At 49.4% G+C, this 95,618-nt stretch carries 79 protein-coding genes, 3 tRNA genes and 1 other RNA gene (1 of these 83 cut by a window edge); 74 read left to right on the top strand and 9 right to left on the bottom strand.

All coding sequences use genetic code 11. The features are described 5' to 3' along the window. The first annotated feature begins 185 nt into the window (after positions 1-185). A complete protein-coding gene (sigK, locus tag DWX68_RS03165; protein WP_118628588.1) occupies positions 186-758 on the top strand; it encodes an RNA polymerase sporulation sigma factor SigK in 573 nt (190 codons plus the stop codon). Positions 759-872: 114 nt separating this feature from the next. Here sigK and DWX68_RS03160 read toward each other — a convergent pair whose 3' ends face one another. After that, positions 873-1,454, bottom strand: coding sequence for a Swt1 family HEPN domain-containing protein (locus tag DWX68_RS03160; RefSeq protein WP_207663953.1), 582 nt, complete (start codon positions 1,452-1,454; stop codon positions 873-875). A 9-nt stretch (positions 1,455-1,463) separates the two neighbouring features. Further along, positions 1,464-2,090, bottom strand: coding sequence for a DUF5343 domain-containing protein (locus DWX68_RS03155; RefSeq protein WP_118628587.1), 627 nt, complete (start codon positions 2,088-2,090; stop codon positions 1,464-1,466). Positions 2,091-2,635: 545 nt separating this feature from the next. Between DWX68_RS03155 and DWX68_RS03150 the strand changes: the two genes are divergently transcribed. The 4 genes from DWX68_RS03150 to DWX68_RS03140 all read left to right on the top strand — a co-directional run bounded on the left by DWX68_RS03150 (position 2,636) and on the right by DWX68_RS03140 (position 6,225). Beyond that, positions 2,636-3,427 carry a site-specific integrase gene (locus tag DWX68_RS03150; protein WP_182432121.1) on the top strand — a complete coding sequence of 264 codons (792 nt, stop codon included), beginning with the start codon at positions 2,636-2,638 and terminating at the stop codon, positions 3,425-3,427. A gap of 120 nt (positions 3,428-3,547) precedes the next feature. Next, on the top strand, positions 3,548-4,333 hold the full coding sequence (locus tag DWX68_RS03145) for a hypothetical protein (RefSeq protein ID WP_147354939.1): 786 nt from the start codon (positions 3,548-3,550) through the stop codon (positions 4,331-4,333). A 143-nt stretch (positions 4,334-4,476) separates the two neighbouring features. Continuing rightward, positions 4,477-4,620, top strand: a complete 144-nt coding sequence (locus tag DWX68_RS14610; RefSeq protein ID WP_182432120.1) for a hypothetical protein — start codon at positions 4,477-4,479, stop codon at positions 4,618-4,620. Between the two features lie 27 nt (positions 4,621-4,647). Beyond that, positions 4,648-6,225, top strand: coding sequence for a recombinase family protein (locus DWX68_RS03140; protein WP_118628584.1), 1,578 nt, complete (start codon positions 4,648-4,650; stop codon positions 6,223-6,225). A 156-nt stretch (positions 6,226-6,381) separates the two neighbouring features. On the opposite strand, the gene galE is transcribed toward DWX68_RS03140, so the two are convergent. Continuing rightward, on the bottom strand, positions 6,382-7,407 hold the full coding sequence (gene galE, locus DWX68_RS03135; protein WP_118472873.1) for a UDP-glucose 4-epimerase GalE: 1,026 nt from the start codon (positions 7,405-7,407) through the stop codon (positions 6,382-6,384). A gap of 288 nt (positions 7,408-7,695) precedes the next feature. Here galE and DWX68_RS03130 point away from each other — a divergent pair, with 288 nt between their 5' ends. The 43 genes from DWX68_RS03130 to DWX68_RS02920 all read left to right on the top strand — a co-directional run bounded on the left by DWX68_RS03130 (position 7,696) and on the right by DWX68_RS02920 (position 52,602). Continuing rightward, positions 7,696-9,318 carry a putative DNA modification/repair radical SAM protein gene (locus tag DWX68_RS03130; RefSeq protein WP_118628583.1) on the top strand — a complete coding sequence of 541 codons (1,623 nt, stop codon included), beginning with the start codon at positions 7,696-7,698 and terminating at the stop codon, positions 9,316-9,318. Positions 9,319-9,338: 20 nt separating this feature from the next. After that, the gene (locus DWX68_RS03125) at positions 9,339-10,136 is read left to right on the top strand and encodes a TIGR03915 family putative DNA repair protein (RefSeq protein ID WP_107000433.1); all 798 of its coding nucleotides are present in this window, start codon (positions 9,339-9,341) and stop codon (positions 10,134-10,136) included. A gap of 329 nt (positions 10,137-10,465) precedes the next feature. Then, positions 10,466-10,759 (top strand): hypothetical protein, encoded by a 294-nt coding sequence (locus DWX68_RS03120; protein ID WP_107000077.1) that lies wholly within the window; start codon positions 10,466-10,468, stop codon positions 10,757-10,759. Between the two features lie 183 nt (positions 10,760-10,942). After that, positions 10,943-11,335: a GntR family transcriptional regulator gene (locus DWX68_RS03115; protein WP_107000076.1), complete on the top strand. Its 393-nt coding sequence runs from the start codon at positions 10,943-10,945 to the stop codon at positions 11,333-11,335. Next, complete coding sequence (locus DWX68_RS03110; protein ID WP_117795722.1) at positions 11,322-12,221, top strand: ABC transporter ATP-binding protein; 900 nt, start codon at positions 11,322-11,324, stop codon at positions 12,219-12,221. The genes DWX68_RS03115 and DWX68_RS03110 overlap by 14 nt, the downstream gene beginning before the upstream one ends. 4 nt (positions 12,222-12,225) lie before the next feature. Then, a complete protein-coding gene (locus tag DWX68_RS03105; RefSeq protein WP_147354938.1) occupies positions 12,226-14,613 on the top strand; it encodes a DUF6449 domain-containing protein in 2,388 nt (795 codons plus the stop codon). Between the two features lie 249 nt (positions 14,614-14,862). Next, positions 14,863-15,438 (top strand): zinc ribbon domain-containing protein, encoded by a 576-nt coding sequence (locus DWX68_RS03100; RefSeq protein ID WP_118628581.1) that lies wholly within the window; start codon positions 14,863-14,865, stop codon positions 15,436-15,438. Between the two features lie 3 nt (positions 15,439-15,441). Next, a complete protein-coding gene (locus tag DWX68_RS03095; RefSeq protein WP_118628580.1) occupies positions 15,442-15,948 on the top strand; it encodes a small multi-drug export protein in 507 nt (168 codons plus the stop codon). A gap of 209 nt (positions 15,949-16,157) precedes the next feature. After that, complete coding sequence (locus tag DWX68_RS03090) at positions 16,158-18,830, top strand: heavy metal translocating P-type ATPase (protein ID WP_118628579.1); 2,673 nt, start codon at positions 16,158-16,160, stop codon at positions 18,828-18,830. 73 nt (positions 18,831-18,903) lie between these two features. Further along, positions 18,904-19,239, top strand: a complete 336-nt coding sequence (locus tag DWX68_RS03085; RefSeq protein ID WP_022358560.1) for a metal-sensing transcriptional repressor — start codon at positions 18,904-18,906, stop codon at positions 19,237-19,239. Between the two features lie 130 nt (positions 19,240-19,369). Further along, positions 19,370-19,443: transfer RNA gene (locus DWX68_RS03080), tRNA-Pro, on the top strand. 18 nt (positions 19,444-19,461) lie between these two features. After that, positions 19,462-19,533 (top strand) — tRNA-Glu (locus DWX68_RS03075). 45 nt (positions 19,534-19,578) lie between these two features. Beyond that, positions 19,579-19,651: transfer RNA gene (locus tag DWX68_RS03070), tRNA-Thr, on the top strand. 237 nt (positions 19,652-19,888) lie between these two features. Further along, the gene (locus DWX68_RS03065; RefSeq protein ID WP_118628578.1) at positions 19,889-21,232 is read left to right on the top strand and encodes a Mur ligase family protein; all 1,344 of its coding nucleotides are present in this window, start codon (positions 19,889-19,891) and stop codon (positions 21,230-21,232) included. A 55-nt stretch (positions 21,233-21,287) separates the two neighbouring features. After that, positions 21,288-21,443: a hypothetical protein gene (locus tag DWX68_RS14605; RefSeq protein WP_022358683.1), complete on the top strand. Its 156-nt coding sequence runs from the start codon at positions 21,288-21,290 to the stop codon at positions 21,441-21,443. Between the two features lie 6 nt (positions 21,444-21,449). Continuing rightward, a complete protein-coding gene (locus DWX68_RS03060) occupies positions 21,450-22,871 on the top strand; it encodes a tetratricopeptide repeat protein (protein ID WP_243027505.1) in 1,422 nt (473 codons plus the stop codon). 247 nt (positions 22,872-23,118) lie between these two features. Further along, entirely contained in the window at positions 23,119-23,466 is a 348-nt protein-coding gene (locus tag DWX68_RS03055) for an anti-sigma factor antagonist (RefSeq protein ID WP_118628577.1), read from the top strand. A gap of 142 nt (positions 23,467-23,608) precedes the next feature. Continuing rightward, on the top strand, positions 23,609-24,067 hold the full coding sequence (gene spoIIAB, locus DWX68_RS03050) for an anti-sigma F factor (protein ID WP_118637498.1): 459 nt from the start codon (positions 23,609-23,611) through the stop codon (positions 24,065-24,067). Further along, positions 24,060-24,782, top strand: coding sequence for a SigB/SigF/SigG family RNA polymerase sigma factor (locus DWX68_RS03045; protein ID WP_118468787.1), 723 nt, complete (start codon positions 24,060-24,062; stop codon positions 24,780-24,782). Before spoIIAB ends, DWX68_RS03045 begins: the two co-directional genes overlap by 8 nt. Before the next feature lie 144 nt (positions 24,783-24,926). Beyond that, positions 24,927-25,115 (top strand): hypothetical protein, encoded by a 189-nt coding sequence (locus tag DWX68_RS03040; RefSeq protein ID WP_147353615.1) that lies wholly within the window; start codon positions 24,927-24,929, stop codon positions 25,113-25,115. Beyond that, entirely contained in the window at positions 25,112-25,747 is a 636-nt protein-coding gene (locus DWX68_RS03035; protein ID WP_118628576.1) for a stage V sporulation protein AA, read from the top strand. Before DWX68_RS03040 ends, DWX68_RS03035 begins: the two co-directional genes overlap by 4 nt. Then, positions 25,737-26,300, top strand: coding sequence for a stage V sporulation protein AB (locus DWX68_RS03030; protein ID WP_118468783.1), 564 nt, complete (start codon positions 25,737-25,739; stop codon positions 26,298-26,300). The genes DWX68_RS03035 and DWX68_RS03030 overlap by 11 nt, the downstream gene beginning before the upstream one ends. A 15-nt stretch (positions 26,301-26,315) precedes the next feature. Then, a complete protein-coding gene (locus tag DWX68_RS03025) occupies positions 26,316-26,765 on the top strand; it encodes a SpoVA/SpoVAEb family sporulation membrane protein (protein WP_107000055.1) in 450 nt (149 codons plus the stop codon). A 259-nt stretch (positions 26,766-27,024) separates the two neighbouring features. After that, a complete protein-coding gene (gene sufC, locus DWX68_RS03020) occupies positions 27,025-27,795 on the top strand; it encodes a Fe-S cluster assembly ATPase SufC (protein ID WP_118628608.1) in 771 nt (256 codons plus the stop codon). A 99-nt stretch (positions 27,796-27,894) separates the two neighbouring features. Beyond that, on the top strand, positions 27,895-29,301 hold the full coding sequence (gene sufB / locus DWX68_RS03015) for a Fe-S cluster assembly protein SufB (RefSeq protein WP_118628575.1): 1,407 nt from the start codon (positions 27,895-27,897) through the stop codon (positions 29,299-29,301). A 91-nt stretch (positions 29,302-29,392) separates the two neighbouring features. Further along, entirely contained in the window at positions 29,393-30,535 is a 1,143-nt protein-coding gene (locus DWX68_RS03010; protein WP_118490618.1) for a SufD family Fe-S cluster assembly protein, read from the top strand. Between the two features lie 79 nt (positions 30,536-30,614). Beyond that, the gene (locus DWX68_RS03005; protein WP_107000052.1) at positions 30,615-31,826 is read left to right on the top strand and encodes a SufS family cysteine desulfurase; all 1,212 of its coding nucleotides are present in this window, start codon (positions 30,615-30,617) and stop codon (positions 31,824-31,826) included. Beyond that, positions 31,816-32,250, top strand: coding sequence for a Fe-S cluster assembly sulfur transfer protein SufU (gene sufU / locus DWX68_RS03000; protein ID WP_107000051.1), 435 nt, complete (start codon positions 31,816-31,818; stop codon positions 32,248-32,250). Before DWX68_RS03005 ends, sufU begins: the two co-directional genes overlap by 11 nt. A gap of 345 nt (positions 32,251-32,595) precedes the next feature. Continuing rightward, positions 32,596-33,819: a type II secretion system F family protein gene (locus DWX68_RS02995; RefSeq protein WP_118628574.1), complete on the top strand. Its 1,224-nt coding sequence runs from the start codon at positions 32,596-32,598 to the stop codon at positions 33,817-33,819. Positions 33,820-33,923: 104 nt separating this feature from the next. After that, positions 33,924-34,361 carry a prepilin-type N-terminal cleavage/methylation domain-containing protein gene (locus DWX68_RS02990; protein WP_107000049.1) on the top strand — a complete coding sequence of 146 codons (438 nt, stop codon included), beginning with the start codon at positions 33,924-33,926 and terminating at the stop codon, positions 34,359-34,361. A 407-nt stretch (positions 34,362-34,768) separates the two neighbouring features. After that, positions 34,769-35,302 (top strand): type II secretion system protein, encoded by a 534-nt coding sequence (locus tag DWX68_RS02985; protein ID WP_107000048.1) that lies wholly within the window; start codon positions 34,769-34,771, stop codon positions 35,300-35,302. Positions 35,303-35,420: 118 nt separating this feature from the next. Further along, a complete protein-coding gene (locus DWX68_RS02980; RefSeq protein WP_107000047.1) occupies positions 35,421-36,197 on the top strand; it encodes an A24 family peptidase in 777 nt (258 codons plus the stop codon). 13 nt (positions 36,198-36,210) lie between these two features. Then, on the top strand, positions 36,211-37,272 hold the full coding sequence (locus tag DWX68_RS02975; protein ID WP_182426172.1) for a pilus assembly protein PilM: 1,062 nt from the start codon (positions 36,211-36,213) through the stop codon (positions 37,270-37,272). A gap of 12 nt (positions 37,273-37,284) precedes the next feature. Then, positions 37,285-37,911, top strand: coding sequence for a hypothetical protein (locus DWX68_RS02970; protein WP_107000045.1), 627 nt, complete (start codon positions 37,285-37,287; stop codon positions 37,909-37,911). Then, positions 37,908-38,603 carry a hypothetical protein gene (locus DWX68_RS02965; RefSeq protein ID WP_118628573.1) on the top strand — a complete coding sequence of 232 codons (696 nt, stop codon included), beginning with the start codon at positions 37,908-37,910 and terminating at the stop codon, positions 38,601-38,603. The genes DWX68_RS02970 and DWX68_RS02965 overlap by 4 nt, the downstream gene beginning before the upstream one ends. Before the next feature lie 3 nt (positions 38,604-38,606). Further along, positions 38,607-39,482, top strand: coding sequence for a hypothetical protein (locus tag DWX68_RS02960; protein ID WP_118628572.1), 876 nt, complete (start codon positions 38,607-38,609; stop codon positions 39,480-39,482). Beyond that, positions 39,472-39,897 (top strand): hypothetical protein, encoded by a 426-nt coding sequence (locus tag DWX68_RS02955; RefSeq protein ID WP_147354937.1) that lies wholly within the window; start codon positions 39,472-39,474, stop codon positions 39,895-39,897. The genes DWX68_RS02960 and DWX68_RS02955 overlap by 11 nt, the downstream gene beginning before the upstream one ends. Positions 39,898-39,908: 11 nt before the next feature. Then, positions 39,909-40,580 carry a type II secretion system protein gene (locus DWX68_RS02950; RefSeq protein ID WP_118628570.1) on the top strand — a complete coding sequence of 224 codons (672 nt, stop codon included), beginning with the start codon at positions 39,909-39,911 and terminating at the stop codon, positions 40,578-40,580. Positions 40,581-40,661: 81 nt separating this feature from the next. After that, on the top strand, positions 40,662-45,578 hold the full coding sequence (locus DWX68_RS02945) for a prepilin-type N-terminal cleavage/methylation domain-containing protein (RefSeq protein ID WP_118628569.1): 4,917 nt from the start codon (positions 40,662-40,664) through the stop codon (positions 45,576-45,578). 574 nt (positions 45,579-46,152) lie between these two features. Then, positions 46,153-49,731: a DUF5717 family protein gene (locus tag DWX68_RS02935; protein WP_118628567.1), complete on the top strand. Its 3,579-nt coding sequence runs from the start codon at positions 46,153-46,155 to the stop codon at positions 49,729-49,731. A gap of 27 nt (positions 49,732-49,758) precedes the next feature. Beyond that, entirely contained in the window at positions 49,759-50,979 is a 1,221-nt protein-coding gene (locus tag DWX68_RS02930) for a DUF5716 family protein (protein ID WP_118628566.1), read from the top strand. Beyond that, positions 50,976-51,788, top strand: coding sequence for a hypothetical protein (locus tag DWX68_RS02925; RefSeq protein WP_118628565.1), 813 nt, complete (start codon positions 50,976-50,978; stop codon positions 51,786-51,788). Before DWX68_RS02930 ends, DWX68_RS02925 begins: the two co-directional genes overlap by 4 nt. 85 nt (positions 51,789-51,873) lie before the next feature. Then, complete coding sequence (locus DWX68_RS02920) at positions 51,874-52,602, top strand: histidine phosphatase family protein (RefSeq protein ID WP_118628564.1); 729 nt, start codon at positions 51,874-51,876, stop codon at positions 52,600-52,602. Positions 52,603-52,669: 67 nt separating this feature from the next. Here DWX68_RS02920 and DWX68_RS02915 read toward each other — a convergent pair whose 3' ends face one another. Continuing rightward, positions 52,670-53,665 carry a nucleoid-associated protein gene (locus tag DWX68_RS02915; RefSeq protein ID WP_347475153.1) on the bottom strand — a complete coding sequence of 332 codons (996 nt, stop codon included), beginning with the start codon at positions 53,663-53,665 and terminating at the stop codon, positions 52,670-52,672. 22 nt (positions 53,666-53,687) lie between these two features. Beyond that, positions 53,688-55,403: a CvpA family protein gene (locus tag DWX68_RS02910; protein WP_243027503.1), complete on the bottom strand. Its 1,716-nt coding sequence runs from the start codon at positions 55,401-55,403 to the stop codon at positions 53,688-53,690. 250 nt (positions 55,404-55,653) lie between these two features. Here DWX68_RS02910 and secG point away from each other — a divergent pair, with 250 nt between their 5' ends. From secG to DWX68_RS15010, 5 genes are all read left to right on the top strand, one after another. Beyond that, complete coding sequence (secG, locus tag DWX68_RS02905) at positions 55,654-55,890, top strand: preprotein translocase subunit SecG (RefSeq protein WP_107000428.1); 237 nt, start codon at positions 55,654-55,656, stop codon at positions 55,888-55,890. A 721-nt stretch (positions 55,891-56,611) separates the two neighbouring features. Further along, entirely contained in the window at positions 56,612-58,717 is a 2,106-nt protein-coding gene (rnr, locus tag DWX68_RS02900; protein WP_118628607.1) for a ribonuclease R, read from the top strand. A 49-nt stretch (positions 58,718-58,766) separates the two neighbouring features. Continuing rightward, entirely contained in the window at positions 58,767-59,231 is a 465-nt protein-coding gene (gene smpB / locus DWX68_RS02895) for an SsrA-binding protein SmpB (protein ID WP_022358767.1), read from the top strand. Between the two features lie 285 nt (positions 59,232-59,516). Next, positions 59,517-61,109: a hydroxylamine reductase gene (hcp, locus tag DWX68_RS02890; protein WP_182432119.1), complete on the top strand. Its 1,593-nt coding sequence runs from the start codon at positions 59,517-59,519 to the stop codon at positions 61,107-61,109. Further along, positions 61,106-61,234, top strand: coding sequence for a hypothetical protein (locus tag DWX68_RS15010; protein ID WP_265104141.1), 129 nt, complete (start codon positions 61,106-61,108; stop codon positions 61,232-61,234). The genes hcp and DWX68_RS15010 overlap by 4 nt, the downstream gene beginning before the upstream one ends. Positions 61,235-61,411: 177 nt before the next feature. On the opposite strand, the gene DWX68_RS02880 is transcribed toward DWX68_RS15010, so the two are convergent. Then, entirely contained in the window at positions 61,412-62,791 is a 1,380-nt protein-coding gene (locus tag DWX68_RS02880; protein WP_118628561.1) for an MATE family efflux transporter, read from the bottom strand. Positions 62,792-63,028: 237 nt separating this feature from the next. Between DWX68_RS02880 and DWX68_RS02875 the strand changes: the two genes are divergently transcribed. From DWX68_RS02875 to DWX68_RS02825, 11 genes are all read left to right on the top strand, one after another. Then, positions 63,029-63,265: a hypothetical protein gene (locus DWX68_RS02875; RefSeq protein ID WP_022360338.1), complete on the top strand. Its 237-nt coding sequence runs from the start codon at positions 63,029-63,031 to the stop codon at positions 63,263-63,265. Between the two features lie 368 nt (positions 63,266-63,633). Continuing rightward, positions 63,634-64,419, top strand: a complete 786-nt coding sequence (locus tag DWX68_RS02870) for a ZIP family metal transporter (RefSeq protein WP_117795818.1) — start codon at positions 63,634-63,636, stop codon at positions 64,417-64,419. A 445-nt stretch (positions 64,420-64,864) separates the two neighbouring features. Beyond that, complete coding sequence (locus DWX68_RS02865; RefSeq protein WP_118628560.1) at positions 64,865-66,784, top strand: DNA gyrase subunit B; 1,920 nt, start codon at positions 64,865-64,867, stop codon at positions 66,782-66,784. Between the two features lie 85 nt (positions 66,785-66,869). Next, entirely contained in the window at positions 66,870-69,113 is a 2,244-nt protein-coding gene (locus DWX68_RS02860) for a DNA topoisomerase (ATP-hydrolyzing) (RefSeq protein ID WP_118628559.1), read from the top strand. A gap of 53 nt (positions 69,114-69,166) precedes the next feature. Then, positions 69,167-69,889, top strand: coding sequence for a purine-nucleoside phosphorylase (deoD, locus tag DWX68_RS02855; protein WP_118628558.1), 723 nt, complete (start codon positions 69,167-69,169; stop codon positions 69,887-69,889). 187 nt (positions 69,890-70,076) lie between these two features. Then, positions 70,077-71,648: a nitrite/sulfite reductase gene (locus DWX68_RS02850; RefSeq protein ID WP_118628557.1), complete on the top strand. Its 1,572-nt coding sequence runs from the start codon at positions 70,077-70,079 to the stop codon at positions 71,646-71,648. Positions 71,649-71,902: 254 nt separating this feature from the next. Further along, the gene (gene asd / locus DWX68_RS02845) at positions 71,903-72,988 is read left to right on the top strand and encodes an aspartate-semialdehyde dehydrogenase (RefSeq protein ID WP_118468829.1); all 1,086 of its coding nucleotides are present in this window, start codon (positions 71,903-71,905) and stop codon (positions 72,986-72,988) included. Between the two features lie 699 nt (positions 72,989-73,687). Beyond that, complete coding sequence (locus DWX68_RS02840; RefSeq protein ID WP_118628556.1) at positions 73,688-74,737, top strand: aldose epimerase family protein; 1,050 nt, start codon at positions 73,688-73,690, stop codon at positions 74,735-74,737. 46 nt (positions 74,738-74,783) lie between these two features. Further along, the gene (locus DWX68_RS02835; protein WP_118628555.1) at positions 74,784-75,674 is read left to right on the top strand and encodes a DMT family transporter; all 891 of its coding nucleotides are present in this window, start codon (positions 74,784-74,786) and stop codon (positions 75,672-75,674) included. 171 nt (positions 75,675-75,845) lie between these two features. After that, entirely contained in the window at positions 75,846-78,104 is a 2,259-nt protein-coding gene (locus tag DWX68_RS02830; protein WP_118628554.1) for a DNA topoisomerase, read from the top strand. A gap of 48 nt (positions 78,105-78,152) precedes the next feature. Continuing rightward, the gene (locus DWX68_RS02825) at positions 78,153-78,878 is read left to right on the top strand and encodes a UDP-N-acetylglucosamine pyrophosphorylase (protein WP_118628605.1); all 726 of its coding nucleotides are present in this window, start codon (positions 78,153-78,155) and stop codon (positions 78,876-78,878) included. Here the strand turns inward: DWX68_RS02825 and mgtE are convergent. Together mgtE and DWX68_RS02815 are read right to left on the bottom strand one after the other, a co-directional pair. Continuing rightward, positions 78,870-80,303, bottom strand: a complete 1,434-nt coding sequence (gene mgtE, locus DWX68_RS02820) for a magnesium transporter (protein ID WP_117795814.1) — start codon at positions 80,301-80,303, stop codon at positions 78,870-78,872. The two genes, DWX68_RS02825 and mgtE, sit on opposite strands and share 9 nt — an antisense overlap. 436 nt (positions 80,304-80,739) lie before the next feature. After that, positions 80,740-81,324, bottom strand: coding sequence for a TetR/AcrR family transcriptional regulator (locus DWX68_RS02815; protein ID WP_107000022.1), 585 nt, complete (start codon positions 81,322-81,324; stop codon positions 80,740-80,742). 410 nt (positions 81,325-81,734) lie between these two features. Here DWX68_RS02815 and DWX68_RS02810 point away from each other — a divergent pair, with 410 nt between their 5' ends. The 4 genes from DWX68_RS02810 to DWX68_RS02795 are packed head-to-tail and all read left to right on the top strand — an operon-like array spanning position 81,735 to position 88,452. Beyond that, complete coding sequence (locus tag DWX68_RS02810) at positions 81,735-82,367, top strand: cytidylate kinase-like family protein (protein ID WP_118468738.1); 633 nt, start codon at positions 81,735-81,737, stop codon at positions 82,365-82,367. A 46-nt stretch (positions 82,368-82,413) separates the two neighbouring features. Beyond that, complete coding sequence (locus tag DWX68_RS02805; protein WP_243027501.1) at positions 82,414-83,361, top strand: cell surface protein; 948 nt, start codon at positions 82,414-82,416, stop codon at positions 83,359-83,361. Between the two features lie 35 nt (positions 83,362-83,396). Continuing rightward, positions 83,397-85,838 (top strand): MMPL family transporter, encoded by a 2,442-nt coding sequence (locus tag DWX68_RS02800; RefSeq protein ID WP_118628553.1) that lies wholly within the window; start codon positions 83,397-83,399, stop codon positions 85,836-85,838. Further along, complete coding sequence (locus tag DWX68_RS02795) at positions 85,822-88,452, top strand: hypothetical protein (protein ID WP_118628552.1); 2,631 nt, start codon at positions 85,822-85,824, stop codon at positions 88,450-88,452. Before DWX68_RS02800 ends, DWX68_RS02795 begins: the two co-directional genes overlap by 17 nt. A 74-nt stretch (positions 88,453-88,526) precedes the next feature. Here DWX68_RS02795 and ssrA read toward each other — a convergent pair. Continuing rightward, positions 88,527-88,867, bottom strand: a transfer-messenger RNA (tmRNA) gene (gene ssrA / locus DWX68_RS02790). Positions 88,868-89,462: 595 nt separating this feature from the next. Here ssrA and thrS point away from each other — a divergent pair. The 6 genes from thrS to DWX68_RS02755 all read left to right on the top strand — a co-directional run. Then, positions 89,463-91,400 (top strand): threonine--tRNA ligase, encoded by a 1,938-nt coding sequence (gene thrS / locus DWX68_RS02780; RefSeq protein ID WP_107000018.1) that lies wholly within the window; start codon positions 89,463-89,465, stop codon positions 91,398-91,400. A gap of 355 nt (positions 91,401-91,755) precedes the next feature. Then, complete coding sequence (locus tag DWX68_RS02775) at positions 91,756-92,070, top strand: DUF1540 domain-containing protein (RefSeq protein ID WP_107000017.1); 315 nt, start codon at positions 91,756-91,758, stop codon at positions 92,068-92,070. A gap of 505 nt (positions 92,071-92,575) precedes the next feature. Next, positions 92,576-93,070 (top strand): translation initiation factor IF-3, encoded by a 495-nt coding sequence (gene infC, locus DWX68_RS02770; RefSeq protein ID WP_107000016.1) that lies wholly within the window; start codon positions 92,576-92,578, stop codon positions 93,068-93,070. A 37-nt stretch (positions 93,071-93,107) separates the two neighbouring features. Further along, entirely contained in the window at positions 93,108-93,305 is a 198-nt protein-coding gene (rpmI, locus tag DWX68_RS02765; RefSeq protein WP_022358435.1) for a 50S ribosomal protein L35, read from the top strand. A gap of 31 nt (positions 93,306-93,336) precedes the next feature. Next, positions 93,337-93,693 (top strand): 50S ribosomal protein L20, encoded by a 357-nt coding sequence (gene rplT / locus DWX68_RS02760; RefSeq protein ID WP_022358436.1) that lies wholly within the window; start codon positions 93,337-93,339, stop codon positions 93,691-93,693. Positions 93,694-94,221: 528 nt separating this feature from the next. Further along, positions 94,222-95,618, top strand: the 5' portion of a protein-coding gene (locus DWX68_RS02755) for an oxaloacetate decarboxylase subunit alpha (RefSeq protein WP_022358437.1). Its footprint extends 97 nt past the window's final position; the window shows 1,397 of its 1,494 coding nt (coding positions 1-1,397); its start codon is at positions 94,222-94,224; its stop codon lies off the right edge, out of view.

Here is a 95,618-nt window from a genome sequence, read left to right as displayed (position 1 = left end):
GTATCCCGCCAGATTTCAGATGCTCTGGTAACTTAGTTACCGAGTAGTTCACACGCAGCGGATTTATAACCGGCTGGATGGTATGATTTTTAGCGCCCTTTCTAAAATCGGAAAAGCAAGTGGTGCACTGGAAAAGCCACCGAAGCATAAACTATCAGTAAGTAAGCTTCAGGGTGGCTTTTTCTTTGCATACATTTCCAAAGCCTTTGACACCTGGAGAGGAACGGTCCTGTCTGGAACGCATGAAAGAGGGAGACCATGAGGCACGCAATACTCTGATAGAGCGAAATTTACGGCTGGTGGCGCATGTGACCAGAAAATATCAGGGTACAGATTATGAAATGGAAGATCTCCTGTCGATCGGCACCATCGGGCTCATTAAAGCGGTCAATACGTTTCATCCGGAGCGGGGATCGCGGTTGGCGACGTATGCGGCGAAATGTATCGAGAATGAGATTCTGATGACCTTCCGTGCTGGTAAAAAATATGCAAAGGATATCTCGTTATATGACCCGATCGGGGTAGATAAAGATGGAGAAACCGTCAGCCGGATGGATGTGCTGGAGGCAGAAGGAAAAGAAGTTCTGGAAACCATTATTTTAAAGCAGGAAATTGAACAGCTTTACCGCGCCTATGAAGCGTGTTTAAAAGAAACAGAGAAAATCGTCTTACGCAGCCGGTACGGGCTGTTTGGCGGAAAGGAACAGACGCAGCGGGAGATTGCCGACGGACTTGGAATCTCGCGTTCTTATGTATAGCGCCGCCACTAATGTAAACAATGCCCGGAGGGCCGAAAGGCTCCCCGGGCATCAGTGTTTAGATTATTTAGTTAAGCGGCCACTCATCAAGTTATTGTTGGGAGCAAGGATTTATTACGCACCTACTTGACTAATCCAGTCTCTAATATTTGTACCAATTCGTTCAATGTCCTTTTTGCTCAACTGTCCGCTATGCATAATTACATTTCTTGACCGTTCAAGAGTTTGGATTATTTGTCTGGCCCAATCAATTGAAATAATATGTACTTCAAAAAGCTCGAAGTTTTGCTGCATAATTGAAACGAGGTCACCAAATTCTATGTAATTAATCATTGAGTCTCCACGTTGAGTGTGCCACTTGATTTTCTCCTCTTCACGCTTGCGGGAGTCTGCAAATTTGCGTATTTTTTCAGAAACACATTCTTCCCACCAATTTTCGCCTTTGTGCTCAATTAAGATTTTCGAAATAAATTTTCGAACCATATTTTCAAACGCTGCAATCGCTGTATATACTGTTGCCATCTCTTTTGCGTTTTGGACGCATTCATCGTCCAATAAATCTAGAGACAAGCAGTTAATATATTCTTGAGCCAGAGCTTCGGATGTAGAATGTTTGCTGACGGTTCCAGAATGGCTTAGCGCAACTTTAGTTAATTCTCCACGCAACACGAAAGAATAAAGTTTGTCATCGTTCATATCGTTGCCTCACAGTAGGTGTTTCTTTAAGCTTTGAAAAATTGCATCATATACAGCCATATTGGTTGTTTCAGGTAAATGGATTTGAATGTTGTAATGTAAATTCATATCAGAAATCAGCTTGTTTTGTGTTGGGAGCGGCGCTTCTCGCACAGGATTTTCAACATGTGAAATAACTTCTTGAGATTCTTCACTTTGAATTACGGGCTGCTTATTCCAATCTGCTAATGTGCATAAAGCTTTAAATGTTGAGGCCATATTGCCCAAAACAGTATCGCTTTTTTGACCTTGGGTGAGCGTCTTAAGTTTATTCTTTACCTCGTCACTACTCAAGTTTTGAGCGTCTTTTCGTAGGCTGAATAAATCCTCATATGCTTCTTCAATAGCGACAGCTAAAATATGTGCAGTTTGTGTCTGATCTATAAACTCATAGTATCTTGCTGTAGGCTGACCTGTATCATCAATCAGGCCAAGTGCTTTAAATAAGCCAACATACAATCTGTCGTTGCTGCTTTTAAAGCCCAAATCTTCCAAGAACTTATTGGTGAATCGTTCAGGAGCTTTTGCACTTACTACAGAATTAATTATGCTGGAAAGATTCTTAGTTGTGATTAGGTATGCATTTGTTAAAGACATGTTTTTCCTCCTGATAGTATTATTTCTGCTGGCCGATAGCTTAGTATTTTTGTTGTTTTAGAAAAATGATCAATGTAATAGAAAAGCTAATACAATTAGTGGTTACTATATTCACGGTATTAATTAGGATTCTCACATTAAATCATCTTTAGAGACTACCTCAGAATTGTTCCGGGCAAAGAAGTCTTCAATGTGCATATTGCGATATCGAATTAATGGCGAAGGTCGTATCATTTCTTGTAATGCATCCAATATAATTTCTTTGACCTGTTGTTTTAGATGTTTGAAACTTTCCCAGTCATTCTCATAATCTGAAATCGCATCAACTGGTATGCGAGTTTCAAAGAATGTTCCATCTTCTTTTATGAAAAAGGAACGAGATGGTATTCCACGATATGGAACTGTACCTAATTCTCGAGCATCCAGTATTTTAACGATGCCGTTTTCCGTTCATGGGCAGTATGCGACTAAGTGAGTTCAGTCCTAAGGTAATTGCAGCATTGTATGGAAAATTGCAGGCTGATCCGAAAATCACTCCCTCGGTGTTGACGAACATTCATAAGCTGCTGCACAGTGCATTTGAACAGGCGGTATTATTGGAGTATGCTCTCAGGAACCCATTCCAGAAAGCAAATGTTCCGAAAGCCTTTCCAAGTGAAATTCCGATGCTGAACACTGATGAAATCAAGATGTTGGTCCAAAACTGCGATAATCCTATGTTGTCCATTGCGGTACATCTGGCTTTTGCCGGTTCTCTGCGGAAGGGTGAAATTCTGGCGCTGACCTGGGATGATGTGGATTTCCAGAAAGGTACGATTTCTGTCAGCAAGACATTAAAACGTGTCCGCAGGGATGCAGTGGATGTGTTAAACGGTAAGGATATTCTCTATCAATTCCCGGCTGTCTTTAATGAGGGGCGGACGGTCACAGTGTTGAAACGCCCCAAAACAAAATCCAGTATCCGAACCGTATATCTTCCTGATTATGTTCTGGATGTTTTGCAGGAGTGGAGAGAAACATTGAAGCCAGTCAAGAGAAACCAGCCGAATCTGATTCTTCGATATTCCAATGGCAGACCACTTTCGGAGGAAACATTACCCCGTTTGCTGGAAAAGCAATTGCTGCAGCTTAGGCTTCCGATCGTATCCTTTCACAGTTTGCGGCATAGTAGCATTAGTTACAAGCTGGTGCTAACTGGTGGTAACATCAAAGCAGTACAGGGTGATTCCGGTCATGCACAGGCGGAGATGATTACTGAGAGATATGGTCACATCATTGACTCTTGCCGCAAGCAGTGCGCCCAAGACTTTGAGGAAGAATTTTATAAGGGCATGTAAAAAGAGCCGTCTGACACAAATTAGGCGGCTTTTTGCAGTAGGATGGAGCATCCCCCTACTAAGAAGATGGATTGTCGTTCGAATTTCCTATGGTTAGCAAAGAGAAAGGATGGTAAAAACATGAACGAAATTAGGAAGCTGAGTGAATTGGCTGTGTATCTGAAACAGGCAGCTGAAACGTATTCTCAGCACGATTATGAGCAGTTGCATCAGGAACTGCGAGCCAGATATGAGCAGCTGATCATGGAAGCGTTCATGGATCGTCACCCTAGATGGAACGTTGCGGAAGGCAATGCAGCCTGCATGGTGTACCTCTATCGCAACTGGTCGTTCAGCAGAAGAGCGGAAGAGAATGTTGCGCAGTTGAGCGCTCTGGCTAATGATATTACTGAGAATTACGACGATTGTGATGATAGTTTTCTGACAGCAGAAGCGGCTGCGGAAACCATGAAGGTTGCAGAGCGTGTTTATGATTTTTCCAAACGAGTTCTATGTAAACAGCATTTGTTCATTTTCCTATTCCATGCAAAACACCGCATAGAAGATTCCTTCTGCTGTTGCATGTATATGACCGATGGTAGTGTGGCGGCAGACATCTACATGCTGATTCCACATAAAGACCATGAAGCTACTCCTCAGAGTATGCTTCTCCACGAACTGGGCCATTGCGTGAACATCGCCCCGACTGGTGATCCGGAAGTGCCTCCTGAGGATTTCACTCTGGTAATGAAGCTCATTGGAGCTGATACTGTTGAGTATGATGTTCCGGAATTCTTTGCCCACTGTTTTGCAATGAGTTTGCTGATCGAACCGGATTTGCTAAAAGCAGATCCATTTAAGATGGTTCCTCAAAACCATAAGCAGATGTTTCGAACCTACTTTGAATATAAGATACAGAATCTTTAAGTGACCTGTTTCGATTGCAGGTCACTTTTTCATTCCCTAAAACTGTGCATCTGCACACTTTTAGGGAATGGCTCCAATTTCACAGCATGGACAGGCAAGAAAAACTGCCCATTTACATACGATGAACAAAGGAGGTAGAACGTATGAAACAAACCTTGCCTGTTGTGCACTGCATATATACCGAAGCCGAAAAGAGCCTCGCAGAGCTGCTGGAGGAGTCTTTTCGGCTTTATCTTATCCGCATCCTTGCGACACCTGAGAAGCCTGTTGTACAATGTTTACGATGAGTGGCTGCTTATTTCAAGGAGGAACCTATGTACTTAGAAATAAGCAACACAATGGATTACCATGTCGCATTGTACATCCGATTATCGAAGGAGGATGAGACTGAAGGGCCATCCCAGAGTGTAACCAACCAGAAATCTCTGCTCAACGAGTTCGTTCAGCAGCACCGCTTATCCGTCTATGATACCTACATCGATGACGGCTGGAGCGGCACCAGTTTTGACCGCCCGGACTTCCAGCGCATGATTGGCGACATCGAAGCCAAGAAGGTCAATATGGTCATAACCAAAGACCTGTCCCGACTGGGTCGTGATTATATCATGACCGGCCACTATATGGAGCGGTACTTTCCTGAAAAGAGAGTGCGCTACATTTCCCTGCTGGATGGTATCGACACTGGCGTAGAGTCAACGGCCAACGACATTACCCCGTTCCGTGCTATCATGAATGATATGTACGCAAAGGACATTTCCAAGAAAATCAAATCCGTCAAGCGGGATAAGCAACGCAAAGGCCAGTTCATTGGCGGTAAGCCGATGTATGGTTATAAGATGCACCCGACAGAGAAAAACAAAATCGTCATCGACGAGGAAGTGGCTCCTGTGGTACGCAGGATTTTTGCTATGGCGCTGGATGGTATGAGCTGCCGAAAGATTGCGGCGACGCTCAATGAAGAAGGTGTTATAACTCCTGCAACCTACTGTGGTTGGAATATGGGACGTAAAGGCCCTTACGCCGGACTTTGGTCCAGCGAACGCATCTCTGAGATGCTGCAGAACGAGACCTACCTGGGCAACATGGTTCAGGGACGAACAGTGAAGATCAGCTACAAGTCTAAGAAATGTCTGAAGAAGGATCGTGAGAACTGGGTGGTTGTTGAAAATACTCATGAACCACTGATCGACAAGGAGACCTTTCAGAAGGTACGGATGCTGGTAAACAGCCGAAAGCACACTCGCAGCAGAACCTACGACTTCCTATTAAAAGGATTGATTTTCTGCCATGAGTGTGGCTATCCCATGGCGGTGCTGAACCGTCCACCGGTATCTGGTGAGGATCGATTGTTCTTCGTTTGCCGAACCTATCAGCGCTTCACGAAAGCAGGTGTCTGTTCCTGCCACTCGATCAAGGAGCAGGTAGTTACGGAAGCGGTTTTGGCGAAAGTGAGAGAAATCTGCGAAGCTTATCTCGAACCAAAGAAGCTGCAGCCCATTGCGGCTGATGCTGTAGAGAAAGCTCGGCAGGCAGAAAGCCATGAAGCGGAGATCCAGTTGCTGCGCAGCAAGATTGACAGCTTGACCGCCAATATGGATAAGATGTATATGGATCGGCTCACCGGCCTACTGGCTGAAGCTGATTTCGAGCGCATCTATCAGCGGGTCAAGATGGAGCGCAGTTCTCTGGAAGAGAAGCTGAAGGAATTGGAAGCACAAAAAGAAAGCCCGGTCAGCACCGAAGACCGAGCAAGAGAATTGGTTCAGCAGTTTCTGGATTCCGCTTACACAAGCAGAGAACTTTTGGTTAGTCTCATCGAGCGAGTAGAACTGACTGAGGACAAACAAATCATCATCAAATTCCGCTTTCGTGAACTGGAAGCAATTTCTTAGGGCAAATCGTTTACAATAGGCGAGTCGCTATGTGAGCCGGATCGAGAAGCGGGCGCTGGAAAAAATGCGGCGGGGATTTGCGGAACACAAATAAAGAACAGAAAAAGCGGCTGGCAGATGTTAGGGTGGACATCTGTCAGCCGCTTTTGTTATCTTTTAGTCCTCAGCGTCCCGATATCCGTTCGGGTTCATCGACTGCCATTTCCAGGAGTCAGCGCACATCTCCTCAATGCCGTACTGAGCTTCCCAGCCGAGTTCATTTTTCGCTTTGGTAGCATCGGAGTAGCAGGTTGCGATATCGCCGGCGCGGCGTGGCTTGATTTCATAAGGAATTGTTTTGCCGCAGGCTTTTTCGTAAGCCTTGACAACATCGAGTACGCTGTAGCCTTTGCCGGTGCCGAGGTTGTAGATATATACGTCTGGCTTATCGTTAAATTTTTGGAGTGCTTTTACATGACCGACTGCAAGGTCAACTACGTGGATGTAATCGCGCACACCGGTTCCGTCCGGAGTCGGGTAATCATTGCCGAAGACACCGAGGCATTTCAGCTTGCCGACAGCAACCTGTGCGATATAAGGAACCAGGTTGTTCGGGATTCCCTTCGGATCCTCGCCGATCAGACCGCTCTTGTGTGCACCGATTGGGTTGAAGTAGCGGAGCAGAACGACATTCCATTCCGGATCTGCCACGTGCAGGTCAGTTAAAATCTGCTCAAGCATTCCCTTTGTCTGACCGTAAGGGTTTGTGATTTTGCCTTTCGGGCATTCTTCGGTGATCGGGACGAATGCCGGATCTCCGTATACGGTAGCGGAGGAACTGAAAATGATTTTCTTGACGCCATGATTGCGCATTACGTCGCAGAGAATCAAGGTTCCGGTGATATTGTTGTGGTAATATTCCAGTGGCTTCGCAACGGATTCTCCGACTGCCTTTAAGCCTGCAAAATGAATGACCGAATCGATGGATTCTTTCTCAAAAATCTCATTGACTGCCTCGCGATCCAGCATATTTGCCTTGTAAAAGGTTACATGCTTGCCGGTGATTTTCTCCACGCGGCGCAGCGCTTCCTCACTGGCATTGTAAAGGTTGTCCATGACAACGACCTCATATCCGGCGTTTAAAAGTTCGATGCAGGTATGACTGCCGATGTAACCGGCGCCTCCAGTAACTAAAATAGCCATTGTAAACTCCTCCTTCATCCTACCTATAAGAATAATTCATTTTATACCTTCAATCTTTCTTTATTATAAACGCGGCTTGCGAGGAAAACAATCGGAAATATTGTCATGTGTTATCGAAATTATATTTTAAGAGGAAGTTTAACAACGCTTTGCGTAGAATTGGAAAGACTCGGATACAGTGTGCGGGATGATAGAATGTGCGTTCGAAAAACGGCTTGCATTTAAAAAGAGGGTGTGATATGATAAATACAGAACGGATGTTCGAGAAACGGGAGGAGGCAGAACCTCATGCTGATACAGGAAAATCTTTCAATCGAAGAAAAGTTAAGAATTTTATCGGATGCGGCGAAGTATGACGCCGCCTGCACATCCAGCGGCGTGGGTAGAAAGGGAAAGGAAGGCTTTCTTGGAAACAGCCGGGTGGACGGCATCTGCCACAGTTTTGCCTCGGATGGGCGCTGTATCTCCCTGCTGAAAATTTTATTTACGAACCAGTGCATCTATGACTGTCATTACTGTGTCAACCGCCGGAGCAATGACACGGTCCGTACCTCCTTTACGCCGGAGGAGGTCTGCCGTCTGACGATGGAATTTTACCGGCGCAACTATATAGAAGGATTGTTTTTAAGTTCCGGTGTGCTGGAGACACCGGATCACACGATGGAACTGCTGTATCAGACCTTGTACCGCCTTCGGCGCGTCCATCGATTTAACGGTTACATCCATGTGAAAGCAATTCCGGGGGCAGATCCGGAGCTGATTGAGAGAGTGGGCTTTCTGGCGGACCGGATGAGTGTGAATCTGGAGCTTCCGACGGCTGATGGTCTGGCGCGCCTGGCACCGGGAAAGACGCGGGACAAGATACTGCGCCCGATGCGCCAGATCCAGACTGGGATCGCGAGACAGCTGGAGCAGGAAGGGCGTCTGGAGAGCAGAGGGGCATGGCTTCCGCAGAAAGAGCGCGGAGAAATTCAGATTCCGGGAGACGGGAGAAATGGAATTGGTGGTAAAGCGATAGGAAAAGGGGAAAGGGAATGTCTGCAGGCTGACAAGGGAATTCTGAGTCCGAATCAGACAGAGACAAAGATGGATTGGGGGCGGAATGGAGACAAGGTAAAAGGATTTATGAGGTCGAAAGAGCCGGGGAAAATGGATGAAAGGGTTGGAAGGACACATACACCGGAGATCCCCCGTGTCATCCCAGGACGATCGATCTATGGCAGTTTCGGACTGGGAAATATCTCAAACCGCAAGAATTATTTCGTCCCCGGCGGTCAGAGCACACAGCTCATTGTCGGGGCGACTCCGGAGAGTGATTATCAGATGGTTGCGGTCGCGGAAGCGCTGTATCGGAATTTTGGATTAAAGAGGGTCTTTTATTCGGCGTTTATCAAGGTGAATGAGGACAGCCTGCTTCCGGATCTTCCGGACGGACCGCCGCTTCTGCGGGAACACCGTCTGTACCAGGCGGACTGGCTGATGCGCTACTACGGCTTCCGGGCATCGGAACTTCTGAGTGAAAAGCACCCTAATTTTAATGTGTTTCTGGATCCGAAGTGCGACTGGGCGCTGCAGAATCTGGGTGAGTTTCCGGTGGAGATAAACCGGGCACCGTATGAGACACTTCTGCGTGTTCCGGGCATCGGGGTAAAGTCTGCGATGCGGATTGTCGCAACGAGAAAACAGGTGGCGCTTCGGTTTGAAGATTTGAAGAAGATGGGAGTTGTGCTGAAGCGGGCAGTATACTTCATTACCTGTTCAGGGCGGATGATGTACCCGGTGCAGATCCATGAGGATGCGATCGCGGCACAGCTAATCAGTGAAGAGAAGCGGAAGCAGTGGCAGTTGTCACAGAGCGGGCTGTACCGCCAGATGTCGCTGTTTGATGATTTTCATATGGCGCAGGCATGAAGCAGACGGAGGAGAGAAAAATGGTTGTATTTGTATGCGAAGACAGTCCAGAAGGTATATTCACAGGAGTATATGATGCCTGGAACAGCCGCTTAGGGCATGAGAACGTGCGGCTGGAAGTACAGGGCGAATATAATTACAGCCTGTTTTCGGAGTACCGAGAGGTGGCGGTGGATCGGCTCAAGGCACAGAAAGTCGTGCGCTCGGTGCGTCGATCCCTGTCAGAACTGGCGTACAGCTGGATTTACCGCACGGCGCTGAGTGAGCGGGAGGATCGGGCAGAGGCGGTCTACCGCTTTCTGGTCTGTGGGTTTAGCGCAGGGGCAGCAGGGAGACGTATCACGGAAAATTTACAGATACCGGCGGTGCAGACAGTCTTTCAGATCAACCGTGCGGTTGCCAATGAAGCGCATTTGCAGACAGAATTTCTGCGGTTTGCAGAATATTCCGATCATGTACTATTTTCTGAGATTGGTCCGAAAAACCGGGTGACGGCATTGCTGATGCCGTATTTTACAGATCGCCTGCCCTCGGAACCATTTATTATCTATGATAAAAATCACCAGGAAGCGGGAGTCTGGACAGGAAAGGGGCGGTGGTATATGATGCGTGGGGCTGAGACAGAACCCCTGCAGGCGCTTTCCGGGAGAACCGATCAGAGCGAATATGCGGCGCTCTGGAGTGCATTTTTTCATCAGATAGGAATTAAGGAGCGGGAAAATCCAGCCTGTCAGCGGATGCATCTGCCGCTTCGCTACCGGAAATATATGACGGAATTTCAGTTCGGTTCCAACCGTTCAAATTTGGCTAAATTGTGAACAAATCGTAAACACAAAATCGAGAACCTTGTTCATAAAGAAACGAAAAAAGAATAAAAATAAGCCGGAAATCGGGAAAAAACAGCATTGAAACGAGAAAACTGCTGCATATATATTAAGATTTAAAGACCTTAAAAAATAATGTAAAGTCAACAGAAACAAGGACTTTTCTTACGAAAACTTTCGATTTTTGTAAGAAATACGGGATTTATTTAGTGAATGTTAATTATCTATTCATATTTTGGACATAATTTGTTTTTATTATAGGTCACGTACCGATGAGGTACAAGAAAACATAAATCGTATGTTTTAAAGAGGAGAGAATAATTATGAGAAAGAATCTTACAAAAACAGCAGCAATCTTAGTTATGAGTGCAATGGTAGCAGCATCTGCTCTGACCGCTTGCGGCAGCAAAGCAGAGGAGACAACTGCAGCAGCAGAGGAGACTGTAGAGGCAGAAGAGACTGAGGCAGCTGAGGAGACCGAGGCTGAAACAGAAGAGACTGAGGAAGTTTCCGAGGAAGAGACCGAAGAGGCATCTGAGGAAGAGACTGAGGCAGCTGAGGAGACTGAGGCTGAAGCAGAAGAGACTGAGGCAGCTGAGGAGACACAGGCTCAGTAATCAATCTTTGATTGCAGAAGTTTGTTTCTATTCGGATATAACCGAAAAGGTTGTTAAGAAAATCGTAAGAGGGCAGTCGGTTGACAATCGGCTGCCCTTTTTGTATACTATAACTGTATTAAATGAACTAATACACTTATGATTTTTGATACAGGGCAGAATGGAGGAAAGGAGAATGTGAGCGTGATTCTGATTGATTATAAAGATCGACGACCTCTCTATGAGCAGATTGTTGAGAAGCTGTCGGATCTGATGGTCCGGGGGATTTTGGAGCAGGACAGTCAGCTTCCATCCGTGCGGAGTCTGGCAACGGAGCTGTCGATGAATCCGAATACGATCCAGCGGGCGTATGCAGAGCTGGAACGCCAGGGATATATTTATTCGGTTAAGGGCAGGGGCAGTTTTGTGGCGGATAACCGGCAGATTCGGGAGAGGAAGCGGCAGGAGATCTGGGATCAGCTGGAACTTCTGATCCGGGATGCAAAAGGAACCGGCATCACGATGCTGGAGTTCCAGGAGCAGGTCATCCAGAGCTATGGAAGTGAGGAAGGAGGAAACAGGAATGATAAAGGCTGAGAATCTGACGAAGCGTTTTTATGATACAGTGGCAGTCGATCATATCCATGCGGAGATTCACAATGGAAGTGTCTTTGGTCTGATCGGAACTAACGGCGCCGGAAAAAGTACCTTTTTGCGGATGGCAGCCGGTATTTTAAAGCCGGACGAAGGGAGCATTACGGTTGATGATGAGACAGTATTTGAGAATACAAAGGTAAAGGCACGATGCTTTTATATCCCGGATGAGCCGTATTTCTTAAGCAATGGAACGGCGGAAGACATGAAAGTATTTTATCAGGGGATTTATCCGAAGTTTGATGCAGCCCGGTTTGATAAACTGCTAAAGAATTTTGAACTGGAAAGCCGGCGGAAGGTGCAGACCTTTTCGAAGGGTATGAAAAAACAGCTCGCCGTGCTGCTGGGCATCTGCGCGGGAACCGATTATCTGTTCTGCGACGAGACGTTTGACGGGCTGGATCCGGTCATGCGGCAGACGGTCAAGAGTCTTTTTGCCAATGATATCGAGGAGCGGAACCTCACGCCGGTCATCGCCTCCCATAATCTGCGGGAGCTGGAAGATATCTGCGACCATGTAGGTCTGCTTCACAAGGGAGGAATGCTTCTCTCAAAGGATCTGGACGATATGAAGTTAAATATTCACAAGATTCAGTGTGTGCTTCCGGCGGGAGTGGGGAGCAGCGATTTGCAGGGAATCGATATTATAAAGACGGAACAGAGGGGAAGTCTCCTGACGCTTACTGTGCGCGGAAAACGGGAAGAGATTCAGACAATTTTACAGGCGTATCATCCGGTGTTTTTTGAAATGATACCGCTTTCCCTGGAAGAGATCTTTATCAGTGAAACGGAGGTGGCTGGTTATGACATCAAAAGGCTTGTTTTTTAAATATATGAGAGAAAATACGAAGCAGCGTCTCTGGAGCGTGGCGCTTACCGCACTTTTGTGCTTCTTTCTGTTTCCAGTCCTGACAGCGCTGGAAACCAGCATAATGCTGCGTCCGGATAACTTGTCTAAAGATCTGAGCGTCGAAGCGGCGTTAGCAGAAGCAAAATTAAAGCTGACCAATGAGATGCTGCATATGTATTCGATCCAGAATGCAATGCTGGTATTTATCCTGATTGTGACGGCGGTGGTGCTGGCAGCGTCCGGTTTTTCGTATCTCCATTCGAAAAAGAAAACGGATTTTTTTCACAGCCTTCCGATCAGCCGTGAAATGCTTTATACTGTGACCTGCCTGGACGGTATCCTGTATCTGGCAGTCCCGTATCTGGTATTTCTGCTGGCGGCAGGAGTGATGCTGCAGGTAAAGGGCGCACCATTTTCATGGGGAACCCTGCTGATTGGGTATATACAGCATATGTGCTTTTTTACACTGGTGTACATGACGGTTGTGCTGGCAGTGATTCTGACAGGCAATCTGATCGTGGGTTTACTGGGAACCGGCGTGTTTTTTAGCTGGGGACCGGGTGTGGCTGCAGTGGTATCGACGTATTTTTCCGAATACTTCATGACGTTTTATGACAATGGCAATTTTCTGCTGCGCTGGTGCGAGCGAACCTCACCGGTTTTCTGGTACGGCACGGCAACTGGTTCGGATCATCCCACCCGGATGGCAGTCATTGCATTGGCAGTGGCAGCCCTGCTCTTTGGCCTGGGAATGTTCCTGTACCGGAAACGCCCGTCTGAGGCGGCTGGAAGAGCGATGGCATTTAAGGTAAGTGAGCCGGTGATCCGTTTCCTTCTGGTTGTGCCGATCACACTGTTTTCCGGAATGATTTTCCGGTCAATCCTGAATGATGATATCTGGACCGTGTTTGGCTTGATCTGCGGACTGCTCATCACCAGCTGCCTGATCGAAATTATCTATCATTTCGATTTCAAGAGCTTGTTTGCGCATAAGAGACAGCTTGTTATCAGTGCGGTGGCAGTGGCAGCCATTTTCTTAGGGTTCCGCCTGGATGTGGCAGGATATGACAGCTATCTGCCGGATGCTGACAAGGTTGCATACGCGGGTATTTACTGTGATGCGCTGGACAACAATGCGGCAGGGGCTTACCATGTGACTCCGAGAATGTATAGGGATGGCTACAGTGTTGGAATGGAATGGGCGTCCCAGGGAGATGTGGCAGATAAAATGCAGATCTCGGATGAGGATGGAATCCGTGTCCTGCGGGAAATTGGCGCGCAGGGCATCGAGACAGCTTCCAGACAGCGGAAGCATTTGAACGGCGGACAGGATTGGATGAGTGAGGTGGATCTGGATTCACGCTATGATTCGATCGTGCTGTCCTGGCATCTGAACAATGGAAAAACCGTTTACCGTAATTACCGCACGATCAATGTATCGGAGCTGCGGGAACAGCTAGATTCCATTTATGAAAATCAGAGCTATAAACTGGGAATGTACCCGGTGCTGTCCCTACAGGCAGACGATGCCGCAGGCATCAATTACAAAGAGGAAGAGGACTGCAGCCATGTGAAGCTTCCGGATGAGCAGACGAAGGCGGCGCTTCTTGCTGCATACCAGAAAGAGCTGATGGCTCTGACGCCGGATATGCGCCGGGAGGAGATGCCGATCGCGGAGATTCAGTTTAAGACAAATGAGATGCAGGCGATGATTGATGTGATTCGTAAAAATGGCGGCTATTATGACACATTTAACCAGTTTGATTATTACCCGATTTATCCGTCCTTCCAGGAGACGATCGCGATTCTGAAACAGTGTGGTACCGAGGTCGGCAGCAAGGTGACGCCGGAAAATACAGAAAAAATCGTGCTTCAGTATCAGGGCGGCAAGATTCCGGAGGATCAGCTGGCACCGGCAGATACAGAGCTTGGAAAACGCCAGCGGGAGTATCTTCAGAATAACAGCAGACGCGAGGTAACGATTACAGATCCGGAACAGATTGCAGAAATTCTTGCAAACTCCGCTTCGGATGATATGGTGCAGATCAATCAAATGGCGGAGGCATATCAGGGGATCAATATTGCAGTATATGTGTCCGGTACAGAGGACACAGGGGCAGTTTCAGAGGATGATTTGAGGGATTCGGTAAATTCAATGGAGGAAAATGAGATAGGTCAGACATATACGGTGGATGCCGGTCAGAATGTCCTGTATGATGGGGAATATGCGGCGGACTATGAAATGGATGAATCGGGTCAGTATGGCATCTACCAGCGCTCGTTCCGCTATGGCAAGGTTCCGGAGTTTGTGAAATCGACCTTCGGCCTGACACCGGAATTGATGCGGCTGAACCGGGTGTTTGCGTATTAAAAAAGTTGCCTAGAGTTGATTTAGGGATGCAAAAGATTGACTTTCTCCCCTGTAGGGGCTAAAATAGGGGGAAACGTAGCGGTTCAGCCGGTTTATGTATTTGATGCAAAAACCGGCTGAATCGTTATGAGAAAATATCAGATGCCTTGGTTTTGCATGAACCTGCCGTTAGATTTAGAACAGCGATGCGCTGTCACATCAGGCAGAACGAAATTTGAGGCGTACATATCCCGCAGAGGAGGAAGAAATATGGCATTTTTCGATGAACTTGGAAAGGTGATCAGCGATAAGAGCAAGGAAGCTGCGAACCGGGTAAAGGACATTACAGGCGTATTACAGCTGAAATCGAAGTTGTCCGCCGAGAAAGATAAGATTAATAAGGCATATATCACACTGGGAAAAGCATACTATGACAGACATGAGGGCGAGCTGGAAGGGAAATTTGCAGATGAGTTCCACACTATCCAGGCAGGGCTTGTGAAGATTGCGTCCCTGGAGGATGAGATTGCCGAGTTAGAGGGCACAAGAGTCTGCGCGGAGTGCGGCGCAAAGGTGGAGAAAAATGCGGCATTCTGCAGCCGGTGCGGTGCGCCGATGGATTCAACGACATCTGCAGATGTGCATGAGCCGGAAGAACCAGAGGAGATGCAGGAGACTATCTTTGAAGAGAAGGATGAAGCTGCAGCAGATAAGGCGGTTGACAACGCAGAAACAGAAGGCGCGGCTGGCCCAGACGCGGATTCCGCGGATGCTTCGGACGCTGTTTCGGAGAACACCACCGATACTGCGGCACAGAATGAAAATAACAGCGGGGAGCAGGCATAATTTATGGATTCACTGGTACAATGGTTTACAGCTAATTTATCCGGAGTCATATCGAAGGAGGCAATTATCTTCATTATCTCGATGATTCCGATTCTGGAACTTCGAGGCGGGCTTCTGGCTGCGTCACCGGCACTCTTAAACGTGCCGATCCTGCGGGCGATCCCGATCTGTATCGTGGGAAATATCCTGCCGATCCCGTTTATCCTGCTTCTGATCCGCCATGTGCTGGAGTGGATGAAGAAGGTTCCGTGTTTCCGTGGTATTGCGCTGTGGCTGGAACGCAAAGCGATGAGCAAAAAAGGGCAGATCGAGAAATATGAGTTCTGGGGGCTGATGCTCTTTGTCGGTATCCCGCTTCCGGGAACCGGCGCATGGACAGGCGCGCTGGTGGCATCCCTGCTCCACATGAAATTTGGCAAGGCATTTGGCGCGATTTTAGTCGGTATCGCGCTGGCGACGGTGATTATGTCGATTCTGTCCTACGGCGTGCTGGGCATGCTGTTTGGATGATGCACAGATAAAAATAATAATGTCTATGCCTGCCAAAGGGCGGCATAGATGCGAATGTATAAAAGACTCTGTAAGGGGAAATTCTCCGGACAGAGTCTTTTTGCGTCCATTATTATTTTGTTGAGAAAAAGAGATCATAAATGAAATTGGGGTTGACATATACCCTATTGGGGTATATTATAAGGACAGTTAAGAGATAGGAGGAGACCATGAAGCAATATACAGTAACCGGCATGAGCTGCGCGGCATGCAGCAGCCGGGTTGAAAAGGCAGTATCGAAAGTGCCGGGTGTCACGGCATGCTCGGTCAGCCTGCTGACAAATTCGATGGGCGTCGAGGGCGATGTGCCCCCGGAGACCGTGATTCATGCGGTGGAAGATGCCGGATATGGCGCATCCCTGAAAGGACAGGGCACTGCAGCGCAGGCGCAGAGCGCGTCGGAGGCAGAGGACGCCTTAAAAGATCGGGAGACGCCGGTCTTAAAACACCGTCTGATCGCATCGCTGGGATTCTTAGCAGTCCTTATGTATATGTCGATGGGACATATGATGTGGGGCTGGCCGCTGCCGCACTTTATGGATGGCAACCATGTGGCGATGGGACTTTTGCAGCTCCTTTTGGCCGGAATTATCATGGTGATTAACCAGAAATTTTTTATCAGCGGTTTCAAGGGACTTTTACACCGCGCCCCGAACATGGACACGCTGGTAGCACTTGGTTCCGGCGCGTCGTTTATTTACAGCACATATGCGTTGTTTGCGATGACGGACGCACAGTTAAAGGGCAACGACACGGCAGTTATGTCCTACATGCATGAATTTTACTTTGAGTCGGCGGCAATGATTCTGGCGCTGATCACAGTCGGAAAAATGCTGGAGGCGCGTTCCAAGGGAAAAACGACGGATGCCTTAAAGGGACTGATGAAACTGGCACCAAAGACAGCTGTTATCATCCGGGATGGAGTGGAAACAAAGGTTCCGATTGAAGAGGTAAAGAAGGGTGATGTATTTGTTGTACGCCCAGGTGAAAATATCCCGGTGGACGGTGTGGTCCTGGAAGGAACAAGTGCGGTCAACGAGGCAGCACTGACCGGCGAGAGTATTCCGGTGGATAAGGCACAGGGTGACCCGGTTTCGGCGGCAACGGTCAACCAGTCTGGTTATCTGCGCTGTGAGGCGACCAGAGTCGGTGAAGATACCTCCCTGTCGCAGATCATCCGCATGGTCAGCGACGCGGCGGCGACGAAAGCGCCGATCGCCAAGATTGCAGATCGGGTTTCCGGCGTGTTTGTCCCGGCGGTTATCACGATCGCAGTGGTGACAACGATTATCTGGCTGCTGGCAGGACAGACGTTTGGATTCGCACTGGCGCGAGGTATTTCCGTACTGGTTATCAGCTGCCCGTGTGCACTGGGACTGGCTACGCCGGTTGCGATTATGGTCGGCAACGGCATGGGCGCGAAAAACGGAATCTTGTTCAAGACAGCTGTTTCGCTGGAAGAAACCGGAAAAATGGACATTGTAGCGCTTGATAAGACGGGTACGATCACCAGCGGCGAGCCGCGTGTGACCGACGTCATCCCGTCCGGAGGTGTGACTGAGAAGGAGCTGGTAAGCCTGGCGCTTTCCCTGGAAAAGAAGAGTGAGCACCCATTGGCGAAAGCTGTTCTTCTCTATGCAAAAGAACAGCAGATTGACGCGCCGGAGGCGGCTGATTTCCAGGCGCTGCCGGGTAATGGACTTTCCGGTACGTTAGAGGGCGCTTCACTGGCAGGCGGAAGCTTTTCCTATATCAGCGGACATACGACGGTGTCCGCACAGGAACAGGCATCCTTTGAGCGCCTGGCATCGGAAGGCAAGACACCGCTGTGCTTTATGAAAAATGGTCGTCTGGCTGGTATGATTGCCGTGGCAGATGTCATCAAGGAAGACAGCCCGCAGGCGGTCAAGGAACTGCAGAACATGGGAATCCGTGTGGTCATGCTGACCGGAGATAATGAGCGGACCGCCCGTGCGATTGGGGCACAGGCTGGTGTGGATGAAGTCATTGCCGGAGTACTTCCGGATGGGAAAGAGAGTGTCATCCGCAGCCTGAAAGAACAGGGCAAGGTGGCAATGGTCGGTGATGGTATCAATGATGCCCCGGCGCTCACGCGTGCCGATATAGGTATCGCGATCGGAGCCGGTACAGATATCGCGATTGATGCCGCGGATGTGGTGCTGATGAAGAGCCGTTTGAGTGATGTTCCGGCGTCAATCCGTCTAAGCCGTGCGACGCTTCGAAATATTCACGAAAACCTGTTCTGGGCATTCTTTTACAATGTTGTGGGTATTCCACTTGCAGCCGGTTTGTTGTATCCTATCTTTGGATGGAAATTAAATCCGATGTTCGGCGCTGCAGCGATGAGCTTATCCAGCTTCTGCGTAGTGACGAACGCGCTGCGGCTGAATCTGTTTAAGATGCACGATGCATCGAAGGATCATCCGATGCGGAAGAGGGCTGAGAAGGCTGCTAATAAAGGCGGAGATAAAGCAGAAAACGCAGGTGCAGTTAGGACGGAGGCAGAAGACATCCGGTCAATTGGGCAAACAGCAAATGAAAATGAAACTGTTTCAAAAGAAATGCAAAAAAGTGAGAATCAAAAAAATCATATAAATATGGAGGGAATAACGATGACAAAGACAATGAATATCGAAGGAATGATGTGTGGACACTGTGAGGCACGCGTAAAGAAGGCGTTGGAGGCACTGGCAGGCGTGGAGAGCGCAGAGGTCAGCCATGAGAAAGGAACCGCGGTCGTAAGCATGAGTGCGGATGTGGCGGACGATACGTTGAAAGAGGCGGTTGAGGCACAGGATTATAAGGTGGACTCGATTCAGTAGGATGAAAAAAGCTGCGAAATGGTGGAATTAATATGCCATTTCGCAGCATTTTGATAAAAGATAGGAGAAAAGCATGGGCTGTTGTAAATGTGAATCACAAGCGCAGGTCTGTCAGGGAGGAGAGACGGAACGCCACAAACACAGAAACCTGACCGAAGAAAAAGATCTGCTGAAACGTTTAAACCGGATCGAGGGACAGGTGCGCGGTGTGAAGGCGATGGTGGAAGACGAGCGATACTGCGTCGATATATTAAACCAGGTATCAGCGGTTCAGGCGGCGCTGAACAGTTTTTCCAAAGTCCTGCTGTCCAACCATATCAAAACCTGTGTGGTCGATGATATAGAGGCGGGAAATGGGGAAGAAGCGGTTGAGGAGCTGTGCAAGACGATTCAGAAGCTGATGAAGTAAATATAAATTTATTGAATTGAGCAAACACAAGCAACTATAGCGAAATATTAAACATAATAAATATTTTTAAAAATTCTTCAAAAAAGGTGTTGACATTTTCCAGGATTTATATTATACTACGTCATGTAATCGAGGCGTGGCTCAGTTTGGTAGAGCGCTGCGTTCGGGACGCAGAGGTCGCGTGTTCGAATCACGTCGCCTCGATTCTATTATAAAACATACGGCCTGTTGGTCAAGCGGTCAAGACGACGCCCTCTCACGGCGTAAACCCGGGTTCGATTCCCGGACAGGTCATCGAAAGTTGCTTTGGGTTTTCCAGAGCATTTTTCAAATTAAAATGCTTCCTTGGCTCAGTTGGTAGAGCGACGCATTCGTAATGCGTAGGTCGCCGGTTCAAGTCCGGCAGGGAGCTGATGAGTGGAACCCCTCTTGATTATCAAGAGGGGTTTCTTGTATAATTGGAAATACCTTGGAATTCTCCATTGCCTGTGAACAGTTACTATTACACAAGAAGGTACAGTCTTTATTCCATATAACCACTTGCACGATCTCCGCAAATGATATAAAATAATAACATACAAAAGACAAGGCGGCAGACGGCAGAGTTCGTACTGCCGCTTCCGTTTGCCAGGAAAGGATATTTCATGCCATGAAACAAGAAGAATGGACGGTAGAAGCGGCAGATGCATATCTGAATGAGATACCGAAATTTACCAGTGAAAAACATACGGCGGAGGGGCTTCGCAGGATGCTTTCATACCTGAATGCATTGCCGCAGGAGGAAAGAATCGTACATGTGGCCGGAACGAATGGGAAAGGGTCGGTCTGCTCGTTTCTCGATGCGGTTTTGCAGAAAGCCGGGAAGCGGACGGCGCGGTTTACGTCTCCTCATCTGGTGCGCGTGACGGAGCGTTTTTCTTTTGATGGACAGGAAGCAGACGATGCACTGTTCCTGGAGGCATTTGAGGCGGTTAAGGCATCATATGTTCATTTTGAGCAGGAAGGACTGGGGCGTCCGACGTATTTTGAATATCTGTTTTTGATGTTCATGTGGATGGTGCGCCGGAAAAAGCCGGAGTATGTGATTCTGGAAACGGGGCTCGGCGGACGGCTGGATGCAACGAACTGCATCGAGCATCCAGCGCTTACGGTCATCACTTCAATCAGCCTTGACCATATGGAATACCTGGGCGGCACGGTGACACAGATCGCGGGCGAAAAGGCGGGAATCCTGAAAAAAAATATGCCGGTGGTGTACGATGATACGGATGCGGCGGCTTCGGCAGTTATCAGAAATCGGGCGGCGGAACTTTCCTGTCCGGCATATCCGATCAGCCCGGCAGTGTATACGGATCTTCGGCGGGGACATGGCGGGATGAGCCTGATGATAAAAGAGAAAAGCCAGCGTCTGTTTATTCCCTTCGAAGCGGAATATCAGGCAGTCAACGCCTGCATCGCTTACCAGGCGGCGCGGCTTCTTGCAGTGGACGGGGAGACAGCGGCAGCGGGCATCCGGAATGCGGTATGGCGCGGACGCATGGAGGAGATCCAGGACGGAGTTTATCTGGATGGCGCTCACAATGAGGGCGGAATCCGTGCGTTTGCGGGCGCGGCGGCAGAGGTAGCAGCGCGCAGAAGAGAAGAGTCAGGGAAAGATGGTCGGATTTTTCTGCTGTTTGCAGCCGTTTCAGATAAAAATTATGAATCGATGCTGGAAACACTGATGCGGAAACTGAAGCCGGATCGATTGGTGCTGACTCATTTATATACATCGCGGGCACTTCCGATGGAGGCGATGGAAAAAGCAGCACACCGGGTGGCAGAAGGCTGTGAGGTTCAAAGTATACCAGATGTAAAAACAGCTTATCAGACACTGGTTCAGGAAAAACGTCCGGAGGATACCTGCTTTTGTGTGGGTTCTCTGTATTTAATCGGAGAGCTGGAGAAAAAGATTTCCCGAACTGGATTTGACAGCACCGCCAGAATGGTGTAAGATTAGCGGGAATGTATATCCATGTAATAAAAGGAAGAAACTCTGGAGGAAAAACATGAGTGGCGAAGGAATGACAATCAATTTCGAAGAAGAAATCGAACATTTTAAACCGAGTCTGGAGGTCGAGGAGGTCGGCGAGGCGATCGTGAAGAGTGACCTGACAGATATGTCGGATATTATGATGGAACTTTTAAAACATATGAAGGAATAGGCGGACATGATGGATCGAACAAGAAAAATTCGCCTGATTTCCAACAGCTTTTACAATGCCGGGCTGGAACGGGCAAAGAGACGGGATTTAACAGGGGCGGTCGAGTATCTGAAAAAATGCCTGAACCTGAACAAGTATCATATTGATGCCAGAAATCTTCTCGGACTTATCTATTATGAGATGGGTGAGGTGTCGGAGGCGCTGGTGCAGTGGGTTATCAGCATGAACTTTAAGGAGCAGGATAACCGGGCTGATTATTATTTAGACCAGATTCAGCGCAAACAGGATCGTCTGGATCAGGCGAGCGCGACGATTCAGAAATATAATCAGGCGCTTCTGCAGGCGCAGACCGGAAGCGACGATCTGGCGACCTTACAGCTTACAAGAGTCGTAGAAGCTAATCCAAGATTTGTAAAAGCACATCTTCTGTTGGCTCTTTTGCATATTAGTCATGAGGATTATACGAAAGCGGGCAAATCCCTGTATAAGGTACTCAAGATTGATAAAAACAATCCCAAGGCGAACTGGTATATGGAGATTGTTAAGGAACATACCGGCAAGGCGGATATCGAGCGGAGAAAGCTGAAAAACGCTTTTTCCCACCGCCAGATGCAGGATGATGATGTCATTATGCCGCCGACGTACAAGGAGAATACGGGACTGCAGTCGGTGCTCAATATCGGCGCGGGACTGCTTTTGGGCGCGGCAGTTATCTTTTTCCTGGTGATGCCAGCCAAGATTAAGCAGGCAAATAATGCACATACGCAGGAAATGCTCCAGTACAATGAGCAGCTCAATCAGAAAAATGAAGAGATTGACAGTTTAAATGAGAGCATTGAGACCTCGAAAAAGGACAAAGAAGAGGCGGAGAACAAGCTGGATACGATGCTCAACAGCAATGACAGCGTTCTGAACCAGTATGCGAAGCTCGTCAAAATGCTGCAGGCATACCGCAACAATAACCTGGCAGAGGCGGTTACCTATTATGAGGGTTTTGATCCGTCGTTATTTACGGACGAGACGGTCGTTTCCATTGCCAACGGGGTAAAGCAGGACATCGAGACAAATGGCTACCAGACGCTGGAGGATCTGGCATACACGATGTGGTCGGCAGGCCGTATGGCGGAAGCATTGGCAGATTACCAGACCTGTCTGGCGATCCGTCCGGCAAACCCGAAGGTTATCTTCAGCATGGGTATGATTTACCGGGCACAGGGCGAGACAGACAAGGCGGTCGAAATGTTTACGCAGATTGTGACCCAGTATGCGGATTCCGAGCAGGCGGACAAGGCAAGACAGCAGCTCGCCGAGCTTGCGCCGGATAACCAGCAGGCTACAGTTCCAGGTCAGTCCATCATCAGTCAGGGAGAGACTGCGGCGGATGAAACGGCAGCAGGCAGCGGAGCGGAGACGCAAGCGGCGCAGTAAGTACAAATATAATACGGCAGATAATTAAGAAGAAAAGCACTGTAAAGATAAAAACTTTACGGTGCTTTTTTGTTTCATAGGAAATTGCGTCCTATGAAACAAAAAACGCTCCGCGAGGATGCACACTCGCGCGAAGCAGAAACATGTCGCAAGCGACCGCGTTCGGTGCGAGAATATGCCAAAGCACATTCTTTTTAGGTATATAGGAAAAGGCTGCATAAAAAATCGAAAAAGGGGGAATCCTGATATGGAACGAAATATGTTTACATACGAAGCGATCGATTCGGCGCTGGTGATTCATCTTCCGAAGGAGGTAGATCACCATAACTGCCTGACACTCAAATATGAAACAGACCTGCTTCTGGCGGAAAATTATATTAACCGGATTATTTTTGATTTTTCGGAGACGGAATTTATGGATAGTTCCGGGATCGGTGTGATTCTCAACCGGTATAAGCAGATGGAGGGCAGCAGCGGCACGGTGGCGGTGTACGGGGCAGGCGAGCGGATGCGCCGGATTTTGCGGATCGGCGGCGTGTATCGTCTGGTGCAGTCGTACCGGACGAGAGAGGAGGCACTGGATGGGAGACATTAAAGGAGAGATGAATATGTATGCGGATGATATATCTGTATCAGAAACGGAAGTGAAAGGAAAACTTAAAAAAATAAAAAATTCAGAAGAATACAGAAAATTTGAACAGAATGAACAGAGACAAGCAGAGAAGAATGGCACGTGGATGCACCTGGAGATAGACAGCCATTCATCGAACGAGGAGTTTGCCCGTGTCACAGCGGCAGTCTTTATGAGCCGGATGAATCCGACGATGGAAGAGCTGGAGGATGTGAAAACGGCGGTCTCGGAGGCGGTGACAAATGCGGTGATTCATGGGTATAGCGATGAAATCGGAATTATTTACATAGAAGCGCGGATTGAGGGAGAAGAACTGATAATTTCGGTCCGGGATGAGGGAAAAGGAATCCTGGATGTGGAAAAGGCGATGGAGCCGATGTATACGACAGACACGACCGGCGAGCGCTCAGGGATGGGCTTTTCGTTTATGGAAGCGTTTATGGATGAGGTCGAGGTGGAGTCCAAGGTGGGCTGCGGAACGTGTGTGACGATGAAAAAGCGAATTGGAAGGGAATATATGAATAAAGAACAGGAAGAAAAAGAAACGGCGGAGTTCTATGGATAAAACCATCGAGCAGATCAAACGGGCACACCAGGGCGATAAGACGGCGCGGGAGGCGCTGGTAAAAGACAATCTGGGGCTTGTATGGAGCATCGTCCGCCGCTTTGCGGGGCGGGGGTGTGAGACGGAGGACTTATTTCAGATCGGAAGTATCGGGCTGTTGAAGGCGATTGATAAGTTTGACCTATCATATGAGGTGCGTTTTTCGACGTATGCGGTGCCGATGATTGCGGGGGAGATCAAACGTTTTCTCCGGGATGACGGTATCATCAAGGTCAGCCGTTCCATCAAAGAGCAAAACCAGCGGCTCCGGGCAGCGCGGGAAGCGCTCTGCACGGCGCTTGGGCGGGAGCCGACGCTGGAAGAGCTGGCGGCGCAGATTGGAGTGAGCTGTGAGGAAGCTGCCGCATCGATGGCGGCGGACAGTCCGGTTGAATCGCTCTCTGCACCAGCCAGCGCCGGGGAAGAAACTGGCCTTCTGCTTCAGGACCGGATTGCTGGGGAGACAGCGGAAAATGAGGTTCTGCTTGACCGGATGCTTTTGGGAGATTTACTGAAAATGCTCAATGGACGGCAGCGGGAGATCATTGTGCGGCACTATTTTTATGATCAGACACAGACTCAGATCGCGGCGCAGCTCGGCATTTCACAAGTACAGGTGTCGCGGATCGAGCGGAAAATATTAGGGCAGATGCGCGCAAAGCTGGAAGAAACATGAGAAAAAAGACAGGCTCATAATTCAGAATATATGAATGTGCATACTCCATTGAAAGACAGCCATACTACTGGATACAGGAACTTTTGGAGTTTCCAGAATACACAGGAAGGATGGAAAAAAATGACGGGAAATGTGAAAGTGACAATGAAAAAAAAGATGGGAATCTGTATCTGGGTCGGATGCATGATTCTGATTGTGGCAGCGCTCTGTCTCTGTCTGATGGCAGTGGGGCGGGACAGCGTCTACATTGACGGAACCTTCGTACAGCATTCCGGGGACAGCGCGGAGGCATTTTTGAGACCGGAGGCACAGACGGAGAAGGCAGCATTATGACACAGACGGTCTATCTGAAACTCAGCCAGATCACGCAGGTACATGAGAAAAATGTACCGCTTGCAAGCCTGGGAGAAGTTTATTGCAGTGAAAAAAGCGTGGAAAGCCGCTGCCGTGCGATGATCGTGAAGAGGATCCGCGGCGGCGGGAAACAGCGCGAAAGCCGTCTGGTTGGAAACGTCATGGAGATTATCCAGCAGATTGAACGGGAAATTCCGGGGACATCGGTGCAGAATCTGGGGGAGACGGATTATGTCATTCATTATCAGCCGCCGCACCGTCAGGCGCTTGTCTGGCAGTGGTGCAAGACGCTGTTCGTCTGCCTGATTTGCTTTTTCGGGGCGGCATTTGCGATCATGACATTCAACAACGATGCAAACGTGCTGGATGTATTCAGGAAAATATATGAGATCACGACGGGGCAGGCGTCGGACGGAACAACGGCGCTGGAGATCGGTTATTCGATCGGGCTTCCGGTGGGGATTTTGCTGTTTTTTAATCATTTTACTTCGTGGAAATTCAGTCTCGATCCGACGCCGCTGGAGGTAGAAATGCGCCTGTATGAGGAAAATGTCAATAAAACGCTGATTCAGAACGAGGAGCGGAAGGAGGATGACATCGATGTTTCTTAAAGAAGCGCTGCTTTTGCTGGCGGGGCTGGCGGCGGGAAGCACGGTGGCAGCGGGAGTCTACGCCTTTCTGGTGGTCATCGGCGTTTATCCGCGCCTGATTGGAAAGACGGCGACGGCGTCGAAGGGGAAAATCTTCTTGTATGAGACGATTATCGCGCTGGGAGGATTGTTTGGAAATGTGGTGGATTTATTTACAGAGAAGGTGAAACAGCTGACCGGGAGTTTTCTGAGAATAGCGTGGCCAGCGGCAATGACGGAGGCAGAGTTGTGGCAGAAGGCAGCAGAAGGCGGTGGCAGAACGGGAGCTGGTGCTGGATTTCTGGTGATGCTTGGAAATGTCTCCGGACAGCTGCTTCTAGCGGCTGCGGGACTTTCCTGTGGTATTTTTGTGGGCTGCCTCGTCATGTCGCTGGCAGAGACATTGAAAGCCCTGCCGGTGCTGAGCCGCCGCCTGCGTCTGGCAGTGGGGCTGCCATATCTGATTCTCGCGATTGCAGCGGGGAAATGTGCGGGTTCGCTGTATTATTTCTTACATGGAATTGGAAGACAGTAGAAGAGAGGAGAAACCATGGAAGCCAGAAAAGATCAATATGAAGCATATGTCAAATCGGTTACGCCCGTCCACAGTACATGGAAAAATGTGTTGATGGCGGGTATTTCCGGCGGGCTGATCTGCCTGGCGGCGCAGATCAGCACAAATTGTCTGGTTCAGACAGGCATGGAGGAGAAAACGGCGGCGCTCTGGACGATGCTGGGACTGATTCTGCTCAGCGTTATCCTGACAGGGGCAAATGTATTCCAGAGGCTGGCTCGTGTTTTTGGAGCTGGTGTGCTGGTTCCGATCACCGGATTCGCCAATTCAGTTGCATCCCCGGCGCTGGAATACAAGGCGGAAGGACAGGTGTTTGGTGTCGGATGCAAAATATTTACAATCGCGGGTCCGGTGATCCTGTATGGGATTCTGAGTTCGTGGGGATTAGGGGTTGTGTATTGGGGGTGGATGATGCTGACTCAATAATAAACGAGAAAAAGTCTCAATAATATAATAAGAATCTTTCTTGTTTTGTGAAAAATGAGGGTTTACAATCCGGAAATAAATACCTATAATAGCCATAGGGTAATCTGACCGTCTGAACAGCCAGATTCATTATAGAAAAAAGGAACCAGAGAGATGGACGTTTGCTAAGAAGGATAACCGCTTTCGTGACGAGGCGGCTGTCACAGATCAGACAGACCGAGCATGAATGTCTCAGCCGGTCCCGGAAATGGAGTGCTTTATGGCAGAAAAAGTGTTAGAAGTAAATCGGATAAAAGCAAATATAGAAGAAAAAGAGATCCTGCACGGCGTTGATTTGAGCGTCGGCGCAGGAGAGGTACATGTCCTGATGGGACCGAACGGCGCGGGCAAATCGACGCTCGGAAACGTCCTGATGGGAAACCCGCGATATCAGATCACGGGAGGTCAGATCTTATTTAAGGGTGAGGATATCACACATGAGTCCACGGACAAGCGTTCCAAAGCCGGTATGTTCCTGTCCTTCCAGGAGCCGCTGGAGGTACCGGGACTTTCGCTGGAAAGTTTCCTGCGGAGCGCGATGCGCCAGCAGACTGGCAAGAACTTAAAGATCTGGGAATTTCATAAACAGCTCAAAAAGGTGATGGACATTCTCCAGATGGATGAATCGTATGCACAGAGAAGCTTAAACGTGGGCTTTTCTGGTGGTGAGAAGAAAAAATCTGAGATTTTACAGCTGATGCTCTTAAATCCGAGCCTGGCAATCCTCGATGAGACAGACTCTGGTCTGGATGTTGATGCAGTCCGTCTGGTTTCTAAGGGTGTGGAAGAGTACCAGAAGAACCAGAACGGCGCGCTTCTTATTATCACGCACAGCACCCGGATTCTCGATGCACTGCATGTTGACTATACGCACATCATGGTAGATGGAAAGATCGTGGCAACCGGTGACGGCTCCCTAGTTGATAAGATCAACCAGGAAGGCTACGAATCCTTTATCCGTGAGGCGGGTGTGGCAGACGCCCGGAACTAATCGTTACTGTTCGCAGGCAGGCATTTTTGGAATCGAAGGTGCTGCAGGATAACGCGACAGTAATAACGAATCAGCACGGGTAATATGGAGGCATCAAACATGAAAGAAAAAACGTATGTAGATGACATTGATCGCAGCGTCTACGATATAAAAAACAAAGAAAATGACGCATATAAAGTAAAAGCGGGTCTGACCCCGGAGATCGTTGAGAAGATTTCTAAGGAGAAAAATGACCCGGCATGGATGCAGCAGTTCCGTCTGCAGTCCTTACAGATTTACAATTCCCTGCAGGTTCCGAACTGGGGACCGGATATCGAGGATCTGGACATGGACAACATCGTAACCTATGTCCGTCCGAAATCCAAGATGAGTGCCAAATGGTCAGAGGTTCCGAAGGACATCAAAGATACCTTTGAACGTCTGGGAATCCCGCAGGCGGAGCAGAAATCGCTGGCAGGCGTGGGCGCCCAGTATGACTCGGAGTTAGTATATCATAACGTGCGCGCAGAGGTAGCGGCGCAGGGCGTTGTCTACACCGATCTGGAGAGTGCGATGCACGGCGAATATGCGGAAATGATCCGGACGCATTTTATGCATCTGGTCAAACCGCAGGAACATAAGTTTGCAGCGCTGCACGGGGCGGTCTGGTCCGGCGGATCTTTTGTGTACGTGCCAAAGGGCGTGTCGGTTACGATCCCGCTTCAGTCCTATTTTCGACTCAATGCACCGGGAGCCGGACAGTTTGAACATACTCTGATCATCGTTGATGAGGGGGCATATCTGCATTTCATCGAGGGCTGTTCTGCGCCGAAATATAACGTAGCAAACCTGCATGCGGGCTGTGTTGAGCTGTACGTCGGCAAAAATGCGAAACTCCGCTATTCGACGATCGAGAACTGGTCGAAAAATATGTACAATTTGAACACCAAGCGCGCGATTGTGGAAGAGGGTGGCACGATCGAGTGGGTATCGGGTTCCTTTGGTTCCCATGTATCGTATCTGTACCCGATGAGTATTTTAAAGGGTGACGATTCAAAGATGGAATTTACCGGCATTACTTTTGCCGGAGAAGGTCAGAACCTCGATACCGGTGCGAAGGTAGTCCACACGGGCAAACGGACTTCTTCCTATATTAATACGAAATCTATTTCCAAGGACGGAGGTATCAGTACGTTCCGAAGCAGCGTGCAGATTGGAAAACAGGCATCCGGTTCTAAGGCATCGGTTTCCTGCCAGTCCCTGATGCTGGATGATATTTCACGTTCCGATACGGTCCCGGCGATGGATATCCGGACCCGCGATGCGAACGTCGGCCATGAGGCAAAGATTGGACGGATCAGCGACGAGGCTGTTTTCTATCTGATGTCACGCGGCATCAGCGAGGAGGACGCGCGCGCAATGATCGTCAGCGGATTTGCGGATGATGTATCGAAGGAGCTGCCGCTTGAGTACGCGGTTGAGATGAATAACCTGATTCAGCTTGAGATGAAAGGCAGTATCGGATAATAGATGGTTACTGTTTGCAGCGGGGATTTTGAAATAACAGATTCTGCTGCGGGGCATGCAAGTGCATGAATGGTAACGACAGGAGGAAACAATGGGACAGAAAGAAATGATAGTAAACATTCTTCCGACCCGAACCTGGAACCGGCTGGGAATGAACGAAAGCCAGATACAGATTGAGTGGCCGGAGGAAAGTGTTTTGATAAAACCGGAGCGCCTGGCAGCAGGTGTGACCTGGGAAAAAGAAATTTCCGGAAAAGAGTGGAATGAAATCCAGACCGGCATGGGACGCGAGTACGATGCGATGGCGGAGGAATGCGGAACGGCTGGCGCAAATAGAACGGACACTGTAAATGGAACGGTTGTTGCAGAAGAAAATGCCGGTGCGGGAAGTATCTACCGACTGACAGCGGAAGCGGCAGCTGTGCTGCAGAATGAAAATACAGAATGGACGGTTCTCTGCGTCGATTATAAAAACGGCAGTTACCAGAACCGCCTCTTTCTGGATGCAAAGGAAAACAGCCGCTTAAAGGTGCTGATCGTATTCCGCTCCGGGGAGGACGCACAGGGAACATCCTCGTTTCAGGTAAAGGTCCATGCGGAAAAGAATGCAAAGGTACAGCTTCAGGAAGTGCAGCTTCTCGGCGACAGATATACCTGCCTGAGTGATATCGGTGCGTCCTGCGGGGAAAATGCCACATTTGAGCTTTTGAAACTGGAGCTGGGCGCAGGCAAGGTCTACGCGGGCTGCCTGACCGAGCTGGAAGGAAAAAAGAGCGCATTTGACGCGAAGATCGGCTATTACACCAGTGTAAACCAGAAACTGGATATGAACTATACAGTACGCCACCGCGGTAAAAAGACAGAGAGCATGATGGAAGTTTCCGGCGTTTTGCAGGACGATTCCTCCAAGCTGTTCCGCGGAACGATCGATTTCGTGCCGGGATGCGCCGGGGCAAAGGGAACTGAGCGCGAGGATGTGCTGCTGCTCGGCGATGACATCGTAAACCAGACGATTCCGCTGATTCTGTGTGCGGAAGAAGATGTCGAAGGAAATCACGGCGCTTCGATGGGCGATCTGGACGATGCAACGCTGTTTTATCTGTGCTCCCGCGGACTGTCGAGAGAGGAAGCTGAGCGCATGGTAGCGCGGGCGAGAATCGACGCGCTGAATGAGCTGGTAGCTGACGAGGCAGTACAGAAGCAGGTTCAGGAGTTCATGAACCAGAAGCGATAATAAAATGAAAAAACTGTAAGTTGGCTGCGGTTTGTTTTTGCAGCAAGTATACAAACAAATATATAAGAAGGAACAGAACATGACAGATTACAAGAAAGATTTTCCCCTGCTTGCGGGTTCGGATATCGCATATCTGGACAATGCGGCAACGGCACAGCGCCCGGAGGCGGTATTAAAGGCAGTGGAAGATTTCTATACAAAGAAAAATGCCAATCCGCTCCGCGGGCTCTATGAGCTGGGAATCGAGGCGACGGAGGCATATGAAGCGGCAAGAGAGCGCGTGCGGGAATTTATCAATGCTGGAAAGACGAGCGAGGTCGTGTTTACACGCAACAGCACCGAGAGCCTGAATTTGATCGCGTACAGTTATGGTTTAACCAGTCTGAAAGCAGGCGATGAGATCTTAATCAGCATTGATAACCACCACAGCAATATCCTGCCGTGGCAGATGGTATCCAGACAGACAGGCGCGAAGCTCGTTTATCTGGAATGTCAGCCGGATGGTTCCTACCGGGATGAGGATATGGAAGCCCTGGTGACAGAAAAGACAAAGATCGCAGCGATGCCGCAGATTTCCAATGTCCTTGGCCGCAGAAATCCGGTAGAGAAGCTGACGAAACTGGTGCATGAAAAAGGCGGTGTCATCGTCATCGATGCGGCACAGAGCGCCCCGCATATTCCGGTGGATGTGCAGGCACTGGATGCAGATTTCCTTGTATTTTCCGGTCACAAGCTGATGGCACCGATGGGAATCGGCGTCCTGTACGGAAAAGAGACCCTTCTGGATGCGATGCCGCCGTTCCTGACGGGCGGCGAGATGATCGATTCGGTCAGCCGGGAATCCGCAGTCTTTGCCGAACTGCCGCACAAATTCGAAGCCGGTACCGTCAATGGCGGCGGTGCGGTCGGCTTACAGGCGGCGATCGATTATCTGATGAACGTCGGATTTGACGAGGTGCGGAAGCGTGAGGAGCTGCTGACAACACGGGCAATGACGGCGATGCAGCAGATTCCGGGCGTTCATATCCAGGGAAGTGATAAGCCGGAAGAGCACAACGGAATTATCAGCTTTACCGTGGACGGCGTACATCCGCACGATATCGCGTCGATTCTGGATGCCGCAAATGTCAATGTGCGCGCAGGCCACCATTGCGCCCAGCCGCTTTTAAAACATCTGGGTGTATTTGCAACAGCGCGTGCCAGCTTTGCGTTCTACAATACGGAGGAGGACATCGACCGTTTTGTCCAGAACCTGAAAGAAATCCGGAGGAAAATGGGATATGGAGAATAGAACCTTTTACAATGAAATACTGACGGATCACAATCTGCATCCGTTACATAAAGAAAAGCTGCCGGATGCCAATCTGGTATTAGAGGGCGTCAATCCGAGCTGTGGAGATGACATCATTCTTCAGCTGAAGGTCGAAGATGGACAGGTGGTAGACGGTGCTTTTGAGGGAAGCGGCTGCGCAATCTCCCAGGCATCCGCTGATATCATGCTGGATCTGATCATCGGAAAATCCGAAGAGGAAGCACGCCATCTGGCGGATCTGTTCCTGCGGATGATCAAGGGCGAGGCAGGCGAGAACGAGATCGAAGAACTCGAGGAAGCCGGTGCCCTGGTCGATGTTTCCCATATGCCGGCGCGTGTCAAATGCGCGGTGCTGGGATGGCATACGATGGAAGAGATGCTGGATAAGGAAAACGAGAAATAAGAGAGAAGATAAAAAGAAACGGGAGCTATTCTTTTGGGAGTGTCAGGGCGGGACGTACCATTTCCGCTCTGATGATCTATATACCTGAAATAGTCTGGAAAAGAAAGAAAAGTCAGATGTGTTGGTGAAAATATATACAAAAATAGATTGGCAAAAACAAAACACGTATAGAGAAAATAGCAAAAAAAAGCCGATCTAGATGCGTGTTTCGTATAAAATATCCAAAAGATTGACGGCATATTTACAAAAACAAACAAAGATGTTAAAATAATGATAAAAAGGATGCAGATGGCGATGTACATACGGATGGCGTACAGCTGAATCCTGTGGCTGGAGGTATGAGAGATGCCAAATTTTTCATATAAAGCGCTGGGACGGGATGGAAAAGAAGTCCGGGGAGTGCTCCAGGCTGAGAGTGAAGCGGCAGCCGCTTCCAGAATCCGGGAAAACTATCCGATTCTTTTGAGCATCAGCCAAAAGAAAGAGAAGAAAAGACCTGATGAGGGCAGTCTCCTGGAAATGGAGATCGGAAGCAGGCGGATCAAGACGAAGAAGCTGGCGATCCTGTGTTCACAGTTTGCGCTCACCCTTCATTCGGGCATGACAGTGGCACACGCGATGCGTATGCTGGCAGATCAGAATGAGGACAAGCGGATCCGGAAGATCCTGGGGGCTGCGGCAGAGGAAGTAGCTGCAGGAAGTACCGTTGCGTCGGCGCTGGAAAAGTATATCGACCGTTTTCCGCTCACATTTATCGAGACGATCCGGGCAGGCGAGCAGTCTGGTACGCTGGAACGATCCTTTGACAGGCTTCAGAAGTTTTACGAAAAGTCCTACAAGACGACGGAGAAGATCAAGGGAGCGATGACCTATCCTTTGTTTGTCGTTGCGGTTGCGGTGGTTGTCCTGATTATCGTCATGGCGAAGGTTATCCCGACACTGGCAGATGTATTTGCCGATCTGGGCGGTACGCTGCCGCTGATGACGCGGATGCTGATCGCGACTTCTCATTTCTTCGCGAAGTGGTGGCTGCTGATGCTGGCGGTGCTGGCGTTTTTGAAGATTGGTTCGCAGGTCTACGGCAATACGCCGCAGGGACGGATTGAGAAAGAAAAGATCATGTTATCCCTTCCACTTGTGGGCGCGATCAACCAGATGAACGGCGCAGCGCAGTTTGCCAATACAATGTCGGTGCTTCTGGCAGCGGGTATCACGATCAATCAGGCGGTTGACACGACGGCGAAGGTCATGGACAATGCACTTCTGAGCGAGGATGTTCGCTCCATGCGCGAAGGAATCGAGCGGGGACGCAGTCTGGTGGAATGTCTGCAGGGAAAGAAATATTTCCCGCCGACGATGGTCGATATGTGTTCCGTCGGAGAAGAAACCGGTGAGCTCGAGGAGACACTGGACAATGTTGCCGATTATTACGCCAACGAGGCGGATTATCGAATTCAGCGGCTTCTGGCACTGCTGGAACCGACGATGCTGGTGGTGCTTGCGATTTTTGCGGGTATCATTGTAGTGTCGATTTATCTGCCTATCTTTACGATGTACGATCTGATGTAAGCGTAATTGACTGCACACATGTGAAATGTGATACAGCATAGGCTGGATGGCGCAGAGATAATTCTCTGTTCATTAATATAATACTATACAAGGAGATTGATTTTATGAAAGGTTTAATCAAGAAAGTTCGTGGGAACAAAAAAGGTTTCACACTGGCTGAGCTGTTGGTGGTTGTTGCAATTGTGGGCATCCTGGTTGCAATCTCGATTCCGGTATTTACGGCACAGCTGAGCAAGGCTAGAAAGGCTACGAATCAGGCGAATATGAGAGCAGCAAAGGCGGCAGCGGTTGCTCAGTATCTGACAGACAGTGCAGATTCAGCTTCAAAAATTGAATATGATTATGACATTAGTACAGGACAGGCTACTGTAGTAACGGGAAACAAAAAAGCTACTACAGAAAAAACTCTTGATGATGTTGATGGAAAAGAAAAGTACGATTTGTTTAGTGTATCAATTGAGCCGAGTAAAAATGGAACAGCATCTACTGATAAAGATGCAATCAATGGTGCGATTATTAAACTGTATGTTGGAAAACAATAAAATTAGTGTTCATAAATAACCACATACGTGGAGAAAATGGATGGGGTTTTTCCCATCCATTTTTGCTAAATGCGCCTGCCAGAGCTTTCATTTGTGGTGGTACACCTGACTGCCAGGCGCATGAAGGTTTAGAAGTAACTGTTCACAGGTAGGAATTTTCTGAACTGAAAATTCCGTACGATACAGTTCTGGCAGCAGATTTTGCCGATTTGGAATGCGCAGCATCGGCAAAATCCCGTTGCTGGGCACACGTGTGTGAACAGTAACGTTTAGAATGGAAGTGATGTTCACATCAGAAATTTTTCAGGATTTAAAAATCCATTCATTGTCAGATACATAAGCGTGACCTGCAACGCACGAATCAAAACAAAGTCAGCAGGTCATTTTGATAAAAAGTGGGTGAGCAAATGAAAAAGAACCAACACGGTTTTACACTGGCAGAGCTGCTGGTGGTGATAGCGATCGTAGGGATCCTGGCGGCGATCAGTATTCCGATTTTTACGGCACAGCGGAAAAAAGCGGTCATCGCAGCCAATCAGGCGAATGTCCGTGCGGCGAAGGCGGCGGCCGTGGCAATGCTGTATGGAAGCAAGGAAAGCCTGGAACGCTACGAGAACCAGCCGCAGAAGCAATACCGCTATTACCGATACAATGTAAAAGAGGGAAAGATTGTCTGTCAGGCAGAGGGAGAGAACGCGCACATTGAGTACGCACAGGGAAGTGGAACAAAGAAGGTAAATGACCTGGGGCAGGAATACCGGAAGACGGCGATGGAAGCCAAGACACCGTGTACAGATATTCTGGTTTACATCGGAAATCCGGCGGCTAATCCATATGCGAATACGTCTCCGCTTCAGACCGCTCCTTTCTATGAGGGAAATGAAGTTGGGGGAACCAGCCAGAATCCATTTGGTCCAAAGCCGGGATTTGGCGCCAAATAAAAGAAATGAAATTGGGCGTTTTAAGATAAAGATAGCGTTTTACATATCTTGGAAGATATAAAATATTGGGGATTTACAAACAGACAGAACATGGGTACGGACAGGAGATATTCCATTGATGCTGCATCAAACCACATTTTTAACAATTTACATTTTGATGATTACTTTTATTCTGGGCTGTGCGCTCGGAAGTTTTACAGACTGTCTGGCAGGGCGGATGTTAAACGGAACGTCCGTTTTGAAAGGGAGATCCCACTGTGATGCCTGCGGTCATGTGCTGGGAGTACTGGATTTGGTACCGCTTTTTTCACGGCTGTGCCTGCGGGGCAGGTGCCGTTATTGCGGAGCGAAGATCCCGGCGGAGGCATTCTGGACGGAACTTGTTTCAGGAATTGCATGCTGCCTGATTATGTACCGGTACGATGTCTCGGTGCTGGCACTGCGGGGAATTCTGCTCTGGATGGTGCTTTTATGTCTGACACTCACAGATCTGCATGCGTGGATCATACCGGACCGGCTTCAGATAGCCGGAATCCTGATCTTTTTCGGCACGGCGCTGGGCTTACCGGAACCGGGAAGACAGATGCTGCGGGGAGTTCTGACCGGTGCCGGACTGGCTGTCAGTATGCTGGCACTTTCCCTGCTGTTTGACCGCCTGACCGGAAAAGAAAGCTTGGGGGGCGGCGATGTAAAACTTTTTTTTGTGACGGGACTGTATATGCGTTCCGCCTGGGAGGTATTATTTTTCCTGATTCTCAGCTGTGTGCTGGGAATTGCAGGTTCTGTCATCGGTCGGAGGGAGAAAATTCCGTTTGGACCGGCGATTGCGGCGGCATGTTTTTGTATGCTGCTGTATGGAGATATATGGACACAATGGTATACAGGGCTCTTTTAAAGGGAGTGCAGAGATGAAGAATTGTTTAGGAATTGAGATTGGACATTACCGTATCAAGATTGCATATGCGGAAAATGGCGAGCTTCGCGAATTTATCAGCGAGCGGGTCGAGGGGATCGACCGGAACGATATGCGTCAATATGCGGATTTAATAAAGGATTTGTTGAAGGAGTATGCGATCCGCTGCCGGAACGTCGTGTTTGTCATCCGGCAGGAGGATGCGTATGTGCGGCGCTTTGAGCTGCCGCTGATGACGGAGGAACAGCTCCGGCTGAATCTTCCATATGAGTTCCATGATTATATCGGAAACGAGATGGATAAGTACGTCTTTGATTATGCGATGATCTATGCGGATCAGGAAAAAATGGATTTGATTGGTGCGGCGTGTACGAAAGAGCTGTCGCAGCAATTTGAAAAACTGGCCAAGATGGCACACTTGAAATTGGTCGGTCTGGTTCCGGCCGTGCTGGGACTGGAATGGATTCTGGAATATGCAGAAGAGAGAATGGCGGATGAGAAGAAGGCTTTGGAGACAAAGCTGAATGCAGAACCTCATAAAAAGGAAGAAAAAGAGAACGCAGAGGGGGCAGAAAAATCGGAAACTGTGAAAGACTATGCGATTCTCGATCTGGGAACCCAAGCATTGCGGATCCATTTCTTTCGCCAGGGGATCTATGATATTACCCGTACCATGGAGCCGGGCTGTGAGGAGATCGAGCAGATCCGTTTGGGAGATAAGAACAAGATGCAGGAACTGGGAATTGAGGTGGAGGAAGAAAACCGCGAGGAGACCGACAAAGAAAAGATGGCGGCTGTGCTGGAGGAGCAGTACCGGACCCGCGCCGTCCAGGTCATGCGAGTTTTGAACTTTTATAGCTTCAACAATGTGAATAATACGATCGACAGCCTCTATTATTGCGGCGGAGGCGCACGATACGGGGAATTGATTGATGCGCTGAAAGAAACGCTGGATCTGCCGGTGCGGAGTGTGGCGGAGCTTCTGCCGGAGGTCTCTTTGGATGAGGAAGACGAGTGGATCGACAGCCCACAGGCATACGGTGTATTACTTGCATAAGGAGGAAGAGCGGTGGCTGATTTAAAATCAATCGCGAATATGCAGATTGGCGGTCCGAAGTATCCGAAAAAACGGCGCATCAATCTGTATCAGAAGCAGACTAAAAAAGGGAAAATAGCGGCGGAGCTGGGCGCGTTTGCCGTTTTTATGGTTTTTGTCTACGGATTTTCGAGATTTGGCGTAATGCTTCCCCTGCAGGAGGCAGACCGGGCAGAGGCGGTTTATGCGGCGACAGAGAAGGAGCTTCGTACATTGGAGAAATCCAACGAGGTGTACGGTGAGGTCCTGGCAGAGTACGCGCATTATGGAAATGGGTATCTGAATGAGGAAGAGAGTAAGCTTCCGGACCGCCGGATGATGCTGGATTCCCTGAAATCACAGATTTTCCCGCTGACGGCAGTTTCGAGTGTTTCGATCACCTCGGATCAGATGTCATTGGAAGGAACCATTCCCAATGGTACACTCTTTTCGCAGCTGGTCCGTGATGCACAGGCGGATCCGAATGCGCGCTATGTGACCGCTTCGCTGGAGGAAACAGTGAAGAAAGATGGCGAAGAGAGAGCTCTGGCATCCTTGAAGCAGGTGGGAGTGTCAATGGCTGTATTTTTTAACGAACCAGAAGAGGGCAAAGAAAAATGAATTCGTTAGGGAAATATGTATTAACAAAAACACAGAAAATAGTGCTGCTGGTTGTAGTCTTTGCCCTGATCGCGGGCGGCTACTATGCCGGATTTTACCTGCCGGTGCAGAGGCGGATTGAGGCGGCGGACACGGCGGAGCTGGATGCCCAGATTCAGCTGGAGCAGATGAAAGCGATGCAGATCCGGCAGATGGAGGAAGAGATCGAGGAAAACAAGACATCGAATGCGCCGATGGTTCCGGCCTACAATCATTTCAAGACGGAGACGGAGGAGCTGAACCGTATTTTTGCGAATGCGTATGATTTTACTTTCCAGTATTCAGAGCCGCAGGTGGACGGAATGGAGATCCGCCGCGCGATGAATATTTCTTTTACGGTGGATTCGTTTGATCACGCTGTTTCGATGCTTCATGAGGTGGTCGAAGGACCGTACCGCTGTCTGATCGAGGATCTGAGCATTCAGGATGATAAAGATCTGGAAAATGAAGAGTTAGAGGATATCCGCATCCACTCAGTGGCGGTGGCGTTCCAGCTGACCTATTTTGAGACCCGCTACGATGCGGAATCGGAGGAAGGTCTGGAGCTGGAACCGGAGGAGACGCAGGCACCGTCGGGACTGGCGAATGCGGATGTGTCGAACCTGCAGCGTTCGGACCTTGAGACAGCGGCAGAGGCGGCGCTGGGAGAATAAAGCATGAAAAAAGCAGAGAACAGTGAAAAACGCCCGGAAATCTGGAGGCAGGTTTTCAGGCGTATGAAAAATCAGGATGGCGCCAGCTTGATGGCGGCGCTCCTGTTTTTTGTGTTTTGCGGGGTGGGCGCGTCGATCATTCTGGCGTCCGCTTCCGCGTCGGCTGGAAAGAACCGCCACCTCCCGAGGGAGGACCAGAAGAGGTATGCGGTGGACTCGGCGGCGGCATTTCTGCGGGATGAGCTGCAGAAGACGGAGAATATAGTCAAGATCAAGGAAGTGATCGTGCATGACAGCCGGGATGACGAGGAAGACGATAAGGATGATTTTTACTGCTACTACGTCGGCAGCCGGAAAAACACGGATAATGAGGCGACGTGGCAAAAGTTCTATGGAACGGATTCGGGTTTGTCAAGCGCAGAGAGTGGGAATAGCGCGGTTCTCGATTCACTGATCGTGGATATTTATAGAAATAATGAGTATCGGAAGCTGGCAGACGGGGAGAATGCATCGGAGGAAGAAATGGCGTACAAAGATTTTACCCTGTCAGTGAAGAAAGCCGGAACGAGCGGGAACACGATTGGTCCGTTAAAGACCAGTGTACGCCTGTGGATGACGGATCATTATAAAATCAAGGCGGTTATCTCAGATACAGTAACGGCGGATGACAAGAAGGAAGAGCGGTGCGAGAAACGGCTGGAGCTGGAAGCAGCACATAGCTCCGAGAGTGAGATGGTCACAGTAGAGGTCAAAGTAAAGGGCGATGACGGAGATTCGGATGACGATGATTCCTACACGATCACGACGACGACCATCATCACGACGATCCGCTGGCAGAACGGAACAATAGAGAAGGAGCTGCTGCAGGATGATAAGTAGAATGGAATGGGCAGCTGGAAGAAAGCTGCGTGCCAATGCGGGAGAGACGCTGACAGAGGTACTGATATCGGTTCTTGTGATTGCACTGGGAATGACGATGTTTCTGAGTGCATTTCTGGCGTCCGGCAGGATGCTGCATCAGGGCGAAGAGCAGATGGCGGGCTATTATGACAGCCGCAATCAGCTGGAGAACAACCGGACAGCGGAACAGGCGTCGGGCAGATATGTTCTGGAGCTGGAGGTATCTGGAACCGGCGGCATGAAGAAAAGCCTGGCGTCAAATGCCTACCAGACAGGCATACAGACGAATTACCGGACGGGACAGTATCCCATCGTACTGTATGTGAGCCAGGCTGATTTGGATGCAGAAGAGGAAGAGGTAAACTTACAAGATCTGCTTTACAGATACCGATAGAGGAGACAGAGATGGGACAGGAGAGAAGTGAATGCCGCAGATGCAGAAATAGGCATTGCAGGCAGCAGAAACAGACGGCATCCAAGGGTCACTGCAAGCTCTTTTCAGTATGTCAGAAAAAACTTCGGTCAAAGAACGGTATGACGCTGACGGAGCTGCTGGCGGCGATTGTGATTCTCGGCACGATCGGCACGGTGCTTGGAGGCGGCGTGATGATGGTAAAAAATGTTTACCAGAGGACGCAGGATCAGGCAGATGCAGAGCAGGCGCTGTCGCTCACGGCGCAACTGATGACCGATGAATTTGCCAATGCGCTGGAAGTGAAAAATTCTGCTGGGACTTCCGAAACAGGAGAAATGGTAACACCTCTTTTGCGGAGTGGAAACAGCCACCTGTGGCTGCACTTTAGTGCGACAGACTGGTCTGGCACGGGCATTGAAAAATGGTATGGGGATTATACTTACGATGATGCGTATAATAAGATACCTCTGCTGACGCAGGCGGCGATCTCGGATGAATATTATACGGCATTTGACGGCTATACCTATTCGGAGGAGACGGCGTGTTTTACGGTTCAAAATCTGGCGATCTACCGGAAAAAAGATACGATGGGAACTTCCCGGAAAGCGGTGGTAAAGCCGATTAACCTGACCGTGCGTGCAGTCAACCTGGATCAGAAATAAAATAAAAACTAACTGTTCAGCAGGTCTGCGCGTGACTGTGAAGGTACTGAACAGTTACAATAAAAAGAGGAACGAGGACAGATGGAGCAGAAGAGACAGAACAAACAGAAGAGAAGGGCGGCGTTTACGCTGGCGGAATTTTTGACGGTGATTGCGATTGTCGGTATTCTTGCCAGTCTTTCTTTTGTTGCGGTGATTCATTACCAAAGAAAGCTCCGCCGTCTGGAGATGGATCAGACGGCGAAGGAGATCTTTCTGGCGGCGCAGAATCATCTGACACTGGAGGTCTCCAGTGGAACGATTCCGCGTCTGCTCCATATGGAGGCACAGGGGGAATTTTCAGACGATCAAAAGCAGGCAAAGCTGGGAATTTCGGTAGAAAATACAGTGCTGGCGGAGGAGAAAGAGGGAAATATCTACGCGGTTCTCTATGTGCCGGAAAAACAGGCAGGGCAGCCTGAATCGGAACAAGAAGAGTCTGGCGGTGAGGCAGCGCTGGTGTCTGCGAATGTGACCGAGGAGATCCGGCAGCGCCTTCTTCCGTTTGGATCGATTGATGAGACCGTCCGTGCAGACGGGAGCTATCTTATTTTCTATGATCCGGAGGCAGGACTGGTCCGCGAGGTGTGGTATTCGGATCATTATCAGTTTGTGCAGACAGATATCGGAAGCGAGGCACTTCTGGCGGCGGCATCTGATGCCGGAAAACGGGAGCGGTTTACGGGTGCTAACTCCAATTATAAGGATCAGAAGCTGCCGATCGGATATTACGCATCAGGAAATCTGGAAGTCCCGGAACTGCCGGTGGAGGAATTCGAGGCGCCGACAGTGAAACTGGTGAATGATGATATTTTATATGCAAAAATCGAGGATCCGAATAAAAATGAACATTCACTGAGTCTGTTTGTAAAGGGAGAAAAGAGCGGTACAACCGGATACATCGAGATCAATCCCCAGGGAACCAGCCCTTCGGCGCGTGTGGCGAAGGTGTCCGGAACTTCGGGCGATTCGGATGGAACGTATCAGGTCATTCTGGATGACATAGCGGCGCCAGCCGGCACGGGCACAAGTACAGGATTCAAATTTATGGACTTCAACCAGCCGGCACAGACGGATATGACATTTCAGCAGGATGAAAGAGGTTTTGCCTCCTTTATTCCGGGCGAAAATATCTTTGTGTACGCGCAGGTTTTCAACAATGAAGCGCTTTCGCAGGTTAAGACGAGCAATATAGAATCCGGCAGCAGCCTCTTTGCATCGATCGGTACGGACCGAAGCGCTGGGATCGGCAGCTTCCGCCATCTGGAAAATCTGGATGAGCGGGTTTCAGGCTGGGATCCGGATCAGCTGTACACGGGAGCGGTGACTACATCCAAAACGGTTACGGCGATGCAGAATAGCGATTTGACCTGGAAAGCGGGAGAAAACACTGCGGACGAGAGCGGTTACTGCGGACATGTGGCGAAGCTGCATACGGCATTTGGCTCGAATTTTTTGAATCAGAATGCGGAAACCATCTCGATTGCCTACCGGGTGACGGATCAAACGAATGCAGATCGGACAAACCCGACGGCACAGACATATACCACGGAGGCGGGAAGCTATCTTCCGCTTAGCCTGCCGTATCCACTGGATTATCAGGGAAATACATACCGGATTGATGGTCTGCAGGTGGGAAAAACGACGGCAAGTTCAATCACAGCAGTAGATGGGACGGGCGGACTGTTTGGAACGGTAACGCAGGATATGAGTGTTAAAAATCTGCTGATCTGCCAGCCGGTGGTCCGGACGAAGGCGAGTGCAGGTGCTCTGATCGGTGCGGTGACGCCGGGAACGGATTCCCGGGGAACTACGAATCGGGCAACGGTGAAAATTAAAAATGTGCAGATTGAATATCCGCAGGTGCAGGCAGAGCAGACCGGCGCTTCTGCCGGTGCGTTGGTGGGCACATTTGAGGGCGTCACTCTGACCGTCCAGGATGCGCTGGCGGAGAACCATTTCCGTGATAAGCTGGGAAGCAGCACAGAAAAAGCGGCAGATCTGAAGCAGGAGGAAGAAAGCAAATACCGGATCCGCGCTTTAAAGGGAACGGCGGGCGGCCTGATCGGCACGGCAAAGGGAAAAATTTCCCTGACCGACAGCGCAGCGGCACTCTATGTGGAAGGTATGTATGCCGGCGGTCTGGTCGGAACTGCTGAGAAAGCAGCAGCTGCAGCCGCCGCAAGCGGTTCCACGGTGCAGATTCAGAGCTGTTATGTCGGCGGTCATACAGCAAACAAGAAGTTTGATACCTCCCAAAAACCAGGGAATGGGGCAAACGCCAATACAGCCTTTGAGAATCTTACCGGACGTTATAACGTAGCGGCATATACCGGCGGATTTGCAGGGGGTCTCGCCGCACAGCTTCCGGCAGACAGTCAGATAGCGAATACATATGTGTCGGCGTCGGTGTATTCGCCGACGGCTGAGGAAAAATCGGATGAAACGGAAGGTGGAAGCGGTACGGCGGCGGATGAAACAGAGGATCCGGCGATGAAAGCACCTGCGTTTGTTGCGTTCTATGATTATGCAAGTAGAACGGATGGAATACTTCCATCGGAGACGAGTGGTACGGGGACGAACAAAAAATCAGTTTATCCGGGGTGCTATGTGTGCAGTAAGGTGAATGAGAAGTATGTGCTTGCATATGACGAGGCTCTTGCAAGTCTGTTTGGTGTAAAGGATCCGAATGCAGATAGCAGTGAGGAAGAAAATAAAGATACGGAGGAAAAGCGGAATACATATCCGTATGATCCGGAATTAAAGAAGGCAGAAATACCGATTTATCCGATGCCGACGATCCAGAAAGTAGCGGAAAAACTTGCTGCGCAGGACGCTTCAAAGGGATTTTCCTGGTTTCTGAATAACCATGTCGGGGACTGGGACAAGGGCGAGAACGAAGAGGCGCTGCATACTGGAAACAGGCTGTATATCAATTATGTCTCTCCGTCTCCGCTTGAAGAAAATCAGAGAATACATCTGATATTTTCGATTACCGGCGAATTGAGCGGTAAAACGATGTGGTATGTTCTCCAAGTCAATACTGGTGATTTGCAGGAAAATACTCTGAGAACGGGATCGAAATTTTGCTTTGTAGATACGGAAGAGAAAGCTGCCAGCTGTGCAGAAAATGAGGCAAATGGCAGTTGGACGAGCTTTGCTGCAGAAAACAGGGTAAATCGTTTTGAAATAGGCATAACGGAAGAGAAAAAGTTGAAATTGCGTTTCTATCTGGATGATTTATCACGTGAGGGTGGAAATTTCTGTAGTCTGGGTACCTGGGGAGGTTATCAGCCGGGCGGTTACATAAATGGAGAAAATGTTATCGTAAAATTGAGCGAGGATGGCTATCCGCCGACAGAAAATACAAAGCTCTCATACAAGTTCAACAGCTGCTTTGCCGATGTAATTGAACGAAATGGTGATGGAACGGATACCTATACGGTTAAGGTCGCCAATGGACGTCATCTGCAGAATCTGAATTTCTGCGGAGAAGGCTATGGTGGTTTAAAGATCACACGGGTCATTCAGACCGATAATATTCTCTGGCAGGAGGATGATTCGATTACCTCACAGACGGAAGCGTATTGTAAAGAGGTGAAAGATGCATACGGAAAGATGACGATCTACAGTCCGGGAAATTCCAAGTATGAAGGTGGAAGTTTCTGGCCGATTAACAACCCGGATATTATCTCTTATGATGCGGAGGTGGATGAGAAAGAAAAAGCAAAACTGGATGAATGTTATACGATTGCAGGCTTAAAGATAACTCCTGTTGCCTGGAATGGTGCGGCTTTATTTCAGAAGACGGATCATCTGACGATATCAAACTTGAATCTGAAGGATCCGGACATTTCCTGTCAGGGGCAGAATACAGCAGGGCTAGTGGCACAGGCAGGTACTTCGGCGGACAGCTATCTAACGATTAAAAATATCCATATATATGGAGAAAAGTCCCGGATTTCTGGAACTATGGCAACAGGCGCGGTGGTTGGAAGCACGAATAATGGCAGTCTGACACTCGAACATGTAGTTGTAGATGCACCGACGCTGCAAATAAGCGGAGGAAAAACCGGAGGCTTGATCGGGGAGGCAAAAGTAAGTGATTTAGTGATGAATCACGTATATGTTTCAGGAAAGAATGTACGGATACAGGGAACTGATGATAGCGGAGGTCTGGTCGGCTTTGCCGAGAGCTCTGGTCAGATGAAGCTGGAAAACAGTTTCTTCTCTGGGTATGTGGATACAACTGAAACCGCTGGAGGTTTGTATGGATATCTGAAAAACAACCAGAATGGCGGAACTGCCGGGAAAGAATTCAGCATTGAAAACAGTTATGTCGGCGGACGGAACCGCTCTTACGGTTATACGGAAAGTGGTGCGGAAGTGCTGTCAGATAGAAGAAATGTGTCAGGCGGCTGGTGTGCCGGAGGTCTGGTGGGATGGATGGATGGTCCGATTTCGGTAATACGGAGTTTCAGTGCAGCGGATGTGTGTGGAATGAATCCATATAATGCCATCGCAGGTGGTTTATTTGGAAAATATGATTCTGCAAAACTGGTTCTTTCGAACTGCTATACAACAGGAAGTGTGAAAGCGGCTGGAACCTCAATGTTCCTTGGACACTATATTGGCCTGTTGAACGATATCTGGTGGTGGTGGCCGGACGCCCACATTCTTTCGGTCCCGGAAGAATGCTGGTATCTGCCAAAGCTAAGCGACGCAATCATCGGTGTACCTTATGTGGACGGCAGCTCTGTAAAGGGCAGCTATTCCAGTATTACTAGGACGAGTGCCGCTGACCTGTCCTCCAAAACAGGCACAAATGGCGTTGATCAGACGATTGTAATAGATGATTCTCTGCAAGGAAAAGCATATCCATATCCAATTTGGACGATCTACGAACCAGCAGCCGGGCAGACCGCTACACGCCTGTATGTAGGCGACTGGGAAGAATAAAAAATAGAAAACGAGTAAAACTGGAAACAGGCGCTATTCTACATATCGGGCGGAACCATCAAATTTTTGTCCGGCAGGCAGGATAGCGCTTGTTTTTATCTCAGTCGAGAAGACTCCCACCTCTTCAGGTGGTGAGTAATAGCAAATTTGTCTCAGTGGGAGTTGGGTCTCCGACTGAGATAAACGCTCCGCGAGGATGCGCAGTGATTCTGCACAGAATAAGTGTTTTACTTGCATATAGGAATTTTCTGAACTGAAAATTCCGTACGATACAGCTCTGGCAGCAGATTTTGCCGATTTGGAATGCGAAGCATCGGCAAAATCCCGTTGCTGAGAACAGTATAAGTGAACAGCAACGAATATGTCAGCTTCGCTGACCAGAATCACGCGCCAAGTCTCACGGACGTTCGACTTGAAAAAAATGCCGGATGGGCAATCAGCGAAATTCTCCAATTCCCTGATGTAAATGCAGACAAAATATGGTATGATATAAGGTACGAGATTTCGAACCGACGGAACTGTGGGAAGATAAAGCAGTTACCGGGACAGGATAATGAAACGGCAGGTGATAGGAATGAAAGAGAGAATTAACCGGCTGGCGAAGGGAATCATCGATTCGGAACAGCCGAAGATGACCTGGTCGCCTGAAAAGATAGACGAGACGCTGCGGATGAATACCCTGATGCAGAGAAATTTATGGATCGGGAGCGAAAATGGATTAAGTGTGAAGGGATTTGTGTATTCCTCGAACCTGCGGGTGCGGATTCCGGGGGATAACAATTCGTTTGGCGGACTCCGGTGCCGGATCGTATATGAAGTGGACACTTCGTTCCTGACGGCAGGCGACACGATCACGGGTTCTTTTTATCTGGTGACAAACTGCGGGGAAGAGGAGATTCCGTATGAGTTTCACGTCGAGGTGGCAGACGCCGGGAAGACTTTGGGTGATCTGAAAACGGCGGAAGATTTTCTGCACGTCGCGGAAAATGATATGGAGACGGCGCTCCGGCTTTTGGAGTACCCGGATTTTGTGGAAGTGCCGTTTATGCAGGATCTGCATGTGCGGGCACTCTATGACGGCCTGAAGGGGCACGGCAGCCGGGCAAATTTTATGGAAGAATTTCTGGTTGGACTGGGCGTGAAAAAGCCGGTCGGCCTGACGATTCCGGGCAGGGCGCGCGTATATGCCGAACTGGCTGAGAATGCCGAGGACACGATCGAGATCCGGATGGATAACTGGGGTAGTGTGTACCTGGAGGTGACGGCAGACGGCGAGTTTCTCCATCTGCCGAAGAAGAGTGCGACGCAGGCGGATTTTGAAGATGGTCTGCTCCGTCTTCCAGTACGGATTCTGGCGGAACGGCTGCATGCCGGAAAGAATTTCGGTGCCGTCCTGATTCACACTGCCAGAGAAACCGTGCGGATTCCGATCGAGGCATCGGCTGCCGATGCGGGCGGATGCGACCGGGCACATATGTCATTCCAGAAAGAGCTTGGAAATTATCTGACTGCCCGTCTGGCGTATGAAAATGGGATCGGCGGCACGGAGGCGGTTCACCAGATGCAGCGGGAGCTGGATCTGATGAAAATGACGCACTATGACGCGGGACTGCGGCTTTTGCAGGCGGAATTATACCTTTTGACTGATCGGCGTGAGAAAGCGCAGACGATTTTAAAGGAGCTGCAGGATTCAGCGGCGCTTAAAATATCGGGCGACCGGAAGCTTAACTGCCTGTACCGCTATCTGTACGTGACGCTGACCGGCAATGCCGAGCAGAAGGACACTTTGATCCGCCTGCTGCAGCAGTATGCGTCGGAGGAGACGGGCAGCAGCCTGTTTTATTATCTGATGCTTCTGCGTCTGGATGAGGAACTGCAGAAAAATCCGGTTACGGTGCTGATCAGCATGGAGCAGGAGTTTAAGGATGGCTGTCACAGCCCATTCCTCTATGCGGCGGGACTGAAACTTCTGGAGAGTGATCCGATCCTTTTAGACAATGCGGGCAATTTTGAGCTTCATGCCCTGTACTATGGGGCACGCCGGAAAATTATCAGCCGCGAGCTGGCACTGGCGGCGGTCCGGGTGATGCGTGCGTCCCGTTCGTACCGGGAGTTTTACAGACGCCTTTTGACGGAACTTTACGGGCTGTATCCGGAGACGGAGATTCTGGAGGCGCTCTGTGCAATGCTGATCCGGGGAGACTGCCGGGAGACAGCCTGTTTTGAATGGTATAGCCGGGCGCTGGAGGCAGATTTGAGTCTGACGCGCCTGTATGAATATTATTTATATGCGATGCCGGAGAATTATGACCGCCTGATGTCGCGTGAGGTATTTTTATACTTTTCGTATTCGGCAAATTTGGATGCGGGGTCACTGGCGAAGCTTTATGCGAACCTTCTTACATATGGAACGCCGGATTCGGATATTTACCGGATGTACGAGCGGGCGATGGAAGAGTTTGCGGTGGATCAGCTTTTCAAGGAACGGATAGACGGTGCCCTGGCGGTCCTGTACCGGAAATTGATCTATCCGGAACTGATCGATACGCAGATGGCGCGTGTCCTGCCGGGGATTTTGAAATCCTGCCGGGTAGAATGCCGGGAACCGGCGATGAAATACGTGGTGGTGCGCCATGAGGAGCAGATGACGGAGGACGCGTATGTGCTGAACGAGGGCACGGCGTATGTGCCGCTGTTTTCGGAGCGCGATCTGGTTCTATTCCAGGATGAAAATGAGACGCGGTATGCGCGGGTAAATTGCGCCATCCAGCCGGTATTTACGGATATGGAGGAACTTTTACAGACCTGTTTTGAAATGAATCCGATGCATCCGTTCCTCTTTATGAATGCGTGTGCAAAAGCCTGCCGCAAGGAGGTGCTGACCGGGGACGATGCGATCCTTTTGGAGCACGCGGATCAGAAGATGGAGCTGCACCCGCTGTTTAGGGCAAAGGTGCTGTCAGCGATCGTGCGGTATTATAAGAGGATGGCGGATGGGATTGAGGATGCGAAAAAGGATGGAAGTGTTTCTTATCTTCTGAGCCTTGATAAGGATCAGTTGACGCGGGATGAGAGAAACGGCGTCTGCGGGACGCTGATCCGGTGCGGGCATTTCAGCGAGGCCTATGAGATGGTGTGCCGGTATGGTCTGGAAGGTCTGCCGGTCAATCTGCTGCTGCGGCTTTGCGGGAGAATGCTGCTTCAAAATCTCTTTGACCGGGATGACCACCTGCTTTATCTGACCTGGTATGTCTTTGAACACGAGAAGCCGGACAGTGTGATTCTCGATTATCTCTGCGAACATTTCAACGGTACGGTGGATCAGATGTACCGCGTCCTGATGCAGGGGCTGCGGCTCCGGGTGGAGACGTATGATCTGGAGGAACGGCTGGTGGCGCAGATGCTTTTTACCGGCAATACAGCAAAGTTAGACCGGGTGTTCGAGCTTTATGCGTCACGCAAGAAAACAGGGGAAAATATCGTGCGCGCGTATTTCACGGTCAAGAGCGTGGAATATTTTCTGGAAAACCGTCCGACGGACGACAAGGTGTTCGCATTTTTGGAGGGTGCTGTGCAGGGAAGCTCTGATCGGGAGCGGATCCCGGATATTTATCTGCTGGCGCTGACAAAGTATTATGCGACGCTGCCGGAGCTTTCGGAGGAACAGCGGCGCCTGTGCCAGTCGGTGGTGGATGTGCTTTTAGATGCGGGCATGATTTTTGCCTATTTTAAGGATCTGGCGCGGTTTATCCATATCCCGGGCAATATTTTAGATAAAGAAATCATCGAGTATCACGGAAACCGGGCGGTGCGCCCGTATCTGCGGCTGCGGATTCTGCCGCAGGAGGAAGAGTTCCACTATGAGGAAATGCGTCTCGTTTACCGGGATATTTACATCCGTGAAAAGGTGATTTTTGAGGGCGAGACGCTGGAATATCAGATCGAAGAGGAAGAGGACGGCGTCCGGAAGACGAAAGAAAAGGGAGAGATTTCCTGCCGGGAGATTCCGGGGCGCAGCCGGGAAAGCCGGTTTGCGGCGCTCAATGAGATGAGTCTTTCTTTAAAAGTAAATAACGAGACGGCGCTTCGGGAAAAGATGCGGGAGTACCAGAAGAGAGATGCGGCGGTAAGCGCACTTTTCCCGATCGCCTGAGGAAAGGGACAGACGGACAAACGATAGATGAATGGACTTATAATTGGCATGGATCTGTGTGATTCATGCACACATATATCCTGTCAGGGTCAGGAGACGATCTGGTCGGTTCCGACCCGGATCGGAAAAGAACCGGATTCGGACGTCTGGCGGGTGGCGGAGGAGAGTGCCGGGGGCGCGTTAGAGGGCATGGTAGTGGAAGATAAGCTGCTTTCCCTGGCGATGAAGGACGGCACCGCCACGATCGACGGCGTCCGCTACGAGGGCTTATATCTGCTGAAAATGTTCCTGAAGCAGGTGCTTGCGATTCCCAGACAGGCGTCCGGAAAAGAAGAGATAGAAAACCTGGTGATCACGGTGCCAAAGTTTGAGGTAAAGCTGGTGGACTGCCTGATGTACTGTGCCGATTTTCTGGAAATCGACCGGAGCCGGGTGCATGTGATCAGTCACGCGGAGAGTTTTGTATATTACGTGATGAGCCAGAAACGGGAAGTCTGGAGCAACCAGGTGGGAATGTTTGAGCTTTCGGAGAATGGTCTTCATTATTATGAATTGAAAGTGCAGCGCGGGCTGCGCCAGATGCAGGTGGTCGCGGATCAGGAGGAGCTGGAGGAGTCATTCCACTTAAATGTGCTGGACAGCGACGCGGGCATCCAGATGGCAGACCGGATTCTTTCCTCCTGTGCGGAACGGCTGCTGCAGAAGCGCCTGTTTTCAGCGATCATCCTGACCGGCAGGGGATTTGCACAGACGGACTGGGCGGCAGATTTTATGCAGCAGATCTGCAAACGGCGCCGGGTGTTTGCGGAGATGGATGTATTTACCCGAGGGGCGCTGATCCGCTCGGAAGATCTCTGTGAAGCGCAGAGTGCGTACCATTTTACCTGTATCTGTGAGGGGCGGCTGAAAACAACGGTTTCCTTAAAGATTCAGGAGCGTGAAAAAGAGGGACAGCTGGTGCTGGCATCCGCCGGGGACAGCTGGTATGAGACGAAAATGACGGCGGAATTTATCGTGTCGGGCACGCCGGAGGTAGAATTTTCACTCCAGCCGCTGGAACCGCGCAAAAAGAAGACGGTGAAGATTCCGCTCGAGGGATTCCCGAAACGCCCGGACCGGACGACCCGGATCGAGATGGCATTTGGATTTACCGGGGAAGACACGATGATCGTCATGATACGTGATTTGGGATTTGGAGAATTGTTTCCGGCGACAAACCGGATGATTAAACAAGAGGTTTCATTATGAGTCTGATACTTTGCCGGCAGGAGCCGGTTCGACATCCTTTTTACATAGAACGGCTGGGCGTCCATATCGCATCGTCGCAGGAGCTGTGTTATGTCATTTATCAGAATCCGCTTCTGGCGCTGGATGGATTTGTGGATGACCGCCTGATTGAGTTTATCCGTTCGGAGCTGGGACTTTCGTTTCTGGCCGGCAAACTGGAGGCATGGCAGCGGAGCGGCGAGAGCCAGGACGAGCTGCCGATCGTGATTCTGCAGGAGTGCTGTTATTATACGGCAAAGGAGATTGCGGCATACCGCCAGAAATTGGCGGCATTTCGCAAAATGAATGCGGCGGAGTTCCGGAAGGAGACGGCGGATTACTATTTCCGCCTGCGGCAGTTTGGAACGGCGATCTATTACTACAACCGGATTCTGGAGGACTGGCGGGTCAAATCGCTGACGGACGAATTTACCGCGAAGATCTGGAACAATATCGGGGCGGCGTATGCCGGGATTTTCTGGTTTGAGAAAGCGTTTACCGCTTATGAAATGGCGTACAATTTCGACAAGAGCCCGGAGATGCTGAAGCACCTGTACCAGCTTGCCTTGATTGACCCGAAACTGGAGCTTAAGGAGCGCCATGCGGCTGCGATGACGCCGGAACAGAAGAAGATCTGGAAACGGGAACTCGACGAGGCGAACCAGACCGCGGAGAAGTGCGGGAATGTCCGCATGGTCGAGACGATGTTTGACCGCAATCCAGTCCGGCGGATGGAGAGTGCGGGAGAACTTTTAAATGGGTGGAAGCAGGAGTATCGGAAGATGCTCTAATTTTGCCCGCGCCCAGATACATCCCTTGGTCATGAGCACCGCGCTTTTGGGTTTTGTAACATTTCTTTACGAAAGGAGTTTTCCTATGCGCCTTCTGATTGTCCGCCATGCGGATCCTGATTACTCAATTGATTCCCTGACCCCGGCTGGCTGGGAGGAAGCAAAGCTTCTGGCAGACCGTCTGGCGCCGATTCCGGTGGCGGCTTATTATGTATCGCCGCTGGGGCGTGCGAAGGACACGGCGTCCCTGACCTTAAAAAAAGCCTGCCGCACGGCAGAAACCTGCAGCTGGCTGCGTGAATTTGCCCCGCAGGCGGTACATCCGGGAAAGGATTCCGGGCACTGTGTCTGGGACTGGCTGCCGGATGCGTGGATGGCGGAGCCGAAGTATTTTGATAAGGATCACTGGCATGAAACAGAAGTCTTTCAGAACGCCCATGTAAAAGAAGAGTACGACTGGGTGACTGGAGAGCTTGACCGGCTGCTCAGACGGCACGGATATGTGAGAAATGGATTGTTTTACCGGGCCGTGGCACCGAATGAGGACACGATTGTTTTATTCTGTCATTTTGGCGTCGAGTGCGTCCTGCTTTCCCATCTCTTAAATATCTCTCCGATGCAGCTCTGGCACGGAACCTGTGCGGCGCCGTCGTCGGTGACGGTGCTCTATACAGAAGAGCGCCGCTCCGGCGTCGCATCCTTCCGCATGAGCCGTTTTGGGGATGTTTCTCATCTGTATGCGGGTGGACGCGAGCCGTCGTTTGCGGCGCGGTTCTGTGAGGTGTATACACGGTTTGATCAGCGGCATGACTGATGGATGTTTCTGTTATTATGTATCGCAATCGTTTGAATCAGCCGATAAATAAATTTTGTGTGAGATGCTATTTACTGCTCAGCATCCCAATATTTTTAATCAACACCGAGATTGTCCCGTCCATGTTGGTGATAAACTCCACATGGTCGGGATTTCTGTATTCTTCCATCGGGATCGTGATCTCGATGCCGGTGTCAGTGTACAGCTTCTGTTTCTGGAATTTCTTGATCGTCTGCTCATTTTTCGGCGCGACCGTCTCGTAGGAGAGGTTGTAGCGGTCGAGTTTTTCATCCAGCTCCTCGAGCATCTCCGGGCTGCCGGGAAATACTTTTTCGCGCAGTTCGGACACCTTGATTTCGCCCTGTTCCTCTAATTCATTACAGATAATGTCTTTGATTTCCATCTTTTTCTGTGCATCCTCGTCGCCGTAATATTTTTTGGCAACCTGATCGACGGCGCGGGTGACGATGTCGAGCTTGGATTTCTGGGAGAGCGGGGCGCGGCATTCGAGGAAGAGCTCGGAGAAATAGAAGCATTTTTCGCCGTTGACCTCATATTTTTTCTCAGCCAGAATCAGGGAGCCGTCGGAGAGATCGAGGACAAACGCCTCGGAGAGGCGCTGTCCCTGTCCCGGAAGCAGTGCGCGCTGTAAAATGATCTCGTTGCTGTTGCCGCCGTCCGTTTCCCTGGTCTGATGCGTGTAGGAGGTCTTGTAGTTCATCTTTAAGAATGCCAGATAATCCTTGCCCTTGCAGCCGAACACGGTCATCGCCACATCGGCGGCTGGAATGTCAATATTCGCATTCATGATGTCGTAGAGGCGCTCGGCGAGCTGTTTGCTCGTCTCGACGAAATTGTCCGGGGTACAGTTTTGCAGCAGCTCTTTGACCTCGGATCCTTCTGCAAATGTACAGTGCTTGACATCGTCGCTTTCCGTTATTTTCTCGATATGCGCTTTCAGGAAGTCGGAAAAATCGGGTCCGACCTCCATGATCTGGTCGGAGAGAACCGGAATTCCCACCGAAGAATCAAGGATGTGCACGATGGCTGCCTTTAAAATCATATCTTCACTTTTCAATGTTATCTTACCTCCAGGTTATAACTTCTTTTGTAGAACCATTCTCGACGCACTCAAAGGAAACGGAGTCGCCCGCCTGCACGAACGGAAGCCGCTCGGAAACGGTGATCGCAGCGGTGTAGACGCTGTCGGTGCGGTCATCGGTCAGCGTGAAATAGTAGTAGGTGTTACCGGAAACGACGACATTCTCGATCGCCTCGACCGTGCCGGAGACAGTTTCGCTTGCCGCCGGTTCCTTGGCAGTCGGATCTTCGATTTCCTCCTGTCCCAGCGTCTCACGGTAATTGCGCTTCGCCTCATCGATCGTCTGTCCGGTGCCGACGATCTGGTACTGCGCGACATCGACGAACGCATACATTTTCACAAGCCCTGCAGCATCTTTCAGGGAAATGAAATATGCCGGTCGTCCGGAAATATTTAAGAGAAGCGGGAAGGTCGCACTGTAATTTAAGTGCTGCACCTGTCCGCGCGCGGAATCCATTGCGGCGAGCTCGGTGGCGCCCGGAACGGTGTAAAATTTCGTTTCTTTCGTCCGCAGGTTGACGAGGACGAAGCCAATGTTCGACTCATCTGAGGTTACAGAGCTCATGCCGGTGTACAGCCACACATCGTCGTCGATGGCGAGATAGTTGTAGCCGTAGGTCGTCCGACGCACGCCGCGCTGACCGAAGATGGAGTTTAAATAACCATTCTGGAATCTGCCGTTGTCGTCGAGCTGTTCCATGATGAGGTTCGAATCATAGAGCTGGTCGATCCACTGCGGGACATCCGCCTTGGCGTACCACTTAGATTCGCCGGTCTCAGCATTGACGAGGATCGCGCCGTCGATGTCCTTGCCGTTCCACCAGCCGATCCGGTAGGCGATGGTCGGCGCCACCCAGTATGGGTTTCCATCGTCGTCGATCTCGAAGGAGACCGTCTCAAACATCCGTGTTGGGTAGCAGAAACGGATGTAGCGGTTGATATTGCGGAAGAAATATTCACTGGTGGAATACTTCATGCCGGAGGACAGCCAGACGAGATCGGTATTCTGATCGACCATATTGACAGCAATGTATGCCGGAAGTCCCTTCTTCTGGTTGTACAGCCACTTGATCGGGTCGGCATAGCGCAAAGGCGTCACGCGGTACGGTGTCCCCTTGTAGTTGATCTGTGTGTAATTTTCCTGAATCTCAAACTGGGAGACCAGGTCGGTCATCTCACCGAGCTTTTTGCTTCCGAGCCGGGAGGCGGTATCCTTATCAACGACCGGGATCTGCGACATGCCAAGTTCTGCGACATCTGAGGCAAAATCGCCCTCGGTAACGGTGATTAGATCGCGGTAGCGGGACGCATTAAAAAGCTGGATGCCCGCCGCGGAGGCGATCAGGGAAAAGAAGATCAGGACAGCGATCGCGATCATGCCATATTTGCACGGACGTCCCATCGCCTTAAAACCGGCAAACGGACTGCCGGAGGAGTCCGCGTACTTGCGCCGCAGAACCATCCGTCCGGTCACAGGATCGCGCACGACCTCGACGCCGCGGTTTTGCTGTACTGTTTTCAGGAATATGAGAATGCTTTCCATAAAGTTGACTGCCAGTACAATCAGAATGCAGATAATCAGGAATACGATGAAATCCTGATCGTGCAGATTGATGGCTGGCATCATGGTGTAGAACACCAGAAAAATAAGGACGGCAGAGAGAAACAGACGCCCAAACGCCGAAGTGAATTTTTTCAAAATAGAACCCTCCTGACTCGTTTTATGATAAAAAATAGCTGTTCCCATGAAAAAAAGGATTTCGCTGATTGTAAATGTGATAGAACTCTATTGTATCGCACGACGGGAGATAAAATCAAGCCCGGTAACGGAATTTGCCGTGGCTTCGCATTTAAATACGGCAAATTCCCGGGTTGAAGTCGGGAAAAAAACAGTTGTCCTTCCGCCGAAAATATGCTATGATTACTATGTTTATTCAGGAGGTGCGAAGATGATCAAGACGATCCTTACGATCATATTTATTATTATCTGTGTATTCCTGTCGGCGGTAATCCTACTGCAGGAGGGCAAATCGGCAGGTCTGTCCGGTTCCATCGGCGGTATGGCTGACAGCTACTGGGGCAGAAATAAAAGCCGTTCTATGGAAGGAAAGCTGGAGAAGCTGACCAAATATGCTGCAATTCTGTGGCTGATCCTTGCATTAGTTTTGAATTTGAAATTCCTGTAAGGAACCTTTAAGAGGCTGTCGCGTGGCAGCGGGATCTGTTTCCTGAATCTGATATTTGCCGGTGGTTTCCGAGCAGATGCAGGGGTGAGAGGCAGAGAGCGCTGGACGTGGCAGCTTTTTTTCATAGGAAATGGCGCGAGAATGTGAATTAAGAAAGAGAAGTGAGATAGATTTGAACATATTTGATAAAATCATGGAAAAAATAAAGAGAAGCGAGGCTCAGAAATACGCAAAACAGCAGAAGCGCCAGGCGCAGATGCAGAGTGCGGCAGCTTCACAGAAAGAGGAAGGACAGAAAATGCCGGAAAATCGCAGGAGAGAAAGAGAGGCGTTTGAAAAACGTCAGCAGACGGAGATGAAGCTCTCGGATGAGATGCTGGAGACGATCCGGAAAAATGCAGAACAGCGGTTTGCGATGCGCAAAGAAGAAGCGCGAGAAGAGAAAATGTCCGGAGAAAGCCGGGAGAGCAGCGTACAGCGCCAGATTGACGGGGATGGGCTGATCGGCGAGTGGGAAGAGAGGTACGGAAAAAAGAAGAAAAAACCGGAGCGTGCGAAAGGTCCGAAAGAGGAATCGGTGCGCCAGAAAAAGGATAAAGCGGGAAAGAAAGACCGTGATCGAAAGCTTGAGCGTGAGATGGATAAGAAGCGCGAAAAGCGCGGCAAGAAGGAGCGTGAGGATGCTGGCGTTTCCGAGGAGGAGTTTACCCGCCGCTGCAAGATGATTCAGGATGTCATGAATGAACCGGCATACGTGCCGATGAAGCTGAAGGAGCTGGCACTTCTTTTAAATATTCCGAAGGAACAGCGCCGGGAGCTGCAGCGGGTTATCGATCATCTGCTGGAAGAGGGAAAAATCAGCATGTCCCGCAAGGGCAAGCTGGGACGCCCGGAGACATTTTCAGAGGCAGGTATTTATTCGGGACACCCGAAGGGCTTCGGTTTCGTGACAATCGAGGGACGTGAGCAGGATGTGTTCGTTCCGCGTGAAAAAACAAAGGGCGCGATGCACGGCGATAAGGTGCTGGTTGTGATTGAGCAGGAGAGCGACGGCGGACGCAGAGCTGAGGGAAGTATCGTGCGGATCCTGGAGCACGCTAATCAGGAGCTGGTCGGTCTGTATGAGAAAAACGGCGGTTTCGGCTTTGTGATCCCGGACAATCCACGGATTTCACGCGACATTTTCATCCCGCAGGGGTGTGACGCGGGCGCAGTGACCGGTCATAAGGTCATCGTGAAGATCAAGGATTACGGAAACAGCCCGGATAAGAAGCCGGAGGGCGTGATCACCAGCATTCTCGGACATATGAACGATCCGGGAGTCGATATTTTATCCATCGTGAAAGCATACGGTCTGCCGGAAGAATTTCCGCCGGAGGTCATGGCACAGCTTGAAGAGATCCCGGATGCCGTCCGCGAGGAGGACAAGGCGGGACGCAAGGATCTGCGTGAGCTGCCGACAGTCACGATCGATGGTGAGGAAGCGAAGGATCTCGATGATGCGATCACGCTGGAAAAGACGGAGCAGGGCTACCGGCTCGGTGTACACATTGCGGATGTGACCCATTATGTCCGCGAGGGCAGCCCGCTTGACCGCGAGGCATTAAAGCGCGGAACGAGCGTGTATCTGACCGATCGCGTCATTCCGATGCTGCCGCATAAACTTTCAAACGGTATCTGTTCCCTGAATCAGGGCGAGGATCGCCTGGCGCTGAGCTGTATCATGGAAATCAATGACAAAGGCGTCGTGATCGGACATGAGATTGCAGAGACATTGATCCGCGTCGATCGCCGGATGACGTATACGGCGGTCAATGCGATCATCACGGATGATGATGCAGAGACAAAGGAGAAATATAAGGAATTTGTGGATTTATTCCTGCAAATGAAAGAACTTTCGCAGCTTCTCCGAAAGAGACGCCAGGAGCGCGGTGCGATCGACTTCGACTTTCCAGAGAGCAAGATTTTACTCGACGCCAAAGGACGCCCGATCGAGATCAAGCCGTATGAGCGCAACGCGGCGACGAAGCTTATCGAGGATTTCATGCTGATGGCAAATGAGACGGTAGCCGAGGACTATTATTGGCAGGAAATTCCGTTCCTCTACCGAATCCATGAGAAACCGGATGAGGAGAAGATGGCGAAACTCGGCACGTTCATCAACAATTTCGGATATACATTGCGGATGCCGGGCGGCGAAATCCACCCGAAAGAGCTGCAAAAGCTGCTTGAAAAGATAGAGGGCACGCCGGAGGAGGCATTGCTCAGCCGTTTGACGCTGCGCTCCATGAAACAGGCGAAATATTCGACCTTGAACTCCGGTCATTTCGGATTGGCGGCGAAATATTATACTCATTTCACCTCCCCGATCCGCCGTTATCCGGATCTGCAGATCCACCGGATCATCAAAGAATGCCTCCACGGCAATATGGATGCGCGAAAAACCGCCCATTTTGAGAAAATCCTGCCGGAAGTGGCAGTCCAGACCTCGGCCCTGGAGCGCCGCGCTGACGAAGCCGAGCGCGAAACCGATAAGATGAAGAAAGTCCAGTACATGGAACATTACATCGGAGAAGAATTCGAGGGAGTCATTTCCGGTGTCACCAACTGGGGCTTCTATGTCGAGCTGCCGAACACAGTTGAAGGATTAGTTCATGTCAACGAACTGCGCGGCGACTATTTCGTATTTGACGAAGCACACTATGAGCTGGTCGGAGAGATGACGAGAAAGACGTACAAGCTCGGTCAGAGCATCCGCGTCCGCGTGACTGCGTGCGACCGGTATGCGAGGACGATTGATTTTATGCCGGCAGTGTACTGGAAGTAGGAGATTGTAAAATAAGATGTAAAAAGTAGAGAGGGAAAGAGGAATTAAAATGGGAGCAGGAATTAAGATGGTGGCGAACAATAAGAAAGCCTACCATGATTATTTTATCGATGATAAATTCGAAGCCGGGATCGAGTTATTCGGTACCGAGGTTAAATCGATCCGCATGGGGAAATGCAGCATCAAGGAAGCATTTATCAAGATTGAGAGTGACGGTCAGGTGTATGTATTCGGCATGCATATCAGCCCATATGAGAAGGGAAATATCTTTAACAAAGATCCGCTGCGTGTGCGGAAACTCCTTCTCCACAAACTGGAGATCCGCCGCCTGATGTCAAAGATCAAAGAAAAAGGATATACGCTGGTGCCGCTGCAGGTGTATTTTAAGGGAAGTCTCGTAAAAGTAGAGATTGGTCTGGCACGCGGTAAGAAGCTGTATGATAAGAGAGACGATCTGGCGAAAAAGGACGCGAAGCGGGAGATTGACCGGGCGTTTAAGGCGAGACAGAAATAAAAGAAAAGATTCCATCTATGTACCGACTTCCAAATGTTAGACCTAAAAATCTAACGATTGGAGGTCGGTATTTTTACGGCTAAATATTCTTTTGAACTTAAATTTCTGTTTCGTTGTAAAAACAACTGAATTTCTGCCGGTGTTTTTTTATAATACGCTTGTAAAGCTAAGAAAGACAAAAAGCCGGCAGCCTGGAAGTGCGCGAATGTGTTCTTGAACGTGAGGGTGCCGCAGGTTAGAAATAATGGCTGTTGATTGCAGAACAACGAAAAGGAGTTATAAAGTATGGAGCGGAAAATGTTTTGTTACCAGTGTGAGCAGACGGCAGGCTGTACGGCCTGTACCGGCAGTGCCGGTGTGTGCGGCAAGAGAGCGGACACCGCCAGGCTGCAGGATAAGCTGACGGGTGCGCTGATTGGCCTTGCAAGAGCGACGGAAGGCAATGAATACCTGATTACCGGGGATACCAGCAGACTTGTATTGGAAGGATTGTTTACCACGGTAACAAATGTGAATTTTAACAATGACACCATCACTGAATTGATCCGGCGGGTTGAAAAAGAGAGAGAACGCCTGGTGCCTGATTGTTTCGTGTGCACGGTCTCCTGCGGCAAAAATAACAATTATGATATGAATAATCTCTGGGAGGCAGACGAGGATGTCCGTTCTCTGAAATCGCTGATTTTGTTCGGAATCCGCGGCGTTGCGGCGTATGCTTACCACGCGGCCGTTCTGGGATATACCGATGACACGATCAATCGCTTCTTTTTTAAGGCGCTCTTTGCGATCGGCATGGATGACTGGGGCATGGACGAGCTGCTTCCGATTGTCCTGGAAGTGGGTGAAATCAACCTCAAGTGCATGGCGCTTCTGGATCGAGCCAACACCGAGACTTATGGAAATCCTGTTCCGACGCAGGTGCCTCTGACCGTGGAGAAAGGCCCGTTTATCGTTATCAGCGGCCATGATTTATACGATTTAAAACAGCTCCTTGAGCAGACGAAAGATAAGGGCATCAACATCTACACTCACGGTGAAATGCTTCCGGCGCACGCTTATCCGGAACTGAAAAAGTATCTTCACCTGAAGGGCAATTTCGGCACGGCATGGCAGAACCAGCAGAAGGAATTTGCAGATATTCCGGCTCCGGTTCTCTTTACGACGAACTGCCTGATGCCTCCGAAAAAGAGCTATGCCGACCGGGTGTTTACGACGGAAGTCGTATCCTATCCGGAAATGGTACACATCGGCAAAGAGAGAGATTTTACGCCGGTTATTGAAAAGGCACTTTCATTGGGTGGTTATCCTGAGGATATGCATTTTACAGGCATAAACGGCGGCAAAACAGTCATGACTGGATTTTCCCACCATGCGGTTCTTTCAGTGGCGGATACGGTCATCAATGCCGTTAAATCGGGAGCTATCAAACATTTCTTCCTGGTCGGCGGATGTGACGGTGCTAAGCCGGGACGCAATTATTATACCGAATTTGTAAAGCAGACATCGGCAGACAGCATTGTTCTGACCCTTGCCTGCGGCAAATACCGGTTCAATGATCTGGATCTGGGTACGATTGGCGGTCTTCCGAGAATAATGGATATGGGACAGTGCAACGACGCTTACAGCGCCATCAAGGTTGCGGTGGCATTGGCAGAAGCATTTGACTGCGGTGTCAACGATCTGCCGCTTTCCATGGTGCTCTCCTGGTATGAGCAGAAAGCAGTGTGTATCCTGCTGACACTGCTTCATCTGGGGATCAAAAATATTCTCCTCGGACCGTCCCTTCCGGCATTTATCTCTCCGAATGTGCTGCAGTATCTGGTGGAAAATTATAACATTGCACCGATCAGCACACCGGAGGAGGATCTGCACAGATGATATTGGGCGCGAGTGCAAAAGCCCCGATCGAGGGGACAATTGTACGTCTCTATTCTTTTGTAACGTGCAGCTATGAATTTGACAATGCTCGGACGATTCTGTATGCGTATGAGACAACGGAATAATTAAGCGGATATTCGATGAAAAAGGAAATAGATAAAAAGAAGTCGTGATAATATAATAAGAACGCAGAACCGCCGCAAAAAAGTATAAATAAAAAGGCAGCTATAAAACAGATAAAGAAATTCAAAGAAATATCTGTTTTACAGCTGCTTTTTATTTACAGGCTTGTGCGATATATTTTAAACTGCTTCCTGTTTCTGCAGTTTCGTCAATTTCCGCCAGATGGTAAAAAGCATCGTTCCAAAGCAGGCAATTCCGCCGATAAAGTTGGAAATTGGTTCGGCGGCAAATACGCCGTTGGTGCCCATTCCAAACATACCTGGCAGCAGGATTGTCAGCGGAACGACGATGATTACTTTTCGGAAAATAGAGAAAAAGATCGCTTTTTTGGATTCACCCAGACCGACGAAAATCGATTGTCCGGAGAATTGGAGCGACATCATAAAGAATCCGAAAAAGTATAAGCGGATCGCCGGAATACCTGCCGCAATGAGTTCTGCATCCTGATTAAAAATGCGGATAAAGAATGCTGGGAAACCATCGACAATCAGCCAGATACCGGTCGTATATAAAATTGCAATAAAAGAGGTAAAGACGATTGCCTTTTTAACGCGACCGTATTCTTTCGCCCCATAATTGAAACCGAGCACCGGCTGAGCGCTGTGGGTAACGCCGGTTACCGGAAGAGTTGCAATTTCACGGATGGAGTTGATAACGGTCATAACACCGACGTAGAGATCGCCGCCGTATACCTGTAAGGTTGCGTTGCACATGATCTGGACGGTGCAGTTGGTGATCGCCATCGTGAAACCGGACAGACCGAGTCCGACGATTTTTCGGACCCTCCGTGCGGAAAGGCGCATCGAAGAACGTCTCAGTTTCAGAATTGTTTTGTCACTTGTTAAAAACCGCAGAATCCAGATGGCAGAGAGAAGCTGCGACAGGATGGTGGCGAGCGCCGCGCCGCGGATTCCCATGTGAAGCATAAAGATAAAAATCGGGTCGAGCAGGATATTGGCGGCAGCGCCCAAAAGGACGGTCATCATGCCGATGCGCCCGAATCCCTGTGAATTGATGAACGAGTTCATGCCGAGTCCGACCATCACGAACAGGCTGCCGAGCAGATAGATTGTAATGTAGGCGTCCGCATATGGATAAGTAGCGTTGCTGGCTCCGAACAGATACAGCATTGGTTTGCGGAATATCAGGCAGAGTATGGTCAGAAACACACCGGAAATAACCATCATGGAGAAGGAATTTCCCATGATCGCCTCGGCTTCTTTGATATCCCCGCGTCCGCGCTCAATTGAGCAGAGCGGCGCGCCGCCCATGCCAAACAGGTTGGCAAATGCGATGACGAGCGTAATGATCGGCAGCGAAAGCCCGATGCCGGTCAAAGATAGGGTGGCATGATCGGGTATGCGTCCGATGTAGATGCGGTCAACGATGTTGTACAGGACATTGATAAGCTGCGCCAACGTCATCGGGATCGCGAGATTCATGATATTTTTAACGATACTTCCTTTGGAAAAATCGTTCTGTGTATTGGAAGCACTCATACAAACTCCTTTTTTCTTGCGTTTGGATACAATCTGATATTATAATAAGGAAAAAGAAATTTGTCCAGAGAGAAAGTCATTCAAAAGAGATTCAAAAAGGAAGTATATTATCAAAAAATGCGTTTTATTGAAATGGAGATTACTCTGATTGATGAAAAACTTAGTTTTTAAACGAATCGATATTGCACAAATAAGAGATTTGTGCTATTCTCAAAGAAAACGAAAGGGGTATGTATTATGCCGAGAGGACCGAAACGTTCTGCATTAGAAGTAAACAAAGAGAAGCTGGCAGCGGTAGAAGAGAAGCTGGCTAAATTAGAAGAAACCGTTAAAGCTCTGAAAGCAGAGAAAAAGGAATTAGCGGCTGAGATTCGTAAAGCTGAATTAAGCGAATTACTGGATGCGATCGAAGAGAGCAATTTAAGCGTAAACGATGTTCATGAGTTTATTAAACAGAATTCTGAGCAGAAATAAATTAAAAAGTGATAAATCATTGTATTCAAAGAATGAAAAGAGAACTGGAAATTAGGGACATCCTGATTTCTGGTTCTCTTTTTTTGTTTGCGTAAAGACGTTTGCAAACGAGAAACATATGAAAGAATGCCGATGTATAAACAGAGGGTTGTTTGAATCGGATTTGAGCCGGGATTGGCGGATGAAACCGCTTAATGATAAAAAGGAACCGTGCAAAAGAAAGGCGCATATGCTACAATAGGAATATTCAATCAGAGGAACTTGAGATGACTTCTTTGAACGACCCGGTACATCAAAGAGAAATAGAAGAAAAAAAACGAGGTTCCGGGAAAAGAACCGTTCAGATATTTAAAAAGAAAGGAATGAATATGGATCAAAATACGCTTCTTGGGGTTTTGATTCCGTTTGTCGGTACGACGGCGGGAGCAGCCTGTGTCTTTTTTTTGAAAAATGAGTTAAAGCCGATCATCCAGAAAACGCTTCTGGGATTCGCATCGGGGGTGATGGTGGCGGCATCGGTCTGGTCACTTTTAATTCCGTCGATGAATATGTGCGAAGCGATGGGGCATCTGGCATTTCTGCCGGCATCCATTGGTTTTATGGTGGGTATTCTGATGCTGCTTTTGCTGGATCGTGTGATCCCGCATCTGCATCTGGGAAGTGATGAGCCGGAGGGGCATGTGTGCGGGCTCAAGAAGACGACGATGCTGGTTCTGGCGGTCACACTTCACAATATCCCGGAGGGCATGGCGGTCGGAGTGGTATTTGCCGGATTCTTAGCAGAAAAGAGCGGTATCACGCTTGCAGCGGCGCTGGCGCTTTCGCTTGGAATCGCGATTCAGAACTTCCCGGAGGGAGCGATCATTTCCCTGCCGCTTCGGAGTGAGTCAGGGATGAGCCGGAAAAAGGCATTTGCAATGGGAACACTCTCCGGTATCGTCGAGCCGATCGGGGCGCTTGCGACGATCGCCGCGTACCGCTATCTGGAACCGGTTCTGCCGGTTCTCCTGGCGCTTGCAGCAGGGGCGATGATTTACGTGGTTGTGGAGGAACTGATTCCAGAGTCGGCGCAGGGCAGTCATTCCGATATGGGAACGATCGGATTTGCGGTTGGATTTGTGTTGATGATGATTCTGGATGTGGCGCTGGGATAAAAGAAAGCTGCCACCACGTTTTCTTACGGCACTTTCGGTTCCAAAAGTGCCTACCCGTGAGCAGCAACAAAACGAACATTTGTTCTAAAAAATGCATTGCAAAATTTTTGAATTTATGTAATAATATTTGTAGCTGTTCAGTAGGTCCGCGCATTTACTGCGCTGACCGTACGAAAACATGGACCAGCAGGCAAAAATCCCATTGCCGCAGGCAATTTTTAATGTTTTTTTGCGCGTGACTGTGAAGGTACTGAACAGTTACTAATATTTTATAGTAAATGAGAACGGTTTACTACTTTTTTCAAAGTCATAAAATAAATACGTATTATTATTTTTATAAGTAGAAGAAATCAGCTTGACCTGTGAAATAAAAGCTGCCGTTTGCATCACACGTGTAAATGGCAGCCAATATTATTCCCAGGTCGGGCACAGGAGGAATGAATCTATGGGTAAAACACAGTATGATGCGGACAGCATAACGGTCCTGGAGGGGCTGGAGGCTGTCCGTAAGCGTCCTGGTATGTATATAGGAAGTGTGGGAACGAAGGGACTGAATCACCTGATCTATGAGATCGTGGACAACTCGGTCGATGAGCACCTGGCGGGCGCCTGTTCCCAGATCCGCGTGACGCTGGAGGCGGACGGCTCCTGCACCGTCCGGGACAATGGACGCGGTATTCCGGTGGAGATGCATAAAAAGGGTGTGGCGGCGGAGCGAATCGTACTCTCGACCTTGCACGCGGGCGGCAAGTTTGACAACAATGCGTACAAGACGAGCGGTGGCCTGCACGGCGTCGGTTCGTCGGTTGTCAATGCCCTCTCAGCGCATCTGGAGGTCAATATATATAAGAATGGACAGATCCATCATGATGCGTATGAGCGCGGCATCCCGACGGTTGAGCTGATCGATGGTCTTCTGCCGGTGGTTGGAAAGACAAGAGAGACCGGAACGGAGATCAATTTTCTGCCGGATCCGGAGATTTTTGAAAAAACGCGGTTCAAGGCGGACTGGCTCAAGAGCCGCCTGCATGAGACGGCATATCTGAACCCAAAGCTGACGATTCTTTATGAGAATAAGCGGGCGGGCGAGGCTGAAAAGGTGACTTATTCGGAGCCGGACGGCATCGTGGCGTATGTGCGTGAGCTGAACAGCACGAAGACGCCGATTCATGATCCGATTTATTTCAAGGGCGTCAGCGACCAGATCGAGGTTGAAGTGGCATTCCAGTTTGTCGATGCATTTGAGGAAAATGTACTCGGCTTCTGCAACAATATTTTCACACAGGAGGGCGGCACGCATCTGGCGGGCTTTAAGACGCGTTTTACCCAGATGATCAACAGCTATGCGAAAGAGCTGGGAATCCTGAAGGAAAAAGATACAAAATTTACAGGACCGGATACGAGAAACGGCATGACGGCGGTTGTGGCGGTCAAGCATCCGGATCCGATCTTTGAGGGGCAGACGAAGACAAAGCTGGCGAGTGCCGATGCGACAAAAGCGGTGTTCAGCGTGACAGGGGACGAGCTGCAGCTTTATTTTGACCGGAATTTAGAGGTATTGAAGGCGATCATCGCCTGTGCGGAGAAATCTGCAAAGATCCGGAAGGCAGAGGAACGCGCCAAGACCAATATGCTGACGAAATCCCGTTTTTCCTTTGACAGCAACGGAAAGCTGGCAAACTGTGAGAGCCGCGAGGCAGAGAAATGTGAGATTTTCATTGTCGAGGGAGATTCCGCGGGCGGTTCAGCTAAGATGGGACGAAACCGCCGCTATCAGGCGATCCTGCCGATCCGGGGCAAGATTTTAAATGTGGAGAAAGCTTCGATGGACAAGGTGTTGGCGAATGCCGAGATCAAGACGATGATCAATGCGTTCGGCTGCGGCTTTTCGGAAGGATATGGCAATGATTTCGATATTGCGAAGCTGCGTTACCACAAGATCGTCCTGATGACGGATGCCGATGTGGACGGAAGCCATATTGATACACTGCTTCTGACTTTCTTATACCGTTTTATGCCGGAATTGATTCAGAACGGGCACGTATATATTGCGATGCCGCCGTTATTTAAGGTGATTCCGAAAAAGGGAAAAGAAGAGTATCTATACGATGAGAAAGCATTGGAGCGCTACCGCAGAACCCACACAGGGGAATTTACCCTGCAGCGCTACAAAGGTCTGGGCGAGATGGATGCGGAACAGCTCTGGGAGACGACGTTAAACCCGGAGAACCGTGTGCTCAAGCGTGTGGAGATCGAGGATGCCCGGATGGCGTCGGAGATCACGGAGATGCTGATGGGAAGCGACGTGCCGCCGAGACGGCAGTTTATCTACGATCACGCGGATGAGGCGGAGATAGATGCTTAATAGAAAGATTATGAGTAACTGTGAAGGCACTGAACAGTTACGATTATGAAAGTATATGACAGGAATTTAGGAGATAGAAAATAGAATGGCTGAAACGATCATTACGACAGAATATTCAGAGGAAATGCAGCGCAGCTATATGAACTACTCGATGAGTGTCATCACGGCCCGCGCCATCCCGGATGCGAGGGATGGTTTGAAACCGGTACAGCGCCGCGTCCTTTACGATATGGGGGAGCTGCATCTGGGGCACGACAAGCCGCACCGGAAATCGGCGCGTATCGTCGGTGATACGATGGGTAAATACCACCCGCACGGCGACAGTTCGATCTATGAGACGCTGGTCGTGCTTTCCCAGAGCTTTAAGAAGGGAATGCCGCTGGTAGACGGACATGGAAACTTTGGTTCCATCGAGGGCGACGGGGCGGCGGCGATGCGTTACACGGAGGCGCGTCTCCAGAAGTTTGCGGAGGAAGTGTATTTAAAGGATCTGGACAAGACCGTCCGGTTTGTGCCGAACTACGATGAGACGGAGAAAGAGCCGGAGGTTCTGCCGGTCCGCGTGCCGAATCTGCTGATCAACGGTGCCGAAGGAATTGCGGTCGGCATGAGCACCAGCATTCCGCCGCACAATCTGGGCGAGGTCATCGATACGGTGATGGCGTATATCGATCAGCCGGAGATGGAGACGGAAGCGCTTCTGAGCGTCTTAAAGGGACCGGATTTCCCGACCGGCGGCATCATTGCGAATAAGAGTGAACTTCCGGCGATCTATGAGACAGGAACGGGGCGCATCAAACTGCGTGCCCGGATGGAGGTGGAGCTTGGAAAACGCCGTTCTGACCGGGACAAGCTGGTGATCACGGAGATTCCGTACACGATGATCGGCGCTGGCATCAATAAATGTCTGTCGGATATCGCAGATCTGGTTGAGTCCAAGAAACTTGCCGATGTGGTGGATATTTCCAACCAATCGAATAAAGAAGGAATCCGGATTGTTCTGGAACTCAAGAAAGACGCGGATATTGAGAAAATCCAGAATATTTTGTATAAAAAGACAAAACTGGAGGATACGTTCGGTGTCAATATGCTGGCGATCGCGAATGGACGTCCGGAGACGCTGAATTTAAAGGGAATCTTAAAGAATTATCTGGATTTCCAGTATGAAAATAATACCCGCAAGTATCAGGTGCTTCTGGAAAAGGAGCAGGAGAAGAAGGAGATCAAGGAAGGTCTGATCACAGCCTGCGACTGCATCGATCTGATTATCGCGATCCTGCGTGGTTCGAAGAATCTGAAAGATGCGAAAGCCTGCCTGATGGAGGGCGATATTTCCAAAATCCAGTTCCGCACACCGGGATTTGAGGAAGATGCCAAGAAGCTTCATTTTACGGAGAAACAGGCATCTGCGATTCTGGAAATGCGTCTCTATAAACTGATCGGCCTGGAGATCTTGGCATTGCAGAAGGAGTACAAAGAGACACTTCGCAAGATCAAAGAATACCAGAAGATTCTCGGCAGCCGTGAGGCGATGGACGAGGTGATTAAAGAAGATCTGCAGTCAATCAAGGAAGAGTTTGCAGTGGAACGCCGGACGAAAATCGAGGATGGACGCGAGGCAGTGTATGACGAGGCGGCGGAGAGCGCCAGACCGGGCGTGTTCGTGCTGGACAAGTTTGGTTATTGCAAGATTCTGGAACCGTCGATCTACGAGCGGAACCGGGAGACAGTGGACACGGAGAATGTGTATGTACTGCCGTGCCATACGACGGATAAGATAGGATTGTTTACAGATCTGGGTGCATTCCATCAGGTGAAGGTGACTGAGATTCCCTTTGGAAAGCTGCGCGATAAGGGGGTGCCGATCGATAACCTGAGTAAATTTGATGCCACCAAAGAACGTCCGGTCTGTGTGGTGAATGCGGCGCAGTTAAAGGGACAGAAGCTATTATTTGCAACGAAGGATGCGATGATTAAGATCGTGCCCGGCGGGGAATTTGAGACAAATAACCGAACAGTGGCGGCGACCAAGCTGCAGGAGAATGATATGCTTCTCTCGGTACAGCCGGCGGACGGCATGAAAGAGGCGGTCATCCAGACGACCAGCGGTATCTTCCTGCGATTCCCGATCGAGGAGATATCGGAGATGAAGAAGAATGCGAAAGGTGTGCGCGGCATCAAGCTGGGGCGTACCGAGTCGCTGGAGACAATCCATCTGCTGGACGGCACTGAGGATGATCCGATCGTTATGTATAAAGAAAAAACGGTTCATTTGAGCCGTTTGAAAATAGGGCACCGCGATGGCAAGGGAAGCCGGGCGAGAAGCTAGAATCAAACAGAAAGATTCCGAGAGTACATTTACGAAAAAAGGAGGTATTTCATATGGCTGAACTTCAGAACACACCGACCCCTCATATCGGGGCAAAGCAGGGCGAGATTGCGGAGGCGATTTTGCTTCCGGGCGATCCGCTGCGGGCAAAGTATATCGCAGAACATTTTCTGACGGATGCAAAACAGTTCAATACAACGAGAAATATGTACGGTTATACCGGCTATTATCAGGGCAAACGCGTGTCTGTCATGGGAACCGGCATGGGCTGTCCGTCGATGGGAATTTATTCCTATGAGCTGATTCATTTTTATGGATGCAGGAATCTGATCCGGATCGGAACTGCCGGTGCGCTGCGTCCGGAGGTAAAGGTGCGCGAGCTTATTTTCGCGATGGGCTCCTGTACGACATCCAACTATGTAAAACAGTTCCGCCTGCCGGGGGATTATTCCTGCGTGTGCAGCTATGAGCTGCTGGAAAAGGCAGTTGAGTCCGCGAAAAAGAGAAATTTAAAATATCATGTCGGTAATATTTTGTGTTCCGATATGTTCTACAACCCGCCGCTTGAGCCGGACGGAACTAGCTGGGCGCAGATGGGCGTGCTGGCGGTGGAGATGGAGTCGGCGGCACTTTACAGCAACGCTGCCTATGCGGGCGCAAATGCGATCTGTATCCTGACCGTATCGGATTCGGCAGTGACCGGAGAGGCGACGACGGCAGAAGAACGGGAGAAGACGTTTACCAATATGATGGAAGTGGCGCTGGATCTGGTGTAAGATAAGCTGGTAAAAGTAGAATTTGAAGTAACTGTTCAGTAGGTCTGCGCATTTATTGCGCTGACCGTACGAAAACAAGGACCAGCAGGCAAAAATCCCATTGCCGTAGGCAATTTTTAATGGATTTTTGCGCGTGACTGTGAAGGTGCTGAACAGTTACAATTTGAAGAGAAAACAGGAGAGAAAAATGATAGGAATTGCTCCAAAGGAGTGGAAAACAGATCTTCCGGAGTTTTGTGAAAAAACGAGGGATTTTTATGCAGGAAAGATGGATAAGGGCTCATATAAGGGCTTTTCAGGACGTTACGGCAGTTATGCACAGAAAGGCGGCGCGGCGAGCATGCTGCGTCTGCGTATGACGGCAGGATGTGTGTCGAAGGAGAAGCTTGCATTTATCGCAAAGGCAATCCGCGCATATCAGGTAAATATGGTACATTTTACGACTTGTGAGAGCGTGCAGTTTCACAATCTGGATGAGAAATCAGTCTGTGAATTGATGGAGCAGGCACTCGATGCCGGGATAGTGACGATGGGCGGCGGCGGAGATTTCCCGCGAAATGTGATGTGTTCTCCGCTTTCCGGTGTGGAAGAGGGCGAATATTTCGACGTTATGCCGTGGGCGAAGGCGGCGGGCGAATACCTGATGACCTTCATCAATGCGGAAAAGATGCCGCGCAAGCTCAAGGTTTGTTTCTCTAATTCACCGGCGAATGTGACGCACGCGACCTACCGAGATCTGGGATTTGTGGCTTGCCCGGACGGAACGTTTGAGGTATACAGTGCAGGCGGTCTGGGAAATAATCCGCAGTTTGGCGTTAAAGTTGCCGAGGGCGTTGCGCCGGAGAAGATTCTTTATTACATTAAGGCGATGTGGCTGACATTCCGGGCATATGGCAATTACGAAAACCGCGGAAAAGCGCGTACCCGGTATATGCAGGAAGCACTCGGCGGAGCGGAAAATTACCGGAAGGCGTATCAGGAAAAGCTTCAGGAGGTACTGGCATCCGGGGAACAGCTGGATCTTTCACGTGAGGAAGTGATGGCAGCGGCAGGAATGAAAGAAAAGCAGGGCAAAACAGGCGATGGAAGCAGCGCGTCGGGAGAACGTGTGCTGGAGCAGAAACAGCCGGGACTTTATACGGTTATCTGGCATCCGATTGGCGGACAGCCGCGCCCGGAGACGCTGGCATCCCTGGGAGAACTGATGCAGTCGATTGACGGCACAGAGCTTCGCTTGGCACCGGATGAAACTGCTTATATCATCAATTTGACCGGAGCAGAAGCAGAGAAGATTCTGGAGGCGACGAAGGAGACGGCTCAGACAAAGTTTGAGACATCGGTAAGCTGTATCGGTGCGTCGATCTGTCAGGTTGGTGCACGCGATTCGCAGGCTCTGTTACAGGCGTGTGTAAAGGCGGTCGGGGAGGCACAGATCCCGGACGGCGCACTTCCGCAGATTCATATTTCCGGATGTCCGTCTTCCTGCGGTACCCACCAGACTGGACCGATGGGATTCCGCGGAGGCGTGCGGATGGCAGATGGCAAGGCACAGCCGGCATTTGTATTTTATCTGGGCGGAAATGAGGTACAGGGAAAAGAGACGATGGGACGTGAGTTTGGCACGATGTTTGAGAGCGAGATTCCGTCGTTCTTAGTCAAACTTGGAAAAGAGATTGCGGCAAGGGGGCTTGATTTTGAGAGCTACCGGACGCAGTACCCGGATGGGATTGAGAAGGCTGCAGCGGAATACTTAGCTTAGAAGAACCTATTTTGAGTTAAAACATCGTTAAATCCGTGACAGACGTTATAAATTTATCAAATGTCCGCGAGTGACGTACAAATGTATTTTTCTTGCGGAAAAATGTTGATTTTTTGTTTGTTTTGTTATAGGATAGACAAGAATTACAGCGGCAGAGTGAAAACGTGTTGCAGAGCAGGAGCTTCCTATCCAAACTCCATCCTGCCATGAGAAGCTGAAAAAGCCGCTGTCAGAAGAGGAGAAAAACGATGAACATGGAAAAGAAATTACGTGTAGGCATTCTGGGAGCAACTGGTATGGTAGGTCAGCGTTTCATCACGCTTCTGGCAAATCATCCGTGGTATGAGATTACTGCGCTGGCAGCAAGCCCGCGTTCTGCAGGAAAAACATATGAGGAGGCAGTCGGCGGACGCTGGAAAATGCAGACCCCGATGCCGGAGTGTGTGAAGAAGATGGCCGTTATGAACGTAAACGAGATCGAGAAGGTAGCATCCGAAGTTGATTTCGTGTTCAGCGCCGTAGATATGACAAAAGAAGAGATCCGTGCGATTGAAGATGCGTATGCAAAGACAGAAACACCGGTTGTTTCCAACAACAGCGCACACCGCTGGACACCGGATGTTCCGATGGTAGTGCCGGAGATCAATCCGGAGCACTTTAAGGTGATTGAGTTCCAGAAAAAACGTCTGGGAACCAAGAGAGGCTTCGTAGCGGTAAAACCGAACTGCTCCATCCAGAGCTATGCACCGGTTCTGACTGCATGGAAGGAATTTGAGCCATATGAGGTAGTAGCTACGACGTATCAGGCAATCTCCGGAGCGGGCAAGACGTTCAAAGACTGGCCGGAGATGGAAGGCAACATCATCCCGTACATCGGAGGTGAGGAGGAGAAGAGCGAGCAGGAGCCGCTTCGTCTCTGGGGAGAGATCAAGGACGGCGAGATCGTGAAGGCATCCGAGCCGGTAATTACCTGCCAGTGCATCCGTGTACCGGTTCTGGACGGACATACAGCAGCCGTATTTGTAAAGTTCAGAAAGAAACCAACCAAAGAGCAGCTGATCGAGAAGCTGGTTAATTTCAAAGGACTTCCGCAGGAACTGGAGCTTCCGAGCGCACCGAAGCAGTTCATTCAGTATCTGGAAGAGGATAATCGTCCGCAGGTACAGCTGGATGTCAACTATGAGAAGGGCATGGGCGTATCTGTTGGCCGTCTGAGAGAAGACAAAGTTTACGATTGGAAGTTTGTAGGTCTCTCCCACAACACACTGCGCGGCGCAGCCGGCGGTGCGGTACTGTGTGCAGAGCTTCTGACCGCACAGGGATATATCCAGGCGAAATAAAGAAATCTGTTTAGAGAATCCGTGAAATAGAAAATTAAAACTGATAAAAGTAAGAACTGCCGCCCAGTGGCGGAGAGGCTGTTTAAAAAACGATGGCTGACTCTGTCCGAAACGGCAGTTTTTGTTTGTGTCATAGGAAACTTCGTCCTAAGACACAAAAAATGCTCCGCGTGATGTGTCAAGGAACCTTCTTTTTTAGCTGAAATGGAATCTTGGTAATTGTTCACAGGTGGGAATTTTCTGAACTGAAAATTCCGTAAGATACAGTTCTGGCTGCAGCTTTTGCCGATTTGGAATGTGAAGCATCGGCAAAAGCCTGTTACTGGGCACACATGTGTGAACAGTAACGAATCTTTAAATTTTTATAATGGGATTTGGAAAAAATGGGTGTGCATGAGAGGAAAAGTATTGTATACTTAATAAATCAGCTATTTATCTCAGTCGAGAAGACTCCCACCTCTTCAGGTGGTGAGTAATAGCAAATTTGTCTCAGTGGAAGCCTTGTCTCCGACTGAGATAAACGCTCCGCGAGGATGCACAGTGATTCTGATAGGAATATGTCAGTTTCGCTGACCAGAATCACGCGCCAAGTCTCACGGACGTTCGATTTGAAAAGGTAAATAGATTTAATCTGACATAGGTAAGCATAAAAAATGCGAAAAATATTTTTCGGATTCTAAAAATTAAGGGGGATTTGGCATGGTTGAGAAGACAATCTTTGGAACAATGGAAGATGGCAGAGAGGTCAGCCGTTATACATTGACGAATCAGAATGGCGTTTCTGCATCCTTTTTAGATCTGGGTGCAATCTGGTCCACGATGCTGGTGCCGGATCGGAACGGAGAGATGGCGGATGTCCTGCTGGGACATGAAACAGTAGCAGACTGCCTGGTAAGCGATGGGCATCTGGGCGAGGCTGTTGGACGAAATGCAAACCGAATTGGCGGCGCGGTGTTTACGTTAAATGATAAAAAATATGAATTGACGGCGAATGATGGTCCGAACAACCTGCACAGCGGCATGGATTTTTACCGGAATCGTATCTGGGCGGCAGAATATGAGACGGGCGTTAATCAGGTTTCGTTTACACTGGAAAGCCCGGACGGCGATCAGGGATATCCGGGAAATGCCTCGATCCGTGTGACCTACACGCTGACAGATGAAAATGAAGTAAAGATTCATTACGAGGGGACCTGCGATCAGGATACCATTTTTAATATGACAAACCATGCGTATTTCAATCTGGCAGGCCATAAGAGTGGTCCGGCGCTTTCGCAGATGGTTTACATTGACAGTGATGCGATCACGGCGGTAGACAAGGTGCTGATCCCGACCGGTGAGATCCGCAAGGTAATAGGGACTCCGATGGATTTCTCAGATTTCAAGCCGATCGGACGTGATATTGAAGCGGATTACGATCAGTTAAAACTGGGCGGCGGCTACGATCATAACTGGATTCTCAACCATGAGTCAGGCGTATTCAGTCTGGCGGCGGCTGCGATCGACGAGGAGAGTGGGCGCAAGATGGAGGTATACACCGATCTGCCGGGAGTTCAGTTCTACACGGGCAATTTCCTGGACGGACAGGTTCCGGGTAAGGGCGGCGTGAAGTATGTGAGACGCCAGGGATACTGCTTTGAGACGCAGTATTACCCGAACGCAGTCAACATGCCGGGATTTGCATCCCCGATCGTGAAAAAGGGCGAGAAATACGATACAACGACCAGTTATAAATTTATGACGGTTTAAATTTGTATTTGATTTGTGATTATTTTGACATAGGATAGAGATTGACATGAGTGAGACAAACAACAAGGGGGTAAAAGTGCTGGCATCTGCCAGCCTTTTATTTGTAACAATTATCTGGGGCAGCGCGTTCGTTGTGATGAAAAATTCGATGGACGCGATCACACCTACATACCTTTTGGCGTACCGGTTTACGATAGCGGCGCTTGGGATGGCGGCTCTTTTCTGGAAACAGATCCGGGGAATGTCGATGCAGGAGTTTAAATGCGGCGCACTGGCGGGATTGTTTCTATTTATCAGTTATTATTTTCAGACGTATGGGCTGAAATACACGACCGCGAGTAAAAATGCGTTTATTACGACGTTATATGTGGTGATCGTGCCGTTTCTGGCATGGGCGGTTAATCATGTGCGCCCGAAGGCAAATAACCTGATCGCAGCGGGATTTGCTGTTGTGGGATTGGCGCTTTTATCGCTGAAAGGCGATCTGTCGGTCAATTTTGGTGATTTCCTGACGCTGGTGTGCGGCATCTGCTTTGCGGTTCATATGATTTTTCTGGATCGCTTCACGGCATACTGCACTCCGATCCGCCTGACGGTCATGCAGATGGGAACAGCGGCGGCGTGTTCGTGGGTGCTGGGGCTTCTCACGGAAGGAGCGTTCCATCCGGAAGTATTTACACTGCCGGGAGTAGCAGTTTCGATGCTGTATCTGGGACTCGCATCCAGCATGCTCTGTTTTCTGCTTCAGACAGTGGGGCAGAAATATCTGAGCGCCAGCACATCCTCGATTCTACTGTCGTTTGAATCGGTGTTTGGGCTCCTGTTCTCTGTCTGGCTGCTGCATGAGAAGCTGACGGTGCGGATGCTAATTGGCTGTGCGCTGATGTTTGCGGCGGCGATTCTGGCGGAGTGGACGCCGAAGCGGAAAAGTAATTAGAGGAAATTAGGTAACTGTTCAGCAGGTCTGCGCATTTACTGCGCTGACCGTACGAAAACATGGGCCAGCAGGCAAAAATCCCATTGCCGTAGGCAATTTTTAATGGATTTTTGCGCGTGACTGTGAAGGTACTGAACAGTTACGAAATTAGTAAGATAGGAGCAGAACAACGTGGCAAAATCGTTATTTATAGCCGAGAAACCGAGCGTGGCGCGTGAGTTCGCAAATGCACTCAAGGTAAATGGGCGCTCGGCGGATGGCTATATTGAATCGGAAAATGCGGTTGTGACCTGGTGTGTTGGACATCTGGTCACTATGAGCTATCCGGAAGTATATGATATGAAATATAAGCGCTGGAGTCTGGAGACACTTCCATTTCTCCCGAAAGAATGGAAATATCAGGTTATCGACAGCGTGAAGAAACAGTTTGGAATCGTGAGCGGTCTCTTAAACCGGGCGGATGTAGATACAATCTACGTCTGTACCGACTCGGGACGGGAGGGAGAATATATCTACCGCCTCGTCGCGCAGATGGCTGGCGTGCGGGGCAAGAAACAGAAGCGCGTCTGGATCGATTCACAGACGGAGGAAGAGATTCTGCGCGGCATCCGCGAAGCGAAGGATCTGTCCGAATACGATCATCTGGCGGATTCGGCATATCTGCGGGCAAAAGAAGATTATCTGATGGGAATTAACTTTTCCCGCGCACTGACGTTGAAATATGGACCATCTGTTTCTAACTATATGCGAAGTTCTGACCGGACCGTGATCTCAGTCGGACGCGTCATGACCTGTGTCCTCGGCATGGTAGTCCGCCGGGAGCGGGAAATACGGGAATTTGTCAAAACGCCATTTTACCGCGTGATCGGTACATTTGGACCGGCAGGCATCTCGATTGACGGCGAATGGCGGGCAGTGGAAGGAAGCCGTTACTATGGAACGCCGTGTCTGTATAAGGAAAATGGTTTTAAGGAGCGAAAGGACGCGGAGGCGCTGATTGCATGGCTGTGGGAACGCGAGAATGGAAACGAAAATTCGGGAGTCATGCAGTCAGAGGTCAGCGACGCAGAAAAAGCGGACGCGGGTTTAATGGGCGTATATAATACTTCGCAGGGAACCATTTTAAAAGTGGAAAAGAAAAAGGAAACCAAAAATCCACCTCTTCTCTATAACCTGGCGGAGCTCCAGAATGATTGTTCTAAAATGTTTAAAATCAGCCCGGATCAGACCCTGAAAGTGGTGCAGGAGCTGTACGAGCGAAAGCTGGTTACCTATCCGCGAACGGACGCGCGTGTGCTTTCAACGGCGGTGGCGAAGGAGATCAGCAAAAATATCGGCGGTCTGACGCATTATGAGCCGCTGGCGGCATTTGCATCGGAGGCGATGCAGGCAGGGCTGTGGAAGAACATAGCAAAAACGCGTTATGTCAATGATAAGCAGATTACCGATCACTACGCAATCATACCGACCGGACAGGGATTCGGCGCGCTGCGAAGTCTCCCGGAGTTGAACCGCAAGATTTACCAGGTGATTGTGCGCCGTTTCTTAAGCATCTTTTATCCGGCGGCGGTTTACCAGAAATATGCGGTTGAGATTGAGGTAAAAGGTGAACATTTCTTTGCCAGTTTCAAGGTATTGAAAGAAGCGGGATATCTCAAGGTGGCGGAAATTCCGAAAAAGAAAAAGGACACTGCCGGGGAAAGTGTCGGCAGAACGAACCGCCTTGAACCAGGTATAGATGGAAATGATGCGGAAAATCCGGCAAGAGAAGCAGATGGAACAGACAGCAGCCAGCCAAAGGTAATTGACGCGTCCCACCCAGAGTTTATCCAGATGCTGGAACAGCTCAAAAAGGGGATGAAAGTGTCACTGGATGATTTGCAGATCAAAGAGGGCGAGACATCTCCGCCGAAGCGTTATTCCTCCGGTTCGATGATTCTGGCGATGGAAAATGCCGGTCAGCTTATCGAAGACGAAGAGCTGCGCGCCCAGATCAAGGGCAGCGGCATCGGAACGAGTGCAACCCGCGCGGAGATCTTGAAAAAGTTGTTCAACATCAAATACATGGCGCTCAACGAAAAAACGCAGGTCATCACGCCGACCTATCTGGGAGAACTGATTTATGAGGTCGTACACACCTCCATGAAGCAGCTTCTCAACCCGGAGCTGACGGCAAGCTGGGAAAAAGGTCTGACCTATGTGGCAGAGGGCAGCATCACACCGGATGAATATATGCAGAAATTAGAGCGCTTCGTTATCGGACGCACCTACAATGCGGTTCATATGGGAAATACGTATGGGCTGCGGCCGGCATTTGATGCGGTTGCTGTGTTCTACCAGAATGCAGAGAAAGAGAAGAAGAGTTCGAGAAGTGCGAAGAGCGCGGGAAATATGAAAGCTGCAAGAGCGACAAAAGCTGGAACCAAATAGCTTATTTATAATAATAGAATCAATTGAATTTTAGGAAAGGCAATGATCATGAAAAAAGAAGAAATGAAAATCACAGAATTATATGATTTAACCCATACGCTGGCTTCGGATTATCTGAAACAGTTTACATACCCGTGGGAGGCACTGGCAGGTCTTAGTGATTTTATCATCGAACTGGGAAACAGCCTGGATCCGGCAGAATATGAGAAACGCGGTGAAAACATCTGGGTTCATAAGACAGCGAAGGTATTCGACAGCGCCTATCTGCACGGACCGGTCATCGTCGGCAAAGACGCCGAGGTGCGCCACTGTGCATTCGTCCGTGGCAGCGCCCTGATCGGAGAAAGTGCGGTAGTCGGAAACTCCACTGAGCTTAAAAACGTTATCCTGTTCGATAAAGTACAGGTACCGCATTATAATTACGTTGGAGACTCCATCTTAGGCTATAAATCCCACATGGGTGCCGGTTCCATCACCTCCAACGTAAAATCCGATAAACTTCTGGTGGAAATCCACGCCGAAGACGGCAAGATCAAAACCGGACGCAAAAAAATCGGCGCCATGCTCGGTGACAACGTAGAAGTAGGCTGCGGCTCTATCCTAAACCCGGGCAGCATCATCGGACGCGGTACCAATATCTATCCGCTTTCCAGCGTGCGCGGCGGGGTAGATGCAAACTCTATCTATAAGAAGCAGGGAGAAGTTGCTAAAAAGGAAGAGTCCTGTTTTGCGTCCGAATCACAAATACCTATTTTCACCGGTTCTCTACACTAAATGAAACACATCCACCAGCAAAATCTCTGCCAGTCCATAATAAGTCACAACCGCTACCAGATCATTCACCGTCGTGATAAGCGGACCAGACGCAACTGCCGGGTCAACCTTCAGCTTGTGAAACAGCATCGGCACCAGTACGCCGACCAGGCTGGAGATTACCATTGCGGTCAGAAGAGAGATGCCGACACAGCCGGAAAGTGCAAACGAGAAGAAAAGACTCTTCTGCTTCATAATATGGATGAAAATGCCGATTACGACGAACGAAGCCGAGCCCAGCAGCAGTCCATTTAAAAATCCGATTCGCATTTCCTTGAATACAAATCCCAGCTTCTGCATCGCGGAGATATCCTCATCCATCAGGACACGGATGGTGACAGCCAGCGACTGGGTGCCGACATTGCCTGCCATGTCGAGGATCATCGACTGGAAGCAGATAAGAAGTGCGATACGGTCAACGATCGGCTCGAAAATGCCGACTACTGAGGAAACCCCCATGCCGAGGAAGAGTAGCAGCACCAGCCACGGGAGACGTTTTTTCAAACTCTGCAACAGTGGTTCGTGCAGATCCTCTTCCGAAGTAAGACCTGCCAGCTTTGCGTAGTCATCACCCATCTCGTCGTCGATCGCCTCGGCGATGTCCTCGTAAGTGATGGCACCGATGATCTTATGGTTCCGATCGAGTACAGGGATAGAATCCTCGCTGTAATCGATCAGCTCTTCCATACAGTCCGAAGATTTTTCATCCGCGTACACATACGGATAGGAGGTACTGATAATGTCCTCCAGCTTCATGTACTCACGGGCAGTGATTAAATCCTTCAGCTCGATCGCACCGAAATAGCGCCCATTTTCGTCTTCGACGTAGATGGTGTCGATGTTGTCGTTGTCCTCCGCCTGGGAGATCAGATGGCGCATTGCCTGCTTGATCGTACAGTTATTGGGAATGACGATGTAGTTGGTCGTCATCCGGCTACCGATCTGTTCCTCATCGTAGGAAAAGATCAGGTGGATATCATCCTTAGATTCCTGATCCATGCGCGCGATCAGGGCTTCTTTTTCCTCCGGATCTAAATTTTCGAGGATATCGACCGCCTCATCGGCATCCATCTCTGCCAGAACGGCTGCCGCCCGGTCAAGTCCCAGCTCATGCAGATAAGGCGCCGGTTCATCGAGATAGGTGAAAATCTCTGCCGTCATTTCCAGAGAGAGAATATTGTAGAGGCGTTTCCGGGTCGCAGTGTCCAGTGTTTCCAGAACCTCGGCAATATCGTTTGCATGGTAATTGTCGAGGTCATCCCGGATCACGCTTGCCGGTTTTCCGCTGCGGATGATCGCGCGGATATTTTCTTCAAAATTAGCATTATGCTCTGCGGTTGCGGCGATCGGAGCCGTTTCCGGGGAGCTTGTTTTCTTTTCGTCCATTTCTGGAGTCTGATTCATATTTGGTTCCCTCGCTTTCTGTCGTTCTATTTAATGCCGTTTGGGACGTACAGGGCGAGCAGTGCGGGGATAAAAAAATCCACCGCCAGTCGGGAACAGGATGAAATGCCGCAGATGGCAGTTTCAAACCCGCGCCAGGGCGATGGACAAATATATATGAAAACCAATCGTGCCGGGAAACGTTCAGCACTGAATCACCAGCCTGTTAAAGCAGGCGGAAATGTGCTGCCAGACAGCCCGATTCACACTCAAAAAGACCCTGCGGCAGACCAACAGTCTGGTACGCATGGTTGGAATTCATAGTTTGATTTTGCCCATCGCGACGACTTCGCCCGTTGCTGTCACAACTGTCCATGTGGTTCTCCTTTCTGAATTTTTAAAAATTGCAGTTTTATTAAAGCACGGAATTTCGTGAAAGTCAAGCCGGATTTTCCAGCACCCGGATGCCTTTTAAGATAAAGTCCTCTGTCAAGATTGCCATCTGTTCTGTGGATTCCTTCATGCCGCTTTCGATCCAGTACTGAACGGTACCGACACAGCCGGAAACGATAAAGGCGGAAAATGCCGCGAGCGTATCCGGATCGCTGGAACATTTGAGATCCAGCCAGCCTTTTAAACATTTATCGCTGACAATGCGTTTCAGGCGGTTGACAAAATTCAGATCACCGTTTTCTCCTATTAAGATAGAAACAATCTCTGCATTTTCCTGTACAAGAGGAAATAGTTCTGAGAGTGCGAGGGAAGGGCGCGCTACCAGTTCGGGAACGGGATGGTGCGTCAGGACAGACTCAACCTCCTCGATCAGTTCATTTTTGATCTGATCCATCAGGTCAAAGACATCTTTATAATGAAGATAAAAGGTGCCGCGGTTGATGTCAGCCATCTCGGCGAGTTCGCGCACCGTGATATCCTGAATTTTTTTTTCTTTGAGGAGGCGGGTTAAGCATTCTTTTAACTGGCGTCTCGTCTTTCGTACACGCCGGTCGAGTATTTCTTCTTTCATAGTGACTTCCTTTCTGAACGTTTCCAGACGGGGAAACGCCGTATGACTGTGTATCGGAGGCTGTGGATGAAGGGAGTGTTAAAAATAAGTAAAAATGGGCACACCAGATACAAAAAACAAACATAATGTGATGAAATGTTGATTAAAATACAACTGACGTAAAAATGATTATTGTATTCATTCGAACAACTTAGTATAATGCATTATAGTTCAAAAATGAACAAATGTCAATTAAACAGACATGAGTTGTATATGCTCTATTTTAGATGTAACTGTTCACTGCGAAGAAGTCTTTTGTATGGAACGTTTCACAGACGGCAGGAGTGGCTGACAATCGTGAAAGGAACGGCTATGAGAACCTGCAGCATATGCGAAAGCAAAAGGAAATAGATACGAAGGTGGAATCTGGTATGAAAAATTTTGTCATTACAATCGGAAGAGAGTTTGGAAGCGGCGGCCATAATCTGGGGAAGTCTCTGGCAAAGGAACTGGGAATTCCCTGTTATGACCGCCATCTGATAGAGGAAGCAGCGGTGTGCGGCGGATTTAAGATGGAGGAACTGGAAGAGGCGGACGAGATGAAGGCGAACCGTTTCCTTTTTAAGGTTCCGGCCAAGTGCAATCCGTTTACCGGTTATGGAAAGCCGATGAATGATACCTTGTTTGTCGTGCAGTCCCAGTTGATCCGGGAGTATGCGAAGAAAGGTCCATGCATTATCGTGGGACGCTGCGCTGACAAGATCCTGGAGGAGACAGAAGGGCTTATTTCTCTATTTATATATGCCCCGATGGAGGCGCGCGTGAAGGAGATTATGCGGCGTTACGAGACAGATGAAAAAGAAGCTGAATACCTGATCAAACAAGCGGATAAAATACGGAAAAATTATTATAATTTTTATGCAAAAAAGACATGGGCGGATAAAGCAAGTTATAATATGCTGATTGACAGCAGCCGGATCTCGGAAAAGGAACTGGCGGCGATGCTCCGGGCACTTTTAACGGCACGGGGAGTGGAACTGGAAACAGATGGATCCGATCAATAAGCATAAAGAAGAGTGAGGACAGCGTATGAAGGACAGAAGTTTGTGGATGAAGAAGGAAGAAAAACGGACGGCGCCGGGGTTAAAAAGGGCGCTGAAAGCGGTTCTGGGACATAAGATAGTACGGCTGGCAGGAATTGCAGGAGTAAGTCTCCTTTTCTCAGCGTCTGCCGCCCAGACAGTGCTTGCGGATGATGCGGGTGTCTGGCAGCCGGTGGAGAATGGTTATTATCTGGTGGGAATGGACGGTTCTTACCTGACGGGTTGGCAGCAGATGGGCGGAAAATGGTACCTGCTCGGAGCAGACAGTTTGATGAAAACGGGCTGGGAGCAGGAAAATGGAACCTGGTATTATCTGCAAGGGGACGGCGCGATGGCGACCGGCTGGCAGAATATCGACGGAAAATACTATTTCCTGAAAGACAGCGGCGCGATGGAGGGAACGACCTTCACAAAGGATGAGACGCAGTATACGATCAACGCGGACGGCAGCCTGGCGAACGCCAAAAAGAAGAAAAACACGGGCGGCGGCGCGTACACGCTGGCATTTCTGGATGCAGATACCCAGGCGATGGCGGACAGCTTAAATGAGCTGAAGGCGGACGCGTTTGACGGGGATGAGGAAGAAGATTACTATGACGATGACAAAAAAGATTACGATAAAGATGCCAGCTTTATTTTAAATGGAAAATTACAGCAGATCGCCGAACACCGTCTGGCGATGGCACGCAGTAAGGGCTATGGAAGCAGCCGGATCCCGGATGAAGGCACACTTGATGATTACCTCAAATCCATCGGGGAAAGCACTGCGAGACGTCATACGGAGATTTACCTCATCAACTGTGATGATGTGACGCAGGCAGAAGAAAAGCTTCTGCGTAATCACGACAGCGACGAGAAAAAGCGCGTGGACCGGGTGATTTATTATAAGGAAATGGGTGTTGCACATCAGCAGGTCGGCGATAAGCATTATTATATGATTATTTTGATGCGGTAAGGATCGCAATCATTGTATGACAGGAGCAAGCAGGCATGAAACTGAAATTTTTACATAAACGCAAAGAAGAAAAACAGACGGAAAAAGAAGCCTTCTCCCTGCCGAAATTCATCATTGAGCGGAGCAGGGCGATCGAGATTGTCTTTCTGGTTCTGGTGCTGATATCAGCGCTCATGGCGCCGTTTGTCGAGATCAACTATGATCTGACGGAATACCTGCCGTCGACCGTCCAGTCCAAACAGGGACTGGACCTGATGGAAGAGAAATTCGGCTACCCCGGCACGGGGCGCATCATGATTGATGATGTTTCGCTTTATGAGGCGAAAGCCTACAAGGATAAAATAGAGGCGTTGGACGGAGTCGATCAGGTCATGTGGCTCGATACATCGACCAGCGTATACGCGGCGGACGCATTTATCAACTTTAATAGTGTTGATGAGTATTACAAGGATAATACGGCGGTTATGGATATTGTTTTTGTAAACGGCGACACGGATAAGAGGACGTCCCAGACGATCGATGAGATCAAGGACATTCTCGGAGACAAGGGACATTACGTCGGCATGGCGGTTCAGAACAAATCGCTGCAGGAAAATGTTTCGAGCGAGATGAAGCTGATTATGACGCTGGCGGTCGTGGTTATTTTCCTGATTCTGACCGTGACGACGAACTCCTGGTTTGAACCGGTGCTGTATCTGACGGTCATGGGCGTGGCGATCGTCCTGAACAAAGGAACGAACCTGTTTATCGGGCGGATATCCTTTTTGACGAACAGTGTGTCGGCGGTCCTGCAGCTCGCCTGCTCGATGGATTATTCGATTTTCTTAAGCCACGCGTTTGCGAGGGAAAAGGCAAAGGGACTGGATCAGATGACCGCGTTAAGCAACGCGATCAATGAGGCATTAAACTCCATTTTCGCCAGCAGCCTGACGACGATCGTCGGATTTATCGTTCTGTGTTTTATGAAGTTTAATATCGGATTTGATATGGGACTTGTGCTGGCAAAAGGTATTGTCCTGAGTCTTCTGACAGTGGTGTTTTTTATGCCGGCGATGATTCTGCGTATGACGCCGATGATTGAGAAAACATCCCATCGTTCGTTCCTGCCGTCGTTTGATAAGCTCAGCCACGGTATCTACAACAGCCGCCGCATCGTGCTGATTCTGATTGCGGTGCTGGCGATCCCGGCATACACGGCGCAGAGCATGAACGATTTCCTCTACGGAAATGACGCGGTCGGCGCCAGCGAGGGAACGACGGTATATGAGGATGATGAGCTGATCACAGCGAAATTCGGACGAAGCAATATGATGATGGCAATCGTGCCGGATACTTCTTTTATCAAGGAAAAACAGTTCACGGATGAGCTGGAAGACCTGCCGTACATGAAGAGTGTAACGTCCTTGTCCGGGCAGCTCCCGGAGGGCGTACCGGAAGATTTCCTTCCGTACAGCATCACAAGCCAGTTACATAAAAAAGATTATGCGAGAATCCTTATTTACGTTAAGAGTAAGGGCGAGAGCAAGCTGGCGTACCAGTGCTCGGATGAGATCCAGGCGATCATGAAGAAATATTATCCGGAAAATTCGTATCTGGTCGGCACAACACCGTCCACACAGGACATCCAGACGACGATCACGAAGGATTACAGCCGTGTCAATGTGATGTCGCTGATCGGCGTATTTGTGGTTGTCATGTGGAGTTTTAAATCACTGATTATTCCGCTCCTTATCATGATTCCGATTGAGGTCGCGATTTTCGTCAATATGGCGGTACCGTACATCGTCGGAGACACGATGATTTTCATTGGTTACATTATCGTAAGCTGTATCCAGCTGGGCGCGACCGTCGATTATGCGATTCTGACGACGAACAATTATCTGGAATGCCGCAAGACGATGGGTAAGAAGGAAGCGGCGATCGGGGCGCTGAATCTTGGTATTCCGGCGATTCTGACATCCGGTTCGATCCTGACCTGTGCCGGATATATTGTATACAAGGTATCGAGTGTCGCGGCGATCGGCGATCTGGGACATTTGATTGGACGGGGGGCTCTGATTAGTATGCTTTTTGTCTGCTCCCTGATGCCGGCATTTCTGGTATTGTTTGATCATATCCTGATGCAGAACGAATTTGAGAGGATTCATCTGTTTTTCAAAAAACGGCGCGAACGCCGCCATGCCCGTATGAAACGGGCGGCAAGACGCGTGGCTGGTGCCGTGTGGAAAGGGAAAAAGCCGCTGGTGGATTCAGTTACGTCGAAAAGAAAACAATTCAAAGCTGAAACGAAAGCGCTGGAAGATACAGAAATGACAGAGACGGGCGGTTCTCAAGAGAAAACAGATTCCGATGCGGAGGCGCGGGAGAAACACAGAAGAAAGCTCCGGCTACTCGGAAAAGTGAGAGAACGAAGAAAAGACCGGAAACGGAAGATGACAGAAAAAAGGGAGGCTGGAAGCCATGAAGAAGATCATTAGAAGAGGAGCGGCGGCGACGCTGGCAGCGGTTACGCTGGTAACGAGTGCGGCAGTTCCTGTCCGGGCGGCTGCACCAAGAGTTCAGGTAGATGAAACGATGTATGTCAATCTGGACTATTATGGAACGGCAACGCAGATCAATGTGGTCAAAGGCTGTACCACGAATGGATTGACCGAATATACCGATTATGGTACCTATGACAAGGTGGTCAACATGACGGACGACACGGCGCCGGAAATTGGCGATGGAACCGTCACATGGAAACTGCCGGAGAAGAATTCGCGTTTTTATTATCAGTGTACGATGCCGAAAAACAGCGTCGATCTGCCGTGGACGTTTGACGTTTCCTATAAACTTAATGGAGTGGAAGCGGATGCATCCAAACTGGCGGGGGCGTCTGGTCTGGTTGAGGTCAATGTAAAGGCGACCCCGAATGAGAAGGCGAAGGCGTATTATAAAAATAATATGGTGTTGACCGTGCTTGTGCCGGTGGATATGGAGAAATGCTATAGTGTCGATGCGCCGGGCGCGCAGGTGCAGTCGGTTGGAAGCTATCAGGCGGCAATGTTTGCGGCGCTTCCGGGCGAGGACGGCGATTTTACAGTCCGGGTCGGCACGGATAAGTATGAGAATATCGGAGTCATTATGATGATGGTTCCGGGGACCCTGGATGAGCTGAACCGCATCAAGGATCTGAAAGAGGCGAAAGATACCTGGCGCGAGGATGGAAACAAGATGTATGACAGCATGAATGCGCTGTTAAAGACGATGGAATCCATGAAGTCGGATGTTTCCGGCGTGAAGGGCGGTCTGGCAAATCTCGATCAGGCGCGTGGAACCGTCAGTGCTAACCGGAAACAGATCGAGGCGCTCTCGACACAGGCGCTTGCCGATCTGCAGGCGGTCACGGATCAGACGACGGTCATGATTCCGTATTTACAGACGGCGCGCGATGCGGTGACGGATATTAACAGCAACACACAGGCGCTTTCCAATACGATGGAAGATATGCAGGATGAACTAGATCGCCTGTATGATCGTCTGGGAGGTTTGAGTAAATCGCTGCGTTCGGCAGCCGATGAGCTGAACAAGGGACTGCTCAGCCAGCAGTCGCAGGAGGCGATCGAGAAAGAGCTTGCTCAGAAGACGGCGGAAGTCCAGAAAATTTTGGAAGAACTCGATAAACTTCTGGGACAGGGAAATACCTCCCTGGCGGTGACAGAACAGGGGATTGGAAGCCTGAATCAGAGTTTAGCCACGTTAGACGGCATGAAGCTGAAACGGATCCGCAAGATGAAGAGTGCGGAGAAGGAAGAGACATCTGTATCGTCGGAGGCGGCATCTGGAAACGGAAATGGTCAGACAGCGGGGGCGGCTGGCAGCGCAGATATCACGGATTCTGCAGGTGCCGCCGATCATGCAAAAACTACGGGTTCTGCAAATACCACGGATGACGCGGAAATGGCAGCAGGCACTTCGGCCTCTGGCTCAGCAGGAACAGAAAGTAAAGATTCGGCTGAACAGGAAGCAGCGGGCGCAGGCATAGCGTCTGGTGCAGCTGGTAACCAGGCGGAAAAAGCGGCTGAATCAGCGACAAAGACGGAAGAGAAGAATCCTGCTTCGACGGCAGACAAGGCAGAGACGGATTCTGCTAAGAATTCGGGTTCCGCTTCGGAAGACAACTCCTCGGGTCAGGATGCAGAGGTGAATGCATTTGGAACCGAGGTTTCTGCGGGAGCCCTGACAGCCGGACCGTCCGGCGAGCCGGGAAGCGGCGGTGTCAATGATGCGAGCTGGGAAGATGAGATTGGCAATGCAGAAGATGATGTAGAGGAGGCGCTGGAGTCTCTGTCAGCGACTACTTATTCTGCGGATGCTGCAAGTCTGGTGGAAGAGACGAAGGGCATTTTCCAGAAAGTGGAGCAGGCGCAGAAAACTGCGAAAACGATTGTGAATAAAGTGAATGGTGCGTTCAAGACGGCGGGAGATATTACTGGCAAGACGGGTTCGACTTTATCGGCGCTCAGAAGTTCGACCGATGAACTGATTAATTTGCTGGATGATATGCGGGTCCTGATTGACACAACGGATAAATATGTGCCGACGATGCTGGATTCCCTGTCTGATTCTGAAGAACTGATGAACCGGCTGACCAGGGCACTTTATACCACACATGATATGCTCAGTCTTTTGAATGACACGCTGATTTCGGCAGGTGATTCGCTGGATGCCGGAACCAAGGCAACGCTGCAGGGCATGGAGAAGATTCTTGATAAGAACCTGACCATGATCGATCAGCTTGCGGCGGTTCGGGAAGCGGGGGAAGACATGAAGAGTACGCTCGATGAGCAGATCGATAAGTTTGAGGATGAGAACAACTTCCTGAACATAGATCCGGAGGCGGAGAAGATTTCCTTTACCTCCTCGAAAAATCCGTCCCCGAACAGCGTGCAGATCGTCCTGCGGACCGATGAGATCAGCGATGATGATGAATCAACCGATATCTCCGATCAGGAGGCAGACGGCAGCAGTGAAGAAGGTCCGTTAAAACGGATGTGGAATGTGCTGGTGGCGATCGTGAAGGCGATTATTGAGATATTCCAGAATCGGTAAAAGATGCAGAATAAAAATAGATAAGAAAAAGAACTGCCGCATCAGCAAATGATTTGCTGGGCGGCAGTTCTTTTTAGTGGACCAGACGGGAGTTGAACCCGTGTCCAAAAACCAATTCCCTGTTCTTCTACTATCATAGTCCGTTCTTTGACATTCCCTCTATCCTGCGGAAACGAACATCCTCAGAACTTCAGTAGTTCCTGATACGCCTGACAGTCCGGAACCCGCCTGTCATCGTTTCTCACATATTCGATGCCAGATTCTTAAAGTGTGAGTGCTCTAAGGCTGACAACTGCCAAATTAGGCAGCGTATGCTAATTTGTTGTTAGCGTTTAATTTTAAGTTTGCCATTTAACGCATCGCATGCGGATAGCTTCACCAGCTTCATGATCCCTGTCGAAACCGGTACTGGCCCTTATATTTATAGCCTTATTATCATACCATGAAAGAGGCGGTCTGTCAATGCAGTGAAAACTCAAGAGAAAAATATCTTGACAAAATAGAAACAGCTGATATAATCGAGACTGTAATGATGAACCAGAAACGGGTTTATCTATATAGAAAGAAAGTGTTGAGAAGACCAGTAGGATTGTGGAACTGGACAGAGAACGGCGTCGCAGGAAAAGCCTGAAATAACAGAGGCAGGTGGCTGTGGGTGGAAGCGTCGGACAGGAAAGCAAATCTGAATACCAGCTTTGAATGTCCCTTAATCGGGAACGGTGATTCCGTTATCATCAGAATGAAGTGGAATCGATCCGAACGATCGATTCAATAAGGGTGGAACCGCGATTAATCGTCCCTTAGTCAGAAACATCTGGCTAAGGGACTTTTTGTTTCATAGGAAATTGCGTCCTATGAAACAAAAAACGCTCCGCGGGATGCGCACTCGCGCGAAGAAGCAACATGTCGCAGGCGATCGTGCTCGGCGCGAGAATGTGCCAAGACACATTCTTTCGTGGTTCTTCTGGTCAGGAAGCTTTTATTATTTCAGAACGAAAAGGAGAAAAAAGATGAAGATCACATTAAAAGATGGCTCTGTCAAAGAATATGCGAGCCCGATGTCCATCATCGACATTGCAAAAGACATCAGCGAAGGCCTGGCGAGAGTGGCATGTCTGGGTGAGGTTGACGGTAAGGAAGAAGATCTCCGTACCGTGATCGACCATGACTGTCAGTTAAATATCCTGACTGCAAAGGATGAGAAAGGTCTGGCAGCTCTGCGCCATACCGCCAGCCATGTAATGGCACAGGCTGTAAAACGCCTTTACCCGGAGACAAAACTTGCGATTGGACCGTCCATCGCAGACGGTTTCTACTATGATGTCGATCCGGCTACCCCTTTGACTGCAGAGGATTTGCCGAAGATCGAGGCAGAGATGAAGAAAATCATCAAAGAAGCACTTCCACTGGAGCGCTTTACTCTGCCGAGAAATGAAGCGATCGAGTTCATGAAGGAGAAAGAGGAGCCGTACAAGGTAGAATTAATCGAGGATCTGCCGGAGGATGCAGAGATTAGCTTCTACCGTCAGGGTGATTTTACTGACTTATGTGCAGGACCTCACATGATGAACACCAAGGGTGTTGGTAAGGCATTTAAGCTGATGAATCTGGCAGGCGCATACTGGAGAGGCAGCGAGAAGAACAAAATGCTGACCCGTATCTATGCGACCGCATTTGCAACCAAAGAGGATCTGGAAGCATACATCACAATGATGGAAGAGGCAAAGAAACGTGACCATCGTAAACTGGGCAAAGAACTTGGCCTGTTCATGATGCACGATGCAGGTCCGGGCTTCCCGTTCTTCCTGCCGAAGGGCATGGTACTGAAAAATACCCTGCTTGATTACTGGAGAGAAATCCATAAAAAAGCTGGTTATGTAGAGATTTCCACTCCGATCATCCTGAATCGCAAGCTCTGGGAGACTTCCGGACACTGGGATCATTACAAAAACAACATGTATACAACTGTGATCGATGAAGAGGATTACGCAATTAAACCAATGAACTGTCCGGGCGGCGTTTTGGTATACGCTTCTGAGCCACGTTCCTACCGTGATCTGCCGCTGCGTATGGGTGAGCTTGGTATCGTTCATCGTCATGAGAAATCTGGTCAGCTTCATGGTCTGATGCGTGTACGCTGTTTCACACAGGATGATGCACATATCTTCATGACACCGGAGCAGATCAAGGACGAGATCAAGGGCGTTGTACACCTGATCAACCAGGTATATTCCCTGTTTGGGTTCAAATATCACGTAGAGCTGTCCACCCGACCGGAAGACAGCATGGGAAGTGATGAAGATTGGGAGATGGCAACCGAAGGCTTGCGTTCCGCTCTGGAAGAGCTGGGACTGCCGTATGTGGTAAACGAGGGCGATGGCGCATTCTATGGACCGAAGATCGACTTCCATCTGGAAGATTCTATCGGAAGAACCTGGCAGTGTGGTACCATCCAGCTTGACTTCCAGCTTCCACAGCGATTTGAATTAGAGTACACCGGAGCAGACGGCGAGAAACATCGTCCGATCATGATTCACCGTGTTGTATTTGGTTCCATCGAGCGTTTCATCGGTATCTTGATCGAGCACTTCGCAGGTGCATTCCCAACCTGGCTGGCACCGGTACAGGTAAAGATTCTTCCGATCTCTGACAAATACGCAGATTACAGCAAGGAAGTTCTGGACAAGCTGACCGAGGCTGGCATCCGTGCAGAGATGGATACACGTTCCGAGAAGATCGGCTACAAGATCCGCGAGGCACAGACCCAGAAGATCCCGTACATGCTGGTTGTTGGACAGAAAGAGGAGGAAGAGAAGACCGTTTCCGTCCGCAGCCGTTTTGCGGGTGACGAGGGCGCAAGCAGTGTAGAGAGCTTCATCGAGTCCATCCAGAAGGAGATCGAAGAGAAAAACCTGCGTGAGACTGTGAAAGCAGACGAAGCTAAATAATTTTGAAAAATTAAAAAATCAGGCAGACGCATCTGTGAGATAAAATCATGGATGCGTTTGTTTTAGTTTGCACGAATAAATCCAAAAAAGAAGCAGATACTACTCCTGAATCTAAAAACCAGTAACTGTTCACAGGCAGGAATTTTCTGAACTGAAAATTCCGTACGATACAGTTCTGGTTGCGGATTTTGTCGATTTGAAATGCGAAGTATCGGCAAAATCCCGTTACTGGTCATACATGTGTGAACAGCAACGAAAACCATGACACATTGAAAAGTGTATCGCTGAAAAGTTTGACGGCTGGATGCCGGAGGAGACTTTCGGTGATGCATGTCAGAAAACAGGAGGAAAAATCATGACAAAACTGGATTGTAGTGTAACCGGATGTATGCACAATGCGGAAAACTGCTGCTGTAAAAATACCATTCTGGTAGAAGGAAAGACAGCGCAGGATAAATGCGATACCTGCTGCGGCAGCTTCGACGAGAAGAAAGGCGGCACATTCCGCAACCTTTTTAAAACACCGGAGAGCCGTCTCGAAGTAGAGTGCGAGGCAACGAACTGTGTTTATAATACAGACCGCCGGTGCAGTGCGGAACACATCGGAATCACCGGAGGCAATGCGACGGTTTCTATGCAGACGGAATGTTCGAGTTTCCAGAAGCGGTGACTCTGATGCGGTTTTCTTTTTAAATAGAAGAAAGCCTGCATAAGCATTCGAAATAAAAAATGCCGCTGGATATGGAAAATTCTGTCAGGAAGGAAGCAAAATCGGGCATAGGTAATGATATCCGGCGGTAGTTTTTAGTATGTTCGTAAATGTATTTGCGTACGTTGCCGTCATTCGCGCAACACGTGAACCATATTTAAAAATCATTTGTAAATCTTCTCAAAAATCTTCTCAAAAATCTCGAAAAAACCGGTTGACATTCCAAAGAAACCATAGTATACTAACAAAAGTTGTGAGGAAACAACTTCACGAAGACAGGAAAGCAGGTTATCTACCTCACCTCAGCACGAGCAAGTGACTGTGGGTTCATAAATTTGAGAAATTTCCTATATTGGATTTCCTATTATGAGTAAGTGGATGGTCTGTACTGTTCACTTATTTTTTTTGACACTGAATCAACCAAAATCATCACATATCATGGGGGTGCACGACTATTAGCGAGTTAATGATTAACGAACAGATTAGAGACAGAGAGGTTCGTTTGATTGGCGAAAATGGAGAGCAGCTTGGAATCATGTCCGCAAAGGATGCTTACAAGTTAGCGAAAGAAGCGGAACTGGATTTAGTAAAGATTGCTCCGACTGCGAAGCCGCCGGTCTGCAAGATTATCGATTACGGTAAATACAGATACGAGCTTGCAAGAAAAGAAAAAGAAGCTAAGAAGAAACAGAAGGTAATCGAGATCAAGGAAGTTCGTCTTTCCCCGAATATCGATGAAAATGACCTGAATACCAAGATGAACAATGCGAGAAAATTCCTGGAAAAAGGCAATAAAGTAAAGGTTACACTTCGTTTCAGAGGTCGTGAGATGGCACATATGTCAAAGACAAAGTATATCCTTGACGATTTTGCAGAGAAGCTTGCCGATATCGCAGCCGTTGATAAACCGGCAAAAGTAGAAGGAAGAAGTATTGTACTGTTCCTTTCTGCGAAACGCTAGATATAAGGACATAACTATTATTAAGGAGGACTACACCATGCCTAAAATGAAAACAAGCAGAGCAGCTGCTAAACGTTTTAAAACAACCGGAACCGGAAAGTTAGTAAGAAATAAAGCTTACAAATCCCACATCTTAACTAAGAAATCTACAAAGAGAAAAAGAAATCTTAGAAAAGACATCGTTACTGATGCTACAAACAGCAAGGTAATGAAGAAGATTTTACCGTACTTATAAGATTCGAGGATTAAGAAGGAGGAAATAACCGATGGCAAGAGTAAAAGGCGGATTAAACGCTAAAAAGAAACACAATAGAGTATTAAAGCTGGCAAAGGGTTACAGAGGCGCACGTTCCAAACAGTACCGTGTAGCTAAGCAGTCCGTAATGAGAGCTCTTACAAGCTCCTACGCTGGTCGTAAAGAGAGAAAGAGACAGTTCAGACAGCTGTGGATCGCTCGTATCAACGCAGCAGCACGTATCAATGGTCTGTCCTACAGCAAGTTCATGTACGGCTTAAAGCAGGCTGGTGTTGAGATGAACCGCAAGATCCTTTCTGACATGGCTATCAACGATGCAGAAGGTTTCGCAAAACTGGCAGAGCTGGCTAAGTCCAAACTTGCGTAAGCAAAGAGCAGTGCGAAAAAAAGAAGCCACACACAGAAGCGTTGTGTTTACACAAAAGCGGCTGTGTGTGGCTTCTTTTTTTCATAGGGCGAATGCCCGACAGCGAGGAAAAACGAAGTTTTTTCGAGCTGCCGCACTGCGGACTAGAAAGAAGTGATCCATAGAAGCGTTGTGTTTACACAAAAGCAGCTGTGTGTGGCTTCTTTTTTTCATAGGGCGAATGCCCGACAGCGAGGAAAAACGAAGTTTTTTCGAGCTGCAGCACTGCGGACTAGAAAGAGGTGACCAAGAAACTTTTTTCCTCTGCGCCGCCCCCACGCGGCGCAGAGGAAAGCTCTCTGACATCAGTAAAAATCACAACCCACATTTCCACGATATAGAATTTACTTATGAAATTATATTAAAAAAACTATCCAGAAACCGAGAAACTTGTGGTATAATAGATAAAAATATGGCTGTGAATTATTTAATCAGCCAGGTCGCAGATAGTTGACTCATAATAAAAGTGTATTGGGAGGTATCTTTAGAATGGCAAATGAAAAGAAAAAGCCGGTTAAGATCGTGGAAACTGTCCTTCGTGACGCGCACCAGTCTCTGATTGCAACCAGAATGACAACGGAGCAGATGCTTCCGATCATCGGAAAGATGGATGAGGTTGGATATCATGCAGTAGAATGCTGGGGCGGTGCGACATTCGATGCCAGCCTTCGTTTCCTGAAGGAAGATCCGTGGGAGCGCCTTAGAAAGCTGAGAGATGGTTTTAAGAAGACAAAACTTCAGATGCTGTTTCGCGGACAGAATATTCTGGGTTATAACCACTATGCAGATGATGTGGTAGAATATTTCGTACAGAAATCAGTTGCCAATGGTATTGATATTATCCGTATTTTTGACTGTTTAAATGATATCCGCAACCTGGAGACAGCGGTAAAGGCAGCCAACAAAGAAAAAGCACACGCACAGATAGCGCTGAGCTATACACTGGGTGATGCATATACACTGGATTATTGGAAAGACATTGCAAAGAGAATCGAGGATATGGGCGCTGATTCTCTGTGTATCAAGGATATGGCAGGTCTTCTGACCCCGTACAATGCAGAGATCCTTGTGAAAGCACTGAAAGAAGCAGTTGATCTTCCGATTGATATCCATACGCATTACACCTCCGGCGTTGCATCCATGACGTACCTAAAGGCAGTGGAAGCGGGCGCTGACATGATCGATACCGCGATGTCTCCGTTCTCGATGGGAACGAGCCAGCCGGCGACCGAGGTTATGGTTGAGACCTTCAAAGGTACTCCGTATGATACCGGACTGGATCAGGAAAAACTGGCGGAGATCGCAGATTACTTCCGCCCGATGCGTGAGGAAGCGTTAAAGAGTGGTCTGATGAATACCAAGGTTCTGGGCGTTGACATCAATACCCTGCGTTATCAGGTCCCGGGCGGTATGCTTTCCAACCTGGTTTCCCAGCTGAAAGAAGCGCGCGCAGAGGATAAATACTACGATGTTCTGAAAGAGATCCCGAGAGTCCGCAAAGACTTCGGTGAGCCGCCGTTAGTTACTCCGTCTTCCCAGATCGTTGGTACGCAGGCTGTATTAAATGTCCTGATGGGCGAGCGCTACAAGATGTTCACAAAGGAATCCAAGAAACTTCTGATGGGCGAGTTCGGACAGACTGTAAAGCCGTTCGACAAAGAAGTTCAGAAGAAAGCAATCGGCGATGCAAAACCGATTACCTGTCGTCCGGCAGATCTGATCGAGCCGCAGCTTGAGAAGATTGAGGCGGAGATGAAGCAGTGGAAGCAGCAGGATGAGGATGTCCTGACTTATGCACTGTTCCCACAGGTGGCAAAAGAGTTCTTCGAGTCCCGTCCGGCAAAGAAACCGCCGGTTGAGAAACGTGAGATCCTGAAAGCGGCTGC

The organism is Clostridium sp. AF20-7 (assembly GCF_003479275.1).
Taxonomy (GTDB): domain Bacteria; phylum Bacillota; class Clostridia; order Lachnospirales; family Lachnospiraceae; genus Otoolea; species Otoolea fessa.
The sequence above is the reverse complement of the archived record's forward strand: the minus strand, read 5'-3'. Positions and strand labels throughout refer to the sequence as shown.

What these genes read in the sequence shown, in the direction of transcription:
- sufB (WP_118628575.1), top strand. Translation starts at nt 27,895, where the DNA reads ATGAAAGAAAAAACGTATGTAGATGACATTGATCGCAGCGTCTACGAT.
- DWX68_RS03145 (WP_147354939.1), top strand. Translation starts at nt 3,548, where the DNA reads ATGAACGAAATTAGGAAGCTGAGTGAATTGGCTGTGTATCTGAAACAG.
- DWX68_RS02810 (WP_118468738.1), top strand. Translation starts at nt 81,735, where the DNA reads ATGAAAAATTTTGTCATTACAATCGGAAGAGAGTTTGGAAGCGGCGGC.
- DWX68_RS02990 (WP_107000049.1), top strand. Translation starts at nt 33,924, where the DNA reads ATGAAAGGTTTAATCAAGAAAGTTCGTGGGAACAAAAAAGGTTTCACA.
- DWX68_RS02915 (WP_347475153.1), bottom strand. Translation starts at nt 53,665, where the DNA reads ATGATTTTAAAGGCAGCCATCGTGCACATCCTTGATTCTTCGGTGGGA.
- DWX68_RS02835 (WP_118628555.1), top strand. Translation starts at nt 74,784, where the DNA reads ATGAGTGAGACAAACAACAAGGGGGTAAAAGTGCTGGCATCTGCCAGC.
- sufU (WP_107000051.1), top strand. Translation starts at nt 31,816, where the DNA reads ATGGAGAATAGAACCTTTTACAATGAAATACTGACGGATCACAATCTG.
- sufC (WP_118628608.1), top strand. Translation starts at nt 27,025, where the DNA reads ATGGCAGAAAAAGTGTTAGAAGTAAATCGGATAAAAGCAAATATAGAA.
- DWX68_RS02975 (WP_182426172.1), top strand. Translation starts at nt 36,211, where the DNA reads ATGAAGAATTGTTTAGGAATTGAGATTGGACATTACCGTATCAAGATT.
- rpmI (WP_022358435.1), top strand. Translation starts at nt 93,108, where the DNA reads ATGCCTAAAATGAAAACAAGCAGAGCAGCTGCTAAACGTTTTAAAACA.
- DWX68_RS02935 (WP_118628567.1), top strand. Translation starts at nt 46,153, where the DNA reads ATGAAAGAGAGAATTAACCGGCTGGCGAAGGGAATCATCGATTCGGAA.
- DWX68_RS02945 (WP_118628569.1), top strand. Translation starts at nt 40,662, where the DNA reads ATGGAGCAGAAGAGACAGAACAAACAGAAGAGAAGGGCGGCGTTTACG.
- DWX68_RS02960 (WP_118628572.1), top strand. Translation starts at nt 38,607, where the DNA reads ATGAAAAAAGCAGAGAACAGTGAAAAACGCCCGGAAATCTGGAGGCAG.
- DWX68_RS03090 (WP_118628579.1), top strand. Translation starts at nt 16,158, where the DNA reads ATGAAGCAATATACAGTAACCGGCATGAGCTGCGCGGCATGCAGCAGC.
- DWX68_RS03065 (WP_118628578.1), top strand. Translation starts at nt 19,889, where the DNA reads ATGAAACAAGAAGAATGGACGGTAGAAGCGGCAGATGCATATCTGAAT.
- DWX68_RS02800 (WP_118628553.1), top strand. Translation starts at nt 83,397, where the DNA reads ATGAAACTGAAATTTTTACATAAACGCAAAGAAGAAAAACAGACGGAA.
- DWX68_RS03110 (WP_117795722.1), top strand. Translation starts at nt 11,322, where the DNA reads ATGATAAAGGCTGAGAATCTGACGAAGCGTTTTTATGATACAGTGGCA.
- DWX68_RS03125 (WP_107000433.1), top strand. Translation starts at nt 9,339, where the DNA reads ATGGTTGTATTTGTATGCGAAGACAGTCCAGAAGGTATATTCACAGGA.
- DWX68_RS03005 (WP_107000052.1), top strand. Translation starts at nt 30,615, where the DNA reads ATGACAGATTACAAGAAAGATTTTCCCCTGCTTGCGGGTTCGGATATC.
- DWX68_RS03100 (WP_118628581.1), top strand. Translation starts at nt 14,863, where the DNA reads ATGGCATTTTTCGATGAACTTGGAAAGGTGATCAGCGATAAGAGCAAG.
- DWX68_RS03160 (WP_207663953.1), bottom strand. Translation starts at nt 1,454, where the DNA reads ATGAACGATGACAAACTTTATTCTTTCGTGTTGCGTGGAGAATTAACT.
- spoIIAB (WP_118637498.1), top strand. Translation starts at nt 23,609, where the DNA reads ATGCACCTGGAGATAGACAGCCATTCATCGAACGAGGAGTTTGCCCGT.
- DWX68_RS02815 (WP_107000022.1), bottom strand. Translation starts at nt 81,324, where the DNA reads ATGAAAGAAGAAATACTCGACCGGCGTGTACGAAAGACGAGACGCCAG.
- DWX68_RS02950 (WP_118628570.1), top strand. Translation starts at nt 39,909, where the DNA reads ATGGGACAGGAGAGAAGTGAATGCCGCAGATGCAGAAATAGGCATTGC.
- hcp (WP_182432119.1), top strand. Translation starts at nt 59,517, where the DNA reads ATGGAGCGGAAAATGTTTTGTTACCAGTGTGAGCAGACGGCAGGCTGT.
- DWX68_RS02870 (WP_117795818.1), top strand. Translation starts at nt 63,634, where the DNA reads ATGGATCAAAATACGCTTCTTGGGGTTTTGATTCCGTTTGTCGGTACG.
- DWX68_RS02955 (WP_147354937.1), top strand. Translation starts at nt 39,472, where the DNA reads ATGATAAGTAGAATGGAATGGGCAGCTGGAAGAAAGCTGCGTGCCAAT.
- DWX68_RS02880 (WP_118628561.1), bottom strand. Translation starts at nt 62,791, where the DNA reads ATGAGTGCTTCCAATACACAGAACGATTTTTCCAAAGGAAGTATCGTT.
- DWX68_RS03105 (WP_147354938.1), top strand. Translation starts at nt 12,226, where the DNA reads ATGAGAGAAAATACGAAGCAGCGTCTCTGGAGCGTGGCGCTTACCGCA.
- rnr (WP_118628607.1), top strand. Translation starts at nt 56,612, where the DNA reads ATGATTCAGGATGTCATGAATGAACCGGCATACGTGCCGATGAAGCTG.
- DWX68_RS03030 (WP_118468783.1), top strand. Translation starts at nt 25,737, where the DNA reads ATGTTTCTTAAAGAAGCGCTGCTTTTGCTGGCGGGGCTGGCGGCGGGA.
- DWX68_RS02930 (WP_118628566.1), top strand. Translation starts at nt 49,759, where the DNA reads ATGAATGGACTTATAATTGGCATGGATCTGTGTGATTCATGCACACAT.
- deoD (WP_118628558.1), top strand. Translation starts at nt 69,167, where the DNA reads ATGGCTGAACTTCAGAACACACCGACCCCTCATATCGGGGCAAAGCAG.
- DWX68_RS03130 (WP_118628583.1), top strand. Translation starts at nt 7,696, where the DNA reads ATGCTGATACAGGAAAATCTTTCAATCGAAGAAAAGTTAAGAATTTTA.
- thrS (WP_107000018.1), top strand. Translation starts at nt 89,463, where the DNA reads ATGAAGATCACATTAAAAGATGGCTCTGTCAAAGAATATGCGAGCCCG.
- DWX68_RS02775 (WP_107000017.1), top strand. Translation starts at nt 91,756, where the DNA reads ATGACAAAACTGGATTGTAGTGTAACCGGATGTATGCACAATGCGGAA.
- DWX68_RS03025 (WP_107000055.1), top strand. Translation starts at nt 26,316, where the DNA reads ATGGAAGCCAGAAAAGATCAATATGAAGCATATGTCAAATCGGTTACG.
- DWX68_RS02965 (WP_118628573.1), top strand. Translation starts at nt 37,908, where the DNA reads ATGAATTCGTTAGGGAAATATGTATTAACAAAAACACAGAAAATAGTG.
- DWX68_RS02985 (WP_107000048.1), top strand. Translation starts at nt 34,769, where the DNA reads ATGAAAAAGAACCAACACGGTTTTACACTGGCAGAGCTGCTGGTGGTG.
- infC (WP_107000016.1), top strand. Translation starts at nt 92,576, where the DNA reads ATGATTAACGAACAGATTAGAGACAGAGAGGTTCGTTTGATTGGCGAA.
- DWX68_RS14610 (WP_182432120.1), top strand. Translation starts at nt 4,477, where the DNA reads ATGAAACAAACCTTGCCTGTTGTGCACTGCATATATACCGAAGCCGAA.
- asd (WP_118468829.1), top strand. Translation starts at nt 71,903, where the DNA reads ATGGAAAAGAAATTACGTGTAGGCATTCTGGGAGCAACTGGTATGGTA.
- DWX68_RS02795 (WP_118628552.1), top strand. Translation starts at nt 85,822, where the DNA reads ATGAAGAAGATCATTAGAAGAGGAGCGGCGGCGACGCTGGCAGCGGTT.
- DWX68_RS02980 (WP_107000047.1), top strand. Translation starts at nt 35,421, where the DNA reads ATGCTGCATCAAACCACATTTTTAACAATTTACATTTTGATGATTACT.
- secG (WP_107000428.1), top strand. Translation starts at nt 55,654, where the DNA reads ATGATCAAGACGATCCTTACGATCATATTTATTATTATCTGTGTATTC.
- DWX68_RS02860 (WP_118628559.1), top strand. Translation starts at nt 66,870, where the DNA reads ATGGCTGAAACGATCATTACGACAGAATATTCAGAGGAAATGCAGCGC.
- DWX68_RS03055 (WP_118628577.1), top strand. Translation starts at nt 23,119, where the DNA reads ATGGAACGAAATATGTTTACATACGAAGCGATCGATTCGGCGCTGGTG.
- DWX68_RS03095 (WP_118628580.1), top strand. Translation starts at nt 15,442, where the DNA reads ATGGATTCACTGGTACAATGGTTTACAGCTAATTTATCCGGAGTCATA.
- galE (WP_118472873.1), bottom strand. Translation starts at nt 7,407, where the DNA reads ATGGCTATTTTAGTTACTGGAGGCGCCGGTTACATCGGCAGTCATACC.
- DWX68_RS03155 (WP_118628587.1), bottom strand. Translation starts at nt 2,090, where the DNA reads ATGTCTTTAACAAATGCATACCTAATCACAACTAAGAATCTTTCCAGC.
- DWX68_RS02925 (WP_118628565.1), top strand. Translation starts at nt 50,976, where the DNA reads ATGAGTCTGATACTTTGCCGGCAGGAGCCGGTTCGACATCCTTTTTAC.
- DWX68_RS02995 (WP_118628574.1), top strand. Translation starts at nt 32,596, where the DNA reads ATGCCAAATTTTTCATATAAAGCGCTGGGACGGGATGGAAAAGAAGTC.
- DWX68_RS14605 (WP_022358683.1), top strand. Translation starts at nt 21,288, where the DNA reads ATGAGTGGCGAAGGAATGACAATCAATTTCGAAGAAGAAATCGAACAT.
- DWX68_RS02920 (WP_118628564.1), top strand. Translation starts at nt 51,874, where the DNA reads ATGCGCCTTCTGATTGTCCGCCATGCGGATCCTGATTACTCAATTGAT.
- DWX68_RS02850 (WP_118628557.1), top strand. Translation starts at nt 70,077, where the DNA reads ATGATAGGAATTGCTCCAAAGGAGTGGAAAACAGATCTTCCGGAGTTT.
- DWX68_RS03085 (WP_022358560.1), top strand. Translation starts at nt 18,904, where the DNA reads ATGGGCTGTTGTAAATGTGAATCACAAGCGCAGGTCTGTCAGGGAGGA.
- smpB (WP_022358767.1), top strand. Translation starts at nt 58,767, where the DNA reads ATGGGAGCAGGAATTAAGATGGTGGCGAACAATAAGAAAGCCTACCAT.
- DWX68_RS03035 (WP_118628576.1), top strand. Translation starts at nt 25,112, where the DNA reads ATGACACAGACGGTCTATCTGAAACTCAGCCAGATCACGCAGGTACAT.
- DWX68_RS02865 (WP_118628560.1), top strand. Translation starts at nt 64,865, where the DNA reads ATGGGTAAAACACAGTATGATGCGGACAGCATAACGGTCCTGGAGGGG.
- DWX68_RS02875 (WP_022360338.1), top strand. Translation starts at nt 63,029, where the DNA reads ATGCCGAGAGGACCGAAACGTTCTGCATTAGAAGTAAACAAAGAGAAG.
- DWX68_RS03060 (WP_243027505.1), top strand. Translation starts at nt 21,450, where the DNA reads ATGATGGATCGAACAAGAAAAATTCGCCTGATTTCCAACAGCTTTTAC.
- DWX68_RS03120 (WP_107000077.1), top strand. Translation starts at nt 10,466, where the DNA reads ATGAGAAAGAATCTTACAAAAACAGCAGCAATCTTAGTTATGAGTGCA.
- DWX68_RS02805 (WP_243027501.1), top strand. Translation starts at nt 82,414, where the DNA reads ATGAAGAAGGAAGAAAAACGGACGGCGCCGGGGTTAAAAAGGGCGCTG.
- DWX68_RS02840 (WP_118628556.1), top strand. Translation starts at nt 73,688, where the DNA reads ATGGTTGAGAAGACAATCTTTGGAACAATGGAAGATGGCAGAGAGGTC.
- DWX68_RS03140 (WP_118628584.1), top strand. Translation starts at nt 4,648, where the DNA reads ATGTACTTAGAAATAAGCAACACAATGGATTACCATGTCGCATTGTAC.
- mgtE (WP_117795814.1), bottom strand. Translation starts at nt 80,303, where the DNA reads ATGGACGAAAAGAAAACAAGCTCCCCGGAAACGGCTCCGATCGCCGCA.
- DWX68_RS15010 (WP_265104141.1), top strand. Translation starts at nt 61,106, where the DNA reads ATGATATTGGGCGCGAGTGCAAAAGCCCCGATCGAGGGGACAATTGTA.
- DWX68_RS02825 (WP_118628605.1), top strand. Translation starts at nt 78,153, where the DNA reads ATGAAAAAAGAAGAAATGAAAATCACAGAATTATATGATTTAACCCAT.
- DWX68_RS03045 (WP_118468787.1), top strand. Translation starts at nt 24,060, where the DNA reads ATGGATAAAACCATCGAGCAGATCAAACGGGCACACCAGGGCGATAAG.
- DWX68_RS03040 (WP_147353615.1), top strand. Translation starts at nt 24,927, where the DNA reads ATGAAAAAAAAGATGGGAATCTGTATCTGGGTCGGATGCATGATTCTG.
- DWX68_RS03010 (WP_118490618.1), top strand. Translation starts at nt 29,393, where the DNA reads ATGGGACAGAAAGAAATGATAGTAAACATTCTTCCGACCCGAACCTGG.
- rplT (WP_022358436.1), top strand. Translation starts at nt 93,337, where the DNA reads ATGGCAAGAGTAAAAGGCGGATTAAACGCTAAAAAGAAACACAATAGA.